This is a genomic window from Pseudomonas sp. FW215-R2 (assembly GCF_058789255.1).
The window spans coordinates 112091-223964 of record NZ_JBYTBO010000008.1 but is presented as its reverse complement, the minus strand read 5'-3'; the positions used below and the strand labels follow the sequence as shown (position 1 = coordinate 223964).

Below are 111874 nucleotides of genomic sequence, written 5' to 3'. Positions count from 1 at the left end.
GTAGGCGCTCAGGGACAGAGCGTGTTCAAGGTGGTCGAAGCACCGGCCGGCGAGCTGAACGCCGATACGCTCGGCGCTGAAGCCAACGTGCAAGTCAGCTATCCGCGCCTGGCGGTGAAAGACACCGTCGGCATTCGACTGACAGGTGTGGCATTGCGTGACGCGCCCATTCAGGCGGTTTCCACTGTGGGCGTCCAAACCTTCAAGCTGCCCAAGGCATGGCTCGTTGAGAACAAGGGGCGCACGGTCAGCCTGACGTACACCTACAAGGTTGGCGGTGCCGGCAGTCTGATCACTTCAGCGCCATTGAGCATCCGCGTGGTGGGCGCTCAGGGACAGAGCGTGTTCAAGGTGGTCGAAGCACTGGCTGGCGAGCTGAACGCCGATACGCTCGGCGCTGAAGCCAACGTGCAAGTCAGCTATCCAAGCCTGGCGGTGAAAGACACCGTCGGCATTCGACTGACAGGTGTGGCATTGCGTGACGCGCCCATTCAGACGGTTTCCACTGTGGGCGTTCAGAGCTTCAAGCTGCCCAAGGCATGGCTCGTTGAGAACAAGGGGCGCACGGTCAGCCTGACGTACACCTATAAAGTTGCAGGCGTCGGGAACCTGATCACTTCATCGCCCTTACCGATCAAGGTGACAGGGGTTGCCGCTCCGGGCGACGGCCAACGTGTCGCCAATGAGTTGAACGCGCAATATTCAACAGTTAGCAATACCTGTCCAAATAGTCCGAACCAGGGCGCATGGTACTGCAGCGGTGTGTTGATCCGCACAGTCGATGATTCGACGTCATTTCGAGCCTGGAATCCTAGTCCGGGTGCCGTCAAATTAGGCGCGGTGTCATACAGTTACATGAAGACGGGTATTGGCATGAATCAACTGCAAGGCAGCCGAACCCAGGGTTTTGTGCTGGAGACGGGGCAGAACTTTACCGCCAATGGGGGCTATCCGCTTCGAGTCCTGTGTTCATATCCCTATGATGCGGGAACTCTGATTCGCGGCGCGGCCGGCTGCGGGGCCGCGAGCAATTTCCCGAGCAACAGTGGCCCATGTGCCGCTCAAGGTCTCACCACGCTGGCGGGCTGGCGTGCGCATTTTCAGCAATATCCAGCCAACAGCACTAATCGCTATCACCATCAATGCAGTTTTGGTGTGGATAAGGCGGGGTTCGAACTCAGTTTGCTTTCGCGAGAAAATCCAGCGGGTGAACTGGCCGCGTGGCGACAAAACGAGGTGATGATTCAGACTTGGCCGCAGAACACTTCGAATCTGCCAATCAAGGCGTTCATCTACTTCAATACGGCAAGCAGGGCGGTCGGTGTGGAAGGAGCGAAGAATATTCAGCGGGACTTTCTGAAAAGCACAGGCAGGCGTATCCCTGTCATTAAAGTCTCACCTAACGCAGCAACTATTTTCAGTTACTCCGCTGGCGATCAAGGGATCTAGGACAAAAATCAGGCGCCATGTCCGTCGCAGGATAGACATGGCGCCCGATTGTTCAGGCAGTTTTCCAGGTGATCTCTTCTTCACCATCGGTGCTGATCCGAATCCAGCGATCCGCCGTTTCCTCACCTTCTTCCTCGACCCACGTCCCCGGCGCGCAGCGCACTTCGACGTTCAGCGCGGCAAAGGCTGCGCGGGCGCAGGCGATGTCGTCGTCCCATGGGGTCGCATCGCTTTCCAGGTACAGGCTGTTCCACTTGCCCACGGCTTTTGGCAGCCAGGTCACCGGGATGTTGCCGGCCTTGCACTTGTAGGTCTGACCTTTCTGTACCCAGTCGCTGCACGGGCCAAGGGCGGCGCCCAGCCAGGCGGAAATGGCCTTGTGGTCGACGTCGGCGTCTTTCAGGTAAATCTCGATGTCCGGTTGGCGCATGGATATCCTCACTGCGGGTCTGAAAAATCCATTCGCGGATTTAGCCGGCCCCGGGTCGTTGCCCGGGACCAAAAGTTATTGAAGAACGAAATAATCGTAGCGCATCGACACAGTGGTCACGAACGGCTCGGGCTGTTCGATCACTGCGGCACGGCGTTCGGCACTGGCGCGCCAGCCGTGGGGTGTCATCGCCAGCAGGTTGGCGCGATCCTCTGGCTTGTCCAGCGTCAGCTTGAATTCGAGGGTTTCACTGTGCGCCAGCGCCATGCCTTCCGGCACCAGGGCCAGGTGCTTGTCGTCGGTGTACTCGCGCACTTCGTCGTACAGGCGCTCGCGCAGTTCCATCAGATGGCCGCTGGTCGGGCCGACTTTCATCAGGCCGCCGCCGACGCTGAGCAGACGCTTGGCTTCTTCCCAATCCAGTGGACTGAAGACGCTGGCCAGAAACTGGCAACTGCCGGAGGCCAAAGGCACCCGGGCCATGCTGGCGATCAACCAGGTCAGCGCCGGATTGCGTTTGCAGGCGCGTTTGACCGCTTCCTTCGAAATATCCAGCGCGTAACCGTCAGCATCCGGCAAGGCCTCGGCGATCTGCGCGGTGTAATAACCCTCGCCACAACCGATATCGACCCAGCGGGCCGGCGCATAACTCGTCGCCAGTTCCGCCAGACGCTTGGCTACCGGCGCATAGTGGCCGGCGTTCAGGAAGTCGCGGCGGGCCTCGACCATGGCCTGATTGTCGCCAGGGTCGCGGCTGTTCTTGTGCTGCACCGGCAGCAGGTTCAGGTAACCCTGGCGCGCACGGTCGAAGCGGTGGCCGGCGGGGCAGACCACGCCATTGTCCACCGGGTTCAGCGGTTCACTGCAGATCGGGCACGCGAGCATCAGGCGAGCAACTTGATCAGGGTCTGGTAGTAGATCTCGGTCAGCACGTCGAGGTCGGCCGCCAGCACGCGCTCGTTGACCTGGTGGATGGTCGCGTTGACCGGGCCCAGTTCAACAACCTGCGTGCCCATGGTCGCGATGAAACGGCCATCGGAGGTGCCGCCGCTGGTGGACGCCTTGGTCTCGCGACCGGTGATCTGCTTGATGCTCGACGACACCGCGTCGAGCAGCGCGCCCGGTTCGGTGAGGAACGGCAGACCGGACAGCGCCCAGTCGATGTGCCAGTCCAGGCCGTGCTTGTCGAGGATGTCGGCGACGCGCTTTTGCAGGCCTTCGACCGTCGATTCGGTGGAGAAACGGAAGTTGAACAACGCCACCAGATCGCCCGGAATCACGTTGGTCGCGCCGGTGCCGGAGTTGACGTTGGAAATCTGGAAACTGGTCGGCGGGAAGAAGTCGTTGCCGTGATCCCAATGCTCGGCGGCCAGTTCGGCCAGAGCCGGAGCCGCGAGGTGGATCGGGTTCTTCGCCAGGTGCGGATAGGCCACGTGGCCCTGCACGCCGCGTACGGTCAGTTTGGCGCCGAGGGAGCCGCGACGACCGTTCTTCACCACGTCGCCCACCAGGGTAGTGCTCGATGGCTCGCCGACGATGCACCAGTCCAGGCGCTCGTTACGGGCTGCCAGACGCTCGACCACAGCCTTGGTGCCGTGATGCGCCGGGCCTTCTTCGTCGCTGGTGATCAGAAACGCGACCTTGCCCTTGTGATCCGGGTAGTCGGCGACAAAGCGCTCGGCCGCCACGGTCATCGAAGCCAGGCTGCCTTTCATGTCCGCCGCGCCACGGCCGCAGAGCATGCCGTGCTCGTCGATCACCGCGTTGAACGGGTCAATCTGCCACGCGGTCACCGGGCCGGTCGGCACCACGTCGGTGTGACCGGCGAAGCACAGCACCGGGCCGTCATGTTTGCCGTGGATCGCCCAGAAGTTATCCACATCTTCGATGCGCATCGGTTCCAGGGTGAAACCGGCATCGCCCAGGCGCTGCATCATCTGCTTCTGGCAATCGGCGTCGACCGGCGTCACGGACGGACGGCGGATCAGGTCGATGGCGAGTTGGAGGGTCGGCGAAAGGTCGGCGTGGGCCGTCATGGAAAACTCCGGATGCTTGAAATTGGGCAAGGGCCAATGGGGAAGCCAGCCTGCTGGCGATGGCGGTGTGTCAGTCAACATAAAGGCTGATTGTTACATTGCCATCGCGAGTCAGCTCGCTCCCACAGGGTTGGATATCACGCCAAGCCCCGCAAAATGGCGGTTATCTTAAAGCAAAACGGCGACCATTGGCCGCCGTTTAGTGCATCGCAGAGGATTTAGACGGCCGGTGCCGGTTCAGGCGTCGGCGCCGGTTTCGGCAGCGACGACAGGAACGCCATGATCAGCGCCGCCACGTACGGCAGCGACTGCACCAGCAGCATGGTCACCCAGAAGCGCATGTCGTTGCTCGGCAGGCCCTGCACCAGGAAGATCCCCAGCGCCGCGCCCCACAACAGCAGCATGATGAACAGCTCTTCCCGGGCCTCGGAAATCGCCACCCAGAAGCCGTGGTTGTCAGCGTTTTTCGGCGTACGGAAGAACGGAATGCTGCTGGTGAAGAAGCCGTACAGCACCGCTTTGGCGATGGTGTGCGACAACGCCAGACCGGCCAGTGCCGCGCAGAACGCATCCTTCAGGTTCACGCCCACGGCGCGACGGTAGAGGAAGATGATCTTGCCGACCTTGAACACAAACAGCGCCAGTGGCGGGATTGCGAAAATCAGCAGCGGCGGATCGACCCGTTGCGGCACGATGATCATTGCTGCCGACCACAACAGCGCGCCGACAGTGAAGAAGATGTTCATGCCGTCCGCGACCCACGGCAGCCAGCCCGCGAGGAAGTGGTAACGCTGGCCACGGGTCAGCTCGGTGTCCTTGCCGCGCAACAGGCTGCCGGTGTGACGCTTGATGATCTGGATCGCACCGTAGGCCCAGCGGAAACGCTGCTTCTTGAAGTCGATGAAGGTGTCCGGCATCAGACCCTTGCCGTAACTGTCGTGGTAATACGCCGCCGACAGGCCGTTTTCGAATACGCGCAGACCGAGTTCGGCGTCTTCACAGATACACCAGTCGGCCCAGCCCAGTTCTTCGAGCACCGAGCGACGGGTCATGGTCATGGTGCCGTGCTGGATGATCGCGTCGCGGTCGTTGCGGGTCACCATGCCGATGTGGAAGAAGCCTTTGTATTCGGCGTAGCAGAGTTTCTTGAAGGTGGTTTCGTTCTGGTCGCGATAGTCCTGCGGCGACTGCACCACGGCGATTTTCGGGTCGGCGAAGTGCGGCACCATGTGCTTGAGCCAGTTCGGGTGCACGCAGTAGTCGGAGTCGATCACCGCGATCACTTCGGCGTCCTTGGCGGTGTGCGGGATCAGGTAGTTCAGCGCACCGCCCTTGAAACCGGCCAGGGGCGAGACGTGGAAGAACTTGAAGCGCGGGCCGAGGGTTTCGCAGTAGTCGCGCACCGGTTCCCAGACCGCCGGATCCTTGGTGTTGTTGTCGATGATCAGGACTTCGAAGTCCGGGTAATCGAGGTTGGCCAGGGCGTCGAGGGTCTGTTTGACCATCTCCGGCGGCTCGTTGTAGCAAGGCACGTGGATCGAGACTTTCGGGCGGTAGTCGGAATCGCCGACCACCGGCAGGAATTCACGGCGACGCTTGTGAATCCACACGGCCTCGGCCAGTTCGTGGGCCTCGGTCAGCAGCACGATGAACACCCCGAGCGCACCAAGCGCCAGCAGGAAACCCACCGTCAGGCTGAACCACGTGCTGTATTGCTGACTGTAGTCGTAACCGATCCACACCAACACCGAACCGCACAGGAACGCGATAAAGGTCAGGAAGGTCCGGCCGCGCTGGCGCAGGGCCGAGCCGTCGATCATCAGCAGGGTCAGCGACAACAGCGCCAGCACCACCGAACCGATGGCCAGCACGCGCCATTGCGGGATCGCCACCACCGGGCCTTCGAAGTTGAATTTCTGTTGGCGCGCGGCGTTGAACACGCCCCAGTAAGCGCCGACCGAACCTTCGTCGCTGGCCTTCCACGGCTGGTCAAACGCTTCGATCACGAAGTAGTTGAAGCCCTGGCGGTTGAGTTTGTTGACCAGCGTGCGCAGGTAGATCGCCTGATCTGCCGGCGACGCATCGGCGCCACCGCGCATGCGGCCGTTGCTCGGCCAGCCCACTTCGGACAGCAGCAGCGGTTTTTTCGGGAACATCTTTTTCAGGTCGCGGGCGCGGTCGAAAACGAACTGCCCGGCCTTGTCCACCGGAATGAATTCCCAGTAGGGCAGAACGTGCGCGGCGATCAGGTCGACATGCTTGGCCAGCTCCGGGTGCTCTTCCCAGACGTGCCACTGTTCGGAGGTGGTCACCGGCACTTTCACCGCTGCGCGTACGCGGTCGAGCAGCACGCTGAGTTGTTCGGCGGTGATTTCCTTGCGGAAGATCGCTTCGTTGCCGACCACCACGCGCACCACGCTGCGCGAGGTATTGGCCAGTTCGATGGCGCGGGTGATTTCGCGCTCGTTGCGTTCCTGGTCCGGGCTGATCCAGATCCCCAGGGTCACGCGCAGGCCGAACTCTTCAGCCAGTTTCGGGATGTCCTGCAGGGAACCATCGACCGAGTAGATACGGATGTTGTCCGTCAGCTTGCTCATGATCTCCAGGTCGCGGCGCATTTCATCGTCGGACGGATACTGATCCTTCTGCGGGAACTGTCCTTGCTGGAACGGTGAATAGGAGAAGCCGGAGATCTGCTCCGGCCAGTTCGGCGCGGAGACGGGGCGGTTGATCAGCGCCCAGAAACCGGTGAACAGGGCGGCGATTGCCAGAACCACCACCAGGTTGAGTCCAAATTTACGCGATGACATAGCTGTGTCGGGTTCCAAGGTCTGTGGAACGAAGGGTCGGCTGGTTGACGCCTGAGGGCGCGCATCCTACACCGGCAGTTCGCCGAGTCCTACAACAGACAGGGAAATGCCGGACATTGGGCAATCCAACCCGACTTAAGTTCTTTCGTTTCAGCATGTAAGGCAAATCTTTGTTACGTGCAGCTTTAATTAAAGCAGGCAGGCTCACCGTTCATAGCGCAAAGATGCTCTTGGCCGCCGACGGCCCTATAATGCGCGCCGGTTTTTGGGGTAATGGTCATGAGTACAGAAGATCCGCGGTTTGCAGGCATCGCCCGTTTGTATGGCGTTGAGGGGATGGCGCGTTTGCGCGCCGCCCACGTGGCGATTGTCGGCGTTGGCGGCGTCGGTTCCTGGGCGGCGGAAGCCATGGCCCGTTGCGGGGTGGGCGAGATTTCGCTGTTCGACCTCGACGATGTCTGCGTCAGCAACGCCAACCGGCAGCTGCATGCGCTGGACAGCACGGTCGGCAAACCCAAGGTCGAGGTGATGGCCGAGCGTCTGCGCGGGATCAACCCGGACTGCAAGGTGCACGCCGTGGCGGACTTCGTCACCCGCGACACCATGGCCGAATACATCACGCCGAACATCGACTGCGTGATCGACTGCATCGATGCGGTCAACGCCAAGGCGGCGCTGATCGCCTGGTGCAAGCGCCGCAAGATCCAGATCATCACCACCGGCGGTGCCGGCGGGCAGATCGATCCGACGTTGATTCAGGTCTGCGACCTCAACCGCACCTTCAACGATCCACTGGCCTCGAAAGTGCGCTCGACATTGCGCCGCGATTACGGCTTCTCGCGCACCGTGACCCGTCACTACAGCGTGCCGTGCGTGTTCTCCACCGAACAGCTGCGGTATCCGAAACCGGACGGCAGCATCTGCCTGCAAAAGAGTTTTGTCGGCGACGGCGTGAAGCTGGACTGCGCCGGTGGGTTTGGCGCGGTGATGATGGTGACGGCGACGTTCGGCATGGTCGCGGCGACCAAGGCGGTGGACAAGATTGTGGCGGGCGTCCGGCGCCCGGCGGATCGGGTCAAGCCTCAGGCCTGAAGCAGAGGGCTGCGTAGCAGCCCTTTTAGCGGGCCAGCTCGTTCATTCGCTGCAACACGGCATTCAGGCCATTGCTGCGCGACGGCGACAACTGCCGCGACAGCCCCAGCTGATTGAACCAGTCCGGCAGATCCACCTGCTGCAACTCGCCGGCGGTCAGACCGTTGACCCGCAGCAGCAGCAACGCCACCAACCCGCGAATCATCCGTGCATCGCTGCTCGCTGCGAACTGCCAGCGGCCATCGCGCAACTCGCCCACCAGCCACACCTGGCTTTCGCAGCCATGCACCCGGTTGGCATCACACTTGTCCGCATCGCTCAACGGCGGCAGACGATCCCCAAACTGCATCAGCAGCCGCGCCCGTTGTTCCCAACCGGCGGCGTTCTGAAATGTTTGCAGGGCTTCGGTGGCCTCGACCGGCAGGCTCATCGCAACAACTCCAGTGCCTGATCCAGCGCTTCAAAGAACCGCTCCAGATCCTCGGAATCGTTGTACAGCGCCAGCGACACACGAATCGCGCCGGCCAGCTCAAAGCGTTTGAGCAGCGGCATCGCGCAGTGGTGCCCGGCACGTACGGCAATGCCCTGTTCAGTCAGCAAATGCGCCAGATCGGCGTTATGCACGCCTTCGACGACAAAACTGGCCAGCGCCAGTTGTGGCTTGCCCAGCAGACGGATGCCATTGCGGGCAGCGAGGCCACGCAACAGGTAATCGTGCAGCGCGGCTTCGTGGGCGGATACGGCGTCCAGATCCAGACCGGCGAGGTAGTCGAGGGTCGCGCCAAGGCCGATCACGCTGGCAATCGGCGGCGTGCCCGCCTCGAAGCCCAGCGGGGCAGGGCGGAAGCGCGCGTCGTGGTAATTGGCTTCCAGCACCATCTCGCCACCGAACTGCCACGGGCGCAGTTGCTCGAGCGCTTCGTTGCGCCCGAACAGCACGCCAAGGCCATCGGGACCGTACAGCTTGTGGCTGGAAAATACGTAAAAGTCGCAACCCAGGGCCTGCACGTCATGCCGGCCGTGAACCACGCCTTGAGCGCCATCGACCACGGTCAGCGCGTTCTGCGCCTTGGCCATCGCCAGCAATGCAGGCAAGGGTTGCCAGGCTCCGAGCACGTTGGACAACTGGCTGACCGCCAGCAGACGGGTGCGCGGGCCGATCAGGTGAACGGCGGCGGTGAGGTCGATCACCCCGTCATCGTCCAGCGGCAGGATCACCAGTTTGAGGTCGCGACGTTGTGCCAGTTGCTGCCAAGGCAGCAGGTTGGCGTGATGCTCCAGGGCGCTGATGACAATTTCATCGCCCGGATGGAAAAGATGTTCCAGGCCGTAAGCCAGGAGATTCAGCGCGCTGGTGGCGCCGTGGGTGAAGATGATCTGCCCGCTGTCACCGGCATTCAGCCACTGGGCAACCTTCAGGCGACTGTCCTCGAACGCCTGCGTAGCGTGAGCGCCGGGCAGATGCTGGGCACGATGCACGTTGGCTGCGCCATTGGCGTAGTAATGCGCCAGTGCGTCAAGCAGGGCCTGGGGTTTTTGCGTGGTGGCGGCGTTGTCCAGATAGGTCTGGTCTTGCCGTTGCAGGGCGGCGATGGCCGGGAAATCGGCGCGCCAGGGGGAGGGAATCATCATGCTTTCGAGCCCTGGTGAACTTGGGCGGGTGTACGCCAAACCCTGTGGAAGCGAGCAAGCCCGCTCCCACAGAAGGATTACGCGGCGCTTAGTTGTGAGCGTGCAGCGCTTCGTTCAGTTCGATCGCCGATTTGTGGGTCTTGCATTCCACGGCACCGGTTTCCGAATTGCGACGGAACAGCAGGTCGGTCTGACCGGCCAGTTCACGGGCCTTGACCACTTTGACCAGGTTGTTGTGCTCGTCCAGCAGCGCCACCTTGGTGCCGGCGGTCACGTACAGGCCCGACTCGACGGTGTTGCGGTCGCCCAACGGGATACCGATACCGGCGTTGGCGCCGATCAGGCAGCCTTCGCCGACCTTGATCACGATGTTGCCGCCGCCCGACAGGGTGCCCATGGTCGAGCAGCCGCCGCCCAGGTCCGAACCCTTGCCGACGAACACGCCAGCGGAGACGCGGCCTTCGATCATGCCCGGGCCTTCGGTACCGGCGTTGAAGTTGATGAAACCTTCGTGCATCACGGTGGTGCCTTCGCCCACATAGGCGCCCAGACGCAGACGTGCGGCGTCAGCGATACGCACGCCGGCCGGAACCACGTAGTCGGTCATTTTCGGGAACTTGTCCACCGAGAACACTTCCAGCAGCTCGCCGCGCAGACGGGCTTCGAGTTGCAGCTCGGCCAGTTCGCTCAGGTCGATCGCGCCCTGGCTGGTCCAGGCAACGTTTGGCAGCAGCGGGAAGATCCCGGCCAGGCTCACGCCGTGCGGCTTGACCAGACGATGGGACAGCAGGTGCAACTTGAGGTAAGCCTCAGGCGTGGAAGTCAGTTGCGCGTCTTCGGCCAGCAGGGTGGCGACCAGCGGCTTGTGGCTTTCGGCCAGGCGGGTCAGCAGCTTGCCTTGTACCGCGTCGATGCCTTTCACGGCTTCAGCCAGTTGGGCGGCTTGTGCGGTGGTGAAGGTGATGGCCTGGTTGCCTTCGGTGTAACCGAGGATCGGTGCAACAGCGGCGACCAGCTCGGCCGAAGGATTGAGCAGCGGCTGAGCGTAGAACACTTCCAGCCATGCGCCTTGACGGTTCTGGGTGCCGACGCCGAAGGCAATACTGAACAGGGAATTGGACATGTGAATACCTCTGCAAAAAGTGACGGGCTGCTTACTTGAGGGCGGCCGCGTAGATATCTGGCTTGAAGCCAATCAGGGTTCGGTCACCGAGATCGAGCACCGGGCGCTTGATCATCGAGGGTTGAGCGAGCATCAGTTCGATGGCTTTCGACTGGTCGAGATCGGCTTTGCGTTCGTCGTCGAGTTTGCGAAAGGTCGTGCCTGCGCGGTTCAACACCGTTTGCCAGCCGTGTTCGTCACACCATTGGGTCAGGTGTTCACGGTCGATGCCGGCGGTTTTGTAATCGTGGAAGTCGTAGCTGACAGCGTGTTCATCGAGCCAGGTGCGCGCCTTTTTCATGGTGTCGCAGGCTTTGATGCCGAAAAGGTGCAACGTTTTGCTTGAAACGGTCAAGGAATCGCCCCCTTTACAGGTGCTGGAGAAAAATGGTGTCGGATTATGCCATGACCAAACCGTTTCGCGGCGGCCGAGGTTGATTTCCCGGACGGGGGCTGCGACATAGGTGCAACGGTCAGCCACAGCCTAAGCGGCTAATATGGCAGTTCAACGCTGTCGATTGTCTGAGATTTCCGCTTTATGCAAACCGCTTATACGGTCCTGATCCTGCTGATGCTGGTCAGTGTTTCGCGTCTGGTCGGACGGGTCATCCCGTTGCCGCTGCCGCTGGTACAGATCGCCGCCGGGGCTTTGCTGGCCTGGCCGACTCTCGGCCTGCACGTGGCTCTGGATCCCGAGCTGTTCCTGTTTCTGTTCCTGCCGCCGCTGCTGTTTTCCGATGGCTGGCGCATGCCCAAGCGCGAACTGTGGCGTCTGCGCGGGCCGGTGCTGACGCTGGCGGTCGGGTTGGTGCTGTTTACCGTGGTAGGTGCCGGCTACTTCATTCACTGGCTGCTGCCGACGATTCCATTGCCGGTGGCGTTCGCGCTGGCGGCGGTGTTGTCGCCGACCGACGCCGTGGCGGTGTCGGCGATTTCGCAGAACCGCTTGCCGACGCCGCTGATGCACATGCTGCAAGGCGAAGCGCTGATGAACGATGCCTCGGGCCTGGTGACGTTCAAGTTCGCCCTGGTGGCGGCGGTCACCGGTGCGTTTTCCTTGGCCAACGCCAGTCTGACGTTCGTGCTGGTGGCGGTCGGCGGGCTCGCAGTCGGTGTGGCATTGAGTTGGTTGGTGGGGCGGCTGCGGGCATGGATGATCGCTCGGGGCTGGGACGATCCGGCGACCCATGTGGTGTTCATGTTGCTGCTGCCGTTTGCCGCTTACGTGTTGGCCGAGCGACTCGGCGCCTCGGGCATTCTTTCGGCGGTGGCGGCGGGGATGATGCAGAGCTGGCTCGACCTGCTGCCGCGCCAGACCAGCACCCGTTTGCTCAACCGCAGCGTCTGGTCGTTGCTGGAGTTCGCCTTCAACGGTTTGATCTTCCTGCTTCTCGGCCTGCAATTGCCGGACATCATCAAGGCTGTGGTCAGCCACGAAACGTCATTGTGGCCGACGCTGTTCTACCGCTGCCTCGACGTGGTGGCGATTTTCCTGGCGCTGGTGCTGTTGCGCTTTATCTGGGTGCAGAGCATCTGGCGCCTGTCGGTGTTGCTGCGTCGCTTGCGCGGCAAGGGTGAATTGACACAAGTGCCGACTGCCCGGTCCTGCTGGCTGCTGACCGTCGGCGGTGTGCGCGGTGCGGTGACCCTGGCGGGCGTGATGTCGGTGCCGATGCTGATGGGCAGCGAGGCGTTTCCCGAGCGTGATTTGCTGATCTTCATCGCCGCCGGGGTGATTCTGATGTCGCTGGTTGCAGCCTGCATCGCCTTGCCGTTGCTGCTGCGCGGAATCCAGAAAAGCCCCGACGACAAACGCCGCCAGGAAGTCCGTGACGCCTGGCGCAAGACCGCCGAAGCGGCGATCCACGCGCTGGAAGTCGAAGAGGTCAACCCGCAGGATGCTGCGCAAGCGGCACTGTCGGCGGAGCTCAAGGCGCGGATCATGTCCGAGTATCGCCATCAACTGGAGGTGTTCAACGATTCGGCTGAAGCCCAGGCGCTGGCATTCCAGATGGATCTGCTTGAGCGCCGCTTGCGTCTCAAGGCGCTGCGCGCGCAACGCCTTGAGTTGTACAGCCTCAGCCGTCAGCACCAGATTGGCGATGACGTGCTGCGTGAAGTGTTGGGCGAGCTGGATTTGAGTGAGGCGAATCTGGGGCAGGTCAAATAGGAAAAGCGTTACTTGGGATAGAGCAATCTCATCAGACGTTTGTCTTTCTTGCTGATCTTGCGGTTGATCGGCACCTCCCAGTTACCCACTGTCAATGTGTTTGCCACCGGGTGATGCATGATCGATTTTCGGTCGTAGGAGGTATAGATCGCGTCCAGTGTGTCGAAGGATGCGAACAGGTTCCTGTCGACCTGCTCCTCGGTCAGCGGGTTCATTTCACGGTTCTTGTAGAACTCATACACCTTCGGCTTATCCCACGGAATATTGGCCCTTGGGTGCTGATGTTCGTGCATCGCACCCAATGCGTGGCCGAATTCGTGGATCACGATCACCTCGAAGTCTTCATGTTCCGGTTTGACCCCCAGGTTCATGGTGGGATGGTCGGGATGGATCAACAGGGCATCGGTGCCCAGCATCGAGCTGTTGTCATTGTTCTTTGTTGCAATACGGATGTCGCCTTTCAAATCGTCGACAAATTCAAACTTCAGGTTGATGTACGGCAGCCATTGCCTGGCCGCAGCGATAATCCTGTTCTTGTGATTGGTATCGGGTGAATCCATGAAAGCCACTTTCAAGGTTCGGCCGTTGGCCCATAGCTTTGAATAGTTAATGATGGAGCGTTTGCGTCGGGTGCCTGTATTTGCGCCTGCATTGGCGGGGTTTTCATTGATGGCCGCCGTGTACGCAGCTTGATCATCGGGCCATTGAATAAGTTGGCAATCCAGCAGGTTGTTCATGTTCACTTCTTCCTTGAAGTTAAAGTCTTGAGTTTGTTTTAGGCGCAGAGATATGCGCGGCTCAAGACTAACGTCTGGCCGGACGGCAAGTGGGGTAAATAGTTGGAGGATCTGTAACTTGTTGTATGAGGCGCCCGTGCCGGATTGTCCGGCGCGGGCGTTCAGGCATTATTTGTGGCGCAGGACGAAATCGCGGATGCGTTCGGCCGCTTCCACGCATTCCGCCAGCGGCGCAACCAGCGCCATGCGTACACGACCGGCACCGGGGTTGACCCCGTCGACATCCCGGGACAGGTACGAACCCGGCACCACGGTCACGTGTTCTTCGGCAAACAGGTCCCGGCAGAACGCTGCGTCATCGCCTTGCACGTTCGGCCACAGGTAGAAGCTGCCGTCCGGACGCTGCACATCCATCACTGGGCTCAGGATCGCCAGCACGGCGTCGAACTTCTCGCGATACAGCGCACGGTTGGCGCGTACATGCACTTCATCGTTCCACGCGGCAACGCTGGCCAGTTGCGTCTGAACCGGCATCGCGCAGCCGTGGTAAGTGCGATACAGCAGGAAGCCCTTGAGGATATCGGCGTCGCCGGCAACGAAACCGGAGCGCAGGCCCGGTAGATTCGAACGCTTGGACAGACTGTGGAACACCACGCAACGCTTGAAGTCCTTGCGACCCAGTTCGGCGCAAGCGCTGAGCAGGCCCGGCGGTGGCGTTTGCTCGTCGAAGTACAGCTCGCTGTAGCACTCGTCGGCGGCGATCACGAAGTCGTACTCGTCGGCCAGGGCGATCAGCTTTTTCAGCACGTCGACCGGAATCAGCGCGCCGGTCGGGTTGCCTGGCGAGCACAGGAACAGGATCTGGCAGCGTTTCCAGATCTCCGGCGACACCGCGTCGAAGTCCGGGTTGAAGCCGTTTTCATCCAGGCATGGCAGGTAGTGCGGCTTGGCGCCGGCGAGGAACGCCGCACCTTCGTAGATCTGATAGAACGGGTTCGGGCTGACCACCAGCGCGTCGTCACCACGGTTGACCACGGTCTGGGTGAAGGCGAACAGCGCTTCACGGGTGCCGTTGACCGGCAGCACATTGCGCGCCGGATCGATCCAGCCGCCCGGTACGTTGAAGCGACGTTCGCACCAGGCCGCAATGGCCTCGCGCAGGGCCGGGATGCCCAGGGTGGTCGGGTACACCGCCATCTGATCCAGATTGTTGGCCAGCGCCTCGGCGACAAAGCTTGGCGAACGGTGTTTCGGCTCGCCGATGGACAGCGCGATCGGGCGCTTGTCCGGGTTCGGCGTGACGCTGCCGAGCAGGGCGCGGAGCTTTTCGAACGGGTAGGGCTGCAACTGGGTCAGAGCGTTGTTCATCGGTGCTGGGTCTCGTGCAAAGCGGTTGAATCCGGGCGCTCAGTCAAATGCTGATACGCGACAGTTTGATATCGGGTTCCTGATTGACGCTGAGCTGCTCGACGATGGCATCCTGCAAACGGCTGCACAGCAGCGGGTCGGACAGCGGCTGATTGTGGGCGTCGGTGATGAAGAACACGTCTTCCACCCGCTCGCCCAGGGTGGCGATCTTGGCGTTCTGCAGCGACAGATCGAACTCCAGGAAAATCCCGCCGATCCGTGCCAGCAGGCCTGGACGGTCGGGTGCGGTGAGTTCCAGCACCGTCACCGGACGTTGGGCGTCGTTGTGGATCGTCACTTGTGGTGCGAACGCAAAGTGCTTGAGCTGGCGCGGCACCCGACGCTGGATGATGGTCGGGTAATCGTCCGGGTTGCGCAGGGCTTCGGTCAGGCCGTCGCGGATCTGTTTGACCCGGGTCGGATTGTCGCCGATGGATTCGCCTTCGGTGTCGAGCACGATGTAGGTGTCGAGGGTGAACTGGCTGCTGGAGGTGATGACCCGGGCGTCGTGAATGTTCAGGTTGAGCTGGTCCATCGCGGCCACGGTCACAGCAAAGAAATCGTGCTGGTCCGGCGCATAAATGAAGATCTGCGTGCCACCCTCGAATTCGCGCTGGGTGGTTTCCTTGATCAGCACCAGCGGCCCGCCGTCGGCCGGCTGCTGGAGAATCGCATCGCTGTGCCAGGCCACGTCGCCGGCAGTGTGGCGCAGGAAATAGTCATCGCCCAGTTGCGCCCACAACTGCTCGACATCGTCCGGATCGGTGCCGCCGCGCACCAGAATATCCAGCGCTGCGCTCTGGGTCTGGCGGATCTGTTCTTCGCGATCCACCGGGTTTTCCAGGCCGCGGCGCAGGGCGCGCTTGGTCTCGGTGTAGAGCTGGCGCAACAGGCTGGCGCGCCAGGAGTTCCACAGGGTCGGGTTGGTCGCGTTGATGTCGGCCACGGTCAGCACGTACAGGTAATCCAGACGGGTTTCATCACCGACCGCCAGGGCGAAGTCGTGGATCACCTGCGGGTCGGACAAATCCTTGCGCTGGGCGGTGGTCGACATCACCAGGTGGTTTTGCACCAGCCAGACGATCAGGCGGCTGTCCCACACCGGCAGTTGGTGACGCTGGCAGAACGCCTCGGCATCGACCGCGCCGATCTCCGAGTGGTCGCCATGCCGGCCCTTGCCGATGTCGTGATACAGGCCTGCCATGTAGATGAGTTCGGGCTTGGGCAACTTGGCCATGAGTTTGGCGGCCAGCGGGAATTTTTCCGACACCTGGGTGTACTGCAATTTACGCAGGTGCTTGATCAGATTCAGCGTGTGCGCGTCGACCGTATAAATATGGAACAGGTCGTGCTGCATCTGCCCGACGATGAAGCCGAACTCCGGCAGGTAGCGCCCGAGAATGCCGTAGCGGTTCATTCGCCGCAGGTTGCGGTGGATGCCGATCTTGCACTTGAACAGTTCGATGAACAGGCTGGTATTGCGGATGTCGTTGCGGAAATTGTCGTCGATCAGGTGACGGTTTTCCCGCAGCAGACGAATGGTGTCGGCGCGCACGCCTTTGATTTCCGGCTGCTGGGCCATCAGCACGAAAATCTCGAGCATGGCGAATGGTGTACGGCGGAACACGTTGTCGTTGCGTGCCTCGATGTAACCGTCGTGCAGCTGGAAGCGCGAGTTGATCGGCTGTGGTGGCGCTTCGTCTTCCGGGGCGAGGATGACTTCCTCGAAGTGCTGGATGATCAGGTCGCTGAGCTGGGCGATGCTCATCACCACGCGGAAATACTGCTGCATGAAGTTTTCGACGGCCTGCTTGGCGTCGTCACCTTCAAACCCCAGCAGCCCCGCAATGGTGCGTTGATGATCGAACAGCAGGCGGTCTTCGGAGCGCCCGGCCAGCATGTGCAGGGCATAGCGCACTTTCCACAGGAATTCCTGGGACGACGCCAGCAGTGCGTTTTCGCTCTCGACCAGGAAGCCTTCGCCTGCCAGGGCGCGCAGGTTCAGGGTGCCGTACTGGCGACGGGCAACCCACAGAATCGTCTGAATATCCCGTAGTCCGCCGGGCGAGCCTTTGACGTTGGGTTCCAGGTTGTATTCGGTGTCGTTGTACTTGTGGTGGCGGGCCTTCTGCTCGGCGCGCTTGGCCAGGAAGAACTCCTTGGCCGGCCACATATGGGCGGTGCTGGTGACATCGAGCATGCGCTGGCGCAGACGCTCGGGGCCGCAGATGGTGCGGCTTTCCATCAGGTTGGTGACCACCGTCAGGTCGGCGCGGGCCTCTTCGGCGCACTCGTCCACCGAACGAACGCTCTGACCGACTTCCAGGCCGATGTCCCACAACAGTGTGAGAAAACGCTCGATGGAATCGCGGAAGATTTCGTGATCGGCGCTGTCCAGCAGGATCAGCAGGTCGATATCGGAATAGGGGTGCAACTCACCGCGACCGTAGCCGCCGACCGCGACCAGCGCGATGTCGGCGTCTTCGCTCCAGTTGAACTGGTCCCAGGCCTTTTGCAGGATGTTGTCGACGAACCAGGCGCGATCCTCGATCAGCCGCCGGATGTCGCGGCCGCTGCGAAAACGTGCATCGAGCACTTCGCGGGCCTGGCGGATCGCCTTCTTGAAGGCGGCGATAGGGCTCGCTTTCAGGGCCAGTTCAGCCTGGAACTGGCCGCGGTCGAAGAGTTCGGGATCCACCTGCGGCATCGATTGGCTTTCCTTCTATAGGCTGGGAGCGGTGTCGGGATCAGGCCGATACGCGCGGGATCGTGTCATCGCTGCGCAGGGTGAAGATCTCATAGCCGGTGTCGGTGACAAGCAAAGTGTGTTCCCACTGTGCCGACAGCTTGCGATCCTTGGTGATCGCGGTCCAGCCGTCGCCCAGTACCTTGGTGTCGGCCTTGCCCTGGTTGATCATCGGTTCGATGGTGAAGGTCATCCCGGCCTTCAGTTCCATGCCGGTGCCGGCGCGGCCGTAGTGCAGGATCTGCGGCTCTTCGTGGAACACCTTGCCGATGCCGTGACCGCAGAACTCGCGCACTACGGAGAAGCCGTTCTTTTCAGCGTGCTTCTGGATGATCTCGCCGATGTCGCCGAGACGGCAGCCGGGTTTGACGATCTCGATCGCCTTGTACATGCATTCCTGGGTGACCTGGGACAGGCGCTCGGCCCAGACCGGCACGGTGCCGACGTGGAACATGCGGCTGGTGTCGCCGTGGTAACCGTCCTTGATCACGGTGACATCAATGTTCAGGGTGTCGCCGTTCTTCAGCGGCTTGTCGTTCGGGATGCCGTGGCAGACCACGTGGTTGATCGAGGTGCAGATCGACTTCGGGTAGCCCTTGTAGTTGAGCGGGGCAGGGATGGCCTTCTGCACGTCGACAATGTAGTCGTGGCAGATCTGGTTCAGCTCATCGGTGGTCACGCCCGGCTTGACGTGTTCGGCAATCATTTCCAGCACATCGGCGGCCAGTTTGCCGGCGACACGCATGGCGGCGATGTCCTCGGGGGTTTTGAGGGTGACGGTCATACAGGCTCTCTCTGCGCTCGGCGGCGCTTGTTGATACGGGCAGGGCGGCGGTTTTCGCCTGGTGGCCCTGAAAAACGCGATTCTAACAGACCAAAGGCGCAAATCCGCGCCTGCGTGCATCGCTTCGACCTATACAATAGTGCGCGGCAGGGCGATTCCAAGGGGCTGGCGCCCATGTCCCTGACGCGATTACAGATTCCGGGTTCCGTTTGCGCCCTTCCTGTGATATAAAATGCGCCGCTTTCCGGGGATAGCTCCGGGAGCATTAACCCACACACGTGTCGACACGATGACCTGGGTGCCTTTGATCCTCGGATCAGGGGTTGGTCATTGGGATACGTGGAGGCCCAACCCGACTTATCAAGGAACTATCATGTCCCAAGTCAACATGCGCGATATGCTGAAGGCCGGTGTGCACTTCGGTCACCAAACCCGTTACTGGAACCCGAAAATGGGTAAATACATTTTCGGCGCGCGTAACAAGATTCACATCATCAACCTTGAAAAAACCCTGCCAATGTTCAACGAAGCTCTGACTTTCGTAGAGCGTCTGGCCCAGGGCAAAAACAAGATTCTGTTCGTCGGCACCAAGCGTTCCGCTGGCAAGATCGTTGCTGAAGAAGCAGCACGTTGCGGTTCGCCGTACGTCGATCACCGCTGGTTGGGCGGCATGCTGACCAACTTCAAAACCATCCGTGCTTCCATCAAGCGTCTGCGTGACCTTGAAGTACAAGCCGAAGACGGTACTTTCGCCAAGCTGACCAAGAAAGAAGCGCTGATGCGCTCCCGTGATCTTGAGAAGCTGGATCGCTCCCTGGGCGGCATCAAGGACATGGGCGGTCTGCCAGACGCACTGTTCGTGATCGACGTTGACCACGAGCGCATCGCGATCACCGAAGCCAACAAGCTGGGCATCCCGGTCATCGGCGTTGTCGATACCAACAGCAGCCCGGAAGGCGTTGACTACATCATCCCAGGCAACGATGACGCAATCCGCGCTATCCAGCTGTACATGGGTTCGATGGCTGACGCAGTAATCCGCGGTCGCAACAACGTTGCTGGCGGTACTGTTGAGTTCGCAGCTGAAGAAACTCAGGCTGCAGCTGAGTAATTGACGCCCTGGCGTTGACTCAGTAAGCAAAAAGGGGGCTTGGCCCCCTTTTTGCCACCTCGAAAACCAACTTGTCGGCAGCGCAGCTACAGCATTTGTAACGTGCAGCGGCTACAAGGTGGCTCGGGAAGAATTGAACGCCCGTTCGATCGGGTGGAATGGTTGAAAACCTATCCAAGAGGAATTTGAAAATGGCAGCAATTACTGCAGCGTTGGTTAAAGAACTGCGCGAGCGTACCGGCGAAGGCATGATGGATTGCAAGAAAGCCCTGGAAAAGGCTGACGGCGACATCGAAAAAGCCATTGATGACATGCGTGCTTCGGGCGCGATCAAGGCTGCCAAGAAAGCTGGCAACGTTGCCGCTGAAGGCGCAATCGCCATCAAGTCGAACGACAAGGCAGCCGTACTGCTGGAAGTCAACTCGCAGACCGACTTCCTGGCCCTGCAAGACGACTTCAAAAACTTCGTTGCTGCCAGCGTAGAAAAAGCCTTCGACGAAAAACTGACCGACGCAGCTCCGCTGATCGCCGCTCAGGAATCGGCTCGTGAAGCTCTGGTTGCCAAAGTTGGCGAGAACGTCAACATCCGTCGTCTGGTACGCGTAGAGGGTGACGTTGTCGGCACCTACCTGCACGGTAACAAGATCGGTGTTGCTGTTGTCCTGAAAGGCGGTGACGTCGAGCTGGCCAAAGACATCGCGATGCACGTTGCTGCAAGCAACCCTGAGTTCCTGCTGCCTTCGCAAGTCTCCGACGAAGCGATCGAGCGCGAGAAGGCTGTGTTCCTGCAGCTGAACGAAGAGAAGATCAAAGGCAAGCCAGAAAACATTGTTGAGAACATGGTCAAAGGCCGTATCAGCAAGTTCCTGGCAGAAGCGAGCCTGGTTGAGCAGGCGTTCGTCAAGAACCCTGAAGTCAAGGTTGGCGATCTGGCCAAGAAAGCCGGTGCTGAAATCGTTTCCTTCACCTACTTCAAAGTAGGCGAAGGCATCGAGAAGCCGGTCGACAACTTCGCTGAAGAAGTTGCTGCCCAGCTGGCTGCCGCCAAGCAATAAGACGGTTTTTCAACTGTCGCCCGAAAGAGGCTGCCCGCTCACGCGCGCAGCCTCTTTTCAGATAGGGTTACCAATTTTTAATTGGTTTCCCCTTGGAACTGACTTACAAAGCCATGTTCCGATGGCGCTGAAGCAGCGCCAAGCTAGAGTGAGCGCCAGCTGTAAACAGCTCGCAAAGAATTTTTAAATACGCCGCAGGAGAGATTCGCAATGGCTCAGCAGGGCAGTGGTTATCAGGCTCGCTATAAACGCATTCTACTCAAGCTTAGCGGCGAGGCCCTGATGGGCTCGGAAGAGTTCGGGATCGATCCGAAAGTGCTGGATCGCATGGCGCTGGAAGTCGGCCAGTTGGTCGGTATCGGCGTGCAGGTCGGTCTGGTGATCGGTGGCGGCAACCTGTTCCGCGGTGAAGCGCTGAGCAAGGCCGGCATGGATCGGGTCACGGGCGACCATATGGGCATGCTGGCCACTGTGATGAACGCCCTGGCCATGCGCGATGCGCTGGAACGTGCCAATATCTCGGCCATCGTGATGTCGGCCATCTCCATGGTCGGTGTGACCGATCACTATGATCGTCGCAAGGCCATGCGTCACCTGAACTCCAAGGACGTGGTGATTTTCGCGGCCGGTACCGGCAATCCGTTCTTTACCACGGATTCGGCAGCCTGCCTGCGCGCAATCGAAATCGATGCGGACGTCGTGCTCAAGGCGACCAAGGTCGACGGCGTCTACACTGCCGACCCGTTCAAAGACCCGCATGCCGAGAAGTTCGATCATCTGACTTATGATGAAGTACTGGATCGCAAGCTGGGTGTAATGGATCTGACGGCCATCTGCCTGTGCCGCGACCACAAGATGCCGCTGCGCGTATTCAACATGAACAAGCCTGGTGCCCTGCTGAACATCGTCCATGGCGGCGCTGAAGGCACCCTGATCGAGGAAGGTCAACAATGATCAACGAAATCAAGAAAGACGCTAAAGAGCGCATGACGAAGTCCGTCGAGTCTCTGGCTCACAACTTCGGCCGCATTCGTACCGGTCAAGCGCACCCAAGCATCCTGGAGGGCGTAATGGTTCCGTACTACGGTTCCGATACCCCGATCAAGCAAGTGGCCAACATCACCGTCAAGGACGCCCGTACCCTGCAAGTGGTTGCGTTCGAGCGCAACATGCTCGGTGCTGTCGACAAGGCGATTGGTAGCGCGGGTCTGAACCTGAACCCGACCAACCTCGGTGAACTGTTGCTGATCAGCATGCCGGCCCTGACTGAAGAAACCCGTCGTGGTTTCACCAAGCAGGCGCGTGACGTGGCTGAAGACGCTCGTGTTGCCGTGCGCAACATTCGTCGCGATGCCAACAGCTCGCTGAAGGATCTGGTTAAAGAGAAAGAAATCAGTGAAGACGAAGAGCGTCGTGCCACTGGCGAAATCGACGATCTGACCAAGAAGTTCGTGGCTGAAATCGACGCGAAGCTGGCAGAGAAAGAAAAAGACCTGATGGCCGTATAAGGGTCGAGCTTTAAATGGATAAGACCAAGCAGACTGCGCCGTCCGCGGTGCCGCGCCATGTCGCGATCATCATGGATGGCAACAATCGCTGGGCGAAAAAACGCTTTATGCCGGGTGTCGCCGGGCATAAAGCGGGCGTGGACGCTGTTCGGGCGGTGATCGAGGTGTGTGCCGAGGCCGGGGTCGAGGTGCTGACCTTGTTCGCCTTTTCCAGTGAGAACTGGCAGCGCCCGGCCGATGAGGTCAGTGCCTTGATGGATCTGTTCTTCAAGGCATTGCGTCGTGAGGCCAAGCGCCTCAACGACAACAACATCAGTCTGCGCATCATTGGCGACCGCTCGCGTTTCCATCCCGAGCTTCAAGCTGCCATGCGCGAAGCCGAGGCCATGACCGCGGGCGCCAATCGTTTTGTCCTGCAGATCGCTGCCAACTACGGCGGTCAGTGGGATATCGCGCAAGCGGCGCAGCGTCTGGCTCGTGAGGTTCAGGCCGGGCATCTGCGTCCGGAAGACATCACGCCGGATCTGTTGCAAACCTGTCTGGCGACCGGTGACCTGCCGCTGCCGGATCTGTGCATCCGCACTGGCGGCGAGCACCGCATCAGCAACTTCTTGCTGTGGCAACTGGCCTATGCCGAGTTGTACTTCTCCGACCTGTTCTGGCCGGACTTCAAACACGATGCCATGCGTATTGCGCTGGCCGATTTCGCTTCGCGTCAGCGTCGTTTCGGTAAAACGAGCGAGCAGATCGAAGCTGGAGCCCGGGTTTAATGCTTAAACAACGAATCATCACTGCGCTGATCCTGCTGCCGATCGCCCTGGGCGGGTTTTTCCTGCTCGAGGGTTCCGGTTTTGCGCTGTTCATCGGGCTGGTCGTGAGTCTGGGTGCCTGGGAATGGGCGCGCCTGGCCGGCTTTACTGCGCAATCGTTCCGCGTCGGTTATGCGGCAGTGGTCGCGCTGATGTTGTTCGTCATGTACATCCTGCCGGGGCTGGCGCCTTGGGTGCTCGGCGCCTCGGTGATCTGGTGGGCGGTGGCGACCTGGCTGGTGCTGACCTATCCGCGCTCCAGTGAGCGCTGGGCCAGCGCCGCCAGCAAACTGGTGATTGGTTTGTTGATTCTGCTGCCGGCCTGGCAAGGGCTGGTCCAGATCAAGCAATACCCGCTGGGCAACTGGCTGATCATGGTAGTGATGGTGCTGGTCTGGGGCGCCGATATCGGTGCCTATTTCTCCGGCCGCGCTTTCGGCAAGCGCAAGCTGGCCCCGCAAGTCAGTCCGGGCAAGAGCTGGGAAGGCGTGTATGGCGGTCTGGCGCTGAGCCTGGTGATCACCACGCTGGTCGCTCTGTTTCGTGACTGGACGGTGGCGCAGTTGTTCAAGGGGTTGATCGGCGCTGCGCTGATCGTGTTCATCTCGGTGGTGGGCGATCTGACTGAAAGCATGTTCAAGCGCCAGTCCGGCATCAAGGACAGCAGTAATCTGCTGCCTGGTCATGGCGGCGTACTGGATCGCATTGACAGTCTGACAGCGGCGATCCCGGTATTCGCGGTGTTGCTGTGGATGGCTGCGCCGTGAGTCGCCCGCAGCAGATTACCGTACTGGGGGCAACCGGCTCGATCGGTCTGAGCACCCTCGATGTCATTGCTCGTCACCCTGAGCGATATCAGGTTTTTGCACTGAGCGGCTTTACTCGTCTTAGTGAGCTGTTTGCCTTGTGCGTGCGCCATGTCCCTCAGTTTGCTGTAGTGCCGGAAGTCGGCGCCGCTCGTGGCTTGCAGGACGACTTGCGTGCCGCGGGGCTGTCGACTCGGGTGCTGGTGGGGGAGGAGGGCCTGTGTCAGGTCGCGGCTGCCCCTGAGGTGGATGCCGTAATGGCTGCCATCGTCGGCGCCGCCGGTCTGCGTCCGACCCTTGCGGCGGTCGAGGCAGGCAAGAAGATCCTCCTGGCCAACAAGGAGGCGCTGGTGATGTCCGGCGCCTTGTTCATGGACGCTGTGCGCAAGAGCGGTTCGGTCCTGCTGCCAATCGACAGCGAGCACAATGCGATTTTCCAGTGCATGCCGCAGGATTTTGCCCGTGGCTTGAGTACTGTCGGCGTACGTCGGATTTTGCTGACAGCCTCCGGCGGTCCTTTCCGGCAGACGCCGATGGCCGAACTGGCGCATGTTTCACCCGACCAGGCCTGTGCTCATCCGAACTGGTCCATGGGCCGCAAGATTTCCGTGGATTCGGCCAGCATGATGAACAAGGGCCTCGAATTGATCGAGGCCTGCTGGTTATTTGATGCCAGGCCGTCGCAAGTCGAAGTGGTGATCCATCCACAGAGCGTGATTCATTCTCTGGTTGATTATGTGGACGGCTCGGTGCTGGCGCAGTTGGGCAATCCCGACATGCGCACCCCGATCGCCAATGCGCTGGCCTGGCCTGAGCGCATCGATTCCGGCGTGGCGCCATTGGACCTGTTTGCCATCGCGCGCCTGGACTTCGAAGCTCCCGATGAAGAGCGCTTCCCGTGCCTGCGACTTGCGCGTCAGGCGGCTGAGGCCGGCAACAGTGCCCCGGCCATGCTCAATGCCGCGAATGAAGTGGCAGTGGCAGCGTTTCTCGACGGGCGGGTTCGCTACCTGGAAATCGCGAGTATCATCGAGGAAGTGTTGAATCTCGAGCCAGTGGTTGCTCTGAATGATCTCGATGCGGTGTTCACGGCGGACGCGGCAGCACGCGCTCTGGCCGGGCAATGGTTGACCCGTCACGGTCGATAGACCCTGCGGTACAGGCTCTACGCGGCATAGGACAGGATTGCGGAGAAAGTAGATGAGCGCGCTCTATATGATTGCCGGCACCCTGATCGCCTTGGGTGTGCTGGTCACCTTTCACGAATTCGGCCACTTCTGGGTCGCGCGTCGCTGTGGCGTCAAGGTTTTGCGCTTTTCCGTAGGCTTCGGCATGCCATTACTGCGCTGGCATGACAAGCAGGGTACCGAGTTTGTTGTCGCGGCCATTCCGCTGGGTGGCTACGTCAAGATGCTCGACGAGCGTGAAGGCGAAGTGCCCGCTGATCAGCTTCATCAATCCTTCAATCGCAAGTCCGTTCGTCAGCGTATTGCCATCGTTGCAGCTGGCCCGGTCGCCAACTTCCTGCTGGCCATGGTGTTCTTCTGGGTGCTGGCCATGCTGGGCAGCGAACAGGTGCGTCCGGTCATCGGTGCGGTCGAGTCCGGCAGTCTCGCGGCAAAGGCCGGGCTGAGTGCGGGCCAGGAAATCATTGCCATCGACGGCGAGCCGACTTCTGGCTGGGCTGCGGTCAATCTGCAATTGGTGCGTCGTCTGGGGGAAAGTGGTTCCTTGCAGGTGCTGGTGCGCGAGCAGGGCTCCACGGCCGATTCGCCACGTGAACTTGCACTCGATCACTGGCTGAAGGGTGCCGACGAGCCGGATCCGATTCGCTCCTTGGGTATTCGCCCGTGGCGTCCGGCATTGCCGCCGATTCTCGCTGAACTCGATCCGAAAGGCCCGGCTCAGGCAGCCGGGCTGAAAACCGGCGACCGTCTGCTGGCGCTGGATGGCAAGGCACTGGATGACTGGCAGCAAGTGGTCGACACCGTTCGTACGCGTCCTGATACCAAAATCATGCTGCACATTGAGCGCGACGGTGCTCAAATCGACGTCCCTGTGACCCTGGCTGCGCGCGGCGAGAGCAAATCGCCAAGTGGTTATCTGGGGGCGGGAGTGAAAGCTGTCGACTGGCCGCCGGAGATGATCCGCGAGGTCAGTTACGGTCCTTTGGCCGCGATTGGCGAGGGTGCCCGGCGTACCTGGACCATGAGTGTCCTGACGCTGGATTCACTGAAGAAAATGCTGTTCGGCGAGCTCTCGGTAAAAAACTTGAGTGGACCGATAACCATTGCTAAAGTGGCGGGCGCTTCTGCCCAGTCGGGTGTCGCTGATTTCCTGAATTTCCTTGCTTATCTGAGTATTAGCCTGGGGGTTCTGAATTTGCTGCCCATTCCTGTACTGGATGGGGGGCATTTGTTGTTTTATCTGATCGAGTGGGCGCGTGGTCGTCCCTTGTCGGATCGGGTGCAAGGTTGGGGGATACAGATCGGTATCAGTTTGGTGGTCGGGGTGATGTTGCTTGCTCTGGTCAACGATCTGGGTCGACTGTAACGCTTCGCTGAATTGCGAATCTGCCGCATTTTGCGGCAGTTTGTTTATTGCCAGTTGGAATAAGAAAGGACTTCATGAAACGTCTGCTGCTAACTGCGGTTCTCACCGTATTGATGATCGCCGAAGTTCACGCCGAGTCCTTCACTATCTCTGATATTCGCGTCAATGGCCTCCAGCGGGTCTCCGCGGGTAGCGTCTTTGGTGCCTTGCCGTTGAACGTCGGCGAGCAGGCGGATGATCGTCGCCTGGTGGAATCCACTCGTGCGTTGTTCAAAACCGGTTTCTTTCAAGATATCCAGCTGGGCCGCGAAGGCAACGTTCTGGTGATCACTGTCGTCGAACGTCCATCGGTCGCCAGCATCGAGATCGAAGGCAACAAGGCGATCTCCACCGAAGACCTGATGAAAGGCCTCAAGCAATCCGGTCTGTCCGAAGGCGAGATCTTCCAGCGCGCGACCCTCGAAGGCGTGCGTAACGAGCTGCAACGTCAGTACGTCGCGCAAGGTCGTTACTCGGCCACCGTCGATACCGAAGTGGTATCGCAGCCGCGTAACCGTGTCGGCCTGAAAGTGAAGATCAACGAAGGCACCGTCGCTGCCATTCAGCACATCAACGTGGTGGGCAACACGGTTTTCCCTGAAGAAGACCTGACCGACCTGTTCGAACTGAAAACCACCAACTGGCTGTCGTTCTTCAAGAACGACGACAAGTACGCCCGTGAAAAGCTTTCCGGTGACCTGGAGCGTCTGCGTTCCTACTACCTGGACCGCGGCTATATCAACATGGATATCGCTTCGACCCAGGTGTCCATCACCCCGGACAAGAAACACGTCTACATCACCGTCAACGTGACCGAAGGCGAGAAGTACACCGTTCGTGACGTCAAGCTCAGCGGTGACCTGAAAGTCCCTGAGGATCAGGTCAAGTCGCTGTTGCTGGTGCAGAAAGGCCAGGTGTTCTCGCGCAAGCTGATGACCACCACCTCGGAACTGATCACTCGTCGTCTGGGTAACGAGGGCTACACCTTCGCCAACGTCAACGGTGTTCCGCAGCCGCACGATGATGACCACACCGTGGACATCCTGTTCGCTGTCGATCCGGGCAAGCGTGCCTACGTCAACCGCATCAACTTCCGTGGCAACACCAAGTCCGAAGACGAAGTGCTGCGCCGTGAAATGCGTCAGATGGAAGGTGGCTGGGCTTCGACCTACCTGATCGACCAGTCCAAGACCCGTCTGGAGCGTCTGGGCTTCTTCAAAGAAGTCAACGTTGAAACTCCGGCCGTTCCGGGTGTCGACGACCAGGTTGACGTGAACTACAGCGTTGAAGAGCAGGCTTCCGGCTCGATCACCGCCAGCGTCGGTTTCGCCCAGAGCGCCGGTCTGATCCTCGGTGGTTCGATCACCCAGAACAACTTCCTGGGTACTGGTAACCGCGTCAGCGTCGGTCTGACCCGAAGCGAATACCAGAGCCGCTACAACTTCGGCTACGTTGACCCCTACTGGACCGCCGATGGCGTGAGCCTGGGTTACAACGCGTTCTATCGCACCACCGACTACAAAGACCTCGACGTCGACGTAGCAAGTTATGCGGTAGACAGCCTGGGTGCCGGTGTGAACGTTGGCTACCCGATCAGCGAGACTTCGCGTCTGACCTTCGGTCTGTCCGCTCAGCAGGACAAGATCAAGACCGGTACTTACACCGTTGACGAGATTTTCGACTTCGTCAAGAAGGAAGGCGACCAATACCTGAACTTCAAGGCGTCGGCCGGCTGGTCCGAATCCACCCTGAACAAAGGCGTGTTACCAACCCGTGGCCGTTCCCAGAGTCTGACCCTGGAATCGACCATTCCTGGCAGCGACCTGTCGTTCTACAAGCTTGATTACCGTGGCCAGCTGTTCCAGCCGATCACCGAGAACTACACACTGCGTCTGCATACCGAACTGGGTTACGGCGACGGTTATGGTTCGACTGATGGCTTGCCATTCTACGAAAACTACTATGCTGGTGGTTTCAACTCGGTACGTGGCTTCAAGGACAGCACCCTCGGTCCACGCAGTACGCCAAGCAAGGGTACCAACCCTGGCACCTTGGCAGACCCGGACCAGGATCCGCTTCCGTTCGGTGGTAACGTCCTGATTCAGGGCGGTGTCGAGGTTCTGTTCCCGCTGCCATTCGTCAAGGATCAGCGCTCCCTGCGTACTTCGGTATTCTGGGATGTGGGTAACGTGTTTGACTCGCAGTGCAAGGATACTGTGAACGCCGATGGCTCGAAGTCCAGCACCAAGTGCAACGACATCAGCCTGAGCAACATGGCCAGTTCCGTCGGTGTCGGCGTGACCTGGGTTACCGCACTGGGTCCTTTGAGCTTCGCGTTGGCCACACCGATCAAGAAACCGGATAACGCTGAAACTCAAGTGTTCCAATTCTCCCTCGGCCAGACGTTCTAAGCGTCTGACCCAAGATAACGACAATGGATTTTGTAGGAGTGCATCGTGCGTAAGTTGACTCAATTGGTTCTCCTGGCCTCCGTACTGGTGGCAGGCCCGGCATTTGCCGACATGAAAATCGCTGTTCTGAACTATCAGATGGCACTGCTGGAATCCGACGCAGCCAAGAAATACGCTGTGGATGCCGAGAAGAAGTTCGGCCCTCAACTGACCAAGCTCAAGACGCTGGAAAGCAGCGCCAAGGGCATTCAGGATCGTTTGATGGCGGGTGGCGACAAGATGCAGCAGGGCGAGCGTGAGCGTCTGGAGCTGGAATTCAAGCAAAAGGCCCGTGACTTCCAGTTCCAGTCCAAGGAACTGAACGAAGCCAAAGCCGTTGCTGACCGTGAAATGCTCAAGCAGCTCAAGCCGAAACTGGATAGCGCAGTGGAAGAAGTCATCAAGAAAGGTGGTTTTGACCTGGTGTTCGAGCGTGGCGCAGTGATCGATGTCAAACCTCAATATGACATCACGCGCCAGGTTATCGAGCGCATGAATCAGCTGAAGTAACCCATGACCGTGACTATCAAACTCGGCCAGTTGGCCGAGTTCCTCGGTGCCACCCTGAGTGGCGACCCCGAGAAGCAAATTACTGGGCTAGCCACCTTGCAGGAGGCTGGCCCAGCTCAGTTGAGCTTTCTGGCAAACCCCCAATACCGCAAATACCTCGCTGGCTCGCAGGCGGCGGCACTGCTGCTCAAAGCGGCTGATGCCGAAGGTTATGCCGGTAATGCGTTGGTGGTGCCGGATCCTTATCTGGCTTACGCACGCATTTCCCACCTGTTCGATCCGAAGCCGAAATCCGCGGCCGGTATCCATCCGGCTGCAGTGATTGCTTCGGACGCCGTGGTCGATTCGACTGCCAGCATCGGTCCCTTTGTGGTGATCGAGGCCGGTGCCCGGATCGGTGCGGGCGTGACGCTCGGCGCACATTGCGTTGTCGGCGCCCGCAGCGAAATCGGCGAGGGTGGCTGGCTGGCCCCGCGGGTGACGCTGTATCACGATGTGCGTATCGGCAAGCGGGTGGTGATCCAGTCCGGTGCAGTGCTCGGCGGTGAAGGCTTCGGCTTTGCCAACGAGAAAGGCATCTGGCAGAAAATCGCCCAGATCGGCGGCGTGACCATTGGCGACGATGTGGAGATTGGCGTGAATACCGCCATCGACCGCGGTGCGTTGGCCGATACCGTGATCGGCAACGGTGTGAAGCTCGACAACCAGATTCAGATCGCCCACAACGTTCAGGTCGGTGATCACACCGCCATGGCGGCGTGCGTGGGGATTTCCGGCAGCACAAAGATCGGCAAGCACTGCATGCTCGCCGGCGGTGTTGGCCTGGTAGGGCACATCGATATTTGCGACAACGTTTTCCTGACCGGGATGACCATGGTGACTCACTCGATTACCGAGCCGGGTGCCTATTCTTCCGGTACAGCCATGCAGCCGGCTGCCGAATGGCGCAAAAGCGCGGCACGCATCCGTCAGCTCGATGACCTCGCGCGACGGTTGAAACAGCTGGAAAAGCGGGCTGGGGAAGTGACCCCTGGCGGTAATGCTTCATCTGAAGGCTGATACCATTTCCATATCAAGAGTGCACAGCCTCTGGACTGCCTCCTTGATTTGCTAGAGGAGTGCGCGTCAGTCGCGCTCCCAATCTTTACATAGGCTTCCCCCCGAAATGATGGACATCAACGAGATTCGCGAATACCTGCCTCACCGTTACCCGTTCCTGCTGGTGGACCGGGTGGTGGAACTGGATACTGAAGGCAAGCGAATTCGCGCCTACAAGAATGTCAGCATCAACGAACCGTTCTTCAATGGTCACTTCCCTGCGCATCCGATCATGCCGGGCGTCCTGATCATCGAAGCGATGGCTCAGGCAGCCGGGATTCTCGGTTTCAAGATGCTCGACGTGAAGCCCGCTGATGGCACGCTTTACTACTTTGTCGGCTCCGACAAACTGCGTTTCCGCCAGCCGGTCAAGCCTGGCGATCAGTTGATTCTTGAGGCCACGTTCATTAGCTGCAAGCGCAAGATCTGGAAGTTTGAATGCCAGGCGTCGGTTGATGGCAAGCCGGTCTGCTCCGCCGAGATCATCTGCGCGGAACAAAAAGTATGAGTTTGATTGACCCTCGCGCAATCATCGATCCTTCGGCCGTACTGGCTGAAGGTGTCGAGGTCGGCCCGTGGTCGATCATCGGCGCAGGTGTGGAAATCGGCGAGGGGACAGTGATCGGGCCGCACGTGATCCTCAAAGGCCCGACCCGAATCGGCAAGCACAATCGCATCTACCAGTTTTCCTCGGTAGGCGAAGACACGCCTGATCTCAAGTACAAGGGTGAAGAAACCCGCCTGGTGATCGGTGACCATAACGTTATCCGTGAAGGCGTGACGATTCACCGTGGTACCGTTCAGGATCGTTCGGAAACCACCCTGGGCGATCACAACCTGATCATGGCTTACGCCCACATCGGCCACGACAGCGTCATCGGCAACCACTGCATTCTGGTCAACAACACCGCGTTGGCCGGGCATGTGCACGTCGAGGACTGGGCGATCCTGTCCGGTTTCACCCTGGTGCATCAGTATTGCCACATTGGCGCCCACAGCTTTTCCGGCATGGGCACCGCCATCGGCAAGGACGTTCCTGCGTTCGTCACGGTGTTCGGTAACCCGGCCGAAGCGCGCAGCATGAACTTCGAAGGCATGCGCCGTCGTGGTTTCAGCGAGGATGCCATCCATGCCTTGCGACGCGCCTATAAAACCGTCTACCGCCAGGGACTGACTGTCGAGCAAGCCCTGGCCGAACTGGCCGAGCCTGCCGCCCAGTTCCCGGAAGTCGCGGTGTTTCGTGACTCCATCCAGTCGTCGTCTCGCGGCATCACCCGCTGATCATGGCCAATCTGCGTATTGCGCTGGTGGCGGGTGAGGCTTCCGGTGACATTCTGGGCGCCGGTCTGATGCGTGCCCTCAAGGCACAGCATCCCGCTGTCGAGTTCATTGGCGTCGGCGGCCCGTTGATGCAGGCCGAAGGCCTGAGCTCCTACTTCCCCATGGAACGGCTGTCGGTCATGGGGCTGGTGGAAGTCCTCGGGCGACTGCGTGAACTGCTCAAGCGCCGCAAGGACCTGATCGCCACGCTGATCGCTGAAAAACCGGATGTGTTCATCGGCATCGATGCGCCGGATTTCAACCTCAATATCGAACTCAAGCTGCGTCAGGCCGGGATCAAGACCGTGCACTACGTCAGCCCTTCGGTATGGGCGTGGCGGCAGAAGCGAGTGCTGAAGATCCGCGAAGGCTGCGACCTGATGCTCACGCTGCTGCCGTTTGAAGCCAGATTCTACGAAGAGAAAGGCGTACCGGTGCGGTTCGTCGGCCATACGCTGGCCGATACCATTCCACTGGAAGCCGATCGCACTGCTGCGCGCGCCGAACTGGGACTGCCGGACGGCCCGCTGGTGGCTTTGATGCCGGGCAGTCGCGGCGGCGAAGTCAGTCGTCTGGGTGCGCTGTTCCTCGATACCGCCGAACGCCTGCGCGCCATGCGCCCGGGTTTGCGCTTCGTCATACCGTGCGCCAATCGCGAGCGTCGGGCCCAGCTTGAAGAGCTGCTGGCCGGTCGCGACTTGCCGGTGACCTTGCTCGATGGCAAATCCCATCTGGCGCTGGCGGCGTGCAACGCAGTCCTGATCGCGTCAGGCACTGCGACCCTCGAGGCGCTGCTGTACAAGCGACCAATGGTCGTGGCCTATCGTCTGGCACCGCTGACGTTCTGGATTCTCAAACGCATGGTCAAGAGCCCTTACGTCTCCCTGCCGAACCTGCTGGCCCAGCGACTGCTGGTACCGGAATTGTTGCAGGATGATGCGACGGTCGAAGCGCTCGCCCAGACCTTGTCGCCGCTGATCGACGGTGGCGAAGAGCAGACACGCGGCTTCGACGAGATCCACCGCACCCTGCGTCTGGACGCTTCCAATCAAGCGGCTGACGCCGTTCTGAACCTGATCGGTCAAACACGATGAGCAAGACAAGCATGCAGATGGGCCTGGATTTCACCCTGGTTGCCGAAGTCGAAGAGTTGGTGGCCGGCGTTGATGAAGTCGGTCGTGGCCCGTTGTGCGGTGCGGTCGTCACGGCGGCGGTGATCCTCGATCCGAACCGTCCGATACTCGGTCTCAACGACTCGAAGAAACTCACTGAAGCCAAGCGTGAAAAGCTCTACGACGAAATCTGCGAGAAGGCACTGAGCTGGTGCATCGCCCGTGCCGAAGTCGAAGAGATCGACGAGTTGAACATCCTCCACGCCACCATGTTGGCGATGCAGCGCGCGGTGGCGGGTCTGCATATCCAGCCGAAGCTGGCGATGATCGACGGCAACCGCTGCCCGAAACTGCCGATGCGTTCCGAAGCCGTGGTCAAGGGCGACAGCAAGGTGCCGGCCATCGCCGCCGCGTCGATTCTGGCCAAGGTCAGTCGCGACCGCGAGATGGCGGCGTTCGAATTGATCTATCCGGGTTACGGCATCGGTGGCCATAAAGGCTACCCGACGCCCGTTCATCTGGAAGCGTTGGTGCGCCTCGGGCCGACGCCGATTCACCGGCGTTCGTTTGCCCCGGTGCGGCAGGCTTATGAAGCGCTGGAAGGTCTCACGCAGGTTTAGCGGCGAGGCTGATGTTTTGTTCAGGGCCCGGTACAATCCGGGCCTTGTTGTCTCTATGTAACTGGACAGGATCACTATGCCGGCTTCATTCGTTCATCTACGCCTGCACACTGAATACTCCCTGGTCGACGGGCTGGTGCGGATCAAGCCGCTGGTCAAGGCCCTGACCGGCATGGGCATGCCGGCCGTTGCGGTTACCGACCAGAACAACATGTGTTCGCTGGTCAAATTCTATAAAAACACCATGGGCGCCGGGATCAAGCCGATCTGCGGCGCCGACCTGTGGCTGTCGAACAAGGACCCGGAGGGTCCGCTGAGCCGGATCAGCCTGCTGGTCATGAACGCCCTGGGTTATCGCAACCTGACCGAGCTGATTTCCCGTGGCTTCATCGAAGGTCAGCGCAACGGCATGATCATCATCGAGCGCGAATGGGTCGCCGAGGCCAACGAAGGCCTGATCATGCTGTCCGCCGCGAAAGAAGGCGAAATCGGCATGGCCATGATCGGCGGCAACCCCGCTGAGGCCGAGGTCCTGACGCGCGAATGGATGGCGGTGTTCCCGGATCGTTTCTACCTGGAGATCCAGCGTACCAATCGTCCGAATGACGAAGAACAATTGCACGGCGCCGTGGCCCTGGCCGACAAGCTCGGTGCGCCGCTGGTCGCGACCAACGATGTGCGTTTCATCAAGCAGGAAGACTTCGCCGCCCACGAAACCCGCGTCTGCATCGGTGAGGGCCGGGCCCTTGACGATCCGCGTCGTTCGAAGAACTACAGCGATCAGCAATACCTGAAAAGCGCCGAGGAAATGGCCGAGCTGTTCAGCGACCTGCCGGATGCGGTGGAAAACTCCGTCGAGATCGCCAAGCGCTGCAACATTGAAGTGAAGCTGGGCACGCACTTTTTGCCCAACTTCCCGATCCCCGATGGCATGACCATCGATGAGTATTTCCGCAAGGTGTCCTTCGAAGGTCTGGAAGAGCGGTTAACCGTTCTGCTGCCAAGGGACACGACTGAAGACTACGAAGCCAAGCGGCAGGTCTATGTCGACCGACTGAATTTCGAGCTGGATATCATTATCCAGATGGGGTTCCCCGGTTACTTCCTGATCGTGATGGACTTCATCCAGTGGGCCAAGAACAACGGCGTGCCGGTGGGCCCGGGCCGGGGGTCGGGTGCCGGATCGCTGGTGGCCTATGTGCAGAAGATCACCGACCTCGATCCGCTGGAATACGACCTGCTGTTCGAGCGTTTCCTTAACCCGGAACGGGTATCCATGCCCGACTTCGACGTCGACTTCTGCATGGACGGTCGCGACCGCGTGATCGACTACGTGGCCGAAAAGTACGGCCGTAACGCTGTGAGCCAGATCATCACCTTCGGTTCCATGGCGGCGAAAGCTGTGGTGCGCGACGTGGCGCGGGCGCAGGGCAAGTCGTTCGGCCTGGCGGATCGCCTGTCGAAGATGATTCCGTTCGAAGTCGGCATGACCCTGGAAAAAGCCTACGAGCAGGAAGAAATCCTGCGCGATTTCATCAAGGTCGATGAAGAAGCGGCGGAAATCTGGGAGATGGCGCGCAAGCTCGAAGGCGTGGTGCGTAACGTCGGCAAGCACGCCGGTGGTGTGGTGATCGCACCGACCAAGCTGACCGACTTCTCGCCGATCTATTGCGACGAGGCCGGTGACGGCCTGGTAACCCAGTTCGACAAGGATGACGTCGAGGCGGCCGGTCTGGTGAAGTTCGACTTCCTCGGCCTGCGAACGCTGACGATCATCGACTGGGCGCTGAAAACGATCAATCGCGACCGCGCCAAGGTCAACGAACCGCCGCTGGATATCGCGTTCATCCCGCTGGATGACAAACCGACGTATCAGCTGCTGCAAAAAGCTGAAACCACTGCGGTATTCCAGCTTGAATCCCGCGGTATGAAAGAGCTGATCAAAAAGCTCAAGCCCGACTGCCTGGAAGACTTGATCGCGCTGGTGGCCTTGTTCCGTCCGGGCCCATTGCAATCGGGCATGGTGGATGACTTCATCAACCGTAAGCACGGTCGCGCCGAACTGGCCTATCCGCACTCGGATTACCAGTACGAGGGCCTCAAGCCCGTCCTGGCACCGACTTACGGCATCATCCTGTATCAGGAACAGGTGATGCAGATTGCCCAGGTCATGGCCGGTTACACTCTCGGTGGTGCGGACATGCTGCGGCGGGCCATGGGTAAGAAAAAGCCCGAGGAAATGGCCAAGCAGCGCGGCGGCTTCATTGAAGGTTGCGCCACCAACAATATCGACGCGGACCTTGCCGGTAACATTTTCGACCTGGTAGAGAAATTCGCCGGTTACGGCTTCAACAAATCCCACTCCGCCGCCTACGGCCTGGTGTCGTACCAGACCGCCTGGCTGAAAGCCCACTACCCGGCGCCGTTCATGGCGGCGGTGCTTTCGGCGGATATGCACAACACCGACAAGGTCGTGACCTTGATCGAAGAAGTGCGCACGATGAAGCTGCGCCTCGACGCGCCGGACGTGAATACCTCGGAGTTCAAGTTCACGGTGAACGACGAAGGTCGCATCGTGTATGGCCTGGGCGCGATCAAAGGCGTCGGCGAAGGCCCGGTGGAAGCGATCACCGAGGCCCGTCAGGCAGGCCCGTTCAAGGACCTGTTCGACTTCTGTGCCCGGGTCGACCTCAAGCGCATCAACAAGCGCACGCTGGACGGTTTGATCCGTAGCGGCGCGCTGGATCGCCTCGGCCCGTACTTCCATGACGAGCAAAAGGCTTATCAGGCCAACATCGACCGCAATCGCGCGGTATTGCTGGCGGCGATGGAAGAGGCGATCAAGTCGGCCGAGCAGACTGCGCGCACCCGCGACAGTGGCCATGCCGACCTGTTCGGCGGGTTGTTCGTCGAGGAAGATGCGGACGTTTACGCGCTGCATCGCAAGGCCAAGGAACTGACCCTCAAGGAACGACTCAAGGGTGAAAAAGACACCCTTGGCCTGTACCTGACCGGCCACCCGATCGACGAATACGAAGGTGAAATCCGCCGTTTCGCCCGCCAGCGCATCATCGACCTGAAACCGGCCCGGGATACCCAGACCGTGGCGGGGATGATCATTGCCCTGCGGGTGATGAAGAACAAAAAGGGCGACAAGATGGGCTTCATCACCCTCGACGACCGCTCCGGGCGGATCGAGGCGTCACTGTTCGCCGAGGCGTTCCACTCCGCGCAATCGCTGCTGCAGACCGATGCGATGGTGGTGGTCGAAGGCGAAGTCAGCAACGATGACTTCTCCGGCGGCCTGCGCCTGCGGGTCAAGCGGGTGATGAGCATGGAAGATGCGCGCACCAACCTGGCCGAGAGCCTGCGCCTGAAGTTGCAGACCCAGGACCTGAAAGGCGATCAGCTACGCTGGTTGGGTGATTTGCTCAAGCGTCATCGCGGGGCATGCCCGATCACCATGGAGTACACCAGTCCCGATGCGAAGACCTTGCTGCAGTTTGGCGAGACCTGGCGGATCGACCCGGCGGATGCCTTGATTCAAGCCCTGCGTGACCAGTTCGGGCGAGACAACGTCTTCCTCCAATACCGTTGACCGGCAGGTGATATCAAACCGCCTGCCCGCAACCTGAATTTTTAATCTCGACCTTAGCGCGCCTCTCCCTTAAGGTAGGGCGCGAATAGACAACCGGCCGGCCCAAGCTCACTTGGGACACGACCCTAGACGGACGCCTATGAACCCGAATTTTCTAGATTTCGAACAGCCGATCGCCGACCTGCAAGCCAAGATCGAAGAGTTGCGCTTGGTCGGTAATGACAATTCGCTGAATATCGGCGATGAGATCTCCCGCCTGCAGGACAAGAGCAAAACGCTCACCGAAGACATTTTCGGCAAGCTGACCAGCTGGCAGATCGCACGTCTGGCGCGTCACCCGAAACGTCCATACACCCTGGACTACATCGAGCACATCTTCACCGAGTTCGACGAACTGCACGGTGATCGTCACTTCTCCGACGACGCGGCCATTGTGGGCGGCGTGGCACGTCTGGAAGACCAGCCAGTGATGGTGATCGGTCACCAGAAGGGCCGTGAAGTGCGCGAAAAGGTACGCCGCAACTTCGGCATGCCACGTCCGGAAGGCTACCGCAAGGCTTGCCGCCTGATGGAAATGGCCGAGCGCTTCAAGATGCCGATCCTGACCTTCATCGACACCCCGGGTGCCTACCCTGGCATCGACGCTGAAGAGCGCAACCAGAGCGAAGCGATTGCCTGGAACCTGCGCGTCATGGCTCGCCTGAAAACCCCGATCATCGCCACCGTGATTGGTGAGGGTGGTTCCGGCGGTGCACTGGCGATCGGTGTCTGCGATCAGTTGAACATGCTGCAGTACTCGACCTACGCGGTGATCTCGCCGGAAGGTTGTGCTTCGATTCTGTGGAAAACCGCAGAAAAGGCCCCGGATGCCGCTGAAGCGATGGGCATCACCGCCGAGCGCTTGAAAGGCCTGGGCATCGTCGACAAAGTGATTGGCGAGCCTCTGGGCGGCGCCCACCGTGATCCGGCGGCTGCTGCGGCCTCGATCCGTGCCGAGCTGAGCTCGCAACTGGCGATGCTGAAGAAGTTCGACAACGAAGCGCTGCTCAAGCGTCGTTACGATCGTCTGATGAGCTACGGCCTCTAAGTCGACCGCGCAATACCCGATGTGGGAGCGAGCCTGCTCGCGATGAGGGGTAACATTCAACCAATGAGTTGGCTGTTGCACCGCTATCGCGAGCCGGTTCGCTCCCACATTTGATTTGTGCCAAGGGAAAGAAATGGATCAGTCGACGATTGATTTGCCTTCCAGGCTTTTGCGCAATCTCAAGCCCTGGCTCGGTGCTTCCCATTGGCGCATCGCCTACTCGGGTGGACTCGATTCCACCGTCCTGCTGCACCTTCTGGCCGGTCTCGCCAAAACCGAATCCCTTCCGGCGCTAGGCGCCATCCATGTCCATCACGGCCTTCAGGCTGCGGCCGACGCGTGGCCGGCGCATTGCCAGGTGGTCTGCGATGGGCTGGCGGTGTCGTTGCAGGTGGTGCGTGTGCAGGTGCAGCCGGGGGCGAGCCTGGAGCGGGCGGCGCGGGATGCGCGTTATGCGGCGTTCAGTGCGGCGATTCAGGCCAACGATGTGTTATTGACCGGACAACACCGCGATGATCAGGCTGAAACACTGCTGTTCCGTCTGTTGCGCGGCGCCGGGGTCCGAGGCCTCTCCGGCATGCCGGCGCAACGAGCGTTGGGGCAGGGCAGTCTGGTTCGGCCCTTGCTCGACGTCACGCGGGCCGAGCTGGAAGTCTATGCGCGGGACCATGGCCTGCACTGGGTAGAGGATCCGTCGAATCAGGATCGACAGTTCTCGCGCAATTACCTGCGCCATCAGGTCATGCCGCTGCTGACCGGTCGCTGGCCGCAGGCTCACGCCAGCATGGCCCGCAGTACGGCACATTTGCGTGAGGCGCAAGGTTTGCTCGATGAGCTGGCGCAGATTGATCTGGCTCAAGCGACCTTGTCCGATGATTTCGAGTGGTTGGGTTTGCCATCGCTGGCGTTTGCGGCCATCGCCGGGTTGTCCGATGCCCGCCAGAGAAATGCACTCAGTCATTGGCTGGAACCGCTCACCCGACTGCCGGATACCGACCATTGGTCGGGTTGGCTCGATTTGCGTGATGCCGGCAACGATGCCTCGCCGGTCTGGCGTCTGGCGGACGGGGAGTTGCATCGAAGCACTGGTCGCCTGTGGTGGCTCAGCGGGCAATGGTTGCGCGCGCCAGTGGTCAGCGGCGACTGGCATGACCCGTCGCTGGCGCTACGCTTGCCCGATAACGGGCGTGTCATGTTCAGCGGTCAGACTCCCGCAGGGCCGCTGCGCATCCACTATCGGCTGGGCGGCGAAGTGATGCATCTGGCGGATCGCGGTCATCGCGATCTCAAGCGTCTGCTCAATGAACGTGCGGTGCCGGGCTTCGTGCGTGGCAGATTGCCGCTGCTGTTTCGCGGTGAGGAATTGCTTGCCGTGGCGAACCTGCCGGGGCTTGATGGCAACGTGCAGGAAGGCTGGCAATTGCATTGGGTGCCTTTTGATGAAGATCAAGGTTTGAGCTGAAGGGGGCATTCCGGTAGACTACGCTCCCTTCTTGATACAACTTCTGTGGATTCGCCTGAATTGCAGGAGTTGCCGATTACCAAGCAGTCTTTGCTGGGCGATTCCAAAAAATGTGTAGCGAGCAACGTACCGGTGTTTTCACTTCCGGTCTGTCCCAACGCGGCGGTTTTTTTGAAAGGTGCACTGTGATTAATGCAGGTGATCGGGGGCTTCGGCCTTCCTTCGCTTTCCCCGGCGGCTCGGACCGCTTTAACGCAGACTTCTAGGGTTTTTCATGACGCGCTACATATTCGTCACGGGCGGTGTTGTTTCTTCTTTGGGGAAAGGCATTGCATCGGCTTCATTGGCGGCCATCCTGGAGGCGCGGGGGCTTAAGGTCACCATGCTGAAGCTGGATCCGTACATCAACGTCGACCCGGGCACCATGAGCCCGTTCCAGCACGGTGAAGTGTTCGTCACCCACGACGGCGCCGAGACCGACCTGGACCTGGGCCACTACGAGCGGTTCATCCGCACGACCATGACCCAGAACAACAACTTCACCACTGGCCGTGTTTACGAGCACGTGCTGCGCAAAGAGCGCCGTGGTGACTACCTGGGTGCAACCATCCAGGTAATTCCGCACATCACCGACGAAATCAAGCGTCGCATCATCAAGGGCGCCGGCGATGCCGACGTGGCCCTGGTGGAAATCGGCGGTACCGTTGGCGATATCGAATCGCAACCGTTCCTCGAAGCCATCCGCCAGCTGCGTGTGGAAGTCGGTTCCAAGCGCGCGATGCTGATGCACCTGACTCTGGTTCCGTACATCGCCACCGCTGGCGAGACCAAGACCAAGCCGACCCAGCACTCCGTAAAAGAGCTGCGTTCGATCGGCCTGCAGCCAGACGTGCTGATCTGCCGCTCCGACCATCCGGTGGATGTGTCGTCGCGTCGCAAGATCGCGCTGTTCACCAACGTTGAAGAGCGTGCGGTGATCTCCCTGGAAGACGTCGACACCATCTACAAGATCCCGGCCGTGCTGCACGCCCAGGGTCTGGACGATTTCGTCGTCGAGCGTTTCGGCCTGCAATGCAATGGCGCCGACCTGTCCGAGTGGGAAAAGGTCGTCGATGCCAAGCTCAATCCAGAGCACGAAGTCACCATCGCGATGGTCGGCAAGTACATGGAGCTGCTGGACGCCTACAAGTCGCTGATCGAAGCGATGAGTCACGCCGGCATCACCAACCGCACCAAGGTCAACCTGCGCTACATCGATTCCGAAGACATCGAGAACCAGGGCACCGCGCTGCTGGAAGGCGTCGACGCGATCCTCGTACCGGGCGGCTTCGGTCTGCGTGGCGTGGAAGGCAAGATCACTGCCGTTCAATACGCTCGCGAAAACAAGGTTCCATACCTGGGTATCTGCCTGGGCATGCAAGTGGCGGTCATCGAGTTCGCCCGTAATGTGATGGGCTGGAAAGACGCCAACTCCACCGAGTTCGATCGTGCCAGCGGCCATCCGGTTGTCGGTCTGATCACCGAGTGGGAAGACGCCACCGGTGCAGTCGAAACCCGTACCGAATCGTCCGATCTGGGCGGCACCATGCGCCTCGGCGCTCAGGAATGCCTGCTGGAAGCCGGCTCCAAGGTGCACGACTGCTACGGCAAGGATGTGATTGTCGAGCGTCACCGTCACCGTTACGAAGTGAACAACAACCTGCTGCCGCAAATCATCGAGGCCGGCCTGAAGATTTCCGGTCGCTCCGCTGATGCTGCGCTGGTTGAAGTGGTCGAAGCACCGGATCATCCATGGTTCGTCGCTTGCCAGTTCCACCCAGAGTTCACCTCGACGCCACGCGATGGCCATCCGCTGTTCAGCGGCTTCGTCAAAGCGGCATTGGCTCAACACCAGAAGAAGGCGTAACCCCGATGGCACAGAAGATCATCCGCGTCGGCGACATCGAGATTGCCAACGACAAACCCATGGTGCTGTTCGGCGGCATGAATGTGCTGGAAAGCCGTGACATGGCCATGCAGGTTTGCGAAGAGTACGTGAAGGTCACCGAAAAACTCGGTATCCCTTACGTGTTCAAGGCCAGTTTCGACAAGGCCAACCGTTCTTCTGTGACCTCCTATCGCGGTCCTGGCCTGGAAGAGGGCATGCGCATCTTCCAGGACATCAAACAAGCCTTCGGCGTGCCGATCATCACCGACGTCCACGAGCCTGACCAGGCCGCGGTCGTCGCTGAGGTCTGCGACATCATCCAGCTGCCGGCCTTCCTGTCGCGCCAGACCGACCTCGTGGTCGCCATGGCCAAGACCAATGCCGTCATCAACATCAAGAAAGCCCAGTTCCTCGCGCCTCAGGAAATGAAACACATCCTGAACAAGTGCGTGGAAGCGGGCAACGATCAATTGATCCTCTGCGAGCGCGGTTCGAGCTTCGGCTACAACAACCTCGTGGTCGACATGCTCGGCTTCGGCATCATGAAGCAGTTCGAGTACCCGGTATTCTTCGACGTGACCCATTCGCTGCAAATGCCTGGCGGTCGTTCCGACTCCGCCGGCGGTCGCCGCGCCCAGGTCACCGACCTGGCCAAGGCTGGCATGAGCCAGTCGCTGGCGGGCCTGTTCCTCGAAGCGCACCCGGATCCGGACAACGCCAAATGCGACGGCCCTTGCGCCTTGCGTCTGGACAAACTGGAGCCATTCCTGGCCCAGCTCAAAGCCCTGGACGAACTGGTGAAGAGTTTTCCGACGGTAGAAACCGCGTAAACCTCAATTCTCCGGTAAAGTACCGCACGATTTGTCGCTCATGCCCTCGGGTATGAGCGTTGTCGTCTGCAAGCTGCCCGCTGCACACCACTTGCCGACGGTAAAAAGATTTCCTCTAGCTGCGTCGTTTTCGTCAACTTTGGAGTGTTTACAACAATGGCAAAAATCGTCGACATCAAAGGTCGTGAAGTTCTCGACTCCCGTGGCAATCCCACCGTGGAAGCGGACGTGCTTCTCGACAACGGCATCATCGGCAGCGCTTGCGCGCCGTCCGGTGCATCCACTGGCTCGCGTGAAGCGCTCGAGCTGCGTGATGGCGACAAGAGCCGTTACCTGGGCAAGGGCGTGCTCAAGGCGGTAGCCAACATCAACGGTCCGATCCGCGATCTGCTGCTGGGCACCGACCCAAGCGACCAGAAAGCCCTGGATCACGCGATGATCAAGCTTGACGGTACTGAAAACAAAGCGACCCTGGGCGCCAACGCCATCCTCGCCGTCTCCCTGGCTGCGGCCAAGGCTGCTGCGCAGGATCAAGACCTGCCGCTGTACGCACACATCGCCAACCTGAACGGCACTCCGGGTGTGTACTCGATGCCGGTTCCGATGATGAACATCATCAACGGTGGCGAACACGCCGACAATAACGTCGACATCCAGGAATTCATGGTTCAGCCGGTTGGCGCCAAGTCTTTCTCGGAAGGTCTGCGCATGGGCACCGAGATTTTCCATCACCTGAAAGCTGTTCTGAAGGCCCGTGGCCTGAGCACTGCTGTCGGTGACGAAGGCGGTTTCGCGCCGAACCTGGCGTCCAACGAAGACGCACTGAAAGTGATCTCCGAAGCTGTTGCCAACGCCGGTTACAAGCTGGGCACCGACGTGACCCTGGCTCTGGACTGTGCAGCCAGCGAATTCTTCGAAGACGGCAAGTACAACCTGTCCGGCGAAGGCCAGGTGTTCACCGCTGAAGGCTTCGCCGACTACCTGAAAGGTCTGACCGAGCGTTACCCGATCATCTCGATCGAAGACGGTCTGGACGAGTCCGACTGGGCTGGTTGGAAGATCCTCACCGACAAGATCGGCGAGAAGACCCAACTGGTCGGCGACGACCTGTTCGTGACCAACACCAAGATCCTGAAAGAAGGCATCGATAAAAAGATCGCCAACTCGATCCTGATCAAGTTCAACCAGATCGGCACCCTGACCGAAACCCTGGAAGCCATCCAGATGGCCAAGGCTGCCGGTTACACCGCCGTGATCTCGCACCGTTCGGGCGAAACCGAAGATTCGACCATTGCCGACCTGGCTGTGGGTACTTCGGCTGGCCAGATCAAGACCGGTTCGCTGTGCCGTTCCGACCGCGTTTCCAAGTACAACCAACTGCTGCGTATCGAAGAGCAGTTGAATGGCAAAGCCAAGTACAACGGTCGCTCCGAGTTTCGCGGTTAAGTTGTAGATGGTAAAAAGACACCGGATTGTGTCGGAAAAGTCGTGACAGCGATGGATTTGCCACTAATCTGATGCCTTATATGCACAAGCCTGGATATTCCAGGCTTCGTGCTATCAGATGCTTCAAAGTTTTGGCGTGGCTGTCTTTTTTCACTGGATACCTGATATTCGATGCGCAGTCCTTACTGGTTGTTTCTCGTCTTGCTCTTGCTGCTGGCCGGTCTGCAGTACCGCCTGTGGGTGGGCAATGGCAGTCTGGCGCAAGTTGCCGAACTGAATCAGCAGATTGCTGATCAGCACGCCGAGAACGAAGCCTTGCTGGAGCGCAACCGGGTGATGGACGCTGAAGTCAGCGAGTTGAAGAAAGGCATGGAGACCGTTGAAGAGCGGGCTCGTCACGAACTGGGCATGGTCAAGGACGGCGAAACCCTTTACCAGTTGGCCCAATGATCGATTCCCTGCCGGCCTTCTGGGCCGTGATTCCTGCCGCGGGCGTCGGTGCCCGTATGGCCGCGGACCGTCCCAAGCAATACCTGCAACTGGGCGGGCGCACAATTCTCGAACACAGCCTCGGCTGTTTCCTCGATCACCCGAGCCTCAAGGGCCTGGTGGTCAGTCTTGCTGTCGATGATCCTTATTGGCCGAACCTGGCTTGCGTCAGTGATCCGCGGATTCAGCGGGTCGAGGGTGGCGCCGAGCGTTCAGGTTCGGTGCTCAACGCTTTGCTTCATCTGCACGCCCAAGGTGCCGACGATGAGGATTGGGTGCTGGTGCACGATGCGGCACGGCCCAATCTGAGCCGTGACGATCTCGATAAACTGCTGGCTGAGCTGGCGAGCGATCCGGTCGGTGGCTTGCTGGCCGTGCCGGCGCGCGACACCCTGAAACGGGTCGACAAGCACGGTCGAGTGGTCGAAACTGTGGATCGCAGCGTGATCTGGCAGGCCTACACGCCGCAGATGTTCCGCCTCGGAGCATTGCACCGCGCACTGGCGGACAGTCTGGTGGCCGATGCGCTGATCACCGATGAAGCTTCGGCGATGGAGTGGGCCGGCATGGCGCCGCGCCTGATCGAGGGTCGCGCGGACAACCTGAAAGTCACCCGCCCGGAAGACCTCGAATGGTTGCGCCAGCGCTGGGCCAACCGTCGTTAAATCCGATACTCCGGCCGTTCGGCCAAGCCTTCCTTGAGAAAATCCACCAGTTTGCGCACCTTCGGCGACAAGTGCCGTTGTTGCGGATACAACGCCCACACCGCCGTATTCGGCGGTTGATGCGCCTCCAGCAAAGAAATCAACGCGCCGCTGTGCAGATGCTCCAACACGTAATAGTCCGGCAACTGACACAGGCCGACGCCCTGTAGCGCCGCATCCAGCACCGCTTGCCCACTGTTGCAGCGCCAGTTTCCCTGTACCCGCTGGGAAAATTCCCGCCCGTTCTGTTCCAGTTGCCAGATGTCCGAGCTGCCGATCAGGCAGTTGTGCCGGCTCAGTTCCGACAAACTGTGTGGCCGACCGTACCGTTCGAGGTAGGACGGCGACGCGCAGAGGTACATGCGCCGCGGTGCCAGTCGGGTCGCCACCAACCGAGAATCCTGAAGACGCCCGAGGCGGATAGCCAGGTCCAGGCCTTCGTGCACCAGATCGAGTTGCCGGTTGGTCAGTTCGATATCGATGCGCAGTTGCGGATAGTGCCCCATGAACCGCGTCACCAGCGGCACGATGAAGCGCTCGCCATAGGCCACGGCGCAGGTCATGCGCAGCATGCCTTTGGGTTCGCTGGTCAGGTCGCCGACCGCACGCAGTGCTTCTTCGCGACCATCCTGCAGACGCTGGCAATGTTGCAGGAAGGTCTGGCCGGCTTCGGTCAAGGTGACACGCCGGGTGCTGCGATACAGCAGTCGTGTCTGCAGTCGCTCTTCGAGTCGTACGATTTGTCGACTGACATGCGAGGAAGAAACACCCAGGCGTTCGGCGGCGGCGGTGAACTGGCTGCACTCGGCAACGGCGACGAACTCGTCGATACCTTCCCAGCGGTTTTCGGACATGGGGATTATCCCTGTATGGCAATAATGTTTTGCTTTTGTCCGGATTATTCATCATTCAGCGCTGGACTACACTCCCTGTCTGGTTTTTATTCAATGGATTCACTGGAGAGTCAGCATGATCAAGTCGCGCGCCGCCGTTGCCTTCGAGGCCAAGAAGCCGCTGGAAATCGTAGAAGTCGATGTCGCCATGCCCAAGGCCGGTGAAGTGTTGCTGCGCGTGGTGGCTTCCGGCGTTTGCCACACTGACGCCTACACCCTGTCCGGTGCTGACCCGGAAGGTATCTTCCCGTCGATCCTCGGCCACGAAGGTGGTGCCATCGTTGAAGCGATCGGCGAGGGCGTGACCTCGGTGGCCGTCGGCGACCACGTGATTCCGCTGTACACCCCGGAATGCGGCCAGTGCAAGTTCTGCAAATCGGGCAAGACCAACCTGTGTCAGGCGATTCGGGCCACTCAGGGCAAGGGCCTGATGCCGGACGGCACTTCGCGCTTTTCCTACAAGGGCCAAACGATTTTCCACTACATGGGTACCTCGACGTTCTCCGAGTACACCGTGCTGCCGGAAATCTCCGTGGCCAAGATCTCCAAGGATGCACCGCTGGAAAAGGTCTGCCTGCTCGGTTGCGGCGTGACCACCGGTATCGGTGCAGTGATCAACACTGCCAAGGTCAAACCGGGTGACACCGTGGCCATCTTCGGTCTCGGCGGCATCGGTCTGTCGGCCGTGATTGGCGCGGTGAAGGCCAAGGCCTCGCGCATCATTGCCATCGACATCAACCCGGCCAAGTTCGAAATCGCCAGGCAACTGGGCGCTACCGACTGCGTGAACCCGAAAGATTTCGATCGTCCGATCCAGGAAGTGATCGTCGACATGACCGACGGCGGCGTCGACTTCTCCTTCGAATGCATCGGCAACGTGCAATTGATGCGTGCGGCCCTCGAGTGCTGCCATAAAGGCTGGGGCGAGTCGGTGATCATCGGTGTTGCCGGTGCCGGCCAGGAAATCGCCACCCGTCCGTTCCAGCTGGTGACCGGTCGCGTCTGGCGCGGCTCGGCGTTCGGCGGCGTGCGTGGCCGTACCGAGCTGCCAAGCTACGTCGACATGGCGCAAAGCGGCGAGATCCCGCTGGATACTTTCATCACCCACACCATGGGCCTGGAAGACATCAACAAGGCGTTCGATCTGATGCACGAAGGCAAGAGCATCCGCACCGTCATTCATTTCTGATCAATCGCGATGCCACGGCAGCCAATGTGCAGCCGTGGCTGCGTAGGAGTCCTACATGAGTCTGGAAAACATCTCCTGTCAGAAGAGTTTCGGCGGTTGGCACAAGCGCTATCGCCATCGTTCCGATGTGTTGGGCTGCGACATGGTGTTCGCCGTGTACCTGCCGCCGCAGGCAGAGCAGGGCGGCAAGCTGCCGGTGCTGTACTGGTTATCGGGCCTGACGTGCACGGACGAGAACTTCATGCAGAAGGCCGGCGCCATGCGCATGGCGGCTGAACTGGGATTGATCATCGTGGCGCCGGACACCAGTCCCCGTGGCGCCGATGTACCGGGTGATCCGGATGGCGCGTGGGATTTCGGCCTCGGTGCCGGGTTCTATCTGAATGCCACGCAGGAACCGTGGTCGCGGCACTATCGGATGCATGACTATGTCGTGCAGGAATTGCCTTCACTGGTTGAAGCGCATTTCCCGGCTTCGGACAAGCGCAGCATCAGTGGCCATTCCATGGGCGGTCACGGTGCATTGGTCTGTGCATTGCGCAACCCTGGGCGTTACCAATCGGTGTCGGCGTTTTCGCCGATCAACAATCCGATGGATTGCCCGTGGGGCCAGAAGGCGTTCTCCCGTTATCTGGGCGAAGACCGTTCGAAGTGGCGCGAGTGGGATGCCTGTGCGCTGATCGCCGAGGCGGACGAGAAACTGCCATTGCTGGTCGATCAGGGTGACCGCGACGATTTCCTCGCCGCGCAGCTCAAGCCGGAAGCGCTGCAACAAGCGGCAAAACAGGCGGGTCATCCGCTGACGTTGCGCCTGCAACCGGGCTACGACCACAGCTATTTCTTCATCGCGAGCTTCATTGACGACCACTTGCAACATCACGCACGCGCCCTCAAGGCCTAATGCAGGTAGAATCACGCCCTGACAAAATTCGGGGCGTTTTTTTATGCGTATTGGCCACGGCTATGATGTGCACCGTTTCGCTGAAGGCGATTTCATTACTCTGGGCGGCGTGCGAATCGCACACGGCTTCGGGCTGCTCGCTCACTCCGACGGTGACGTCCTGCTGCATGCCTTGAGCGACGCCTTGCTCGGCGCGGCTGCGCTGGGTGATATCGGCAAGCACTTCCCGGACACCGACCCGCAATTCAAGGGCGCCGATAGCCGAGTGCTGTTGCGTCATGTGGTCAGCCTGATCCACGCCAAAGGCTGGAAAGTCGGCAACGTCGACAACACCATCGTTGCCCAGGCACCGAAAATGGCCCCCCATATCGAATCGATGCGCGCGCTGATTGCCGCGGATCTGCAAGTAGAACTGGATCAAGTGAACGTGAAAGCCACCACCACCGAGAAGCTCGGCTTCGTCGGTCGCGAAGAAGGCATCGCCGTGCATTCCGTTGCCTTGTTGCTGCGCGCATGAACGAACTGCAATTGCTCGGCCCACGGGCCTATGGCGACGCGCTCGGTACCGCGGTACTGAAAGCCATCGCCGAAGATTTCCAGGTCGATGAAGTCCTCGACATTCCGTTCAGCGGTGACGGCGAGCACCTGTGGATCTGGGTGGAAAAGCGCGGTCTGAACACCGAAGAAGCGGCACGCCGCATTGCCAAGGCGGCCGGTGTGCCGTTGCGCACGGTCAGCTATGCCGGCCTTAAAGACCGTCAGGCGCTGACACGTCAGTGGTTCAGCGTGCAACTGCCGGGCAAGGCCGATCCGGATCTGTCGGCGGCGGAAAACGACACGCTGAAGATCCTCAAGACCACGCGCCACAAGCGCAAGCTGCAACGCGGCGCGCATTCGGCCAATGGTTTCACCTTGCGCCTGACCCAGTTCAATGGCGACAAGGCTGCCATCGACGAGCGCCTGCAACTGATTGCCAAGCAAGGTATCCCGAACTACTTCGGCGCCCAGCGTTTTGGCCATGACGGTGGTAACGTCGTCGACGCTCGGTCATGGGCGGCGCGCAAGGCCCTGCCGGAGCAGCGCAATGTACGTTCGCGCCTGCTGTCGACTGCACGCAGCTTTCTGTTCAACCAGGTGCTGGCGGCACGAGTGGCTGATGGCACCTGGCAGCGCGCCCAGGTCGGCGATCTGCTGGCGTTCACCGACAGCCGCAGCTTTTTCCCGGCAGGTGAAGCCGAGTGCAGCGACCCGCGCCTGGCGATTCTCGATCTGCATCCGACCGGTCCGCAATGGGGCGAAGGTGACTCACCGGCCGCCGGCGCTGTCCATGATCTGGAGCAGGCAATCGCCGCAGGCGAGGCGGATCTGCGCGATTGGTTGATTAATGCCGGTATGAGCCACGAACGTCGCATCCTTCGACTGCCCATTGGCGGGTTGACGTGGCATTATCCCGAGCCTGACATTCTGCAACTGGAATTCGTCCTCCCGGCCGGATGCTTCGCCACCGTATTGGTGCGCGAACTCGTTGATCTGGTGCCGGTGGGGCAGACGGACAGCCCATGCGTATTCTGATTTCTAACGACGATGGGGTAACCGCACCCGGTCTTGCCGCGCTTTATGCTGCGCTGGCGGATTACACCGAATGCGTGGTTATCGCCCCGGAACAGGACAAGAGCGGTGCCAGCAGTTCGCTGACGCTGGATCGTCCGCTGCACCCGCAATACCTGGCCAACGGTTTCATCAGTCTCAATGGCACGCCGACCGACTGTGTGCACCTGGGGCTCAATGGTTTGCTGGAGCGCGAGCCGGACATGGTGGTTTCAGGCATTAACCTCGGCGCCAACCTGGGCGACGACGTGTTGTATTCCGGGACAGTGGCGGCAGCCCTTGAAGGCCGTTTTCTCGAACGCCCATCATTTGCCTTCTCGCTGGCCTCCCGGCAGGTGGACAATCTGCCCACTGCTGCCTACTTTGCGCGCAAACTGGTCGAGGCCCACGCCGGGCTCGATCTGCCACCGCGCACGGTACTGAACGTGAACATTCCCAATCTGCCCATCGATCACATTCGTGGCATTCAGCTGACTCGCCTGGGGCATCGCGCCCGTGCGGCAGCGCCGATGAAAGTGGTCGATCCCCGTGGCAAGGCCGGTTACTGGATTGCCGCCGCCGGCGATGCGGAAGACGGCGGGCCGGGCACTGATTTCCATGCGGTGATGCAGGGCTACGTTTCCATCACTCCGTTGCAGCTCGATCGCACCTTCAATGATGCCTTCAGAAATCTCGACGGCTGGCTGGAGGGGCTCAACTGATGGCTCGTGAACAAGACGACCGGTTGCGCAGCGGCATCGGGATGACTTCCCAGCGCACCCGTGAACGCCTGATTCAGCGGTTATATGAAGAAGGCTTGTCCAACGCCAATGTGCTGGAAGTGATCCGCCGTACGCCGCGTCATCTGTTTGTCGATGAAGCGCTGGCGCACCGGGCCTATGAAGACACCGCGCTGCCGATCGGCCACAACCAGACCATCTCCCAGCCTTATATGGTCGCGCGCATGAGCGAGTTGCTGCTCGAGGCGGGGCCGCTGGACAAGGTGCTGGAGATCGGTACCGGTTCCGGTTACCAGACGGCGGTGTTGTCGCAACTGGTCGAGCGGGTGTTCTCTGTCGAGCGGATCAAGGTACTGCAGGATCGGGCCAAGGAGCGTCTGGTCGAACTCAACCTGCGCAACGTGGTGTTCCGCTGGGGCGATGGCTGGGAAGGCTGGCCGGCGCTGGCGCCTTATAACGGCATCATCGTCACGGCCGTGGCGACCGATGTGCCACAGGCCTTGCTCGATCAACTGGCGCCCGGCGGTCGGCTGGTGATTCCGGTCGGCTCAGGAGAAGTGCAGCAATTGATGCTGATCGTGCGCGAAGAAAACGGCTTCTCCCGACACGTTCTCGGGGCGGTTCGCTTCGTGCCATTGCTCAACGGGCCGCTGGCCTGAGCATTTGTTTGCCGGCGCTGAATTCCTTGCGAGAGCGCCTGTCTTACAGCGGCATCGATTGTATAAACAGGATTTATCGTCCATGAGCAAACGTGTGCGTCGAGCGATATCGCTTCATTAAAGGTAAAGCCTGTTTCGCCCGTTATACTTGCGAAGTTACATGCCGGAATCGGCATTCCACATTTTTCAGCCACCACAAAGGGAGCGGCGGGTGAGTCTCACAGTCATTGCGCAGCGTATGGGTAACACGAGCTTTCAGCGCCTGGTGACTGGCCTTGTCTTGAGCACCTTGCTGGTCGGTTGCTCCAGCACCAAATCGAGCAACGTGCGGGTCGTCGATCGCAACAATGCGGTGGCCCAGCGTCCTACAGTGACGACCGGGCAGTATGTAGTCCGTCCGGGCGACACAATGTTTTCGATCGCGTTTCGCTACGGCTGGGACTACAAAGCCCTCGCTGCCCGGAACAATATTCCTACGCCGTACACGATCCATCCGGGTCAGACGATTCGCTTCGATGGCCGCCCTGGTTCAACGTCGACCGCGGTGGTGAGCAACAGCGGTTCTGCGCCGTCTTCGTCGAGCAAAACCACGATAATCCGGCGCCAGGCGAATGGCACGACGACCACCACAACCACCGGTTCCGGGGCGACTTCTGCGGCCGTTGTACCGTCCGTCGCCAACAAGCCGGCACCGGCTCCATTGCCTCCACCGGGCCCGGCCCCGACCGGCTGGGGATGGCCATCTAATGGCATTCTGATTGGTAAATTCTCTTCAAACGGTAGTTTGAATAAAGGAATTGATATCGCCGGGGATTTGGGACAGCCTGTTTTAGCTGCGTCTGATGGGACGGTGGTTTACGCCGGGAGTGGCTTAAGGGGCTACGGCGAATTAGTCATCATCAAACACAGTGAAACCTACGTCAGTGCTTACGGACACAACCGTCGGCTGTTGGTACGGGAGGGGCAGCAGGTCAAAGTCGGACAGACAATTGCCGAAATGGGGTCAACGGGTACAGACCGGGTGAAACTGCATTTTGAGATTCGCCGACAAGGTAAACCTGTAGATCCGCTGCAGTTCCTGCCAAGACGTTGATTTGCAGACCAGCCTGTTCCGTCGCGTAGAGGGGACAGGCTCCAGCGTTGCCAAGGATAAAGGCGTCGCTTGAGCTTGGGGTCGAACTCACCAAAGGACTATAACAATGGCTCTCAGTAAAGAAGTGCCGGAGTTTGACATCGACGATGAGGTTCTCCTGATGGAGACCGGCATCGATTCGGATTCGATGTCGAATGATGAAGGGGCTGCTCCACCTTCCGTTCGTGCCAAATCCAAACACTCCGCTTCACTTAAGCAACACAAGTACATCGACTACACCCGGGCACTCGATGCCACGCAGCTGTACCTCAACGAAATCGGCTTTTCCCCATTGCTCTCCCCGGAAGAAGAAGTTCATTTTGCGCGCTTGTCGCAAAGTGGCGATCCCGCCGGGCGCAAGCGCATGATTGAAAGTAACCTGCGGCTGGTGGTCAAAATCGCCCGGCGTTACGTCAATCGGGGGCTGTCGCTGCTGGATCTGATCGAAGAGGGCAACCTCGGGCTGATCCGGGCGGTGGAAAAGTTCGATCCCGAGCGCGGCTTCCGCTTCTCGACCTACGCGACCTGGTGGATCCGTCAGACCATCGAGCGCGCGATCATGAATCAGACCCGGACCATCCGGCTGCCGATCCATGTGGTCAAGGAGCTCAACGTGTACCTGCGGGCTGCACGGGAGCTGACGCAAAAACTCGATCACGAACCTTCACCCGAAGAAATCGCCAACCTGCTGGAAAAACCGGTGGGCGAGGTCAAGCGCATGCTGGGCCTGAACGAGCGGGTTTCTTCGGTCGACGTCTCGCTGGGTCCGGATTCGGATAAAACCCTGCTGGACACCCTCACGGATGACCGTCCGACCGATCCATGCGAACTGCTGCAGGACGACGATCTGTCGCAGAGCATCGATCAATGGCTCTCGGAGCTGACCGACAAGCAACGCGAAGTGGTGGTACGCCGCTTCGGCCTGCGCGGTCACGAGAGCAGCACGCTGGAAGATGTAGGCCTGGAGATCGGCCTGACCCGGGAACGGGTGAGACAGATCCAGGTGGAAGGCCTCAAGCGCCTGCGTGAAATCCTCGAGAAAAACGGCCTGTCGAGCGAGTCGCTGTTTCAATAAGCGCCTTGCATGATCGCCACAAAAAGCCCCGACTGGTTCGGGGCTTTTTGTTTTCTGCGGCAAAGCGGTTTGCTTCCCCGGGTTTGTAGTCTCGCGTTGTAAGCCCTGGCTTACTCTTTCGTAAGTGTTCGCTATTTTTACACTGCGGCAGACGTCCATTATGCTTGCTGAATATGTTCAACTGATTGATTTATATGGTTATTTTTAAATATTAAGTGCTTATGACAGCGTGTTTTAGCTGAGCAGGCCGGTTGCGGCTGTCAGGGAAATCTCTAGTATCTGGGTTGTGTCGACGGACAGACACGCCCTTCAAGGAAGAGGGGAAAGGACATCGCAGGACGCGATTCATCAGGACGATGAAAAGGAACACAGGGAATAGGGAAAAAATGTGGGCGGGTCAAACCGCCCCTTTTTTTTGCCTGAAGAAAAGCAAAATCCGGAAAAGCAAAAAGGCCCGCAAGGGGCCTTTTCTTCAAACGCGGGACAGATCAGCGTTCGAGGTCTTTGATCTTGCCTTTGACGCCATCCCACTCTTCGGCATCCGGCAGCGATTCTTTCTTCTCGGTGATGTTCGGCCAGATCTCCGCCAGCTCGACGTTCAGTTGAATGAACTCTTGCATCTCTTCCGGGACTTCATCCTCGGAGAAAATGGCTACGGCCGGGCATTCTGGTTCGCACAGGGCGCAGTCGATGCACTCATCCGGGTGAATCACCAGGAAGTTCGGGCCTTCGTAAAAGCAGTCCACCGGACAGACTTCTACGCAGTCGGTGTACTTGCACTTGATGCAGTTGTCGGTGACGACGAAGGTCATTTCTAATTTTCTCCTCAGGCGGCGGCAGCGTTGCCCCTTCACGGTTGGGGTCGCCAGGTTCGGGAGCGATGTCTGCCAGCCAGGCTATTAGCCAGCAGCATCCCAAACCGCGCGAGATTCTAACAGCTTGAAGCCTTTTGCGTTATATCCGGTTCATCGGTGCTTAGATCCGGTTCTTTAGTGCATAGAGCATTTCGAGCGCACGGCGCGGTGTCATGTCGTCTATGTCCAGTTTAGCCAACTCATCCAGCACCGGATGCGGCAGGCTGGCGAACATGTCGCTTTGTTGCGGCGTCGCCGGTTTGCCCTTGGCGGCCGGTTTAGGCGCTTCATGCGGCAGAGCAGTATCTTCCAGGCGGCTCAGGTGCTCACGGGCGCGCACGATCACTTCGCTCGGCACACCCGCCAGTTGCGCCACGGCCAGACCATAACTCTGGCTGGCCGGCCCCGGCAGCACGTGGTGCAGGAACACGATGCGTTCGTTGTGCTCGGTTGCATTGAGGTGCACGTTGGCCACCAAGGGCTCGGCTTCCGGCAGCACGGTCAGTTCGAAATAGTGCGTGGCAAACAGCGTGTAGGCGCGCAGGTGCGCCAGTCGCTCGGCTGCCGCCCAGGCCAGGGACAGACCGTCGAACGTGCTGGTGCCGCGACCCACTTCGTCCATCAGCACCAGGCTGCGCTCGGTGGCGTTGTGCAGAATGTTGGCGGTTTCGCTCATTTCCACCATGAAGGTCGAGCGCCCACCGGCCAGGTCGTCGCTGGAACCGATCCGGGTGAAGATCCGGTCCACCAGCGACAGTTCGCAGCTGGCCGCCGGCACGAAGCTGCCGATATGCGCCAGCAGCACGATCAGTGCAGTCTGGCGCATATAGGTGGATTTACCACCCATGTTCGGGCCGGTGATCACCAGCATGCGGGTGTTGTCATCCAGGCTCAGGTCGTTGGCCACGAACGGCGTGGTCAGTACCTGCTCGACCACCGGGTGACGACCCTGGGTAATGCGCATGCACGGTTCGCTGACGAAGGTCGGGCAATTCAGGTCGAGGTTCAGTGCTCGTTCGGCAAGGTTGCTCAGCACATCCAGTTCAGCCAGCGCGCCAGCGGTGTCCTGCAACGGCGGCAACTGACTGATCAGATCTTCCAGCAGCGCTTCGTAGAGCATTTTTTCGCGAGCCAGGGCGCGGCTCTTGGCCGACAACGCCTTGTCTTCGAACTCTTTCAGCTCAGGCGTAATGAAGCGCTCGGCGCCCTTGAGGGTCTGACGACGGATGTAGTCCGCCGGTGCCGATTCAGCCTGCTTGCTCGGCAGTTCGATGAAGTAGCCGTGGATGCGGTTGTAGCCGACCTTCAGGTTGGCCAGGCCGGTACGAGCCTTTTCCCGCGCTTCCAGATCGATCAGGAACTGGCCGGCGTTTTCGCTCAGCGATTGCAGCTCGTCGAGTTCGCTGTCGTAGCCGGTTTTCAGCACGCCGCCGTCACGGATGACCGCCGGTGGGTTGTCGATGATGGCTTTTTCCAGCAGCGCTGCCAGTTCGGGGTAAGTGCTGGTGGTGGTCGCCAGACGTTGCAGATGCGGCGCTTCCAGATCGGTCATCGCCACTTGCAGTTCAGGCAGGGCGCCAAGTGCATCACGCAGGCGGGCAAGGTCGCGAGGACGGGCATTGCGCAGGCCGATCCGCGCCAGAATCCGCTCGATGTCGCCGATTTCCTTGAGCTGCGGTTGCAGGCTTTCAAAGCGATAGCGGTCAAGCAGGCAAGTGATCGAGGTCTGGCGTGCGAGCAGTACGGTCAGGTCGCGTAGCGGACGGTTCAGCCAACGGGTCAGCAAGCGGCTGCCCATGGCGGTCTGGCAACGGTCGACAACCGATTGCAAGGTGTTGTCGCGGCCACCGGCCAGGTTGGTGTCGAGTTCCAGGTTGCGGCGGCTGGCGCCGTCCAGCACCACGGTGTCGTCCAGCCGTTCATGACGCAGGCTGCGCAGGTGGGGCAGGGCGGTACGCTGGGTTTCCTTGGCGTACGCCAGCAGGCAACCGGCGGCGCCGATGGCCAGGGTCAGGGTTTCGCAGCCGAAGCCTTTGAGGTCCTGGGTGGAGAATTGCTGGCAAAGACTTTTCAGCGCCGAATCACGCTCGAAATCCCACGGCGCGCGGCGACGAACGCCACGGCGTTTTTCCGCCGGCAGATCTTTTGGCCAGTCATCCGGGATCAACAGCTCGACCGGGTTGACCCGCTCAAGCTCCGCCAGCAGGTTTTCCCAGCCCTTGATCTCAAGCACCGTGAAGTTGCCGCTGGTGATGTCCAGTACCGCCAGACCGAACAGACGCTCGTCCCCCAGCACCGCCGCGATCAGGTTGTCGCGACGCTCATCAAGCAGTGCCTCGTCGCTGACCGTGCCCGGGGTGATGATCCGCACCACCTGACGTTCCACCGGGCCCTTGCTGGTGGCCGGATCACCGACCTGCTCGCAGATCACGACCGACTCGCCGAGCTTGACCAGTTTCGCCAGATAACCTTCCGCCGCGTGATATGGAATCCCGCACATCGGAATAGCCTGCCCCGCCGATTGCCCACGGGCAGTCAGGGTGATGTCCAGCAACTTGGCCGCCTTCTTCGCGTCTTCGTAGAAGATCTCGTAGAAGTCGCCCATGCGGTAGAACATCAGCTGGTCCGGGTGCTGATTCTTCAGGCGCCAGTACTGCTGCATCATCGGGGTGTGGGAGGACAGGTCGGAGACGGCTTTATTCATCGGATTGTCAGGTAACTCGTTGGAAGGTGTGGGGCAAAAGCGGGGCAGTCGCCGGGCTTTTCCGCGATGGGCGCAAGGTTACCATGGGCGGTCTGTCGGACGCAGGCATCGCGGCCGGGTGACAGCTATCTGGCGTAAAAAGCTCGATTATGCACGATTTATGCAAATCAGCATTTGTCTTCCCGAAAAACTTCAAGCACTATGCGCGTTATGCAAAAACGCAACGTATCCTCCGTCTTAAGAGCACTGCTCGATCAGCACGGGATCTCCCCCACGGAGCTCCACCGTCGCACCGGCGTGCCTCAATCCACTCTCTCGCGGATTCTCAGCGGGAAGATCGTCGATCCTTCGGATAAACACATCTCGAAGATTGCCGAGTACTTCGCCGTGAGCACCGATCAGTTGCGCGGGCGCGCAGATGTTGCGCCGGTCGCCGGCGGCGGGCGCGAGGAGTTGCATTCCGAACTCAAGGACATAAGCCTGTGGGACGATGACACGCCCGTCGATGACGACGAGGTGTCGGTGCCCTTCCTTCGCGAGGTTGAATTGGCTGCTGGATCAGGAAGATTCGTCATCGAAGAGAGCGAACGCTCTAGCCTGCGCTTTGGAAAGCGCAGCCTGCGCCATAATGGTGTGCAGTTCGACCAGGCCAAATGCGTGACCGTACGGGGCAACAGCATGTTGCCGGTGCTGCGTGACGGCGCCACTGTCGGTGTCAACGCGGGCAAGTGCGGGATCGGCGACATTGTCGATGGCGACCTTTATGCGATCAATCACAATGGTCAATTGCGGGTGAAGCAGCTCTATCGCCTGCCTACCGGTATCCGCCTGCGCAGCTTCAATCGCGATGAGCATCCGGACGAGGACTACAGCTTCCAGGATATGCAGGAAGAACAGATTGTCATCCTCGGTCACGTCTTCTGGTGGGGCATGTACGCCCGATAACGACCCCTCTCTCAGACAAAACCCGCCCATGGCGGGTTTTTTTTCGCCAGTAGAAAAGCGGACAACCCTTGATTGGCGGGGCTTCCATGCATCCGCGCATTTCTTGTGCATAAATAAATGCATTTACGCATTGACTGGATATGCATACATGCATATTCTTGCCACCAAGCCGCTCGACAAAGCGGCTGGCAACAACAGCTCTTTAGTTCCACAAGAACAGGCAGCGATGAACCGGCCTCAACGGTTCAGAGGGTTGGCAACTGACCCGGGTGTGCAGCGTAAAGCACCAGAAGCAGTTATCCGGCGGGCAGGGACCGCGGTCGGAAAAACAATTTGAACGGACTCGTACCGCGCCAGTAGCGCCGAAAAGTCAGCGTCCTTCACGTACACAGGATTGAAGGAAGGCAAAGGAGTGCATTACTGAAAAGCCCGGCGCATTGCCGGGCTTTTTGGAATGCTCCTCTGAGCAGATCACCTGCAATGAATATTGTGCAGAGCAGGGCCTGGTTAAACAGACAAAGGGAAATTGGAATGAATCGTTATGCATTTATGGAGTTGATGGCTGGGTACAGCTTTTATGTGGTCAACCAAATCGTGGAGGCTGAAAGTCAACCGCCATTTCCTACACAGGGAGGAGCGATGGACTACTGGATGGATGTCACCGCAAATCCAGAGGTTCAAGTTGGTTTGATATACAGGTACTCCGGCTCGGCCCCGGGCTTTTTTGAACCTGTTTACGGGGACTACCTGGCCATTGCCGCTGCACGCAAAAAGCAGCGTTTTATTATCGCAGCCGAATGGCTGACGTATAACCCGCTGCAATACCGGGTAGAGCTGGGTGCCGCAACCCCGGCAGAGGTGACGCAGTGGCAAGCCTACAAACAGTACATCGTCGACCTGACCGAGATTAACAATCAGGCCGGTTATCCAACGGCGCTCCACTGGCCGGTTGCTCCTTTCTGAGTCACTCGCCTCAGCGCGTGCGCAACTGAAGAGCCTGGCCTAAGTGCCGGGCTTTTTGGAATGCCTGCCAGGTTTCATCACGGCATTCATCTGGATCAACAAAAAACCAAGGAGTTAAACCATGAATCTCTATGCGCTGGTTGAATACAGCAAAGTCACCCAACTGAGAGAAAGTGAGGTCATCCCGGAAGCGCCAGCTTCGCCGACGTCCTTTTGGGTTGATGTCACCGGTAATAGCGAAATTCGCGTGGGTTGGTCGGCGACCTTTAATGAGGTCTGGACATTTACCCCACCTTCCGACGAAGACCTGCGCAACGAAGCCGAGCAACAGAAATGGCAACTGCTGAATTTCGCCGCCAACTGGCTGCTAATGAATTCCCTGCAGTTCAAAGTGGACCTCGGCGTCGCTTCGGCCGCGGACGAGGCTCAGTTGTTGGCGCACAAGCAGTACTCGATTGCCGTCAGCGACATCGATAAGCAGCCGGGTTATCCGGCAAATATTGTCTGGCCAGTAGCTCCTTACTGACAGCCTTGCGATGTTAACTGGCCGGGTGCGACTGTCCCAAGCGCTCTGTCAGCTCAGTTATCGAGAACGCATTGCTGAAAAGCCCGGCCACCGCGCCGGGCTTTTTGGAATGCCTGCCTCGAGAGAAAACGTTTGAACCCAACACACACCACTCATCCATCACACCAGGAGGCGTGACATGACAAACGAGCAACAAGCGTTGGCGGACATGCCGATCTGGCTGGTCATCCTGCTTGCCGTGGCGGGCGGGGTCTCCGGCGAAATGTGGCGCGCCGACAAGGACGGCGCCCGCGGCTGGCCACTGCTGCGCCGGCTGGCCCTGCGCTCCGGCGCCTGCATGATCTGCGGCGTCTCGGCGATCATGCTGCTGTACGCCGCCGGCATGTCGATCTGGGCCGCCGGCGCCTTCGGCTGCCTGACCGCCATGGCCGGTGCCGACGTCGCCATCGGTCTCTACGAACGCTGGGCCGCCAAGCGCATCGGCGTCTGCGAAGTACCTCCGCGCGACCCACAGTAACCCCTTCACTTTCTTGTCTCGCTGCACGCCGTGCGGCGGGACTGCGCGTGGACATTTGAAAAGGAGGTCATGCATGCCCGCACCGATCCGGCAGCCATCGCAGCTGTTCACGGCGATGGCGACTGCCTTGCGCAATAACGTTGACCTGAACGTGCAAGTCGGCAATCGCGATGACTTTACGGCACCCGGCGACAAGGCCTGGGTGTTGATCGATATCGAACGAAATGCACCGGGAGAGCGGGCAGCCAACGGGCGGATTGCCCATGTGCTGACGCTGTCGCTGCAGGTCATTCCGGCAGTTTCCGCCACGGCGTTTGTTGCCTGCGACCTGATCGCCGCACTGAAAAACCTGATCACCGACAACCGCTGGGGCCTGCCCGGCGATCAATGTGATCTGCCGATGAACATCGATGGATTGCCGTCCTTGCTCACCCGTGCTGATCAACAGAGCAAAGCCTGGACGCTGTCGTTCAACCAGACCCTCTACCTGGGCCCGACCTTGCTCGACGACCCGCTCGGCACACCGAAATTCGCCCGCACCTGGGAAGTCAGCGACATCGACGACCCCGACCAATACACCTCGCTGGAGGCCTGACCGATGTTCGACGCAATACTGCGTATGCAACTGGGGCCGATCATCGAACGCCTGGCCGAGATGGAAGCGGAGATCGAAGACCTGCACCGACGCGCCGAGAGTTATTGCCGCATCGGCATCTGTCAGGAAGTCGATGCGGCGAGCAATACCTGCAAGGTCAGCCACGGAGGATTGCTCACCCCGGCCATCAAGTTCTTCAACCCGAGCGCCGGCGCACAGAGCGAGTCGCGGATTCCGAGCGTTGGCGAACAGTGCCTGCTGTTCAACTACGGCAGCGGCGAAAGCGGTGCGCAAAGCGTGGCGTTGTTCGGCTTGAACAGTGATCGGTTTCCACCCGCTGCCACCGTCCCCACGCTGACGCGACGGGTGCATGTCGATGGCAGCGAAAGTGGCTACGACGATGCCTCTCACACCCTGCACTGGCAAAACGGTCCTGTGGCTTTCAGCGGTTCTCGCGAATCCCTTGAGCTGAGCATCGGCCCCGCACGGCTGGTGATGACGCCGCAAGCGATCAACCTGCAACTGGGCGCTGTCGGCCTGACGATCGACGCCTCGGGCGTGCACTTCAGCGGCCCGCTGGTGGATCACCAGGGTCGCGTCATCAGCCCCTGAATCAAGAGCCTCCCATGATCGGAATCGATAGAAACACCGGGGCCACGGTCGACGACTGGCTGCAATTCGTGCAGCGCGCGACCCGGGCCCTGACCACGCCTTTGGGCACACGGCAGAAGCGGCCCTTGTACGGGTCGCTGATCCCCACGCTGCTGGGACAGAACCTCGGCGATGACGTTCTGCTTCTGGCGCAAAGCCACGCCGCGCAAGCGTTCTACAACGCACAGAACGGCATCGGCGATTTCCAGCCGCAAGTGATCGTCGCCAGCCGTCAGGGCGCGGGGTTGCTGCTGCGATTTGCCGGCACCTGGAAAAACCGCCAACAGACTTTCGAGGTCGTGACATGAGCATGTTGATCCCTGGTCAGAACCAACTGGCCGAACCCTCACTGATCAAGGTCGAGGCCTTCGAGGATCTGCTCGCCGAGTTCAAGGCCTTCGTCCTCGAGTACGTCGGCACCCGCTCGCCGGACAGCGCGGCGAAACTCAAGACCAGCCTGGAAAACGAAAGCGAACTGCTGACCCTGGCCCTTGAGGCTTTCTGCGTTCGCCTGCAAACCCACGAACGCAAATACAACGCCCGGATCAAGCAGATGCTGGCGTGGTGGGCGACCGGCAGCAACCTCGATGCACGGCTGGCGGACATGGGCCTGGAGCGACAGTTGCTCGACCCGGGCGACCCGGCAGCATTCCCGCCGGTGCCAGCGATTTACGAAAGCGACGATGACGCCCGGTTGCGTTATTACCTGGCGCCCCATGCCCCGGCGGCGGGCTCGCGGATGCAGTATCGCCGCGAAGTCTTCACCCTCGGCGAACGGCCGGCAGTGAAAGTCGAATCCACCGATGCCGGCGTCGTCGACGTCACCTACACCTTCGCCCCGGACGGCCTCGCTGCACAGGTCAAGGATGGCAATGGCCGCCGCACGGCCCCCGGTGAAGTGCAAGTAACTGTGCTTTCCCGAGACGCCGACGGCACACCGTCCGCCGCATTGCTCGACGGCGTGCGCCAACACTTTGCCCGACCCGATGTCTGCCCGGAAACCGACAAGGTCACCGTCAAAGCTGCGGACATTCAGCGCTACAAGATCCGCGTCGTGGCGAAGATCAACTCCGGCCCGGATTCGGGCCTGACCAAAGTCGCCGCGCAGCAGCATTTACAGGCCTACGCCGACAGTTGCCATCGCCTGGAAGGCCGGGTCGATCCGAGCTGGATCGACTACACGCTGCACAGCGCCGGCGCCGTGCAATTGCAGATTCTTGAACCGCTGACGCCGATCGTATGTACCGCGTTTCAAGCGCCGTACTGCACGGCGGTCGAGGTTGAGGTTCAGACACTATGACGGACCAGACACCGCGTCCGACCTTGCTGCCGGCCAACAGCTCGGCGCTGGAGCGGGCACTCGACATCGGCTTCAGCACATTGCTTGACCGCATCGCGCCACCGTTTCCCGAGCTGATGAACCCGAGTTCGACGCCCGTCGCGTTCCTGCCGTATCTCGCGGCGGATCGCGGCGTGGCCGAATGGAGCACCGACGCACCGGAAGCGGAAAAGCGCCTGACCGTCGAACTGGCCTGGCCCACCGCGCGCCAGGCCGGCACCCGCAAGGCGCTGGAGAACGCGGCCAAGGGTTTGCAACTCAGACCCGAAATCCGCGCCTGGTACGAACAGACTCCACCGGGCGAGCCTTACAGCTTCTCCGTGCGGGCCTTCAGCGAACAACCCTACAGCGAAGAAATCGACGCCCGTCTCGACCGACGCCTGGCCGATGCCAAGAGCGAACGGGACGTGCTGTCGGTGTCCGTCGGCCTCAGCGCCTTCGGCTCTCATGTGATCGGTGCCGCGACGTTCTGCGGCGAACTGACCACGGTCTACCCGGTGTTCCTCGAAGGACTCGAAACCTCCGGCAAAGCCTTCATGGCGGCCGCTCTCTACACCGTCGAAACATCCACTATTTATCCTCAGGGGGCCTGAATGGCTGACTATTACACCCTGCTAACCAACGCAGGGATTGCCTACGAAACCGCCTGCAAGGCAGCGGGCGTGCCGATCAAGCTGACGCAGATTTCCGTCGGTGATGGCGGTGGCGCGGTCTACAACCCGGCCGCGACGGCTACCGCGCTCAAGCGCGAAGTCTGGCGCGGACCGCTCAACGCGCTGTTCCAGGACGAGAAAAATCCGAGCTGGCTGCTCGCCGAAGTCACCATTCCGCCGGATGTCGGCGGCTGGTATGTGCGTGAAGCCGGGCTGTGGACCGACACCGGTATTCTCTACGCCATCGTCAAATACCCTGAGTCGTTCAAGCCGGTTCTGGCCACGTCCGGCTCGGGCAAAGAGTTCTACATCCGCTCGATTTTCGAGACCAGCAATGCTTCGCTGGTGACGCTGCTGATCGATGACACCGTGGTCAAGGCTACCCGCGCCTGGGTCATGAGCTACCTCGCCGAAGAACTCGGCAAACTCGATGGCAAACAGTCAGTACGTGTCGCCGCCACCGCCAACGTGGTGTTGAACGGTGCGCAGCAGATCGATGGTGTGGCGGTGATTGCGGGTGACCGCGTGTTGCTGCCGAGCCAGACTCTGGCGAAAGACAACGGTCTATGGATCGTCGCCAACGGTGACTGGACTCGGGCCAACGATGCCAACGTCAGCGCCAAGGTCACGCCAGGCCTGACGGTGATGGTGGAAGAGGGCACGCTCAACGGCGATTCGCTGTGGCACCTGACCACCAACGCGCCGATCACCCTCGGTACTACCGCGCTGACATTCAAGATGCTGGCCGGGCGCACGGGGATTGCTGCCGGTACCTACAAGAGTCTGAGCGTCGACGAGTATGGCCGCGCGACGGCCGGCTCGAATCCCGACACGCTGTCCGGGTTTGGCATCAAAGACTCCTATACCAAGGCTGAAGTCGAAGCGCTGATTGCCAAGGCGTCGGCATTGCCGGTGGGCTCGATCGTGGCGTTCCCCGTTGATACGCCGCCACCGGGTTTCCTGGAGCTGGATAACAGCGTCAAGAGCAGCGCGACCTATCCGGACTTGAGCGCCTATCTGGGCGGCAAGTTCAACAAGGGCGATGAGGGTGTCGGGAATTTCCGTTTGCCTGAAGCGCGCGGGGAGTTCTTGCGCGGTTGGGATCATGGGCGTGGGGTGGATGTCGGCCGAGCGATCGGAAGTTCCCAGCTCGATTCCTTGCAGAACATAAGCGGCTATATCGACGGCAATCTGGATATCAGAACGGCCAGTGGCGTATTTGGACTATCGAACCCTAACCCGGTACCGGTCTCTACAAACGGATCAAACGGGTTTCATTCCGCGAGTTTCGATGCTTCCAAAGTGGCGCGTACTTCGACGGAAACTCGTGGCCGCAACGTCGCCGTCATGTGGTGCATCAAGGCCTGGAACGCCCCGGTCAATCAGGGAAACATCGACGTAGCGGCACTGGTCAAGGAGGTCTCACGCCTCGGTTCGGCCGTTCCGGTGGGCGCTGTCATGGCATTTCCAACGGGGATTGTGCCGCCCGGCTTTCTTGAGCTGGATGGCAGTGTGCAGACCATTGCGACTTATCCGGATCTGGCGACTTACCTCGGTACGACCTACAACAAAGGTGATGAAGGTACGGGCAATTTCCGTTTGCCGGATTCGCGCGGTGAATTCCTTCGGGGCTGGGATCATGGTCGTGGCGTGGATGCAGGCCGCAACGTCGGTACCGCACAGGCCGACATGCTCAAGGCGCACAACCACTCGATCTCGTCCACCGGCAACGAAATGGTTCAGGGCAATGCCTCCGGGCTGGCTGTTACCAATTGGCGCGCCTCTCAGGGGGTGACCGGAAGTGCCGGTGGAACTGAAACCCGTCCGCGCAACGTCGCCGTCATGTGGTGCATCAAGGCCTGGAACGCGCCGATCAATCAGGGCAGCATCGACGTAGCCGCACTGGCCAAGGAAGTCTCGCAGCTGAAATCGTCTGTTCCGGTGGGTGCTGTTCTGTCGTTCCCAATGGGTGTCGTGCCTGCCGGCTATCTGGAACTGGATGGCAGTGTGCAGAGCATTGCGACCTATCCGGATCTGGCAGCCTATCTCGGTACTACGTTCAACAAGGGCGATGAAGGTGCCGGTAACTTCCGCTTGCCGGAATCACGTGGGGAGTTCTTGCGTGGTTGGGACCATGGGCGGGGTATCGATGTCGGTCGCAGTGTCGGCAGCTATCAGGCAGGCACGAAAACCCAGGGCGATGACGGCACGGCGCCAGCTGTTCAAGGTATCGGCAACTCCAGTTTGATCGATGCCGATCCGGCTCCTGGCTTCAGTGGTGATATTTACTACACCGCTACCGACGTCACCGTTAAGAACTTTACTAACGCGTTCTGGAAAACGGTTCGCCCACGCAACCTTGCCGTCATGTGGTGCATCAAAGCCTGGAACGCACCGGTCAATCAGGGAAGCATTGATATTGCTGCATTGGCTGCCGAGACCAGACTGACTCGGCTCAACGGTGCAGAAGTAGGTGCCGCGCGTAACCTGAGAGTATCGCTGCCTGCTGCCGCGTCGGTTGCAACGCTTACCGCTGATCAACTGATTGTCGAGCAACCGGGCATTGCCCAATACAAGTTGTCGGATCTCAATCTTTCGATCAATTTGGCAAGTATCGGTGCGGGGGGAATGGACACGGGGGCAGCCCCGATAAGTGGAACCATTGGCATCTACGTTATTTACAACCCGGATACAAAGCTTGCCAAGTTGCTCGGGGTCAATGCGACAACTGCAGTTTTACCAGAAGTTTACGGCGGCACTAATATGCCCGCGGGATATACCTCCAGCGCGTTGGTTAGCGTTTGGCAGACTAATGCCAGTGGTCAGTTGGTCGCAGGTACTCAGATTGACCGCTCGGTTGCAACTGAGGCAAAGAAATTTTTAACCAATGGTTTGGCGTCCGTATTCACAGCGCTTTCGCTGATCGGTTTTGTTCCGCGAAATGCCAAAACGGTTGGCGGGTATGTCCATGTGATCACCAGCTTAACCAATCCTGCGGGTAGTTATATAACGCTGTGTTCGGATTCGGCAGGCTCTGGCTCAGTTCTATTTGGTTCTGGTGGGGCTTCAAACATGGGAAGTGTTGCAGCGTATTCCGGCCTGGTGTTGACGAGTGGGCAGACACTCTACTACTCGGTGACCAACGCCCCGTCGAACAATTACTGCTACGTGACCTCTTATACTTTCTAGGATTTACTTATGTATCGAGCATATTCAAATAATGGTGCGTCGTTGCGTTTTGTCGAGCCTGACTGGGTATTAAGTGAAAGCGAAGTTCTGTTTGATCACGAGCCCACCATTCAAGAGCTTGAAGCCGCTTTTGGATTTGACGCAGCGCAAGTAGAGCGCAGTCGACTGGCGCTGCTGATCGCAGAAGAGCGCTACCGACGTGAGGGTACCGGCGTTGTTGTCGATGGACTGTCGATTGGTACGACGCGAGACAGCCAGGCTTTGATTGCCGGCACCGGTCTATCTGCCGTCCTCAATCCTGAATACTGCTGCAACTTCAAGACCATGACCGGCTTTGTCGAGATCAGCGCGACGCAGATCATTGCGATTGCCACGACCGTCCGAGCGCACGTACAGGCCTGCTTTGACCGGGAGAAAGCATTGCTTGATTCGGTCTCTGCGGGTACCTACCGAGAAAAAATGCTGGCCGAGGGCTGGCCGGATTCCTTGCAGGCTGATTTCGCAGCTCTGAAATAAACGCCCCGCACTCCGGGGCGTTTTCTTATCCGCCCAATACATTCAACACCCGCCAAGCCCCTCCCTTTGAGGGGCTTTCCCGTTTATGGAGAAACGAAAAATGGCAACCCGCCAAACCTACACCGTGCTCGTTCCATTCCCCACCGGCGGTGGGCACTGGTCGAGCGTCGGCCAGGAACTTGATCTGCTCGATGTCGAGGCCAGTGCCCTGCACAGCGCCGGTCGACTGGAGCTGAAAACACCTACCACCAAGGCCGTGAAGGCCGCTGCCAAGAAGGCTGACTGACTATGGCTGAGGTTCTGAACTTCGAGCACAACGGCATTACCGTCAATGCCACCGAATCCCCCGAGGCCATGGGTGGCCTGGGTGACAATGTTATCGGTCTGGTCGGCACCGCGCCGAAAGCCGATCCGCTGATTCCGCGCAACGCACCGTTTCGCATCAACAGCTTCACCACCCACGCGCTGCTGGACCCGACCGGTTCGGAAGAGGGCACCCTGTACCACGCCGTTTACCAGATCCTCAAAGTGGTCAAGGTGCCGGTGTACGTGGTGATCGTCGAAGCGGGCGCAACCCCGGCCGATACCGTCAATGCGGTAATCGGCGGTGTTGAGCCAGCCACTGGCCGCAAGCTTGGTCTGGCGGCACTGGGCAGCGTCCCGGAAGACCTGACTATCATCGGCGCGCCGGGCTTCACCGGCACCAAGGCTGTGGCCGGCGAGTTCGCCTCGTTCGGCAAGCGCATCAAGGCCCGTGTGGTACTGGACGGCAAGGATGCTTCGGTCGCTGACCAAGTGTTGTACAGCAAGGATCTGGGCGGCGCCGACCTCGGTTTCGACCGTTGCCTGGTGGTGCACAACATGCCCGCCGTGTACTCGAAAGCGGCGAAGAAAAACGTCTTCCTCGCGCCGTCGAGCCTGGCGATTGCCGCGCTGGCCAAGGTCAAGCAATGGGAAAGCCCGGGCAACCAGGTGACCTACGCCGAAGACGTGTCCCGCATCGTGGAATACAACATCCTCGACACCTCCACCGAAGGCGATCTGCTCAACCGCTATGGCGTCAGCTACTACGCCCGCACCGTGCTGGGTGGCTTCTCGCTGCTGGGCAACCGCTCGATCACCGGCAAGTTCATCAGCTACGTCGGTCTGGAAGACGCCATCAGCCGCAAGCTGGTGAAGGCCGGCCAGAAAGCCATGGCCAAGAACCTGACCAAGTCGTTCATGGATCAGGAAGTCAAACGCATCAACGACTGGCTGCAAACCCTGGTCGCCGACGAAACCATTCCTGGCGGCAGCGTCTACCTGCACCCGGAACTCAACAGCGTCGAGAAGTACAAGAACGGCACTTGGTACGTGGTCATCGACTACGGCCGCTACGCGCCGAACGAACACATGGTTTATCAACTCAACGCCCGCGATGAAATCATCGAGCAGTTCCTGGAGGACGTTCTCTAATGTTTACCAACCGCGTAAGACAGGCCATCGCGGCCACCCTGCAAGGCCTGCCGTTGTCGGCGACCGTGGAAGAGTTCACCCCGCCGAAGATCGATTTCGAGATGGAAGGCATGACGGGCGGGCGCTTCATCGTCGAGGAAATGGCCAAGAGCGCCAAGCCGCTGAATGCCACGCTCAAGCTGCAAGGCACCGGCGCAGAAGTGCTGCTGGCGATGGGCGTGAAGCTGGGCGACGACATTCTGCTGAACGTGCGTGAAGCCGGTCAGGATCAGGACGGCAACACCTGGTTCACCTATCACACCGTCGGCGGCAAGCTGAAATCTCTGGCTGAAGATGCCTTGAAAATGGGCAGTAAAGCCATCACCACGCTGGAACTCTCCTGCCGCACCTACAACCGTCTGGAAAACGGCATTCCGGTGATCGACATCGACGTGCGCACCCAGAAGTTCGTGCTCAACGGCGTCGACATCCTTGGTGATGCCCGCCGTGCGGTGCTGATGCCGTAAGCCTTTTCGGCGCATCAAGCACACACCCTGTGGGCGCTCACGCCCACAGGGATCTTCAAGAACACCCAAGGAATTCCTTTCATGTCGTGGATGCCACCCCAGCATGACCTGTTGTCGCCGATCACCGGTGACGACGGCTCGCAGATCGCAACGATCCAGCTCAAGCCTTTGTTCTACGCCGCCCAGAAAGACGCGCTGGAACGTGCCGGCGACGACGAAGACGATCAGTTCTTCGAACTGGCGCTGCTGGCCACCGGGTTGTCGGTCAAGGAACTCGACCAGCTCAAACGTCCGGACTACGTAACCATTGCGCAGTACGTGCACGAGATGTCGACCCGTCCGGCGTCGTACTTTCTCGACCAGGTCGAAGACGCGGAAAAAACCGACGATCCCGACCAGGTGCAACTGCTGCAACCGCTCGCTGTCACCGGCCGCACCGTGACCTCGCTGAGCCTGGAAATGCCGGCGCTGCGGGCCACCAAAGTGATGAAGAAACTGAAAACGGCCAAGGAACGCGCCGAGTTCATCACCGCCCATTGCACCGGCCTGATGATCCCCGATCTGGCCCTGATGACTGTCCCGGACTGGACACAATTGCAGGTGCGCATCGACGATTTTTTAAACCAGCCGGCGGCCTTCTTTCAGAGCGCGACATCGAAGTAATCCTCGATATCGTGCCGCTCATTTACCCGGTAAGTGAGGCGGAAATTCTGGAGTGGGACGCCGAAAAGGCGTTGCGCCGCTACGACATAGCGATCACTCGCCTTGGCGTGAAACAGGAGTAGAGCGGCATGGCAGATACGAAGTATGCGCCTATGCTCGCCAGCGAGACTGGAAGCATGGCGTTCGGCAACGCCAGACTGGCGGGCGGATCGATAGCGCCCGACAGCCTCGGCACACCGCTGGTGGATTTGAGTCTGGCACTGGCTATGGCCAGTGCGGATATTCGTTTACTGACCCAGGAACAGATCAAGCTTCGAGAGCTGTTGGCCAATCAGCAATCGCTGTTCAAGGTGAGTGCTGCATCCCCGGCTGCAAGCGCCGAACCAAAGTCAAAACTCAAGGCCGAGATCGAGCAGCGTCCACCTCCTAAGCTCATGCAACCAGCCATGGCCAACGAGACGGCGCTTGTCGAACTCAATCAGTTGCTCAAGCTGAGCAGTGATCAGCTTCAAGCGCACTCGCAGAGCACTCTGGAACTCGCCAGCGAGAAACAGATATCCGCCAGTGGTGCGACCAACGCGGATCTGTTGCAAGTGCAGCTTGCCGGAGCCAGATCCGGCATTGCCGATGGTGCCAAAGGTGACCAGCGGGCGAACGAACTGAAGTGGTTCTCCCATGATGCCGCAATCAACGCATCGGCATTCAGGATGGACGTCAAGACGGCTGGCGAAATGCTCGCCGCGTGGCGTTCCTCGCTGAAGCTGGATCAGTATCAAAGCCAGGATCTTGCGGATGCAACGACCTACCTCGGCAATAGCGGTCTGGATGCCAAGGCCGCCGACATCGGTTCGGTGGTGCAACGTTCCGGCGAGAGTGCGATTGCCGCCGGATTGACGACCGAACAGGTCGCCGCATTGGCGGCGGCTCTACTCAATAGTGGTGCGGACAAGGAGGGCGCCAGCGCCGCGCTTAAGGGCATCACCTCGATGCTGGCCAAAGGCGGGGCGGTATCGACTGAGCAGCGAACAGCCTTGACTCAGTTAGGGCTTGATCCTCAATCGCTGTCTGAGGGTATGAGGAAGGATGCACCTGCTGTCATCAACTCGGTTCTTGCTGCACTTAACGAGCAGCCTGTGCAAGAGCGGGCAGCACTGACGAAGACGCTGTTCGGCGAAAACGACACCCGAGTTCTCGAACTGCTGAAGAAGCCGGACGATGTAAAAAACGCCTTCTCGCTGGTAGCCGACAAGCACAAGTACGCAACAACGGAGCTTGGCGCGGGCGAAGGTGCTGCGGCGAAGTCCGCAGAGGCGTTTGGCAATACTTCGCAGGGTCGCTGGAATGCGCTGGACGCAAGTCTGACCCGGTTGACCACTGCATTCGGTACGGCGCTTGCGCCCTTGGCTGACGGTGCCGCCGTAGTGCTCACCGCACTGGTCAACGGTGTGAGCGCAGCGGCAGAAACGTTCCCGGCCCTCACGGCAGGGCTGGTTCTGCTCGGCGTGGCAGCCATGCCGTTTGTGGGGGGGGCGTTGAAGTCCGGCGTGGCCTCGGTGCTCGACGTGGTTTCCACGAAACTATTGCGCCTGGCATCGGCGAGACTGCCGCCGGATATTGCCAATGTGATAGGCGGTGATGACAACGATGGCGACGGTCGCAAAAGCAGGAAGAAGGGGCGTGGATCACGCCGACGCACCCCTTCTGCTGCAAGGTCGGCCGGCACCGCTTCCATAACCCGCAGGAGCAGTCGCTTGAGTGGTGTGACGGCCAGAGTCGCACCCATGTTCGACGATGCGCTCACCCGATTCAGAATGGTTGGCGATGTTGTCAAAAGCGCCATGCCGAGTCGGCTGAGCGGGGCTGGCGCGAAAGTCATGTCATTGGCAGAGGGTTTGGGGGGCAAGCTCATGCCGTCGGTTGTCAAGGCATTGCCTGCCATCAAGGTTGGTGCACCTCTGGCCATTGCTCACGCTGCCTATAAAGGGTTGAAAGGCTGGCGCGAAGGTGATGACAAAGCGGTAAAGGGCGCGGCCGGTGAACTGGCCGGAACGGCGATTGGCGCTACGATCGGTACGTTCATTGCGCCCGGCATCGGAACCTTCATTGGTGGCACGCTGGGTGGAATAATCGGGTCCTATGTGGGGGAGCATCAGGCGACGCCGCCTGAGGACAAGCTCGCCCCGCCAGCGGAAGTCGCCAAGGACCTGTCCGCGGCGCAAATGCAAACACCAACGCCACCTCCGCAATTCACCTACGCACCTTCAGTTCATGTCAGCGGCAGCGAAATGCTCAACTCCGAGAAGCTCGGCACGATGCTTTCGCAGGTGCTGGAGTCGCACTTCACGTCCCAGTTTGTCCCGGGTGTGGCCGGCAATGCCCTCTCCATACGCCGTGACGCAGCCCTGACCGATGGAGTCGCCCAATGAAACAACAAATGGCACTGGGCAGTTTCATCTTCGGACTGTCCCGGGACTTTGCGTACAGCACGCTGTCGCGCAAATCCGAGGGTGGCTGGACTGATCTGCAGATCCTCAACAGCAAACCCAGGTCCCACCAGACAGGCCAGAAGCCCGAATCCCTGACCATCGGCGGCACCTCGATGTACGCCGTGGCGATGGAGCGGCTCGATGAGCTGCGTGCGCTGCAAGCGTTGAGAGTACCGCTGCCGTTGATTGACGGCATTGGTCGCAACTGGGGTTTGTGGCGGATCAACAGCATCGACGAAAACCAGAGCGAGGTCATCGATGACGGCACCGCGATGGTGATCAAGTGGGTCATCGGATTGTCGGAGTTCAACAATGCGTAAGGTACGAAGCGTGGCCGGTGATTCGGTGAATCTGTTGCTCTACCGCGAAACCGGTCGCAGCGATGACAGCGCCGAAGAAGCCCTGTGGGCACTCAACCCGACCCTGGCCGAGCACGGCCCGATCCTGCCGGCCGGTGTCTGGGTGACGCTGCCGGAGCTCGACTCGAAACCGGCCGCGATCAAACCGGTTCTGGCCTGGGATTAAGGAGGCTGCATGGCACAGGGATTTACACCGGCGATCGAAATCTACGGCGCTAACAAGGACCTGCTGAACCAGCGCCTGATCAGTTGGGAACACATCGATGCCGCCGGAATGGAGTCCGATCAACTGACGCTGGTGCTCGACCTGGAAGGCCTTGAAGGCTTGCCGACCCTGGGCGGAATCATAGGCTTGCGGGTGGGCTATCTGGAGACCGGGCTGGTCGAAAAGGGCCATTTCAAGGTCACTCGACTGACACCCACGCTGTTCCCGCTGCGCCTGACGCTGGTCGCGACCGCCGCGCCTTTCAGCGGCAAGGACGAAACCGGATTCAAGGAACGGCGCACGGCCAGTCATGGCCCCACGACGCTTGGCGGGCTGTTTCGCAAACTGGTTGAGCCGCACGGTTTCTCCCCGCGCGTCGATCCCGAACTGGCGCTGATCAGGATCGCTCATGTCGACCAGTCGAACGAAACCGACATGAGCTTCATCACGCGACTGGCGAAAAAGTACGACGCGGTAGCCAAACCGTTCAACGACCTCTACGTACTGGCGAAACCGGCGCAGCTCAAAACCCTGTCGGGTCAGGTGATACCGAACGTCAGGCTGTCGGTGACCCACAACAATCGGCCGGGCGATCACGCCTTCATCAGCGCCACGCTGGAAGAGACCGCCCGCACCCAGAATCAGGGTTGCAAAGTCTGCTGTTGGGACGCCAATGCCGGCAAGCAGGTGGAGGTGAAAACCGGCTCGGCGCCCTACAAGGTCATTCGCCAGAAGCAGGCCAGTGTGGAAGAAGCCAAAGCCATCGGCGAAGCCGAAGTGCGCAAGATGCTGCGCGAGAAATACAAGCTGAAAGTTACTTGCCCGGGTGATCCGCTGCTGGTGGCCGAAGGTCTGTTGGTGCTCGATGACACCTGGCCCGACTTCATGCGCGGTCGCTGGTCGATCGAGAAGGTGACTGCCAGCGGCAAGCCCGAAGAAAGCTATCGCTGCCTGATCGAAGCCAACGGCCGGGATCCCGAGGCAAAAGCCAAGGACTGATCCCCCGGTCTCACCGCCACACGCATCACTGTGGCCACTCACACATCCTGGAACGCTCCCCATGAAGATCTCCCCGATCCTCACGCAGCTGCGTGCGCAATGCCCAAGCCTTGCCGGCCATATCGCGACAGGTGTCGACCTGGCGCTTCTGCAAGGCAACCCGAATCTGCCGACACCGTCGGCTCATGTTTTACCGCTGGCCGATCTGGCCAGCGCCAGCACCGCACAGAACTCTGCCAGCCAACCGATCCGCGACCGCTTCGAAATCATCCTGGTGCTTGATGCCACGGACGCCACAAAAGCGCTGGATCTGTTGCACGACCTGCGCGCCGAAGTGTGGCGGGCGCTGGTGGGTTTCAAGCCCGGTTCCGACTACAGCGCCATCGTTTATGACGGCGGCGAAACGGTCTCGATCAACAGCAGCCGCGCGTTCTACCGGCTGCGCTTTTTTGCCGAGTTCCAGCTGGGCCGCAATCTGCCAAGTCAGCCTGCGGAGAGTTGGCACGAACGTGAACTGGACGGTTTGTCGTCCTTTACCGGGGTCACCGTGCGGGTCGATGCGATCGACCCGGCCGACCCCAACCTGAAACACCCGGGCCCTGACGGGCGCGTGGAAATGACTTTCTCTGGAGACGTAACCCCATGAGCAACCGCATCACCGTAGTGCCGGCCGCTGGCCGTGCCGTGCCGGACCCGGAAGCAGGCGACCTGCTGCCACTGGAAGGCCGTGAAGTGCTGGACAGCGCCTGGTGGCGCCGGCGTCTGGCCGACGGCGATATCACCCTCAAAACCGCAACAGCTAAACAAAAGGGAGCCAAATAATGGCGATCGGATTCAGCAACATTCCTGCGGACATTCGTGTACCGCTGTTCTATGCCGAAATGGACAACTCGGCCGCCAATAGCGCGTCCTCGTCCATGCGCCGCCTGATCGTGGCGCAGGTCAACGACAACATCGCCCCGAGCGAAGTCGGCAAACTGGTGCTGGTTTCCAGCGTGGCACTGGCCAAGAGCATTGGCGGCCAGGGCTCGATGCTGGCCTCGATGTACGAGACCTTCCGCAAGGCCGACCCGATCGGTGAGATCTGGTGCCTGCCGCTGCACAACGCCACCGGTGCCATCGCCAAAGGCGTGCTGACCCTGACCGGCACCGCGACTCAGGCTGGCGTGCTCAACCTGTATGTCGGCGGCGTCCGTGTACAGGCCACCGTGGTCAACGGTGCCACTGCTGCCCAGGCGGCTACCGCCCTGGCACAGAAAATCAACGCCACCGCCGATCTGCCGGTGAGCGCTGCAGCCGCTGAAGGCGTGGTAACCCTGAACGCCAAATGGACCGGCGAGAGCGGCAACGACATCAGCCTGCAATTCAATCGCCTGGGCAAGAGCAACGGCGAAGAAACCCCGGCCGGTCTGACCACCGCGATCACCGCCATGACCGGCGGCGTCGGTGTACCGGATCAAGTGGCTGCCGTTGCGGCACTGGGCGATGAGCCGTTCGAATTCATCACGCTGCCATGGTCCGACCTGGCGACCCTCAACACTTGGCAAGCGGTGATGGATGACAGCACCGGTCGCTGGTCGTGGGCCAAGCAACTGTTCGGTCACGTCTACAGCGCCAAGCGCGGCACCGTCGGCACTCTGGTGGCAGCCGGTCAAGCTCGCAATGACCAGCACATGACCATTCAGGCGCTGGAGCCGGGCGTTCCGCAACCGGTGTGGGTACAAGCTGCGGCACTGGCTGCACGCACTTCGGTGTTCATCTCGGCCGATGCCAGCCGCCCGACCCAGAGCGGCAGCCTGCCGGGTGTCGATCCGGCACCGGCCAGCGAGCGCTTCACCCTGACCGAGCGTCAGTCGCTGCTCAACTACGGCATCGCCACCGCGTACTACGAAGGCGGTTACGTGCGCATCCAGCGCTCGATCACCACCTATCAGAAGAACGCTTACGGCCAGGCCGACAACTCGTACCTGGACAGCGAAACCATGCACCAGTCGGCGTTCATCGTGCGTCGCCTGCAAAGCGTGATCACCAGCAAATACGGTCGCCACAAACTGGCCTCCGACGGCACCCGTTTCGGCGCCGGCCAGCCGATCGTCACCCCGGCGACCATTCGCGGTGAGCTGATTGCCCAGTACGCCAAGCTCGAACTGGAAGGCCACGTGGAAAACGCCGAGCTGTTCGCCGAGCACCTGATCGTCGAGCGCGACGTGCAGGACCCGAGCCGCGTGAACGTGCTGTTCCCGCCGGATTACATCAACGGTCTGCGCGTGTTCGCACTGCTCAACCAGTTCCGTCTGCAGTACGACGACGTCGCCTGATCGGCCCGTTTGACACTGTGATTTCAGCCCACCTTGCGTGGGCTTTTTATTTGAAGGGAGTAACACCATGGGTCAACTGATTGCAGGCACCTGCTACGTCAAGGTCGACGGTGCACAACTGACTATCAACGGCGGCTGCGAAGCCCCGCTGATGGCCGTCAAACGTGAAACCGTCGTGCCGGGTTTCTACAAGGAAACCGACATCGCGCCGTCGTTCAAAGTGACCGCGCTGCACACCGCCGACTTCCCGCTGAAGAAGCTGATCGAAGGCACCGACATCACCGTCACCTGCGAATTCAGCAACGGCAAAGTCTATGTGCTGGCCGGTGCCTACCTGGTCGAAGAGCCAGTCTCCAAAGGCGATGACGCCACCATCGAACTGAAATTCGAAGGCATCAAGGGGACCTGGCAATGAGCGGCGCCGTGAAGCTTCAGGTTGCGATCGAAGCTCACGGCGAGCCCCTGACCGAACTCGTCCTGCGCCGTCCGACGGTGCAGGAGGTGCGAGCGATCAAGGCGCTGCCGTACAAGATCGACAAGAGCGAAGAGGTCAGCCTCGACATGGACGTGGCGGCCAAATACATCGCCGTGTGCGCCGGCATTCCGCCGTCGTCGGTCAACCAGCTGGATCTGGCTGACCTCAACGCGCTGAGCTGGGCCGTTGCGAGTTTTTTCATGAGTGCGGCGTCGGAGCCATCACCGACCTGATTTCGGTCGCCTATGACCTGGCCTGGTTCTGGAAGGTTGACCCCGAACAGATGATGGCCAGGCCACTGGATGTGCTCCGCGAATCGCTGGAGCACGCGCAACGGATCAATGCGATGCAGCAGGTGCAGTGATGGCAGACGAAGAAAAGAAAGAGAAAACCTCGGTGCTGCTGACGGGCATCGATGAACTGTCGCCCAAGCTCGGTGCCCTGCGAGTAAAGGTCGAGAGTTTCAAGAAAAACCTCGAACAGACCGGCCTCGGCAAACTGGACATCAGCGGTCTGTTCAAGGGCGGCAGCGTGATTACGCCGTTCGTGGACGGCATCAAATCGGCTGCTGCGTTTCAGGGCAAGTTGACCGAAGTCAGCGAAACGGCGAAAACCGTCGATCTGCCGGAAACACCGAAAGCCGCCGCGCAGAACATGAACGTGTTCAGTGCGTCGATGGAAAAGGTCTCCGCCGCGGTGGACGCCGCACTGGTGCCGGCCGTGGGGGCGTTGGTGGTCGGGCTGGAACCGGTGCTGACCCAGGTCGGCAGCCTGCTGGCCGACAACCCGAAACTGGTCGAAGGGCTGGCGGCGGGGGCGATTGCGTTTTCTGCCATGCAAACCGCCGTCACCGGTGCGACACAGGTGTTCGACGTGATGAGCATGGTGCTCAAGACCAATCCGATCATGTTGATCGCCATGGGCATTGCCGTGGCGGCCGGTTTGATCGTGGCCAACTGGACACCGATTTCCGCGTTCTTCACCGGATTGTGGGAGGGCGTGAAAAACGCCGGGGCGAGTGCAATGGCGACGTTGCGTTCGGTGCTCGACTGGCGGCCGCTGGAGGCACTGGCGGCGCTGTGGGAACCGGTCACGGGTTTCTTCTCGGGGATCTGGGACAAGGTCAAGGCCGTGACCGCGCCTGTGATCGACTTCTTCAAGTCGGTTTTCTCGTGGTCGCCCGCGGGCCTGATCCTGGAAAACTGGGGGCCGTTGACCGGTCTGTTTTCGGCGATCTGGGAATTGCTCAAGGCCTTGAGTGTGCCGGTGATGTCGTTCCTCAAAGGTCTGTTCGACTGGACGCCGCTGGGCATGATCATCAACAACTGGGGCGCGATCACCGGCTTCTTCGCCTCGATCTGGGCCTCGCTGCAACCGGCGGCGCAAGCCATCAAGGATTTCTTCGGCACCTTGTTCGACTATTCCCCGCTGGGGATGATCGTCAACAACTGGGGCGCCATCGTGACGTTCTTCGAACCGATCTGGGCCACGCTGCAAGCCTCGGCACAGCAGGTCAAAAGCTTCTTCCAGAGTCTGTTCGAATGGTCGCCGCTGGAGCAGATCGCCCAGTACTGGCAGCCGATCAGCGAAGTGTTTTCGGCGCTGTGGGGCGTGGTGCAGGCGCTGGCCGCACCGGTGCTGGAGTTCCTGCACAACATGTTCGAATGGACACCGTTGGGGCAGATCATCAAGAACTGGGGACCGATCACCGAGTGGTTCGGCGAGTTGTGGCAAAAGCTGCAAACCGTCATCGCTCCGATCAAGGAACTGTTCGACGGTGGCTTCGCCGGGCTGATCGCCAAGGTCACCGGCAAGGTCGAAACCCTGACCCAGGCGCAACGCCAGACCAATGCCGAAGGCAAGGGTGAACTGGCGCCGGCATTCTTCGGAGCCAGCTCGAAACCCGAGGGCGGCAGTGCGTTGCAGGGCGGTTCTTTGCCGCAATCCTCCAGCGCACTGATCCAGCAAAGTGCTGCCAACAACCGCACGCAACTCGAAGGCGGCCTGACGGTGCGCTTCGAAAATGCACCGGCGGGGTTGCGCACCGATCAACCGCAAACCAATCAACCGGGGCTGGCGCTCAGTTCGCGCATCGGCTATCGCTCGCTATCGGCAGGAGGTTCCAATGAACTGGCGTGACCGTTTGTTGCCGGCATCCTTTCGGGGTGTCGGCTTCTGGATCGACCAGGCGAAAACCCCGGTCGGTCGCAAGGGGCAATTGCACGAATACCCGCAGCGCGACCTGCCGTTTTTCGAGGATCTCGGCCAGCAGGCCAAGACCCACGACCTGACGGCGTTCATCATCGGTGCCGATTGCCTGGAGCAGCGCGACAAGCTGCTCCAGGCCCTGGAACAGGGCAGCGGCGAACTGGTGCACCCGTGGCTGGGGCGCTTGCAGGTCAAGGTCGGCGAGTGCGACATGACCCACACCCGCCAGGACGGCGGGATGGTGACCTTCACCCTGAAGTTCTACCCGGACCGGCCGCTGCCGTTTCCGACCGCGACGGTCAGCACGCAAAAAGTCCTGCTGATCAAGGCCGACGGTTTGCTCGGCTCGGCGGTGGCGCGCTTCGAACAGGCGATGACCCTGATCAAGGCGGCGCGGATCGGCATCGCCAATCTGCGCAACAGCCTCACCGGCGTGTATGACGTGATCAAGGAACAACTCAAACCTTTGATCGCGCAGTACAAGCAGATCACCGAACTGGTCAGGGCCGTCAAGGAGCTGCCCAAGGAAGTGGCGGCGGAGTTCAAGGGTTTGCTCGGCGATATCAAAGAGCTGAAGGAATTCGCGAAGGAGGGCTACCGTGGCGTGATTGCCGACGTGTCCCAACAACTCGAAGCCATCCGCAAGGCCGACGCACCGAAAATCACCACCGGCAAGGACACCAACGCCGCCGCGCAAGCGATGGCCAACCTGGTGCAGGACACCCTGATCGTCAAAGTCGCGCAGTGGGTTGCCTCGATGCCAGTGGCCTCTACGCCGGTAAAACTGAACTCGACCCCCTCGCTGGATCAGCAATCGAAGCAGCCGATCACTCGTCAGGAAGTGCCGGTCACCGACGATCTGCAAGCCCTGCAAAAGGAGTTGAGCGAAGCGCTGCAAAAGGCCCAGGACAAGGCCGATCCCGCGCACTACCAGGCCATCGCCGATGTGAAGGAAGCGCTGATCGCGCACCTCAAGGCTGTGGCTTCGTCCGGTGTGCGACTGGTCAGCAAAACCTTCCAGGAAACCTTTCCGGCAGTAGTCGTGGCCTACAAACAGTTTGGCGACGCCACGCGGGTGACCGAGGTCATTCAGCGCAACGGTCTGTCTCATCCGAGCTTCTCACCCAACGAAGTCAAAGTTTCCAGGGAGTGAGTCATGAACGAGACTGACAACCGCGTGACGCTGACCGTCGGCGACATGGAATACGGCGGCTGGAAAAGCGTGCAGATCACCGCGGACCTGGAGCGCCAGTTCCGCACCTTCAAACTCGACATCACCTGGCAATGGCCGGGACAGACCGTGGATCAGCGGATCAAGGCCGGCGATCCGTGCGAAGTGCGGATCGGCAAGGATCTGGTGCTCACCGGTTATGTGTTCAAGGCCCCGATCAGCTATGACGGGCGGCAGATCAGCCTGAGCATCGAAGGCAGTTCCAAGACTCAGGATCTGGTGGATTGTGCGGCGAGAAACAACCCCGGCCAATGGCAGGATCAATCGCTGTTGAGCATCGTCCAGGCCCTGGCCATGGAGTACGCGTTGATGGTGGTCAACGAAATTCCCGAGACCGCACGCCTGAGCAAACACACGATCGTGCCGGGTGAAACGGCGTTTCAGTCGATCGACCGCTTGCTCTCGCTGTACCGGGTGTTTTCCACCGATGACGCCGAAGGCCGGCTGGTGCTCGCCAAACCGGGCAGCGGCGGCCGCGCCAGCGATGCACTGGAGCTGGGGAAGAACATTCTCTCGGCCAATGCACCGATGGATTTCAGCCAGGTGTTCTCTGAATACCGGGTGATCGGCCAGCACAAGGGCAACGACAAGAAGAGCGGGGCAGCGGTCAGCGAAGTGGAATCGGTGGCGGCCGACCTGAGCTTCAAGCGCCGGCGTACCACGATCATCAACGAAGGCTCGCAACTGACCTTCGAACTGGCCCAGCAACGGGCCCAATGGGAAAGCGCAACCCGTATGGGCCGGGCGCTGACCACCACTTATCAGGTGCAAGGCTGGCGTCAGTCCAACGGTGACCTGTGGCGTCACAACACCCTGGTGCGGGTCAAGGATCCGGTGCTCGGGTTCGATGAAGACATGCTGATTTCCAAGGTGACGTACTCGCTGTCGGCGCAAGGCTCGGTGACCACCCTGCAAGTGGCGCCGCCGCATACCTTCGATGCCAATCCTTCGCCGCCGAAAAAGACCTGAGCCCGACCCCGCCCTCCAAGGAAACCCTATGAGCCTACTGACACGCCTGCTGGCGCGCGGCACCGTCGTGCTCGCCAGTTCGGCCTCCAAGCTGCAATCGCTGCAAATGCGCCTCACCGCCGGTGAAGTGAACGACGACATGGAGCACTTCGAACCCTACGGCTTCACCAGCCATCCGCTGGCCGGTGCCGAAGGCGTCGTCACGTTTCTGGGCGGTGATCGTTCCCACGCCATTGCCCTGGTGGTCGCCGACCGCCGTTATCGCCTGCAATCGCTGGCGGCCGGCGAGGTGGCGATCTACACCGACGAAGGCGACAAGATTCACTTCAAGCGTGGGCGGATCATCGACATCGAAACCTCCACCCTCAACATCCGCGCCAGCACCGCCGTGAACTTCGAGACGCCGGTGATCAACCAGACCGGCAAGATCGTTTCCAAAGGCGATCAGCTGGCTGGCGGCATCAGCCAGATCAAGCACGTGCACGTTGGCGTGCAGGCGGGCAGCGGCCAGACCGGCGCGCCGGCGGGAGGTCAGTGATGCTTTTCAGTCAGAACCTTCACGCCGCGCTGACCCGTTCAGTGCTGATCAGCCTGTTCTCCTGGCGCCGTGCGGCCGACGACGATGCCCTCGACGACGAGGAGCGTTACGGCTGGTGGGGCGACACCTTTCCCACCGTAGCCGACGACCGCATCGGTTCGCGGTTGTGGCTGCTGCGCCGGGTCAAGCTGACCCGACAGACCCAGATGGACGCCGAGTTCTATGCCCGCGAAGCCTTGCAGTGGCTGATCGACGACGGCCACTGCAGCGCCATCGACATCATCAGCGAACGCCTCGACGCCCAGCGCCTGAACCTGCGTACGGTCCTGACCCTGGCCGACGGCGAACGTCTGGACATCAACCCCGATAACAGTTGGCAGGTGATCTATGCCGTTTGAAACCCCTTCGCTGCCGGTGCTGATCAAGCGCACCCAAAGCGACCTGGCCGGCGATTCGCTGCGCCAGTCCGATGCGCAAGTCCTGGCCCGCACACTCGGCGGTGCCGCTTATGGCCTGTACGGCTACCTCGACTGGATTGCCGAGCAGATCCTGCCCGACACCGCCGACGAATCGACCCTGGAACGCATCGCCGCGTTGCGCCTGAACCAGCCGCGCAAGCCGGCGCAAGTCGCTACCGGCAACGTCAGCTTCAACGCGACGGCGGGCGCGGTGCTGGACGTCGATACGTTGCTGCAATCGAGTGACGGCCGCACCTTCAAAGTCACCGCAGCGCGTACCTCCGTCAATGGCGTCAACAGCACCTCCATCGCTGCGCTTGATGCCGGCAGCCTGGGCAATGCCGAGGCCGGTCTGGCGCTGACGCCGGTGCAGCCGATCACCGGTGTGGTCGGCAACAGCTTTGTGGTGCTGGCGCCGGGGCTCAACGGCGGGGTGGCGCGGGAAAGCCTGGAGTCGCTGCGCTCGCGGGTGATCCGCTCCTATCGCGTCATCCCCCACGGCGGTTCGGCCAGCGACTACGAGACCTGGGCGCTGGAAGTGCCGGGCGTGACTCGCGCCTGGTGCCGTGGCGGCTTTCTCGGGCCGGGCACCGTGGGCGTCTACATCATGCGTGACGACGACCCGCAACCGGTGCCGAATGCGGATCAACTGGCCGAAGTACAGGCTTACATCGAGCCGCTGCGCCCGGTGACCGCCGAAGTGCATGTGCTCCCGCCGGTGCAGAAACCGGTGACCTATCAACTGAAGCTGACGCCCGATACCACCGCCGTGCGCGCCGCTGTCGAAACCCAACTGCGCGATCTGCACAACCGCGAGGCCGACCTCGGCGCGGATCTGTTGATCAGTCATATCCGCGAAGCGATCAGCAGCGCGGCGGGTGAAACCGATCACGTGCTTTCGGCCCCGGTGGCGAACGTGGCCGCGGGGGACAGTGAACTGCTCACCTTCGGAGGTTGCGTATGGGGGGCATAAGAACTGCCGCGCAATACCAGGCGCAATTGCGTGCCTTGCTGCCTTCGGGACCTGCGTGGGACCCGGAGCGAGTGCCGGAACTCGATGAAGTGCTGCAAGGCGTCGCCGTCGAACTGGCGCGTCTTGACGCTCGCGCCGCCGACCTGCTCAACGAGATGGACCCGGCCGGTGTCAGCGAACTGGTGCCGGACTGGGAACAGGTGATGAACCTGCCCGACCCGTGCCTGGGCGCCACACCGCTGTTCGACGACCGTCGCCTCGCTGTACGCCGTCGCTTGTTGGCGGTCGGCAGCCAGGCCGTCGGCTACTACCTGGAAATCGCCAAAAGCCAGGGTTACCCCAACGCCACCATCACCGAGCTCGAAGCCCCGCGCATGGGTCGTTCGCGCTTTGGTGCGGCGCACTGGGGCACCTGGGAAGCGCAGTTCATGTGGACGCTCAACACCGGCGGCCGCCTGCTGCTCGGTCGGCGTTTCGGTGCGAGTTACTGGGGCGAGCGCTTCGGCGTGAACCCGGGCTCGGCGCTCGAATGCATGATCCATCGGGCAGCACCGGCGCACACCAAGGTGCACATCAATTATGACTAGGGAATAACGCAATGGATTATCCGAAGAGTGTGCCCAGCGCCGGTCTGGTGAATGGGAAGTTTGTCGATGAAAACCCGATCAACGGGACACCAGGGTCATTGATTCCTGCTGCGTGGGGCAACGGCGTGACGGAAGAAATCGTCAATGTGATCAAGGCGGCTGCCATCGTGCCCGACGAACAGGATCACAGTCAGCTTCAGCAAGCGATCGCGAAAAGTATCAGCGATAAATTGCCTGTTCAGGCCGCAGAAACCAATGCAGGTGTAATGAAGGTCGCCACGCAGGATCAGGTCGTCGCCGGTGTGGATGACACGGTGGCTGTTACCCCGAAAAAAATGAAGCTGGGTTTCAGTCTGGTCAATGGCACGTGGGGTGGTTACTTCGCGTTTCCGTTCTGGATGGGCGGCCTGGTCATTCAGTGGGGCTACGTCAACAGCGCAGCGACTGATGTCACCACCACTCTGCCGGTCAGCTTCAACTCTGCCTTTTATGGTCTGACGGTTTCCAACGGATACACCCCGACTTCCGGCTCCATTGGTTATCTCGCGGCGTCACCCAAAGGTCTTTCAGCCATTACGTCCAGAGGCTCCAGCGCTTTTCTGGGTGCCCAATTCATCGCCATCGGCAGATAGGTCTCGCTATGAAAATTTACTGGAGTCCTTCGACCCAAGGCTTTTTCGATTCTCGGGTCAACACGGTCATTCCCAAGGACGCCGTGGAAATTTCGCCCGCGCATCGCGACGAGCTGATGGACGGCTGCAGGCGCAATCAAGTGATTGTCTGCCGGGCGAACGGCTTTCCGATTCTGGCCGATGCAGCTCCCATGACGCCGGAAGACTTAGCAAATGCCGAGCGCGAGTGGCGCGATGCGCAATTGGTCAAAACAGACCCATTGATCACACGCCATCGCGACGAGCTGGAGACGATGGAAAAGACCACGCTGTCGGCTGAGAACTACACAACGTTGCAGCAGTACCGGCGCGATTTGCGCGATTGGCCTTCTTCCACGCTATTCCCTGCCATTGCCAATCGGCCCGACTGGTCGGTGATCGGCGACACAACGGTGAAGAAAACCCGAGCCAGGAAGACGGTCCGGCAATGATGTGCACGGCGTAAGAGAACAGGAGTCAAGTGAATGGATTATCCAAAGAGCGTCCCCAGCGTCGGCCTGGTCGACGGCCGCTTCGTCGATGAAAACCCGGTGGCGGGAACGCCCGGGTCGCTGATACCGGCGGTGTGGGGCAACAGCGTTACACAAGAAATTCTCAGCGTGATTACCGGCGCCGGGATGACTGCCGCCGAGGCTGATACCGGGCAGTTGTTCAAGGCCATTCAGTCGGTTGTCGGTAATGCCAGTCCGATGCGTTCTGTCATCACACGGTTGGCTGCTTCCAAAACACTGACCGGGCAAGAGCTTGGCCTGGTGCTGATCGACGGCAGTCCCGGTGCCTTGACGCTGGTGTTGCCTCCCGCCGACGTCGCTCTTGGCGTGCGTGACGTGATTGTTCGTCGCGTGGACAACAGCGGAAACCGTATGGTCATCCAGGCCTCCGGCACTGACCGCATACGCTTTCACACCCATCTCTCGCCGAGTGGTTATCCATTCTTCGTATTGATGGGCGGCGGTGACTGGTGGCATTTGCGCAGCGACGGTGCTGGCAGTTGGTGGCCTGTGGGGCGCTTCGACAACACGCCACTGGGGCGGCCGTTTTTTGAAACCACCATCGTGCTCAGTCCCGGTGGATACGGCGCGCTGAACGGCACGCTGATGAATCGTGCCGAATGGCCCTGGCTGTGGGACCACGCGCAGCGCTCCGGAATGCTCAATACCGAAGCCACCCGCGTGGGCAACGAGGGCAACTGGACGCCGGGTGATGGTGCTCTGACATTTCGAGGCCCGGAGTTGCGTGGCGAGTTCCTGCGCGTACTGGACGAAGGCCGCAACGTCGACTCGGGCCGCATGATGGGCAGCAACCAGGCGGGTACGGTGCACTCGTATGCCATGGGGGCTCAGGGCGCGGGAGCCATTGGCTCACGTTGGTCTGACAGTCTGGCGGCGGTCGGCGCGCAGACTCACGAAACGAAAACCTACTCCACGCCTACCAACGGAGGCCCGATCTACCCCGCCGGCACCAGCTATCAGATGGATACGGCCAACACGCTTTTGTATTCCTTCTCATCCCGTCCCCGCAACGTTGCCTATCCCGGCCGCATGAAAGTCATCTGAGGTCTTTTCAATGTTCAATTATCTGGTCGATGACGCTGGCGCTCTGGTGGGGCCGGTGGAGTTTTTCGTGACGCCCGGAATCGGCGTTCAATTACCTGCCAATGCCGTTCAACTGGCTTACGAGTTGCCGGCGGCAGAGCAGGGGCGCACGTGGGCGATGGCCAACGGCGTTCCGCGTGAACTGATTGATCTGCGCGGCATCGTGTACCGCAAGGACAACGGTGCCCAGCAGACCTGGAGCGAATTGGGTGCGCTGACGGATGAGTTCACCGCGGAACCTTGCCCGGACGAGTTTCATGTCTGGCAGGACAACGCGTGGGTGCTCGATGAGCAACGACACCGGACGGATCTCACTACCAAAGTCCTCAATCAACGCGACACGCTGCTGCGCGACGCCGTCCTGCGCATTGCCCCCCTGCAATACGCCGAAGACATCGGTGATGCCAGCCACGAAGAACAGTTGCAACTGCTTGAGTGGAAGCTCTACAGCGTCGAGCTGAACCGCATCGAAAAGCAGACCGGTTTCCCCGGCGAAATCACCTGGCCGGCTGTGCCCGGCACAACCGTCACCAGCTGATTGCAGCACAGGAAGCAGCGCAATGGACTATCCGAAAAGCATTCCCGGCGTCGGCCTGGTCGACGGTGGTTTTATCGATGAAAACCCCGTTGCCGGCACGCCCGGGTCGTTGATCCCCGCCGCCTGGGGCAACAGTGTCACGCAAGAAATTCTCAACGCCATCAAGGCGGCCGGACTGACGCCGGACGAGACCAAGACCAACCAATTGGCAACGGCCATTGGCGCCCTGGTCGACTTCACCAAACTGAAGAACACCCCGACCACGCTGGCGGGCTACGGCATCACCGATGCCGTGGGGCGGTTGCTGGCGGTCCGGCAGATCGACGCGGTCGGGATCACGGTTTACAAGCCGAACCCGCGAGCCAGACGGATTCGCGTGCGGCTGGTCGGGGCGGGTGGTTCGGGGGGCGGATGTGCACCCATCCCGGCGACTAATTTAGGCATTGGCGGTGGCGGCGGGGCGGGCGCTTATGGGGAAAGCCTGTATGACGTCACGCCGGAAATGCTGACCGGTGTTCCGGTCACTCTGGGCGCCGGCGGTGCCCCACGTAACGCGGTTGGCCTGGCCGGTGGCGGCGCTTCTTTCGGTTCCTACCTGAGTGTTTCGGGAGGCATGGGCGGGCAGACGATTACCGTCCTGACGTCCCCAACGGCGTCCGGCTTTGTGCAAGGCGGTTCGGGAGGGCAAGTCGTTACGGGCGGCAACCTCTGCAGTGCTCGGGGCATCACCGGCACCTTTGCGATGTACAACGGCAACTGGGGAATGCTCTGCGGGGGCGGAGGCCCCAGCCCGTTCGATGGCGGTGCGCCGCTGATAGGTGTGAACAGCATTGGTATTGCCGGTGTTCGTGGCTCGGGAGGAAGTGGTTCGTGCTCGAACAATGCATCCGCATCAGTCGTAAGCGGCGCCGGTGGCAACGCCTTCTGTGAAATCTGGGAGTACGAGTAATGGCCCGTTATGCACGTATTGAAAACGGTGTCGCGGTCGAAGTGATCGACACCGGTGACTTCGCGATCGAACAACTGTTCGCGCCTGCGTTTGTCGCGGCGATGGTACCGGTGCCCGAAGGCGTCAACGTCGAAATCGGCGCGTCGATGGACGAGACAGCTCCCGCCATCGAGCCGGTGTACGAACCGCAAAACCCTGTTGTCGCCAAGGCCCCCGTGGTTGAGGAAAACCAGCCTCTGGCGGCGGAGCGTACCTGGCGTCAGTCGGCTCTCGCAGCCACCGAATGGCGGGTCACCCGCCACCGCGATGAGCAGGAATTGGGACGCGGGACAACGCTCAAGGCCCAGCAGTACCTGGAGCTGCTCGAGTACCGCCAGGCATTGCGCGACTGGCCTGGTTCCGGCGCATATCCGTCATCCGTTTCGCGGCCCTCAGCACCGCAGTGGCTGGCCGGCGCGATTGGCTGAAGCCATCACGCAACCCATGTTTTCAGATAAGGAGATAAGCCTTGGACTATCCCAAGAGTGTACCCAGCGTCGGGCTGGTCAATGGACAGTTTGCCGATGAGGATCCGGTTGCCGGAAAACCCGGTTCGCTGATTCCGGCGGCGTGGGGCAATGGCGTCACGCAGGAAATTCTCGGCGTTGTTCAAGCGGCGGGCATGACGCCGAGCGAGGCGTCGAACAATCAGTTGTTGGGTGCGTTGCGCAGTTCCCGATTGTTTGCGACTCCGCCGCAGTTCGATACCGGAAAAGCGGTGGCCACGCCTGAGTTCGTGCAACGTGCGTTGGGTAACCATGCCAGTGCCCGGAGCCTGGTCGACACGACACAGCTCACGGCTGCAGATGTGGGGTGCGCATTCGGACTGGGTGGAAGCGCGGCTTACACCGTGACACTGCCTGAGGTTTCCAGTGTCCCCGATGGTGCCACTCTCAGTTTTCATTGCCTCAGCAACTCAGTCATCACGATCGCCAGTAAAACCGGAACACAAATCTGCCCGCAGGGTGCTTACTTGAGTTCGATCACGATCAACGGCGGTGAAAGCGCGCAGTTCGTGAAGGGCTATGGCATCTGGACGGTCCATGGCACTGCGAGCCTGAAATATTCAAACGCCTTTACCTTGCAGCTAGCCAGTGCCGGTTATCAAAAACTGCCCAGCGGTTTGATTCTGCAATGGGTTGTGGGTGGTTCTGACGCCAACGGCATCATGAGCCTGTCTTTGCCGGTCAGGTTCCAGACGGCGATCGTCGGCGGAGTGGCCGATGAGGGGAACCCGTCCGGCTGGAGCGCGGGCAACACGACTGTCTGGGCGTTTGATTCGACCCTTTCAACAACATCGGTAGCTGCGGCGCGGGTCAGGAATGTCGACGGCACGAGTGTGAGACCGGCACCCGGCATCATGGGCCGCATTCTGGTTTGGGGGCGATAACGATGAAGATCTATTTCTTTGCTCAGACACTCGGATTTGATCGGGTCGAAAGCCCTTCTCCGGAGTTGCCTGAAGGCGCGGTGGAAATCACCCACGCCCAGTACGCCGAACTGTTTGCCGGGCAGGCAACGGGCAAGGTCATCAGCGCCAGTGCCAGTGGGCAACCCGTACTGACCGATCCGGTCATCTCCCCTGAGGCTGCGATCACTCATGAACGCGCATGGCGCAATGCTGTTCTTCGCGACACCCAATGGCTGGTATGGCGTGACGCTGAAGAGCTGGAAGTCGGCGAGGGCACGACCCTGCGCGCCGAAGAGTTCAAACAGCTTCTCGCCTATCGGCAGGCATTGCGCGACTGGCCCAACGATCCGGAGTTTCCTGATACGCACGCTCGTCCGGTAGAGCCCGACTGGCTTGAAGGCTTGCTGCACAACGGAAACTGAGGAGATACAAACGTGGATTACCCGAAAAGCGTTCCCGGCATCGGGCTGGTGAATGGCAAGTTCGTCAATGAAGACGTCGTTGGCGGGTTGCCGGGGTCGTTGATCCCCGCGACCTGGGGCAATGGCATCACCGACGAGCTGCTGAATGTCGTCAAGTCTGCGGGCCTTGAGCCGAGCGAAAGCGATGCGACGCAGTTGCTGCAGGCGATCCGGAAAATCAGCCAGGCCGGTGCAGATAAACACGCAGCGGATATCGGCGCTGCCAATCTCTACATGGCCAATTATGTGCCGGCCATCACGACGTTGAAGGACGGTCTGGCGCTGCGTTTCACCGCAGGCAATGCCAACACCGGAGCGAGCACATTTGCACCGAATGGTCTTCTGCCCAAACCGCTTTTGAGTCTGGCACAGAGTGCATTACGGCCAGCCGAGATTGTCGGCGGCAGTGTGTGTTCGGTGGTGTATAGCGCTGCGCTGGACAGTTGGTTGCTGGTGTATGCCAGCGGTGGCAATGCCTTGAGTGGTCGTTTGTTGAATGTGAGGACATTTGCTGTCAGCGGTGTTTATACGCCGACCGTGGGGATGCGATCCGTATTGGTCAAAGTCGTGGGCGGCGGTGGCGGTAGTGCGGGTATTGCAGCGACCGCTGCGAATCAATATGCCGTCTCCGGTGGTGGTGCTTCCGGCAGTTACGCCGAGGCCCGGTTGCCGAGCGACAGGATCGGTGCGAGCCAGATTGTCACGATCGGTGCCGGTGGGGCTGCCGGAGCTGCACAGACGAACGGCGGCGTCGGAGGAACCAGCTCGCTGGGCTCGCTGGTATCGGCACCGGGAGGTCAGGGTTCCCTCTGGGTCGGTGTTGTTTCCGGATCGTCGGCAGGACTTTGTGTGGGCGGGTATCCCGGTGAAATTGCGTCCGGCGGGAACATCGTCAACTCAGCCGGGGCCCCGGGATCACCGGGCATCTCGGTCAATGGTTCGACGCTGGCGGGGCATGGTGGCAGCTCTCCGTTGGGCAGTGGTGGCCTCGGGTTCGGCACCACCGTCATTACCAGCTTCCCCGGCTACCCCGGCTCGGGATATGGATCCGGCGGCGGCGGGGTCGCTATCGGCCCCAATCTGGCTGGCAAATCAGGAACATCAGGTGCCCCTGGTGTCGTGATCATCTACGAGTACGCCTGATGAAAACCTACGCCCGCATCGTCAATGACACGGTGGTCGAGCTGTTCTCGACTGACGGAAACATGGTCGAGATGTTTCACCCGGATCTGCTCTGGGTCGACATCACCGACATCACGCCTGCGCCACAAATCGACTGGATGGCGAATTTCGGCACCCTCGGCTGGGTGTTTTCGTCGCAAGAAGACAGTGCCCCTGATGGCACCCTGAAAACCCTGGCAAAGAAATGGCTGACCGGTCTCGGCCGCCAGTCGTGATTCAATCGGAGCATCCAGGGAGGATTACGCATTATGCAAATTACAGAAGACAACCTTAAAACCATCATGCCCAACGCCCGCTCCCAAGCGGGCGTTTTTGTTTCACCGCTCAACGACGCCATGGCTCGCCATCGCATCGACGCGCCCAAGCGCATTGCCGCGTTTCTCGCCCAGGTCGGGCATGAGTCCGGCCAATTGCAGTACGTGCGTGAACTGGGCAACAACCAATACCTGAGCAAATACGACACCGGTACGCTGGCCTTGCGTCTGGGCAATACACCGGAAGCCGATGGCGACGGGCAGAAGTATCGCGGCCGCGGGCTGATCCAGATCACCGGCCGCACCAACTATCGCCAGTGCAGCCTCGGGCTGTTCGGCGATGAGCGACTGCTGGCCTTGCCGGAGTTGCTGGAACAACCGCAATGGGCGGCCGAGTCCGCGGCGTGGTTCTGGGAGCAGAACGGTCTGAACGCACTGGCCGACCGTGACGAGTTCAACAGCATCACCCGGCGTATCAACGGCGGGTTGAACGGTTTGCAGGATCGGCTGGAGCTTTGGGGGCGGGCGAGGGCGGTGTTATGCCTGCCTTCAGTCTGAGTATCGGGCGGCTGATCGGCCTGGTGCTGCTGGCAGCGGGAGCGGCGGCGCTGGCCTGGCAGTTCCAGGACTGGCGTTACGGCCGCCAACTGGCTGAACAGGCGCGGCTGCACGCCGAAACCCTCAACCAAATGACCCTGGCGGCCGCCACTGCGCAACAGGCCGAGCAGGACAAGCGTCTGGCCCTGGAGCAACGGCTCGCGGCCAGTGAACAAACCCACTATCGAGCACTCAGCGATGCCCAACGTGATCAGGATCGCCTGCGCGATCGCCTTGCCACTGCTGATCTGCGCCTGTCAGTCCTCATCGACGCAGGCGACGCTGCCCAAGGCTGCGGTGTGCCAGCCGCCTCCGGCACCGGCGGCGTGGATCATGCAACCGTACGCGCCCGACTTGACCCGGCGCATGCTCAACGAATTGTCGCCATCACCGGTGAAGGCGACCGCGGACTGATTGCCCTGCAAGCCTGTCAGGCCTATATCAGGGCGCTGGCGCCTGTACATTTTGAATGAGTCTGTGTATTGAAAGCGCAACCGGCTCGTGTACGGTGGTAGACATTCCACCTGATCCGGAGAGTGCCGTGAAAGACCTCACCCAACTGGCGGCCGAACTTGGCCGACGCCTGCAGTTGCTCAATGCCCACGTCACCACGGCCGAGTCCTGCACCGGCGGCGGCATCGCTGAAGCGATTACCCGGATTCCGGGGAGTTCGGCATGGTTCGAGGCCGGTTATGTGACCTACTCCAACCGACAGAAAACCCAGCAACTGAACGTGCCCGTCGAACTCTTCGGGACGGTGGGGGCCGTCAGTCGCGAGGTGGTCGAGGCGATGGTGCGCGGCGCGCAGAAACACAGCCGAGCGCGATTTGCCGTGGCGGTCAGCGGTATTGCAGGGCCGGACGGCGGTTCGCCGGGCAAACCGGTGGGCACGGTGTGGCTGGCGTGGGGTGTGGGCGATGCGGTTTCCAGCGAGGTGCAGCACTTCCCCGGCAATCGCGATGAAGTCCGCCGACAAACGGTGAAGGCCGCGCTAGAGGGGCTCCTGCGACTAGCGGCACGAGAAATCGAAAATCAGGGGTAGGCGATCCGCGAACGCTGTGGAATAATACTGGCTACTTATACAGGTGTTGGCCGTCAGGCCTTATTGATTACGTGAGGACTTTAATGGACGACAACAAGAAGAAAGCCTTGGCTGCGGCCCTGGGTCAGATCGAACGTCAATTCGGCAAGGGTGCCGTAATGCGTATGGGCGATCAGGATCGTCAGGCGATTCCGGCCATTTCCACCGGCTCTCTGGGTCTGGACATCGCGCTCGGCATCGGCGGCCTGCCAAAAGGTCGTATTGTTGAAATCTACGGTCCTGAATCTTCCGGTAAAACCACACTGACGCTGTCCGTGATCGCCCAGGCCCAAAAAGCCGGCGCGACCTGCGCATTCGTCGACGCCGAACACGCCCTCGACCCTGAGTACGCCGGCAAACTGGGCGTCAACGTCGACGACCTGCTGGTTTCCCAGCCGGACACCGGCGAGCAGGCCCTGGAAATCACCGACATGCTGGTGCGCTCCAACGCCGTTGACGTGATCATCGTCGACTCCGTGGCTGCACTGGTGCCGAAGGCTGAAATCGAAGGTGAAATGGGTGACATGCACGTGGGCCTGCAAGCCCGTCTGATGTCCCAGGCGCTGCGTAAGATCACCGGTAACATCAAGAACGCCAACTGCCTGGTGATCTTCATCAACCAGATCCGCATGAAGATCGGCGTGATGTTCGGCAGCCCGGAAACCACCACTGGTGGTAACGCGCTGAAGTTCTACGCTTCGGTCCGTCTCGACATCCGCCGTACCGGCGCGGTGAAGGAAGGCGACGAAGTGGTCGGCAGCGAAACCCGCGTCAAGGTTGTGAAGAACAAGGTGGCTTCGCCGTTCCGTCAGGCCGAGTTCCAGATTCTTTACGGCAAGGGCATCTACCTGAACGGCGAGATGATCGACCTGGGCGTGCTGCACGGTTTCGTCGAGAAGTCCGGCGCCTGGTATGCCTACGAAGGCACCAAGATCGGTCAGGGCAAGGCCAACTCGGCCAAGTTCCTGGCAGACAACCCGGAAGTCGCGGCCAAGCTCGAGAAGCAACTGCGTGACAAGCTGCTGTCGCCAGCCGTGATCGCTGACTCCAAGGCATCTGCGGTCAAAGAGACCGAAGATGACCTGGCTGACGCTGACATCTGATTGCACCGATGACAACCGCCGTACTCGATACCCTCGTCGCGGTGCGGCGAACCGCAATGGACCTGCTCGCACGTCGCGAGCACGGTCGAGTCGAGCTGACGCGTAAACTGCGTCAGCGCGGCGCCCCACCCGAGATGATCGAAACAGCCCTCGACCGCTTGACGGAGGAGGGGCTGCTTTCCGAAGCCCGTTATCTGGAAAGCTTTGTTTCTTACCGTGCCCGTTCAGGTTATGGCCCGTTACGGATTCGTGAGGAACTCAGCCAGCGCGGCTTGCAGCGTGCCGATATCGAACTTGCCTTGCGTGAGAGCGGTATCAGCTGGCAGGAGCAGCTAACGGACACGTGGCAACGGAAGTTCTCCGGACAGCTTCCCGTCGACGCCAAGGAGCGAGCCAGACAAGGCCGGTTTCTGGCGTATCGAGGGTTCTCGATGGAGATGATCAACCGCTTGTTCAGCGGCAGAGGGATGGACGATTAAATCGGCTCCAGCTTCAATCAAAAAATAAAAAAGCGGCCCGCTATTTCGATAGCGGGCCGCTTTTTTTTTGCCTTCAGATTACCTTCGAGGGTTCGCGGTTGTGTTGCGCCGTTTGTGGTCTGGACTGGGCCCAGTTTCCCGGCAGGTTGATGAAGTCCACCAGCTCGCGCAGGCGCCCGTGATCCCGGGCGTTGAAGGCGAAGGCCAGTCGCGCCAGATGGCTGAATTGCGCCTCGTCGTGTTCCTCGCCGCTGTAGGCGTGTTGATGGAACCGGTCGCTCAGGCACAGATCGGCGAAGGCTTCCTGCATGTGATCGAGTGCCTGATCGCTTAGCCTGTGGTTCATCCGAATCACGAACTGACGCTTGAGCCAGCGGCTGGAGTGGAAGTTGCTGTAGAACTGGTTGATCTGCTCCACCGCCTCTTCAACGCTGTAGACCAGGCGCATCAGTTTCAGATCGGTTGGCAGGATGTAGCGGTTTTCCTCCAGTTGATGACGAATGAAATCTAGCGCCCCTTGCCAGAACGTGCCGCCCGGCGCGTCCAGCAGTACCACCGGCACCAGCGGACTCTTGCCGGTCTGAATCAGGGTCAGTACTTCCAGTGCTTCGTCCAGCGTGCCGAAGCCGCCGGGGCATAGCACCAGTGCATCGGCTTCCTTGACGAAGAACAGTTTGCGCGTGAAGAAAAAGTGGAAGTGCAGCAGGTTCCCGGTGCCGTCCACAGTTGGGTTGGCGTGCTGTTCGAAGGGCAGGGTGATGTTGAAGCCCAGGCTGTGATCACGACCGGCCCCTTCATGTGCGGCGGCCATGATTCCACCTCCGGCACCGGTGATGACCATCATGTCTGATCTGGCCAGAGCCGCGCCCAGTTCACGTGCCATGGCGTACAACGGATGCTCGACCGGCGTGCGCGCCGAGCCGAACACCGTGACCTTGCGCCGGCCCTTGAACTGTTCCAGCGTTCGAAACGCCTGCTCCAGTTCACGCAGGGCTTGCAGGGTGATCTTGGCGTTCCAGCGGTTGTGATCTTCCTGGGCCATGCGCAGCACAGTCAGGATCATGTCGCGATAGATGGGGATGTTCGGACTGTTGGGGGAAACCAGGTTGAGTTGTTCTTCGACCTTGCCGGTGAGGTCGTGGCCGCTTTCCTGAAAATGACGGCTGAGCAGGTCATTCGGTTGGTAAGGCATGCAACTTCTCCTTCTGCACAGAGCCTTCGGCCCTGACGTGCGGCGTCAGTGCCGCGCTGCAAGAAAACAAACAGCCGGCAGCTCCTTTCCTGCCGTTAATAAAATGATCGGGAATACTTTGAATCTAGACCCTCAAAGCATTTCTCGCTCATTGAGCATTGCGCCGCAAAGTCTTTCCTGGCAACTGCTTATTGTCGCTTTGCGAAGTGTTTTCACCGCTCGTCCGATGCCACGTCGAGGGCTGAATGCTCTGATTTACTAAGTTAAAGGCGCCGTACGACAACTTTGCGTCAACGACCGTACGCAAGGTGCACGCTCTTCAAGGATTTGCGGGTGGCAAGGAGGCGGGACACATGACCAGAGTCATTCTGGAGATCGATACGCAGCTGTATCGAATGCTGAAAGCATCGGCCGAGACCAATCATGTGAGTCTCGAAGAGGAGTGCTGCCGGCGCTTGTCGGGAGGGGATCGCCGTTCGCGTTATCTGCAGGCCTTGTTGGCCGAACTGCGCGCCGAGGATGAACAGCGGCGCGCCAATTCCAGATAGTTACTTTTGCGGAAAGTTACTTTTTCTTCGCCGGGGCGGCTTTCGGGCAATCCGATTCCTGATAGCTGGCGGAGCCGATTGCCTTGTTGGTCTTCACTTCGCTGAAGTCGTAACGCATCACGGCACCCTTGGCCATCAGCTTGCGGTACGACGGGTTGTTGCAGACCGAGGCGCCCAGTTGGAAATAAACGGCCTTGGGATCGGCACGCATCTTGTCGGCGTGGCTTGCCTGCACGCTCAGGTGGTTGATCAGCGTGGTGCCTTCGACGGTGTAGCCCTGATCGAGAATGTCTTCGTTGATCGCTCGTGGCGTGCCGGCACTGCTTTGAGCAGCGACGTTTTGCAGTTCCTTGTTCAGGTTCTGCTCTTTCAGGGACGCAGCCTGTGCGCTGAAGGACAACGCCAGCGCAATGGCCGCGGTAGGAACGATAAGGCGCAGCATGAAACTCTCCTGATTCAGTGACTGGTGGTTCGACCAGCCCCGTGGCTGTGCGTTCAGTGGCGGCGAATTATAGGGGAGCCGGTCGGGAGGGTACAGGCTTGTGCCCGTCGCTCTGATAAACTGCCGGCCTTTATTGCCTTGCCGAGAGTTGTTCGTGTCGAGTTTTCCTGTCAGCCGGCGTCGCCCGCAATGAACCATGCCCCCAACGCCGTGGCCCGCCTGCGCGATCAGCGTGAGGATGAGGGCATCAAGCCGATTCAGGCCCGAGGCTTTCGCTCCGAACGTTGCCGTGACTGTCGGGTGATCATCAGCCATTGCCTGTGCGCCTGGCGCCCGACTGTCGACACCCGTTCCGGTGTCTGCCTGATCATGACCGGCAAGGAAGTGTTCAAGCCGAGCAATACCGGCTGGCTGATTGCCGACATCGTACGTGACAATCATGCCTTCATCTGGTCCCGGACCGAACCGGACGAGCAACTGCTGGCGCTGCTGAACGACCCGCAATGGCAGCCGTATCTGGTGTTTCCCGGCGAATACGTCGAGCCTTCGCGGGTGACCAACACTGTGGATCTCGATAGCAGCAAGCGTCCGCTGTTCATTCTGCTGGACGCGACCTGGACCGAGGCCCGCAAGATTTTCCGCAAGAGCCCGTACTTCGACCGCTTGCCGATCCTCAGTCTGTTGCCCGACAAACTGTCGCGCTATCGCCTGCGTCGTTCCACCCGCAGCGAGCACCTGTGCACCGCCGAAGTGGCGGCGCTGTGCCTGGAACTGGCGGGCGACACGGATGCCGCGTCGGCGCTGGACGCCTATTTCGATGTGTTCAGCCAGCATTACCTGGGGGCCAAACAGCAGCTTGATGTGAACGTGTCGACGCCGGCCCATGCCGAGTTGCTGCCGTTCATTCGAAATGCGCAGCCGGTGCCCGTCTGATACTGGCCCATACTGCTAAAGCAGTGGCCGTGTTGCTTGACCACCCCGGCTTCGCTGGGCATGCTTGGCGCCGATTGGGGTGCGGCCAAGGTTTGAAACGCCGTTTTTGTCCGTGATTGGCGTTGAACGTGCCCCTGTGGATGCCGCTGCAAAAGCGTCGGCATCTTGAGTTGCCTTGGTGAGACTCGAATGCATCGGGTCTGCCATCAAAAACAGGATCATTTGAAAAATGGCCACATACGACATCCTGATTGCCGATGATCACCCTCTTTTTCGTAGCGCACTGCATCAAGCGGTGACGATGGGCCTTGGCCCGGATGTGCGAATGGTGGAAGTGGCGAGCATTGCCGAACTGGAAGCCCGCCTGACCGAAAAGGCCGACTGGGACCTGGTGCTGCTGGACCTGAACATGCCGGGCGCTTTCGGGTTTTCCGGGCTGGTGATGTTGCGCGGGCAGTACCCGCAGATTCCGGTGGTGATGGTTTCGGCGCAGGAAGAAGCTTCGGTGATGGTCAAGTCGCGGGAGTTCGGCGCCAGCGGTTTCATTCCCAAGTCGAGCGACTTGAGCGTGATTCAGGAAGCCGTGCGCAAAGTTCTGGACGGCGACGTGTTCTGGCCGCCACAGGCGTTCGAAGCGGTCAGCGTTTCGGATGAAGCCAAAGCCGCCAGCGATGGCCTGGCGAGCCTGACGCCGCAGCAGTTCCGGGTGCTGACCATGGTCTGCGAAGGCCTGCTCAACAAGCAGATCGCCTATGAGTTGAGCGTGTCGGAAGCGACCATCAAGGCCCACGTCACGGCGATCTTTCGCAAGTTGAACGTGCGGACCCGGACTCAGGCAGCTTTACTCTTGCAACAACTTGAGTCAATTCCGAGCCAGTAATAGCTGGCGTCTTCACGCTTTTTTGACTTTCGTTGATCTAGCTTCCCCACTTCTTTTTGGTCGGTTATCTACTTTATGTCACCTTTCAAGGGCCAGACGGGCCTGAAACGCATCCTCAACGCTTCCGGTTACTCGCTGGACGGTTTGCGCGCAGCCTTCACCGGCGAAGCGGCGTTCCGTCAGTTGGTGCTGCTGAACGTGGTGCTGATTCCACTGACGTTCTTCCTGAATGTCAGCCGTGTCGAGCAGGCGTTGCTGATCGCTGTGTGCCTGCTGGCGCTGATCGTCGAGCTGCTGAACTCCGCGGTGGAGGCGGCCATCGACCGCATTTCCCTGGAACTGCACCCACTGTCCAAGAACGCCAAGGACATGGGCAGCGCCGCGCAATTCGTGGCACTGAGCATGATTGCCCTGGTGTGGGCGGTGATTCTGCTTTAAGCGATCGTCGGCAGGACGATCTCGTCGCTGCGCTGGACCCCGGCGGTGAAGGCGCGGCACAGATCGAGAAATTCGCGCATGGCGGACGTCTGGTACTTCTGTTTGTGCCAGATGAAGTAGAACTGCCGCGCCAGATCCAGATCCGGCGTCTCCACCGGCACCAGGCTGCCGCGCCGGAACGCATCACGCAGCGCCAGGCGCGAAATACAGCCAATCCCCAAACCTGATTCCACGGCGCGCTTGATCGCTTCCGTGTGTTCCAGCTCCAGACGAATGTTCAGCGCACTGCGATGGTGACGCATGGCCTGATCGAAGGTCAGGCGGGTGCCGGAGCCTTGTTCGCGCAGAATCCACGCTTCATGCGTCAACTCTTCCATGGTCGCGCTGCCGCGTTTGGCCAGTGGATGCTGCGGGGCGCAGAACACCACCAGTTCATCCTCGACCCAGCTCTGCACTTCGATGTCCGGGTGGCTGCAATCGCCTTCGATTAGACCCAGATCAATTTCGTAATGCGCCACTTGTTGCACGATATTGGCAGTGTTCTGCACGTGCAGCTTCACTTGGCTTTCCGGGTGACGTTGCATGAAACCGCCGATCAGCAGCGTCGCCAGGTAATTGCCGATGGTCAGGGTCGCGCCCACCGACAGCGAGCCGAAACCGGATTTGCCGTTGAGCAGGTCCTCGATTTCCTTGGCCTGATCGAGCAGGGCCACCGCTTGCGGCAATAACTGTTTGCCGAGGGCGTTGAGGCTCAGGCGTTTGCCGGCGCGATCGAACAGCTGGCAGCTGGACTGGCGCTCCAGTTCGGTGATGGAAGTGCTGGCGGCCGATTGCGACAGGTTAAGCAGACCCGCAGCGCGGGACACACTTTCCTGCTGGGCGACGGCGACGAAGACTTGCAGTTGACGAAGAGTAAATCGCATATCGATATAACCGATAACCCTTATCTTAATAATCCAGTTAACAGATATTGTCGGCGCTATTAGAATGCGATGCAATTGCGCACCGTCGGCATTCTTCAAGACCAGCCGGGCAAGCGCAGATCAATCTCCAGGAGTCCCACGTACATGAGCAACATGAACCACGAGCGTGTCCTCAGTGTTCATCACTGGAACGACACTCTGTTCAGCTTCAAGTGCACCCGCGATCCGGGCCTGCGCTTCGAGAACGGTCAGTTCGTGATGATCGGCCTGCAACAGCCCAACGGCCGCCCGCTTATGCGCGCTTACTCGATCGCCAGCCCGAACTGGGAAGAGCATCTCGAGTTCTTCAGCATCAAGGTGCAGGACGGTCCGCTGACCTCCCAGCTGCAGCACCTGAAGGAAGGCGACGAGATCATCATCTCGAAGAAGCCTACCGGCACCCTGGTGCTGGACGACCTGAACCCGGGCAAGCATTTGTACCTGCTGAGCACCGGCACCGGTCTGGCGCCGTTCATGAGCGTGATCCAGGACCCTGAAACCTACGAGCGCTTCGAGAAAGTGATCCTGGTTCACGGTGTTCGTTACGTCAACGAAGTCGCCTACCGCGAGTTCATCACCGAGCATCTGCCGCAGAACGAGTTCTTCGGCGAGGCGCTGCGTGACAAGCTGATTTACTACCCGACCGTGACCCGCGAACCGTTCGAGAATCAGGGCCGTCTGACCGACCTGATGCGCAGCGGCAAGCTGTTCAGCGACATCGGCCTGCCACCGATCAACCCGCAGGACGACCGCGCGATGATCTGCGGCAGCCCGAGCATGCTCGACGAGACCAGCGAAGTGCTCGACAGCTTCGGCCTGAAGATCTCGGCGCGGATGCGCGAGCCGGGTGATTACCTGATCGAGCGTGCGTTCGTCGAGAAGTAAGCTGTTTATAGGTGACGCAGAGCGTCACTGGATGCATTCCCACGCAGACGGTTCGACGCCTCGACGTGGGAACGATCAGCCCGCGTTGCCTGAGAAGGCAACGCGGGCTTTTTCGTTTCCGGGATTTAGTCGTTGGCGGGGATGACTTCCAGGACGCGGATCTGCTCCGGCGTCGGATAGTGCCAACGCACATCCAGATCCCAGAACTGCGCACCGTATTCGCGCTCTGGCGCGGGCGTCTGATACGCCGGACGCGGATCCTGGGCCAGACATTGCTCGATCAGCTCGACCAAAGGTTCGGTAAGGCGCTGAGCGTGCGTATGCGCCTGTTGCAGCGCTGCGTCTGTCCACTGCACGTCGATCAGTTGCGGCGCGGCACTGGCGATGCTGTTGGAGGCGTCAGCGATGATATCGGCGTAAGGCACGTAGGGTTTGATATCGAGAATCGGCGTGCCGTCCAGCAGGTCGATACCGGAGATGAACAGGCGATTGGCCTCGACCTTGTCCAGCTTCACCACCGACTGGCCGATGCCGTTCGGCCGGTGAGTGGCGCGGGTGGCAAACACGCCCATGGACTTGTTGCCGCCCAGGCGGGGAGGGCGGACCTTCAGTCGCGGCTTTTCCTCCAGCGCCTGATGGAACAGGAACAGCAGCCAGACATGGCTGACCTGCTCCAATCCTTGCACCGCATCGCCCTGATCGAACGGCGCCACCAGTTCCAGCACGCCCCGGGCAGCGGGGGCCAGTTGCGGCTGGCGCGGGATGGCGAACTTCTCCTTGAAGCAGGAGCGGACGAAGCCGATGGGGGAGACGCTGTAAGTCATGGTTTGCATTCGAAACGGAGCAGGGCGGGCATGATAACCCGTCCGGGCGCGTCGCCGGTCTACAGACTGAACCCGCCATCCAGCGGAATGATATTCCCGGTCATGTAGGCCCCGGCAGTGCTCGCCAGGCTGATCGCCAGCGCCGCCATTTCTTCTTCGCGGCCCCAGCGTTTCATCGGGATCAGCGCCGTGTCCTCGGCCAGTGCCTGCTGGTCACTGCCGATGTGCTGGGTCATCTTGCTCGGGAAGCGCCCCGGCGCGATGACGTTGACGTTGATGTGCTGGCTCACCAGTTCACGAGCGAGAATCCGCGACAGTTGATGCAGCGCCGCTTTGCTCGGCCCGTAGGCATAGGCCTGTTCGCCGAAGGAAGAGATTCCCGCCACTGAGCCGATGTTGATGATCCGCGCGGGATTCGCTGCCGAGCCAGCCTTGCGCAGCAAAGGCAGGAATTGCTGGATGCAACTGAACACCGAGGTCACGTTGAGCTGCATGACCTTTTCCCAGCCCTTGACCGGGTAGCTCTCCAGCGGCGCGCCCCAGGTGGTGCCGGCGTTGTTCACCAGAATGTCCAGATGGGTAATCTGTTCGCCCAATCGAGCTGCCAGTTCTTTTACGCCTTCTTCGGTCGCTAGATTCGCTGCCACCCCCTGGCAGGAGCCCAATGCACCGAGTTCTTCAGCGGTTTGATGACAGGCTTCAGCGTCTCGGGAGCAGACGTACACACGGGCACCAGCCTCGACAAACGCCTTGGCGATCATTTTGCCGATACCACGGGTGCCGCCGGTCACCAGGGCGGTGCGGCCTTGCAGGGAAAAATACGGGTGCATGGCGAATCCTGAGGGCTAGGGTTCAGTACACCCTAGTCGCCGGCCGCGAAAAGCGGAGCCACTATTTTTGCAGGGAATGGAGGGGCATGCATGAAAACGGCGACCGAAGTCGCCGTTCTGAAAGGGATCAGCCGCGAACGCGCAGCGTCAGACCCTTGAGGAAATTGCGCAGCAACTGGTCGCCGCACGGGCGGTAGTTGGTGTGGCCGACCTTGCGGAACAGCGCGCTCAACTCAGGCTTGGACACCGGAAACTCGGCGGCCTTGAGAATCGCGTGCATGTCGTCTTCTTTCAGTTCGAAGGCCACGCGCAGCTTTTTCAGGATGATGTTGTTGGTCACTGGCACTTCGATTGGCTGCGGCGGACGGCTTTCGTCCTTGCCGCGCTTGAACACCACCAGGCCGTCGAGGAAGTGAGCGATGACTTCGTCCGGGCAGCGCACGAAACCTTCTTCGTCTTCTTCTTTCTTGTCGAGCCAGGTCACCACGTCGGCGAGGGTTACGTCCAGGCCGCCGAGTTTGATGATCTCGACGACTTTCTTGTCGCTGATGTCGAGCATGTAGCGCACGCTGCGCAATACGTCGTTATGAACCATGTTTGCAGTCCTGATCTTTCGCTGTGGGCACCGCGCAGGCGCGATGCCGGAATGTGTGGCGGCAACAGAGGCCTTAGAACTTCTCTTTGCCGGACAGGTAGCGCCATTGGCCGGCCGGCACCTTGCCGATCGATACGCCACCGATGCGGATGCGGCGGATGCCGACGACCTTCAGCCCGACCGCTTCGCAGAACTGGGCGATGATCCCCGGCTGCGGGTTCTTCATGGCGAAGCGCAGGCGGTTTTCGTTCTGCCAGCTGGCCTTGACCGGCGGCAGCTCCTTGCCCTTGTGGGTGAGGCCGTGCTGCAGGCGATTGAGGCCGTGGGCGACCATGTCACCTTCGACTTCGACCACGTATTCCTGCTCGATCTTGGCCGCATCGGCGGTGAGCTTGCGCAGCACCTTCCAGTCCTGGGTGAACACCAGCAGGCCACTGGCCTTGGGTTGCAGGTCGGCGCTGGCGGTCAGGCGCAGGAAGTGCCCGCGCAGCGGACGCTTGCCGTAGCGGTGTTCTTCGCTGAGGGTTTCGGCGTTCAGCGACTGCATGGCGGTGTCGATGTCCACGCCCGCCGGGACGTTGAGCAGGATGGTCACCGGCTCCGGCGCGGTGGCCTTGGCGTCCTTGTCGAGCTCGACTTTCTGGTCGCCGACCTTGAACTGCGGCTCGTCGATGACTTCGCCGTCCACGGTGACCCAGCCGCCCTCGATGAACAGCTCGGCCTCCCGGCGGGAGCAACCGACCAGTTCGATGAGGCGTTTGGAGAGGCGAATCGGGTCAGTCATGACAGGGCCGTAACAAAAAAGGGGTGGGCATTGTACCTGCCTGGCGCCGGTTAATCGCGATTGCATTTGTACCGTGTGGCTTTTAGCCGCGTACGGCGCGCTGTTCCGGCTGTTTCAGACGCATGTGCAGCAACGGATAAGGCTGGCCCATGCCGTCGACTTCCGACCGGCCGATCACCTCGAACCCCTGTTTGAAGTAAAAACCCAGGGCCTGCGGGTTCTGTTCGTTGACGTCCAGTTCATCGGCGTTCAGGTGCTGCATCGCATAATTGAGCAGCTTTTTGCCCAGGCCTTGGCCGCGATGTTCGGGATCGATGAACAGCATTTCGATCTTGCCCGCCGCCACGCCGGCAAAACCGGTGATGCGCTGGTGACTGTCCTTGGTGCAGATCAGCATCACCGCATCGAGGTAGCGGGTCAGCACCAGATTGCGCAGCAGCTCGATATAGCTGTCCGGCAGAAAATCATGGGTCGCGCGGACCGAGGCCTCCCAGACCCGGGTCAGTTCCTGATAGTCGCTGAGTTTCGGCGTGTGGATGACCGAATGGTGACGCATGCCCGTTAGCCTCTTTGTCATGAATGAGGGGAGTCCTTCCCCCCACAAACGATAGCCGTAAAAAAGCCCCGCATCTCGTAAAAGAGAGCGGGGCTTTTCGTATTTTTCGCGTTTAGATCTGTTCGGCCCAGAGGTCGTATTCGTCGGCGTCGGTCACCTTGCACCAGACCTTGTCGCCCGGCTTGAGGTTGCTGCCGTTGTCGATGAACACGTTGCCGTCGATTTCCGGGGCATCGAAGAAGCAGCGGCCGACCGCGCCTTGCTCGTCGACTTCGTCCACCAGCACTTCGATTTCACGGCCGATGCGCATTTGCAGACGGGCCGAGCTGATTTCCTGCTGGTGCGCCATGAAGCGTTCCCAGCGATCCTGCTTGACGTCGTCCGGAACGATGTCGAGGTTCAGGTCATTGGCCGGCGCGCCTTCGACCGGCGAGTACTGGAAGCAGCCGACGCGGTCGAGCTGGGCTTCGGTCAGCCAGTCCAGCAGGTACTGGAAGTCTTCTTCGGTTTCGCCGGGGAAGCCGACGATGAAAGTCGAACGGATGATCAGGTCCGGGCAGATTTCGCGCCAGTTCTTGATCCGTGCCAGGGTCTTGTCTTCGAACGCCGGGCGTTTCATCGACTTCAGGACTTTCGGGCTGGCGTGCTGGAACGGGATGTCCAGGTACGGCAGGATCTTGCCGGCGGCCATCAGCGGGATCAGCTCGTCGACGTGCGGGTACGGGTAAACGTAGTGCAGACGGACCCAGACGCCGAGGGTGCTCAGCGCTTCGCACAGTTCGGTCATGCGGGTTTTCACCGGCGCGCCGTTCCAGAAACCGGTGCGGTACTTGACGTCAACGCCGTAGGCGCTGGTGTCCTGGGAAATCACCAACAGCTCTTTGACGCCGGATTTGACCAGACGCTGGGCTTCGTCGAGCACGTCGCCGACCGGACGGCTGACCAGTTTGCCGCGCATCGACGGGATGATGCAGAAGCTGCAGCTGTGGTTGCAGCCTTCGGAAATCTTCAGGTACGCGTAGTGGCGCGGGGTCAGCTTGATGCCTTGCGGCGGCACCAGGTCGATCAGCGGGTTGTGATCCTGACGTGGCGGCACGACTTCGTGCACGGCGTTGACCACTTGCTCGTACTGCTGCGGACCGGTGACGGCCAGCACGCTCGGGTGCACGTCACGGATGTTGCCTTCTTCCACGCCCATGCAGCCGGTCACGATGACCTTGCCGTTTTCCTTGATCGCTTCGCCGATGACTTCCAGCGATTCAGCCTTGGCCGAGTCGATGAAGCCACAAGTGTTGACCACGACCACGTCGGCGTCCTGATAGGTGGACACCACGTCATAGCCTTCCATGCGCAGCTGGGTCAGGATGCGCTCGGAGTCGACCAGTGCTTTCGGGCAACCCAGAGATACGAAGCCAACCTTTGGATTGGCCGGCGCAGGAGTGGTGGACATGTCTAACCTCGGTGTTTTGTGACATCGATTGCCTGATTCGGGAATCGACGGACGGGCGCTTGAACTGCGCCTCTGATCAAAAAGTGCGCAATTCTAGCGATGAGCAGCGCACTTGACCAGCTTTATGCAGGGAAATGCGACGAGTGCTGCGCTATGCTTCGCGCCAAGACGCTTTACCAATTTTTTACAGTCAACAAAACGACTGTAACAACAGGTAAAACAGCGCATGCTGCATCAAAAAGCATAGTGCTTCGTTCAAAGAAGCCGGTCTGGAAATCAGGAGTGTTGGATGGGTCAGGCAAGTAGTCACGCGGCAGGCGCCGAGGGTTCGGCCACCAAGCCGCTGAGTATGCTGGTCGCGGCGGTCGGGGTAGTTTACGGCGACATCGGCACGAGCCCGTTGTACACCCTCAAAGAAGTGTTTTCCGGCGGTTACGGCGTACCGGTCAATCACGACGGAGTGCTGGGCATTCTGTCGCTGATCTTCTGGTCGCTGATCTGGGTCGTGTCGATCAAGTACATGATGTTCGTCCTGCGTGCCGACAACCAGGGCGAAGGCGGGATCATGGCCCTGACCGCGCTGGCGCGGCGGGCAGCGGGGGAGCGCAGGAAGTTGCGTTCGCTGCTGGTGGTCTGCGGCTTGATCGGCGCGGCGCTGTTCTACGGCGACAGCATGATCACCCCGGCGATCTCCGTACTGTCGGCCATCGAAGGCCTGGGCTTGGCGTTTGACGGGATCGACCATTGGGTCGTGCCGTTGTCGCTGGTGGTGCTGGTGGGTCTGTTCCTGATCCAGCGTCACGGTACGGCGCGGATCGGCATCCTCTTCGGGCCGATAATGGTCACCTGGTTCCTGGTGCTCGGCGCCCTCGGCGTGTACGGCATCAGCCATTCCCCGGAAGTACTGAAGGCACTGAACCCGATCTGGGCCGTGCGTTTCTTCATGGTGCATGCCGGCATGGGCGTGGCGATCCTCGGCGCCGTGGTGCTGGCGCTGACCGGTGCCGAAGCGCTGTACGCCGACATGGGCCACTTCGGTCGCAAGCCGATTGCCCGCGCGTGGTTCCTGCTGGTGCTGCCGGCGCTGGTGCTCAACTACTTCGGTCAGGGCGCCTTGCTGCTGGACAACCCGGAAGCGGCGCGCAACCCGTTCTATCTGCTGGCGCCGAGCTGGGCGCTGATTCCGCTGGTCGGTCTGTCGACCCTGGCCACGGTGATCGCCTCGCAAGCGGTGATCTCCGGCGCGTTCTCCCTGACCCGTCAGGCGATCCAGCTCGGTTACATCCCGCGCATGTACATCCAGCACACCTCCAGCGATGAGCAGGGCCAGATCTACATCGGTGCCGTGAACTGGTCGCTGATGGTCGGCGTGGTCTTGCTGGTGATCGGTTTCGAGTCCTCCGGCGCCCTGGCCTCGGCCTACGGCGTGGCGGTGACCGGGACCATGCTGATGACCACGATTCTGGTGTCGGCGGTCATGCTGCTGCTGTGGAAATGGCCGCCGGTGCTGGCTGTGCCGGTGCTGATCGGCTTCTTGCTGGTGGACGGTCTGTACTTCGCCGCCAACGTGCCGAAGATCGTACAGGGCGGTGCGTTCCCGGTGATCGCCGGTATTGCGCTGTTCGTGCTGATGACCACCTGGAAGCGCGGCAAGCAACTGCTGGTCGAGCGCCTGGACGAAGGCGCATTACCGCTGCCGATCTTCATCAGCAGCATCCGCGTCCAGCCGCCACACCGCGTGCAGGGCACCGCCGTGTTCCTGACTGCGCGCTCCGACGCTGTCCCCCATGCGCTGTTGCACAACCTGCTGCACAACCAGGTCTTGCACGAGCAAGTGGTGCTGCTGACGGTGGTCTACGAAGACATCCCGCGCGTCCCGCCATCCCGACGCTTCGAAGTCGAAGCCCACGGCGAAGGCTTCTTCCGGGTGATCCTGCACTTTGGCTTCACCGATGAGCCGGACGTGCCACAGGCGCTGAAACTCTGCCATCTGGATGACCTGGACTTCAGCCCGATGCGCACCACCTACTTCCTCAGCCGCGAAACGGTGATTGCCTCGAAACTCGAAGGCATGGCCCGTTGGCGTGAAGCGCTGTTTGCGTTCATGTTGAAGAATGCCAACGGGAACCTGCGGTTCTTCAATCTGCCGCTGAACCGGGTGATTGAGTTGGGGACGCAGGTGGAGATGTAGGCTCCGCCTTAATTGAAAAGCCCCCGTCGGCCTTGTGGCTGGCGGGGGCTTTTTTGTATCCGTGTCCAAACGTGTTCCAGGCGCCCATCCTCTCTGGTAGCTGGTAGGCTGCTTGTCACGGAGTCATTACGGTGCGCGAGGACGATTTGTATGACGGAGTTACCGGAGCAAGAAAGGCTGGATGAACTAGAGAGTCTTCGGGCTCAAGCGGCAGTCGAGGCACGATTGAGCAATTTCGATCCGGCTCAAGCGATCAGCCATGATGACATGCGGGCGAGGTTCGGCCAGGAAGCGCTGACAGCTAACTGAGTTCCGCGCTATTACCGTGGAGCCCTCGGAATGAAAAAGCCCCCGCAACCCTAAGGTTGCGGGGGCTTTTCGGTGGTGCGCTTCAGATCACTCTGCCGGCTGATCCTTGGTCTGACGCTTCTCGATCAGATCCACCAGGCGCTTGGCCAGCGCCGGGTAGTTCTCGTCGAAGTGGTGACCGCCAGGCAGTTTCACTGCTTCGCCCACTGCGGTCTTGTCGGTGCAACCGCTCTCGTCGGTTTCTTCCTCACCGTAGATGCAAACGACCTTGGCCGGTGGCAGCTTGGCCATCTCAGGTCCGGTGGCGGCTTCTTTGCCGGCGTTGCCGAGCCAGCCTTCGACTTCGATTTCGAAGCTGCCGGTGCGGGCGAAGGCCAGCAGGATGATTGCGTCGATGCGCTGCTGCTCGGTGTCCGGCAGGCGGTTGTAGATCGCGGGCAGGACGTCGGCACCGAACGAGTAACCGGTCAGGATGAAGCGTTTGGTGCCCCATTTCTGGCGGTAGTGCTGCATCAGTTCGGTCAGGTCGAGCGCACTCTGTTCCGGGCTCTTGTGCTGCCAGTAGTAGCGCAGGGTGTCGATGCCGACGACCGGGTAGCCGATCTTGGCCATTTCACCGGCCACGTCGCGGTCGAGGTCACGCCAGCCGCCGTCACCGGACAGGAACAGGGTCACGGTGTCCTTGGCCTGGCCGGCCGGGACTTCCACAACCGGGATTTGCAGACCGCCAGCGGCTTTGTCGCCACCGACGAGGATCTTGCGCAGTTCGTTGTTCAGCACTTGCGGCAGGTTGATGTCGTAGTCGCTGATGCTGGTTTCGGCGTTCGGTTGATCGCGCACGAAACCGGCACTGGTGTCGTCCGGGTTGTCGTTCCAGGCCACCAGCCAGTGGCCGTGGGCGGCTGATTTCGGCAGCAGGTGGGTGCAGCCGCCTTTTTCCAGCGCCAGGTCGACCGACACGGCCTGGGCCTTGTCGTCTTTCTGTTCGGACAGCCAGCGCCAAGCCAGCACCGCGCCAGGGCCTATGCCGCTGACCAGGGTCGCCGGGCCGTTCAGTTCACGCAGACCGCTTTGCAGTGCGCGGCTTTGCAGCAGGCAGTCCTTGGGCAGAATCACCTGGACGATCTGCGCCGAGGCGCTGCGGCTCAGGGTGGTCAGCTGATTGTCGGAGAGTTTCTTGTCGTCCTCGACCGCCACCAGCACCTGGGCCTTGGGCTTGGTGCCGGGGATGACCCGGGTCATGACGGTGCCGTCAGCCGGCGTGAGCTGTTCGAGGGTCGGTTCCGGTGCCGGGCGTTTGAGGTACCAGTAACCGCCGCCGGCAATCACGGCCAGCACGATCAGTGCGGCCAGGATGTACTTCAGGGAGCGTTGAATCATCAGCGTTTCACCAATCCAGTCAAGCCGCCCGCGATCAGGGCAGCAGTATCGGCCAGTGCCACCAGCGGATCGAGTCCGGCGGGCACCGCCATATAACGGGGTTCCCAGTCAGGCTGGAACTTGTCTTTGAAGCGGCGCAAGCCTTGGAAGTTGTACAGCTGCTCACCACGGCGGAAAACCATCGAGCCCAGACGCTGGGTCAGCGGTGCACCACGCCGGGGTTGCAACCCCGACAACGGCACCATGCCCAGGCTGAAGCGCGCGTATCCGTGACTCTTATAGTGTTGAATCAGGCCGACCATCAGAAACTCCATGGTCAGCTTGGGGGCGTCCGGGTGCGAGCGCATCAGGTCGAGACTGGCCAGGTCATGGCTGTAAGTCTCGAGCAGGTTGGCGAACGCCACCGGACGGCCTTCGAAGCGAATCACCGCGATGCGGAAATGCTTCAGGTAATCGTCGCTGAAACGGCCGAGGGAGAAGCCTTTCTCGCGCACGTTCTTGCCGGTCAGCCAGGCATCGGAAATCACCTTGAGCTCATCCATCGGCGCCTGGCCCGGCTCAAAGATCTCCAGCGACAGACCGTCGCGGGTGCCGCGGTTCCAGGTGTAACGCAGGTCCTTCATCTCCTTGCCCTTGGCTTCCAGGTCAAAGCGATGCAGGTCGACCCGGGCTTCTTCGCCGAGCTTGATCGCGGTCAGGCCGATGTCCATGTAGTACGGCAGGTTCTCGGCGCGCACTTGATAGAACACGGGACGGGCGTGGTGGATGTCGCACAGGTCACGGAACTGCCAGATCATTTCCGCCCGCTGCTGGCCAGGACCGATCGGGTCGTACAGCGCCACCAGGCTGCGGCCGCGACGCGCGTACATCAGGAAGGCTTCATCGTTGGGGTGGAACAGCATCGCCTTGTCACCGGTCAGGGCCAGGCCGCCATCCGGTTGCGAGGAGGCCATCAGGATCTTCGTGGCGCGCTCCAGTTCATCGGGCGTCGGCAGATGAATCACCGGACGTGCGGTGCGCAGCAACCAGGTCAGGGCGATCACCAGCAACAGCACCGCGGCGCCGAGCAACGAACGCAGACCGCGCGGGGCGTCGGCGTCGAGGGTGAACTGCCACCACAATTGATGGCTGTACGGCACGTCCTGATAGGCGAACAGCAACAGCCAGGTCGAGGCACCGAGTACACACAGGCTCGCTACCAGATACAGCGGCGAAAACGGTACTTCGGTCAGACGGCTCGGGCGATAGAACGAACGACGGAACACACCCAGCAGCGCTGCCGTGAGGGTCATCAACGTGGCTTCTTCCCAGTCGAAACCCTTGAGCAGCGAGAGCAGGGCGCCCACCAGCAGCAGAATGGTAGTCAGCATCCATGCCGCCGACAGTCGGCGGCGCAAGCCCTGGGCGAGCATCAGGCACAGCACGCCGATCAGGCTGGCGCCGAAGTGCGAGGCATCGACCAGGCGATGAGGGATCAGGTAGGCGATGTGTTCCAGGCGGGTGTCGATTTCAGGCGTCGCGCCGGAAAACAGCAGCACCACGCCGGACAGGAACACCAGCACCGCGAGGATTGGTGCCGCGAGGCCGGAGGCGGCGCGCATGGTTTGAGTCTGGAACAGGCGCTGCCCTTCGTTGATCAGCAGCAGTACGCAGGCCACCAGCAATGGCAGCACCACGTAGATCATGCGATACAGCAGCAGGGCGGCAGCCAGTGGTGCAGCACCGAGCTTGTCGGCGAACGCCGCCAGCAGAATCGCTTCGAAGACACCGACCCCGCCCGGTACGTGGCTGAGGACGCCGGCAGCCAGGGCCAGCAGGTACACCAGCAGGAATGCGCCGAATGGCGGCGCTTCCGGCAGCAGCAGATAAAGCACGGTGGCGGCAGCGGCCACGTCGAGAGCGGTGATGACCAGTTGCAGGAACGTCAGGCGTCGACCCGGCAGGCGCAGGGTGCGGCGCCCGACCTTGACCAGCAGGTTGTCACGGTAAGGCTGCTCCGGCAGGCGCCGACGGTAGATGCCGATCGCCAGAATCGCGCCGAGCAACAGCACGGCAGAGGCAATCGTGGCCAGCAGACCCTCGGACAGACCCAGGGCCTGGGAAGCGGCCGGCAGGTCACTCAGGGTCGCCAGCGCTGCCAGCGGCGGCAGGGCACAGCCCAGCGACAGGCTGGCGAACAGGGTCATGTGCGCCACTTCCGAAGCGCCCAGGCCAAGTCGTGCATATAAACGGTAGCGCACCGAACCGCCGGACAGCATCGACAAGCCGATGGCGTTGCCGATCGCGAAAGCAGTGAAGCCTCCGAGCGCGAGCGTGCGTGGCGGGATGGTTACGCCGGCATAGCGGCTGGCCGACCATTCGTAGCCCAGCAGAATGATGAAGCCGACAACGGTCGCGCCGAAAGCGCCAAGCAGGGCGGGCTTCGGTACATCGAGAATCGAGTCGTGCAAGGCATAGAGGTCGAGTTCGCTGAGCAGATGGCGGCAGGCAATCAGCGCGATAGCGAACAACAGCAAAGTGACCGCCAGACCAATCGGTTGCCGGTATTTGCTGATTCGATCCAGCAAGCGCATGCGCTCAGGCTTGATCGGTGGATTCACGGTGAGGGTGTCTTGTGGATCAGACGAGTTGGCGCGCATCAATCACCTCTTGGATTGTGCGCGACAGGATGGGGGTATCCAGCCAAGTTACCAATCCCTGTAGAAAAAAATAATCACAAAATACTACGCCTCTCGTCGGGTATCGGCGAGGGCAGGTCTCGGATTGCAGACGTCTTGCCCGCGACTCAAGCATAGTCGCAACTCGGCGGGTCTGAAGATCCTGAGCGGTTCACTGCACAGTGACAGATCATTGTTGCGAAAGGACTTTTTCCACAGATACAAAAAAGGCCACTCTTTCGAGCAGCCTTTTTTGATGTTTGGTTGCGGGAGCCGGATTTGAACCGACGACCTTCGGGTTATGAGCCCGACGAGCTACCAGACTGCTCCATCCCGCGTCTGTGTGGCGGCATTCTACAGGCGAACGGCGGGGTGTCAACCGTTAATCCCGCGAAGGGTCAAATAAGCGTGAAATCGCGTCAATCCGTCGCAGGAGGGCGGTAAGTTTCGGAATTGCAAAGGATTCCTGTTTGGCCAGGAAGGTTGCCCGAATGAAAAACAGACGCGCACAAAAAAGGCCACTCTTTCGAGTAGCCTTTTTTGATGTTTGGTTGCGGGAGCCGGATTTGAACCGACGACCTTCGGGTTATGAGCCCGACGAGCTACCAGAC

The 111874-nt window shown here is 60.4% G+C and carries 113 protein-coding genes and 2 tRNA genes (2 of these 115 cut by a window edge); 87 read left to right on the top strand and 28 right to left on the bottom strand.

The genetic code is table 11. The features are described from left to right. Positions 1 to 1449 carry the 3' portion of a hypothetical protein gene (locus AC3WRD_RS13885; RefSeq protein ID WP_146013084.1) on the top strand. It extends 360 nt beyond the left edge of the window, so the window shows 1449 of its 1809 coding nt (coding positions 361–1809); its start codon lies off the left edge, out of view; its stop codon occupies positions 1447 to 1449. Positions 1450 to 1501: 52 nt separating this feature from the next. Here AC3WRD_RS13885 and AC3WRD_RS13880 read toward each other — a convergent pair whose 3' ends face one another. From AC3WRD_RS13880 to AC3WRD_RS13865, 4 genes are all read right to left on the bottom strand, one after another. After that, complete coding sequence (locus AC3WRD_RS13880) at positions 1502 to 1879, bottom strand: hypothetical protein (protein WP_102621432.1); 378 nt, start codon at positions 1877 to 1879, stop codon at positions 1502 to 1504. A 75-nt stretch (positions 1880 to 1954) separates the two neighbouring features. Further along, positions 1955 to 2764, bottom strand: coding sequence for a putative RNA methyltransferase (locus AC3WRD_RS13875; protein WP_102621431.1), 810 nt, complete (start codon positions 2762 to 2764; stop codon positions 1955 to 1957). Next, positions 2764 to 3915 carry a succinyl-diaminopimelate desuccinylase gene (gene dapE / locus AC3WRD_RS13870; RefSeq protein WP_096819639.1) on the bottom strand — a complete coding sequence of 384 codons (1152 nt, stop codon included), beginning with the start codon at positions 3913 to 3915 and terminating at the stop codon, positions 2764 to 2766. Before dapE ends, AC3WRD_RS13875 begins: the two co-directional genes overlap by 1 nt. Before the next feature lie 218 nt (positions 3916 to 4133). Continuing rightward, the gene (locus AC3WRD_RS13865; RefSeq protein ID WP_102621430.1) at positions 4134 to 6725 is read right to left on the bottom strand and encodes a glycosyltransferase; all 2592 of its coding nucleotides are present in this window, start codon (positions 6723 to 6725) and stop codon (positions 4134 to 4136) included. Positions 6726 to 6998: 273 nt separating this feature from the next. On the opposite strand from AC3WRD_RS13865, the gene tcdA reads away from it, so the two are divergent. After that, complete coding sequence (tcdA, locus tag AC3WRD_RS13860) at positions 6999 to 7817, top strand: tRNA cyclic N6-threonylcarbamoyladenosine(37) synthase TcdA (protein WP_096819637.1); 819 nt, start codon at positions 6999 to 7001, stop codon at positions 7815 to 7817. A gap of 25 nt (positions 7818 to 7842) precedes the next feature. Here the strand turns inward: tcdA and AC3WRD_RS13855 are convergent, their stop codons facing one another. The 4 genes from AC3WRD_RS13855 to AC3WRD_RS13840 form a co-directional block, all read right to left on the bottom strand. Beyond that, positions 7843 to 8247 carry a SufE family protein gene (locus AC3WRD_RS13855; protein ID WP_102621429.1) on the bottom strand — a complete coding sequence of 135 codons (405 nt, stop codon included), beginning with the start codon at positions 8245 to 8247 and terminating at the stop codon, positions 7843 to 7845. Beyond that, positions 8244 to 9449 (bottom strand): aminotransferase class V-fold PLP-dependent enzyme, encoded by a 1206-nt coding sequence (locus AC3WRD_RS13850; protein ID WP_096819635.1) that lies wholly within the window; start codon positions 9447 to 9449, stop codon positions 8244 to 8246. Before AC3WRD_RS13850 ends, AC3WRD_RS13855 begins: the two co-directional genes overlap by 4 nt. Before the next feature lie 88 nt (positions 9450 to 9537). Then, positions 9538 to 10572 (bottom strand): 2,3,4,5-tetrahydropyridine-2,6-dicarboxylate N-succinyltransferase, encoded by a 1035-nt coding sequence (dapD, locus tag AC3WRD_RS13845; protein ID WP_007954762.1) that lies wholly within the window; start codon positions 10570 to 10572, stop codon positions 9538 to 9540. 31 nt (positions 10573 to 10603) lie between these two features. Then, positions 10604 to 10966 (bottom strand): ArsC family reductase, encoded by a 363-nt coding sequence (locus tag AC3WRD_RS13840; protein WP_003222107.1) that lies wholly within the window; start codon positions 10964 to 10966, stop codon positions 10604 to 10606. 183 nt (positions 10967 to 11149) lie between these two features. Between AC3WRD_RS13840 and AC3WRD_RS13835 the strand changes: the two genes are divergently transcribed. Beyond that, positions 11150 to 12781 (top strand): Na+/H+ antiporter, encoded by a 1632-nt coding sequence (locus AC3WRD_RS13835; protein ID WP_085729801.1) that lies wholly within the window; start codon positions 11150 to 11152, stop codon positions 12779 to 12781. A gap of 8 nt (positions 12782 to 12789) precedes the next feature. On the opposite strand, the gene AC3WRD_RS13830 is transcribed toward AC3WRD_RS13835, so the two are convergent. The 4 genes from AC3WRD_RS13830 to map all read right to left on the bottom strand — a co-directional run bounded on the left by AC3WRD_RS13830 (position 12790) and on the right by map (position 18455). Continuing rightward, positions 12790 to 13518: a M12 family metallopeptidase gene (locus AC3WRD_RS13830; protein ID WP_102621428.1), complete on the bottom strand. Its 729-nt coding sequence runs from the start codon at positions 13516 to 13518 to the stop codon at positions 12790 to 12792. Positions 13519 to 13686: 168 nt separating this feature from the next. Beyond that, positions 13687 to 14886: a succinyldiaminopimelate transaminase gene (gene dapC / locus AC3WRD_RS13825; RefSeq protein WP_102621427.1), complete on the bottom strand. Its 1200-nt coding sequence runs from the start codon at positions 14884 to 14886 to the stop codon at positions 13687 to 13689. 43 nt (positions 14887 to 14929) lie between these two features. Further along, positions 14930 to 17632, bottom strand: a complete 2703-nt coding sequence (locus AC3WRD_RS13820; protein ID WP_096819630.1) for a [protein-PII] uridylyltransferase — start codon at positions 17630 to 17632, stop codon at positions 14930 to 14932. A 40-nt stretch (positions 17633 to 17672) separates the two neighbouring features. Continuing rightward, the gene (gene map, locus AC3WRD_RS13815) at positions 17673 to 18455 is read right to left on the bottom strand and encodes a type I methionyl aminopeptidase (protein ID WP_096819629.1); all 783 of its coding nucleotides are present in this window, start codon (positions 18453 to 18455) and stop codon (positions 17673 to 17675) included. Positions 18456 to 18828: 373 nt separating this feature from the next. Here map and rpsB point away from each other — a divergent pair, with 373 nt between their 5' ends. The 23 genes from rpsB to ispD all read left to right on the top strand — a co-directional run bounded on the left by rpsB (position 18829) and on the right by ispD (position 44950). Next, positions 18829 to 19566, top strand: a complete 738-nt coding sequence (gene rpsB, locus AC3WRD_RS13810) for a 30S ribosomal protein S2 (RefSeq protein WP_003222119.1) — start codon at positions 18829 to 18831, stop codon at positions 19564 to 19566. Between the two features lie 191 nt (positions 19567 to 19757). Further along, positions 19758 to 20621 carry a translation elongation factor Ts gene (tsf, locus tag AC3WRD_RS13805; protein WP_096819628.1) on the top strand — a complete coding sequence of 288 codons (864 nt, stop codon included), beginning with the start codon at positions 19758 to 19760 and terminating at the stop codon, positions 20619 to 20621. 210 nt (positions 20622 to 20831) lie between these two features. Further along, a complete protein-coding gene (pyrH, locus tag AC3WRD_RS13800; RefSeq protein WP_003222124.1) occupies positions 20832 to 21575 on the top strand; it encodes a UMP kinase in 744 nt (247 codons plus the stop codon). After that, entirely contained in the window at positions 21572 to 22129 is a 558-nt protein-coding gene (gene frr, locus AC3WRD_RS13795; RefSeq protein ID WP_096819627.1) for a ribosome recycling factor, read from the top strand. Before pyrH ends, frr begins: the two co-directional genes overlap by 4 nt. Positions 22130 to 22143: 14 nt before the next feature. Further along, a complete protein-coding gene (gene uppS / locus AC3WRD_RS13790) occupies positions 22144 to 22899 on the top strand; it encodes a polyprenyl diphosphate synthase (protein ID WP_096819626.1) in 756 nt (251 codons plus the stop codon). Beyond that, a complete protein-coding gene (locus AC3WRD_RS13785) occupies positions 22899 to 23705 on the top strand; it encodes a phosphatidate cytidylyltransferase (RefSeq protein ID WP_102621426.1) in 807 nt (268 codons plus the stop codon). Before uppS ends, AC3WRD_RS13785 begins: the two co-directional genes overlap by 1 nt. Beyond that, complete coding sequence (ispC, locus tag AC3WRD_RS13780) at positions 23702 to 24892, top strand: 1-deoxy-D-xylulose-5-phosphate reductoisomerase (RefSeq protein ID WP_096819624.1); 1191 nt, start codon at positions 23702 to 23704, stop codon at positions 24890 to 24892. Before AC3WRD_RS13785 ends, ispC begins: the two co-directional genes overlap by 4 nt. Positions 24893 to 24944: 52 nt before the next feature. Beyond that, positions 24945 to 26297, top strand: coding sequence for a sigma E protease regulator RseP (gene rseP, locus AC3WRD_RS13775; RefSeq protein WP_096819623.1), 1353 nt, complete (start codon positions 24945 to 24947; stop codon positions 26295 to 26297). Between the two features lie 74 nt (positions 26298 to 26371). Then, a complete protein-coding gene (bamA, locus tag AC3WRD_RS13770; RefSeq protein WP_096819622.1) occupies positions 26372 to 28747 on the top strand; it encodes an outer membrane protein assembly factor BamA in 2376 nt (791 codons plus the stop codon). Positions 28748 to 28792: 45 nt separating this feature from the next. Then, on the top strand, positions 28793 to 29296 hold the full coding sequence (locus AC3WRD_RS13765) for an OmpH/Skp family outer membrane protein (protein WP_003222140.1): 504 nt from the start codon (positions 28793 to 28795) through the stop codon (positions 29294 to 29296). 3 nt (positions 29297 to 29299) lie between these two features. Then, entirely contained in the window at positions 29300 to 30355 is a 1056-nt protein-coding gene (gene lpxD / locus AC3WRD_RS13760) for a UDP-3-O-(3-hydroxymyristoyl)glucosamine N-acyltransferase (protein ID WP_102621425.1), read from the top strand. Positions 30356 to 30461: 106 nt separating this feature from the next. Continuing rightward, entirely contained in the window at positions 30462 to 30902 is a 441-nt protein-coding gene (gene fabZ, locus AC3WRD_RS13755; RefSeq protein ID WP_016771469.1) for a 3-hydroxyacyl-ACP dehydratase FabZ, read from the top strand. Further along, the gene (gene lpxA, locus AC3WRD_RS13750) at positions 30899 to 31675 is read left to right on the top strand and encodes an acyl-ACP--UDP-N-acetylglucosamine O-acyltransferase (RefSeq protein WP_085712845.1); all 777 of its coding nucleotides are present in this window, start codon (positions 30899 to 30901) and stop codon (positions 31673 to 31675) included. The genes fabZ and lpxA overlap by 4 nt, the downstream gene beginning before the upstream one ends. Before the next feature lie 2 nt (positions 31676 to 31677). Beyond that, positions 31678 to 32808: a lipid-A-disaccharide synthase gene (lpxB, locus tag AC3WRD_RS13745; protein ID WP_102621424.1), complete on the top strand. Its 1131-nt coding sequence runs from the start codon at positions 31678 to 31680 to the stop codon at positions 32806 to 32808. A gap of 11 nt (positions 32809 to 32819) precedes the next feature. Then, complete coding sequence (gene rnhB, locus AC3WRD_RS13740; protein WP_085712847.1) at positions 32820 to 33446, top strand: ribonuclease HII; 627 nt, start codon at positions 32820 to 32822, stop codon at positions 33444 to 33446. A 76-nt stretch (positions 33447 to 33522) separates the two neighbouring features. Then, a complete protein-coding gene (dnaE, locus tag AC3WRD_RS13735; protein ID WP_096819619.1) occupies positions 33523 to 37044 on the top strand; it encodes a DNA polymerase III subunit alpha in 3522 nt (1173 codons plus the stop codon). Positions 37045 to 37183: 139 nt separating this feature from the next. Then, positions 37184 to 38131, top strand: coding sequence for an acetyl-CoA carboxylase carboxyltransferase subunit alpha (locus AC3WRD_RS13730; RefSeq protein WP_085748116.1), 948 nt, complete (start codon positions 37184 to 37186; stop codon positions 38129 to 38131). Positions 38132 to 38264: 133 nt separating this feature from the next. Then, positions 38265 to 39593, top strand: a complete 1329-nt coding sequence (tilS, locus tag AC3WRD_RS13725; protein ID WP_102621423.1) for a tRNA lysidine(34) synthetase TilS — start codon at positions 38265 to 38267, stop codon at positions 39591 to 39593. 274 nt (positions 39594 to 39867) lie between these two features. After that, the gene (pyrG, locus tag AC3WRD_RS13720) at positions 39868 to 41499 is read left to right on the top strand and encodes a CTP synthase (RefSeq protein ID WP_096819617.1); all 1632 of its coding nucleotides are present in this window, start codon (positions 39868 to 39870) and stop codon (positions 41497 to 41499) included. A gap of 5 nt (positions 41500 to 41504) precedes the next feature. Beyond that, positions 41505 to 42350 carry a 3-deoxy-8-phosphooctulonate synthase gene (gene kdsA / locus AC3WRD_RS13715; RefSeq protein ID WP_007954807.1) on the top strand — a complete coding sequence of 282 codons (846 nt, stop codon included), beginning with the start codon at positions 41505 to 41507 and terminating at the stop codon, positions 42348 to 42350. A 156-nt stretch (positions 42351 to 42506) separates the two neighbouring features. Next, the gene (eno, locus tag AC3WRD_RS13710) at positions 42507 to 43796 is read left to right on the top strand and encodes a phosphopyruvate hydratase (RefSeq protein WP_007954808.1); all 1290 of its coding nucleotides are present in this window, start codon (positions 42507 to 42509) and stop codon (positions 43794 to 43796) included. Positions 43797 to 43967: 171 nt separating this feature from the next. Beyond that, a complete protein-coding gene (ftsB, locus tag AC3WRD_RS13705; RefSeq protein WP_003222158.1) occupies positions 43968 to 44246 on the top strand; it encodes a cell division protein FtsB in 279 nt (92 codons plus the stop codon). Beyond that, complete coding sequence (gene ispD / locus AC3WRD_RS13700; protein WP_102621421.1) at positions 44243 to 44950, top strand: 2-C-methyl-D-erythritol 4-phosphate cytidylyltransferase; 708 nt, start codon at positions 44243 to 44245, stop codon at positions 44948 to 44950. The genes ftsB and ispD overlap by 4 nt, the downstream gene beginning before the upstream one ends. On the opposite strand, the gene AC3WRD_RS13695 is transcribed toward ispD, so the two are convergent. Continuing rightward, positions 44947 to 45843, bottom strand: a complete 897-nt coding sequence (locus AC3WRD_RS13695; protein WP_102621420.1) for a LysR substrate-binding domain-containing protein — start codon at positions 45841 to 45843, stop codon at positions 44947 to 44949. The two genes, ispD and AC3WRD_RS13695, sit on opposite strands and share 4 nt — an antisense overlap. A 115-nt stretch (positions 45844 to 45958) precedes the next feature. On the opposite strand from AC3WRD_RS13695, the gene AC3WRD_RS13690 reads away from it, so the two are divergent. The 8 genes from AC3WRD_RS13690 to rpoS all read left to right on the top strand — a co-directional run bounded on the left by AC3WRD_RS13690 (position 45959) and on the right by rpoS (position 53165). Continuing rightward, entirely contained in the window at positions 45959 to 47071 is a 1113-nt protein-coding gene (locus AC3WRD_RS13690; protein WP_065259207.1) for an S-(hydroxymethyl)glutathione dehydrogenase/class III alcohol dehydrogenase, read from the top strand. A 55-nt stretch (positions 47072 to 47126) separates the two neighbouring features. Continuing rightward, the gene (fghA, locus tag AC3WRD_RS13685; protein WP_102621419.1) at positions 47127 to 47972 is read left to right on the top strand and encodes an S-formylglutathione hydrolase; all 846 of its coding nucleotides are present in this window, start codon (positions 47127 to 47129) and stop codon (positions 47970 to 47972) included. 43 nt (positions 47973 to 48015) lie between these two features. Next, the gene (gene ispF, locus AC3WRD_RS13680; protein WP_007954821.1) at positions 48016 to 48489 is read left to right on the top strand and encodes a 2-C-methyl-D-erythritol 2,4-cyclodiphosphate synthase; all 474 of its coding nucleotides are present in this window, start codon (positions 48016 to 48018) and stop codon (positions 48487 to 48489) included. Continuing rightward, on the top strand, positions 48486 to 49544 hold the full coding sequence (gene truD, locus AC3WRD_RS13675) for a tRNA pseudouridine(13) synthase TruD (protein WP_102621418.1): 1059 nt from the start codon (positions 48486 to 48488) through the stop codon (positions 49542 to 49544). The genes ispF and truD overlap by 4 nt, the downstream gene beginning before the upstream one ends. Continuing rightward, positions 49532 to 50281, top strand: a complete 750-nt coding sequence (gene surE / locus AC3WRD_RS13670; protein ID WP_096819612.1) for a 5'/3'-nucleotidase SurE — start codon at positions 49532 to 49534, stop codon at positions 50279 to 50281. The genes truD and surE overlap by 13 nt, the downstream gene beginning before the upstream one ends. A 41-nt stretch (positions 50282 to 50322) precedes the next feature. Next, positions 50323 to 50958, top strand: coding sequence for a protein-L-isoaspartate(D-aspartate) O-methyltransferase (locus AC3WRD_RS13665; RefSeq protein WP_173861377.1), 636 nt, complete (start codon positions 50323 to 50325; stop codon positions 50956 to 50958). Positions 50959 to 51169: 211 nt separating this feature from the next. Beyond that, entirely contained in the window at positions 51170 to 52051 is an 882-nt protein-coding gene (locus tag AC3WRD_RS13660; RefSeq protein ID WP_096819610.1) for a peptidoglycan DD-metalloendopeptidase family protein, read from the top strand. 106 nt (positions 52052 to 52157) lie between these two features. After that, positions 52158 to 53165: an RNA polymerase sigma factor RpoS gene (gene rpoS / locus AC3WRD_RS13655; RefSeq protein ID WP_007954831.1), complete on the top strand. Its 1008-nt coding sequence runs from the start codon at positions 52158 to 52160 to the stop codon at positions 53163 to 53165. Positions 53166 to 53653: 488 nt separating this feature from the next. On the opposite strand, the gene fdxA is transcribed toward rpoS, so the two are convergent. After that, entirely contained in the window at positions 53654 to 53977 is a 324-nt protein-coding gene (fdxA, locus tag AC3WRD_RS13650; protein WP_007908827.1) for a ferredoxin FdxA, read from the bottom strand. Between the two features lie 163 nt (positions 53978 to 54140). Beyond that, positions 54141 to 56723 carry a DNA mismatch repair protein MutS gene (gene mutS / locus AC3WRD_RS13645; RefSeq protein ID WP_096819609.1) on the bottom strand — a complete coding sequence of 861 codons (2583 nt, stop codon included), beginning with the start codon at positions 56721 to 56723 and terminating at the stop codon, positions 54141 to 54143. 210 nt (positions 56724 to 56933) lie between these two features. Here mutS and AC3WRD_RS13640 point away from each other — a divergent pair, with 210 nt between their 5' ends. The 47 genes from AC3WRD_RS13640 (at position 56934) to recX (ending at position 93407) form a co-directional block, all read left to right on the top strand. Next, complete coding sequence (locus AC3WRD_RS13640; RefSeq protein ID WP_102621452.1) at positions 56934 to 57668, top strand: LexA family transcriptional regulator; 735 nt, start codon at positions 56934 to 56936, stop codon at positions 57666 to 57668. A 148-nt stretch (positions 57669 to 57816) separates the two neighbouring features. Next, entirely contained in the window at positions 57817 to 58005 is a 189-nt protein-coding gene (locus AC3WRD_RS13635) for a hypothetical protein (protein ID WP_134825654.1), read from the top strand. A gap of 194 nt (positions 58006 to 58199) precedes the next feature. Next, on the top strand, positions 58200 to 58631 hold the full coding sequence (locus AC3WRD_RS13630; protein ID WP_158243863.1) for a tail fiber assembly protein: 432 nt from the start codon (positions 58200 to 58202) through the stop codon (positions 58629 to 58631). Between the two features lie 121 nt (positions 58632 to 58752). Then, positions 58753 to 59157 (top strand): tail fiber assembly protein, encoded by a 405-nt coding sequence (locus AC3WRD_RS13625; RefSeq protein ID WP_102621416.1) that lies wholly within the window; start codon positions 58753 to 58755, stop codon positions 59155 to 59157. Positions 59158 to 59335: 178 nt separating this feature from the next. Continuing rightward, positions 59336 to 59674 (top strand): phage holin family protein, encoded by a 339-nt coding sequence (locus AC3WRD_RS13620; RefSeq protein WP_096819604.1) that lies wholly within the window; start codon positions 59336 to 59338, stop codon positions 59672 to 59674. A gap of 73 nt (positions 59675 to 59747) precedes the next feature. Next, the gene (locus tag AC3WRD_RS13615; RefSeq protein WP_102621415.1) at positions 59748 to 60269 is read left to right on the top strand and encodes a hypothetical protein; all 522 of its coding nucleotides are present in this window, start codon (positions 59748 to 59750) and stop codon (positions 60267 to 60269) included. A 3-nt stretch (positions 60270 to 60272) separates the two neighbouring features. Beyond that, positions 60273 to 60881: a phage baseplate assembly protein V gene (locus AC3WRD_RS13610; RefSeq protein WP_102621414.1), complete on the top strand. Its 609-nt coding sequence runs from the start codon at positions 60273 to 60275 to the stop codon at positions 60879 to 60881. 14 nt (positions 60882 to 60895) lie between these two features. Beyond that, a complete protein-coding gene (locus AC3WRD_RS13605) occupies positions 60896 to 61228 on the top strand; it encodes a phage baseplate protein (RefSeq protein WP_102621413.1) in 333 nt (110 codons plus the stop codon). Next, entirely contained in the window at positions 61225 to 62220 is a 996-nt protein-coding gene (locus AC3WRD_RS13600; RefSeq protein ID WP_102621412.1) for a baseplate J/gp47 family protein, read from the top strand. Before AC3WRD_RS13605 ends, AC3WRD_RS13600 begins: the two co-directional genes overlap by 4 nt. Next, the gene (locus tag AC3WRD_RS13595; RefSeq protein ID WP_102621411.1) at positions 62217 to 62852 is read left to right on the top strand and encodes a phage tail protein I; all 636 of its coding nucleotides are present in this window, start codon (positions 62217 to 62219) and stop codon (positions 62850 to 62852) included. Before AC3WRD_RS13600 ends, AC3WRD_RS13595 begins: the two co-directional genes overlap by 4 nt. Then, positions 62853 to 66101, top strand: a complete 3249-nt coding sequence (locus tag AC3WRD_RS13590) for a tail fiber protein (protein WP_310650452.1) — start codon at positions 62853 to 62855, stop codon at positions 66099 to 66101. Between the two features lie 9 nt (positions 66102 to 66110). After that, positions 66111 to 66617, top strand: coding sequence for a DUF4376 domain-containing protein (locus tag AC3WRD_RS13585; RefSeq protein WP_102621410.1), 507 nt, complete (start codon positions 66111 to 66113; stop codon positions 66615 to 66617). A gap of 100 nt (positions 66618 to 66717) precedes the next feature. Next, positions 66718 to 66903 carry a hypothetical protein gene (locus AC3WRD_RS13580; protein ID WP_039771239.1) on the top strand — a complete coding sequence of 62 codons (186 nt, stop codon included), beginning with the start codon at positions 66718 to 66720 and terminating at the stop codon, positions 66901 to 66903. Positions 66904 to 66905: 2 nt separating this feature from the next. Beyond that, positions 66906 to 68072: a phage tail sheath protein gene (locus tag AC3WRD_RS13575; RefSeq protein WP_102621409.1), complete on the top strand. Its 1167-nt coding sequence runs from the start codon at positions 66906 to 66908 to the stop codon at positions 68070 to 68072. Beyond that, entirely contained in the window at positions 68072 to 68578 is a 507-nt protein-coding gene (locus AC3WRD_RS13570; RefSeq protein ID WP_096819596.1) for a phage major tail tube protein, read from the top strand. Before AC3WRD_RS13575 ends, AC3WRD_RS13570 begins: the two co-directional genes overlap by 1 nt. A gap of 81 nt (positions 68579 to 68659) precedes the next feature. Then, positions 68660 to 69241, top strand: a complete 582-nt coding sequence (locus tag AC3WRD_RS13565; protein ID WP_102621408.1) for a phage tail assembly protein — start codon at positions 68660 to 68662, stop codon at positions 69239 to 69241. 128 nt (positions 69242 to 69369) lie between these two features. Further along, the gene (locus AC3WRD_RS13560; RefSeq protein WP_102621407.1) at positions 69370 to 71667 is read left to right on the top strand and encodes a phage tail tape measure protein; all 2298 of its coding nucleotides are present in this window, start codon (positions 69370 to 69372) and stop codon (positions 71665 to 71667) included. Further along, entirely contained in the window at positions 71664 to 72047 is a 384-nt protein-coding gene (locus tag AC3WRD_RS13555; RefSeq protein ID WP_102621406.1) for a phage tail protein, read from the top strand. Before AC3WRD_RS13560 ends, AC3WRD_RS13555 begins: the two co-directional genes overlap by 4 nt. Then, positions 72040 to 72252, top strand: coding sequence for a tail protein X (locus AC3WRD_RS13550; RefSeq protein ID WP_102621405.1), 213 nt, complete (start codon positions 72040 to 72042; stop codon positions 72250 to 72252). The genes AC3WRD_RS13555 and AC3WRD_RS13550 overlap by 8 nt, the downstream gene beginning before the upstream one ends. Before the next feature lie 9 nt (positions 72253 to 72261). Next, positions 72262 to 73290: a phage tail protein gene (locus AC3WRD_RS13545; protein ID WP_102621404.1), complete on the top strand. Its 1029-nt coding sequence runs from the start codon at positions 72262 to 72264 to the stop codon at positions 73288 to 73290. Positions 73291 to 73351: 61 nt separating this feature from the next. Beyond that, complete coding sequence (locus AC3WRD_RS13540) at positions 73352 to 73936, top strand: phage tail terminator protein (protein ID WP_102621403.1); 585 nt, start codon at positions 73352 to 73354, stop codon at positions 73934 to 73936. Then, complete coding sequence (locus AC3WRD_RS13535; protein ID WP_007954893.1) at positions 73933 to 74112, top strand: DUF2635 domain-containing protein; 180 nt, start codon at positions 73933 to 73935, stop codon at positions 74110 to 74112. Before AC3WRD_RS13540 ends, AC3WRD_RS13535 begins: the two co-directional genes overlap by 4 nt. Then, positions 74112 to 75608 (top strand): phage tail sheath subtilisin-like domain-containing protein, encoded by a 1497-nt coding sequence (locus AC3WRD_RS13530; RefSeq protein ID WP_096819589.1) that lies wholly within the window; start codon positions 74112 to 74114, stop codon positions 75606 to 75608. The genes AC3WRD_RS13535 and AC3WRD_RS13530 overlap by 1 nt, the downstream gene beginning before the upstream one ends. Before the next feature lie 67 nt (positions 75609 to 75675). Continuing rightward, positions 75676 to 76023, top strand: a complete 348-nt coding sequence (locus AC3WRD_RS13525; RefSeq protein WP_007908779.1) for a phage tail tube protein — start codon at positions 75676 to 75678, stop codon at positions 76021 to 76023. After that, positions 76020 to 76316, top strand: coding sequence for a phage tail assembly protein (locus tag AC3WRD_RS13520; RefSeq protein ID WP_003222226.1), 297 nt, complete (start codon positions 76020 to 76022; stop codon positions 76314 to 76316). The genes AC3WRD_RS13525 and AC3WRD_RS13520 overlap by 4 nt, the downstream gene beginning before the upstream one ends. 130 nt (positions 76317 to 76446) lie before the next feature. After that, positions 76447 to 78222, top strand: coding sequence for a phage tail tape measure protein (locus AC3WRD_RS13515; RefSeq protein WP_102621402.1), 1776 nt, complete (start codon positions 76447 to 76449; stop codon positions 78220 to 78222). Beyond that, positions 78209 to 79444 carry a DNA circularization protein gene (locus tag AC3WRD_RS13510; RefSeq protein WP_102621401.1) on the top strand — a complete coding sequence of 412 codons (1236 nt, stop codon included), beginning with the start codon at positions 78209 to 78211 and terminating at the stop codon, positions 79442 to 79444. Before AC3WRD_RS13515 ends, AC3WRD_RS13510 begins: the two co-directional genes overlap by 14 nt. 3 nt (positions 79445 to 79447) lie before the next feature. After that, positions 79448 to 80491, top strand: a complete 1044-nt coding sequence (locus AC3WRD_RS13505; RefSeq protein ID WP_102621400.1) for a phage baseplate assembly protein — start codon at positions 79448 to 79450, stop codon at positions 80489 to 80491. A 28-nt stretch (positions 80492 to 80519) separates the two neighbouring features. Then, a complete protein-coding gene (locus AC3WRD_RS13500) occupies positions 80520 to 81029 on the top strand; it encodes a phage baseplate assembly protein V (protein WP_096819585.1) in 510 nt (169 codons plus the stop codon). Next, complete coding sequence (locus AC3WRD_RS13495) at positions 81029 to 81427, top strand: phage GP46 family protein (RefSeq protein ID WP_096819584.1); 399 nt, start codon at positions 81029 to 81031, stop codon at positions 81425 to 81427. The genes AC3WRD_RS13500 and AC3WRD_RS13495 overlap by 1 nt, the downstream gene beginning before the upstream one ends. After that, positions 81417 to 82460: a baseplate J/gp47 family protein gene (locus tag AC3WRD_RS13490; protein ID WP_102621399.1), complete on the top strand. Its 1044-nt coding sequence runs from the start codon at positions 81417 to 81419 to the stop codon at positions 82458 to 82460. Before AC3WRD_RS13495 ends, AC3WRD_RS13490 begins: the two co-directional genes overlap by 11 nt. Then, complete coding sequence (locus tag AC3WRD_RS13485) at positions 82448 to 83047, top strand: YmfQ family protein (RefSeq protein WP_096819582.1); 600 nt, start codon at positions 82448 to 82450, stop codon at positions 83045 to 83047. Before AC3WRD_RS13490 ends, AC3WRD_RS13485 begins: the two co-directional genes overlap by 13 nt. An 11-nt stretch (positions 83048 to 83058) precedes the next feature. After that, positions 83059 to 83679: a gp53-like domain-containing protein gene (locus AC3WRD_RS13480; RefSeq protein ID WP_371858322.1), complete on the top strand. Its 621-nt coding sequence runs from the start codon at positions 83059 to 83061 to the stop codon at positions 83677 to 83679. 8 nt (positions 83680 to 83687) lie between these two features. Beyond that, positions 83688 to 84149, top strand: a complete 462-nt coding sequence (locus AC3WRD_RS13475; RefSeq protein WP_102621398.1) for a tail fiber assembly protein — start codon at positions 83688 to 83690, stop codon at positions 84147 to 84149. Positions 84150 to 84182: 33 nt separating this feature from the next. Next, complete coding sequence (locus AC3WRD_RS13470) at positions 84183 to 85274, top strand: phage tail protein (protein WP_102621397.1); 1092 nt, start codon at positions 84183 to 84185, stop codon at positions 85272 to 85274. Between the two features lie 10 nt (positions 85275 to 85284). Beyond that, complete coding sequence (locus AC3WRD_RS13465; protein ID WP_102621396.1) at positions 85285 to 85851, top strand: tail fiber assembly protein; 567 nt, start codon at positions 85285 to 85287, stop codon at positions 85849 to 85851. 22 nt (positions 85852 to 85873) lie between these two features. Beyond that, positions 85874 to 86800 carry a glycine-rich domain-containing protein gene (locus AC3WRD_RS13460; protein ID WP_102621395.1) on the top strand — a complete coding sequence of 309 codons (927 nt, stop codon included), beginning with the start codon at positions 85874 to 85876 and terminating at the stop codon, positions 86798 to 86800. Beyond that, complete coding sequence (locus tag AC3WRD_RS13455) at positions 86800 to 87267, top strand: phage tail assembly chaperone (RefSeq protein WP_102621394.1); 468 nt, start codon at positions 86800 to 86802, stop codon at positions 87265 to 87267. The genes AC3WRD_RS13460 and AC3WRD_RS13455 overlap by 1 nt, the downstream gene beginning before the upstream one ends. Before the next feature lie 41 nt (positions 87268 to 87308). Next, on the top strand, positions 87309 to 88229 hold the full coding sequence (locus AC3WRD_RS13450; RefSeq protein WP_102621393.1) for a gp53-like domain-containing protein: 921 nt from the start codon (positions 87309 to 87311) through the stop codon (positions 88227 to 88229). 2 nt (positions 88230 to 88231) lie between these two features. After that, complete coding sequence (locus AC3WRD_RS13445) at positions 88232 to 88672, top strand: phage tail assembly chaperone (protein WP_102621392.1); 441 nt, start codon at positions 88232 to 88234, stop codon at positions 88670 to 88672. A gap of 12 nt (positions 88673 to 88684) precedes the next feature. Next, positions 88685 to 89854 (top strand): glycine-rich domain-containing protein, encoded by a 1170-nt coding sequence (locus tag AC3WRD_RS13440; protein ID WP_102621391.1) that lies wholly within the window; start codon positions 88685 to 88687, stop codon positions 89852 to 89854. Continuing rightward, positions 89854 to 90108: a hypothetical protein gene (locus tag AC3WRD_RS13435; RefSeq protein ID WP_102621390.1), complete on the top strand. Its 255-nt coding sequence runs from the start codon at positions 89854 to 89856 to the stop codon at positions 90106 to 90108. Before AC3WRD_RS13440 ends, AC3WRD_RS13435 begins: the two co-directional genes overlap by 1 nt. Positions 90109 to 90141: 33 nt before the next feature. Further along, positions 90142 to 90705 (top strand): glycoside hydrolase family 19 protein, encoded by a 564-nt coding sequence (locus AC3WRD_RS13430; protein ID WP_102621389.1) that lies wholly within the window; start codon positions 90142 to 90144, stop codon positions 90703 to 90705. After that, on the top strand, positions 90687 to 91217 hold the full coding sequence (locus tag AC3WRD_RS13425) for a lysis system i-spanin subunit Rz (RefSeq protein ID WP_102621388.1): 531 nt from the start codon (positions 90687 to 90689) through the stop codon (positions 91215 to 91217). Before AC3WRD_RS13430 ends, AC3WRD_RS13425 begins: the two co-directional genes overlap by 19 nt. A 68-nt stretch (positions 91218 to 91285) precedes the next feature. After that, positions 91286 to 91786, top strand: a complete 501-nt coding sequence (locus AC3WRD_RS13420; protein WP_096819569.1) for a CinA family protein — start codon at positions 91286 to 91288, stop codon at positions 91784 to 91786. 83 nt (positions 91787 to 91869) lie between these two features. Next, complete coding sequence (gene recA / locus AC3WRD_RS13415; protein WP_003222269.1) at positions 91870 to 92928, top strand: recombinase RecA; 1059 nt, start codon at positions 91870 to 91872, stop codon at positions 92926 to 92928. Between the two features lie 8 nt (positions 92929 to 92936). After that, positions 92937 to 93407: a recombination regulator RecX gene (recX, locus tag AC3WRD_RS13410; protein WP_096819568.1), complete on the top strand. Its 471-nt coding sequence runs from the start codon at positions 92937 to 92939 to the stop codon at positions 93405 to 93407. A 73-nt stretch (positions 93408 to 93480) separates the two neighbouring features. Here the strand turns inward: recX and AC3WRD_RS13405 are convergent, their stop codons facing one another. Further along, positions 93481 to 94599, bottom strand: coding sequence for an LOG family protein (locus AC3WRD_RS13405; protein WP_102621520.1), 1119 nt, complete (start codon positions 94597 to 94599; stop codon positions 93481 to 93483). Between the two features lie 353 nt (positions 94600 to 94952). On the opposite strand from AC3WRD_RS13405, the gene AC3WRD_RS13400 reads away from it, so the two are divergent. Further along, positions 94953 to 95147, top strand: a complete 195-nt coding sequence (locus tag AC3WRD_RS13400; protein ID WP_096819566.1) for a hypothetical protein — start codon at positions 94953 to 94955, stop codon at positions 95145 to 95147. 16 nt (positions 95148 to 95163) lie between these two features. On the opposite strand, the gene AC3WRD_RS13395 is transcribed toward AC3WRD_RS13400, so the two are convergent. Beyond that, on the bottom strand, positions 95164 to 95589 hold the full coding sequence (locus AC3WRD_RS13395) for a PA3611 family quorum-sensing-regulated virulence factor (RefSeq protein ID WP_096819565.1): 426 nt from the start codon (positions 95587 to 95589) through the stop codon (positions 95164 to 95166). Positions 95590 to 95778: 189 nt separating this feature from the next. Between AC3WRD_RS13395 and AC3WRD_RS13390 the strand changes: the two genes are divergently transcribed. From AC3WRD_RS13390 to AC3WRD_RS13380, 3 genes are all read left to right on the top strand, one after another. Beyond that, positions 95779 to 96522, top strand: coding sequence for a tRNA-uridine aminocarboxypropyltransferase (locus AC3WRD_RS13390; protein WP_096819564.1), 744 nt, complete (start codon positions 95779 to 95781; stop codon positions 96520 to 96522). A 229-nt stretch (positions 96523 to 96751) separates the two neighbouring features. Beyond that, on the top strand, positions 96752 to 97402 hold the full coding sequence (gene erdR, locus AC3WRD_RS13385; protein WP_085647827.1) for a response regulator transcription factor ErdR: 651 nt from the start codon (positions 96752 to 96754) through the stop codon (positions 97400 to 97402). A 75-nt stretch (positions 97403 to 97477) separates the two neighbouring features. Beyond that, entirely contained in the window at positions 97478 to 97840 is a 363-nt protein-coding gene (locus AC3WRD_RS13380) for a diacylglycerol kinase (protein ID WP_003222276.1), read from the top strand. Here AC3WRD_RS13380 and AC3WRD_RS13375 read toward each other — a convergent pair. Then, a complete protein-coding gene (locus tag AC3WRD_RS13375; protein ID WP_085729869.1) occupies positions 97837 to 98763 on the bottom strand; it encodes a LysR family transcriptional regulator in 927 nt (308 codons plus the stop codon). The two genes, AC3WRD_RS13380 and AC3WRD_RS13375, sit on opposite strands and share 4 nt — an antisense overlap. A 144-nt stretch (positions 98764 to 98907) precedes the next feature. On the opposite strand from AC3WRD_RS13375, the gene fpr reads away from it, so the two are divergent. Beyond that, on the top strand, positions 98908 to 99687 hold the full coding sequence (fpr, locus tag AC3WRD_RS13370; RefSeq protein WP_007908723.1) for a ferredoxin-NADP reductase: 780 nt from the start codon (positions 98908 to 98910) through the stop codon (positions 99685 to 99687). A gap of 125 nt (positions 99688 to 99812) precedes the next feature. Here fpr and tsaA read toward each other — a convergent pair whose 3' ends face one another. The 6 genes from tsaA to rimO form a co-directional block, all read right to left on the bottom strand. Next, complete coding sequence (tsaA, locus tag AC3WRD_RS13365; RefSeq protein ID WP_173861367.1) at positions 99813 to 100511, bottom strand: tRNA (N6-threonylcarbamoyladenosine(37)-N6)-methyltransferase TrmO; 699 nt, start codon at positions 100509 to 100511, stop codon at positions 99813 to 99815. Between the two features lie 59 nt (positions 100512 to 100570). Continuing rightward, positions 100571 to 101341, bottom strand: coding sequence for an SDR family oxidoreductase (locus tag AC3WRD_RS13360; RefSeq protein WP_102621518.1), 771 nt, complete (start codon positions 101339 to 101341; stop codon positions 100571 to 100573). 127 nt (positions 101342 to 101468) lie between these two features. Beyond that, on the bottom strand, positions 101469 to 101936 hold the full coding sequence (locus AC3WRD_RS13355) for a YehS family protein (protein WP_096819561.1): 468 nt from the start codon (positions 101934 to 101936) through the stop codon (positions 101469 to 101471). 73 nt (positions 101937 to 102009) lie between these two features. Continuing rightward, positions 102010 to 102720, bottom strand: a complete 711-nt coding sequence (locus tag AC3WRD_RS13350; RefSeq protein WP_102621517.1) for an rRNA pseudouridine synthase — start codon at positions 102718 to 102720, stop codon at positions 102010 to 102012. Between the two features lie 82 nt (positions 102721 to 102802). After that, positions 102803 to 103276 carry a GNAT family N-acetyltransferase gene (locus AC3WRD_RS13345; protein WP_096819559.1) on the bottom strand — a complete coding sequence of 158 codons (474 nt, stop codon included), beginning with the start codon at positions 103274 to 103276 and terminating at the stop codon, positions 102803 to 102805. Positions 103277 to 103388: 112 nt separating this feature from the next. After that, positions 103389 to 104726, bottom strand: a complete 1338-nt coding sequence (gene rimO, locus AC3WRD_RS13340; RefSeq protein WP_096819558.1) for a 30S ribosomal protein S12 methylthiotransferase RimO — start codon at positions 104724 to 104726, stop codon at positions 103389 to 103391. A gap of 349 nt (positions 104727 to 105075) precedes the next feature. Between rimO and AC3WRD_RS13335 the strand changes: the two genes are divergently transcribed. Next, positions 105076 to 106917 carry a potassium transporter Kup gene (locus AC3WRD_RS13335; RefSeq protein ID WP_371858323.1) on the top strand — a complete coding sequence of 614 codons (1842 nt, stop codon included), beginning with the start codon at positions 105076 to 105078 and terminating at the stop codon, positions 106915 to 106917. A gap of 396 nt (positions 106918 to 107313) precedes the next feature. Here AC3WRD_RS13335 and AC3WRD_RS13330 read toward each other — a convergent pair whose 3' ends face one another. The 4 genes from AC3WRD_RS13330 to AC3WRD_RS13315 form a co-directional block, all read right to left on the bottom strand. Continuing rightward, positions 107314 to 108606, bottom strand: coding sequence for a virulence factor family protein (locus AC3WRD_RS13330; protein ID WP_102621516.1), 1293 nt, complete (start codon positions 108604 to 108606; stop codon positions 107314 to 107316). Beyond that, entirely contained in the window at positions 108606 to 111245 is a 2640-nt protein-coding gene (mprF, locus tag AC3WRD_RS13325; RefSeq protein ID WP_096819555.1) for a bifunctional lysylphosphatidylglycerol flippase/synthetase MprF, read from the bottom strand. Before mprF ends, AC3WRD_RS13330 begins: the two co-directional genes overlap by 1 nt. Positions 111246 to 111524: 279 nt before the next feature. Further along, positions 111525 to 111601 (bottom strand) — tRNA-Met (locus AC3WRD_RS13320). Positions 111602 to 111811: 210 nt separating this feature from the next. Next, positions 111812 to 111874, bottom strand: a tRNA-Met gene (locus AC3WRD_RS13315) (it continues 114 nt past the right edge of the window).

Bases quoted from the DNA above. Each gene is read 5' to 3' on its own strand.
- tcdA (WP_096819637.1), top strand. From the start codon at position 6,999: ATGGTCATGAGTACAGAAGATCCGCGGTTTGCAGGCATCGCCCGTTTG.
- AC3WRD_RS13430 (WP_102621389.1), top strand. From the start codon at position 90,142: ATGCAAATTACAGAAGACAACCTTAAAACCATCATGCCCAACGCCCGC.
- AC3WRD_RS13785 (WP_102621426.1), top strand. From the start codon at position 22,899: ATGCTTAAACAACGAATCATCACTGCGCTGATCCTGCTGCCGATCGCC.
- AC3WRD_RS13335 (WP_371858323.1), top strand. From the start codon at position 105,076: ATGCTGGTCGCGGCGGTCGGGGTAGTTTACGGCGACATCGGCACGAGC.
- AC3WRD_RS13375 (WP_085729869.1), bottom strand. From the start codon at position 98,763: ATGCGATTTACTCTTCGTCAACTGCAAGTCTTCGTCGCCGTCGCCCAG.
- AC3WRD_RS13515 (WP_102621402.1), top strand. From the start codon at position 76,447: ATGGCAGACGAAGAAAAGAAAGAGAAAACCTCGGTGCTGCTGACGGGC.
- AC3WRD_RS13595 (WP_102621411.1), top strand. From the start codon at position 62,217: ATGACGGACCAGACACCGCGTCCGACCTTGCTGCCGGCCAACAGCTCG.
- fdxA (WP_007908827.1), bottom strand. From the start codon at position 53,977: ATGACCTTCGTCGTCACCGACAACTGCATCAAGTGCAAGTACACCGAC.
- lpxD (WP_102621425.1), top strand. From the start codon at position 29,300: ATGACCGTGACTATCAAACTCGGCCAGTTGGCCGAGTTCCTCGGTGCC.
- AC3WRD_RS13640 (WP_102621452.1), top strand. From the start codon at position 56,934: ATGCAAAAACGCAACGTATCCTCCGTCTTAAGAGCACTGCTCGATCAG.
- AC3WRD_RS13605 (WP_102621413.1), top strand. From the start codon at position 60,896: ATGATCGGAATCGATAGAAACACCGGGGCCACGGTCGACGACTGGCTG.
- AC3WRD_RS13730 (WP_085748116.1), top strand. From the start codon at position 37,184: ATGAACCCGAATTTTCTAGATTTCGAACAGCCGATCGCCGACCTGCAA.
- AC3WRD_RS13360 (WP_102621518.1), bottom strand. From the start codon at position 101,341: ATGCACCCGTATTTTTCCCTGCAAGGCCGCACCGCCCTGGTGACCGGC.
- AC3WRD_RS13835 (WP_085729801.1), top strand. From the start codon at position 11,150: ATGCAAACCGCTTATACGGTCCTGATCCTGCTGATGCTGGTCAGTGTT.
- AC3WRD_RS13585 (WP_102621410.1), top strand. From the start codon at position 66,111: ATGTATCGAGCATATTCAAATAATGGTGCGTCGTTGCGTTTTGTCGAG.
- AC3WRD_RS13580 (WP_039771239.1), top strand. From the start codon at position 66,718: ATGGCAACCCGCCAAACCTACACCGTGCTCGTTCCATTCCCCACCGGC.
- rpoS (WP_007954831.1), top strand. From the start codon at position 52,158: ATGGCTCTCAGTAAAGAAGTGCCGGAGTTTGACATCGACGATGAGGTT.
- mutS (WP_096819609.1), bottom strand. From the start codon at position 56,723: ATGAATAAAGCCGTCTCCGACCTGTCCTCCCACACCCCGATGATGCAG.
- AC3WRD_RS13535 (WP_007954893.1), top strand. From the start codon at position 73,933: ATGAGCAACCGCATCACCGTAGTGCCGGCCGCTGGCCGTGCCGTGCCG.
- fpr (WP_007908723.1), top strand. From the start codon at position 98,908: ATGAGCAACATGAACCACGAGCGTGTCCTCAGTGTTCATCACTGGAAC.
- uppS (WP_096819626.1), top strand. From the start codon at position 22,144: ATGGATAAGACCAAGCAGACTGCGCCGTCCGCGGTGCCGCGCCATGTC.
- AC3WRD_RS13390 (WP_096819564.1), top strand. From the start codon at position 95,779: ATGAACCATGCCCCCAACGCCGTGGCCCGCCTGCGCGATCAGCGTGAG.
- AC3WRD_RS13455 (WP_102621394.1), top strand. From the start codon at position 86,800: ATGGCCCGTTATGCACGTATTGAAAACGGTGTCGCGGTCGAAGTGATC.
- AC3WRD_RS13695 (WP_102621420.1), bottom strand. From the start codon at position 45,843: ATGTCCGAAAACCGCTGGGAAGGTATCGACGAGTTCGTCGCCGTTGCC.
- AC3WRD_RS13620 (WP_096819604.1), top strand. From the start codon at position 59,336: ATGACAAACGAGCAACAAGCGTTGGCGGACATGCCGATCTGGCTGGTC.
- dapE (WP_096819639.1), bottom strand. From the start codon at position 3,915: ATGACGGCCCACGCCGACCTTTCGCCGACCCTCCAACTCGCCATCGAC.
- AC3WRD_RS13395 (WP_096819565.1), bottom strand. From the start codon at position 95,589: ATGCTGCGCCTTATCGTTCCTACCGCGGCCATTGCGCTGGCGTTGTCC.
- AC3WRD_RS13570 (WP_096819596.1), top strand. From the start codon at position 68,072: ATGTTTACCAACCGCGTAAGACAGGCCATCGCGGCCACCCTGCAAGGC.
- tsf (WP_096819628.1), top strand. From the start codon at position 19,758: ATGGCAGCAATTACTGCAGCGTTGGTTAAAGAACTGCGCGAGCGTACC.
- AC3WRD_RS13355 (WP_096819561.1), bottom strand. From the start codon at position 101,936: ATGGTTCATAACGACGTATTGCGCAGCGTGCGCTACATGCTCGACATC.
- AC3WRD_RS13530 (WP_096819589.1), top strand. From the start codon at position 74,112: ATGGCGATCGGATTCAGCAACATTCCTGCGGACATTCGTGTACCGCTG.
- AC3WRD_RS13380 (WP_003222276.1), top strand. From the start codon at position 97,478: ATGTCACCTTTCAAGGGCCAGACGGGCCTGAAACGCATCCTCAACGCT.
- surE (WP_096819612.1), top strand. From the start codon at position 49,532: ATGCGTATTCTGATTTCTAACGACGATGGGGTAACCGCACCCGGTCTT.
- AC3WRD_RS13635 (WP_134825654.1), top strand. From the start codon at position 57,817: ATGCATATTCTTGCCACCAAGCCGCTCGACAAAGCGGCTGGCAACAAC.
- AC3WRD_RS13625 (WP_102621416.1), top strand. From the start codon at position 58,753: ATGAATCTCTATGCGCTGGTTGAATACAGCAAAGTCACCCAACTGAGA.
- AC3WRD_RS13435 (WP_102621390.1), top strand. From the start codon at position 89,854: ATGAAAACCTACGCCCGCATCGTCAATGACACGGTGGTCGAGCTGTTC.
- AC3WRD_RS13610 (WP_102621414.1), top strand. From the start codon at position 60,273: ATGTTCGACGCAATACTGCGTATGCAACTGGGGCCGATCATCGAACGC.
- AC3WRD_RS13330 (WP_102621516.1), bottom strand. From the start codon at position 108,606: ATGATTCAACGCTCCCTGAAGTACATCCTGGCCGCACTGATCGTGCTG.
- AC3WRD_RS13865 (WP_102621430.1), bottom strand. From the start codon at position 6,725: ATGTCATCGCGTAAATTTGGACTCAACCTGGTGGTGGTTCTGGCAATC.
- AC3WRD_RS13490 (WP_102621399.1), top strand. From the start codon at position 81,417: ATGCCGTTTGAAACCCCTTCGCTGCCGGTGCTGATCAAGCGCACCCAA.
- dapC (WP_102621427.1), bottom strand. From the start codon at position 14,886: ATGAACAACGCTCTGACCCAGTTGCAGCCCTACCCGTTCGAAAAGCTC.
- AC3WRD_RS13560 (WP_102621407.1), top strand. From the start codon at position 69,370: ATGGCAGATACGAAGTATGCGCCTATGCTCGCCAGCGAGACTGGAAGC.
- rnhB (WP_085712847.1), top strand. From the start codon at position 32,820: ATGCAGATGGGCCTGGATTTCACCCTGGTTGCCGAAGTCGAAGAGTTG.
- AC3WRD_RS13525 (WP_007908779.1), top strand. From the start codon at position 75,676: ATGGGTCAACTGATTGCAGGCACCTGCTACGTCAAGGTCGACGGTGCA.
- AC3WRD_RS13475 (WP_102621398.1), top strand. From the start codon at position 83,688: ATGAAAATTTACTGGAGTCCTTCGACCCAAGGCTTTTTCGATTCTCGG.
- AC3WRD_RS13540 (WP_102621403.1), top strand. From the start codon at position 73,352: ATGAAGATCTCCCCGATCCTCACGCAGCTGCGTGCGCAATGCCCAAGC.
- erdR (WP_085647827.1), top strand. From the start codon at position 96,752: ATGGCCACATACGACATCCTGATTGCCGATGATCACCCTCTTTTTCGT.
- AC3WRD_RS13495 (WP_096819584.1), top strand. From the start codon at position 81,029: ATGCTTTTCAGTCAGAACCTTCACGCCGCGCTGACCCGTTCAGTGCTG.
- AC3WRD_RS13850 (WP_096819635.1), bottom strand. From the start codon at position 9,449: ATGATGATTCCCTCCCCCTGGCGCGCCGATTTCCCGGCCATCGCCGCC.
- pyrG (WP_096819617.1), top strand. From the start codon at position 39,868: ATGACGCGCTACATATTCGTCACGGGCGGTGTTGTTTCTTCTTTGGGG.
- fghA (WP_102621419.1), top strand. From the start codon at position 47,127: ATGAGTCTGGAAAACATCTCCTGTCAGAAGAGTTTCGGCGGTTGGCAC.
- truD (WP_102621418.1), top strand. From the start codon at position 48,486: ATGAACGAACTGCAATTGCTCGGCCCACGGGCCTATGGCGACGCGCTC.
- AC3WRD_RS13575 (WP_102621409.1), top strand. From the start codon at position 66,906: ATGGCTGAGGTTCTGAACTTCGAGCACAACGGCATTACCGTCAATGCC.
- AC3WRD_RS13600 (WP_102621412.1), top strand. From the start codon at position 61,225: ATGAGCATGTTGATCCCTGGTCAGAACCAACTGGCCGAACCCTCACTG.
- recA (WP_003222269.1), top strand. From the start codon at position 91,870: ATGGACGACAACAAGAAGAAAGCCTTGGCTGCGGCCCTGGGTCAGATC.
- tsaA (WP_173861367.1), bottom strand. From the start codon at position 100,511: ATGACTTACAGCGTCTCCCCCATCGGCTTCGTCCGCTCCTGCTTCAAG.
- eno (WP_007954808.1), top strand. From the start codon at position 42,507: ATGGCAAAAATCGTCGACATCAAAGGTCGTGAAGTTCTCGACTCCCGT.
- AC3WRD_RS13510 (WP_102621401.1), top strand. From the start codon at position 78,209: ATGAACTGGCGTGACCGTTTGTTGCCGGCATCCTTTCGGGGTGTCGGC.
- AC3WRD_RS13820 (WP_096819630.1), bottom strand. From the start codon at position 17,632: ATGCCGCAGGTGGATCCCGAACTCTTCGACCGCGGCCAGTTCCAGGCT.
- AC3WRD_RS13460 (WP_102621395.1), top strand. From the start codon at position 85,874: ATGGACTATCCGAAAAGCATTCCCGGCGTCGGCCTGGTCGACGGTGGT.
- AC3WRD_RS13855 (WP_102621429.1), bottom strand. From the start codon at position 8,247: ATGAGCCTGCCGGTCGAGGCCACCGAAGCCCTGCAAACATTTCAGAAC.
- ispF (WP_007954821.1), top strand. From the start codon at position 48,016: ATGCGTATTGGCCACGGCTATGATGTGCACCGTTTCGCTGAAGGCGAT.
- pyrH (WP_003222124.1), top strand. From the start codon at position 20,832: ATGGCTCAGCAGGGCAGTGGTTATCAGGCTCGCTATAAACGCATTCTA.
- AC3WRD_RS13555 (WP_102621406.1), top strand. From the start codon at position 71,664: ATGAAACAACAAATGGCACTGGGCAGTTTCATCTTCGGACTGTCCCGG.
- dapD (WP_007954762.1), bottom strand. From the start codon at position 10,572: ATGTCCAATTCCCTGTTCAGTATTGCCTTCGGCGTCGGCACCCAGAAC.
- mprF (WP_096819555.1), bottom strand. From the start codon at position 111,245: ATGCGCGCCAACTCGTCTGATCCACAAGACACCCTCACCGTGAATCCA.
- AC3WRD_RS13405 (WP_102621520.1), bottom strand. From the start codon at position 94,599: ATGCCTTACCAACCGAATGACCTGCTCAGCCGTCATTTTCAGGAAAGC.
- ispD (WP_102621421.1), top strand. From the start codon at position 44,243: ATGATCGATTCCCTGCCGGCCTTCTGGGCCGTGATTCCTGCCGCGGGC.
- lpxB (WP_102621424.1), top strand. From the start codon at position 31,678: ATGGCCAATCTGCGTATTGCGCTGGTGGCGGGTGAGGCTTCCGGTGAC.
- rpsB (WP_003222119.1), top strand. From the start codon at position 18,829: ATGTCCCAAGTCAACATGCGCGATATGCTGAAGGCCGGTGTGCACTTC.
- AC3WRD_RS13500 (WP_096819585.1), top strand. From the start codon at position 80,520: ATGAGCCTACTGACACGCCTGCTGGCGCGCGGCACCGTCGTGCTCGCC.
- ftsB (WP_003222158.1), top strand. From the start codon at position 43,968: ATGCGCAGTCCTTACTGGTTGTTTCTCGTCTTGCTCTTGCTGCTGGCC.
- AC3WRD_RS13400 (WP_096819566.1), top strand. From the start codon at position 94,953: ATGACCAGAGTCATTCTGGAGATCGATACGCAGCTGTATCGAATGCTG.
- AC3WRD_RS13465 (WP_102621396.1), top strand. From the start codon at position 85,285: ATGTTCAATTATCTGGTCGATGACGCTGGCGCTCTGGTGGGGCCGGTG.
- AC3WRD_RS13590 (WP_310650452.1), top strand. From the start codon at position 62,853: ATGGCTGACTATTACACCCTGCTAACCAACGCAGGGATTGCCTACGAA.
- AC3WRD_RS13505 (WP_102621400.1), top strand. From the start codon at position 79,448: ATGAACGAGACTGACAACCGCGTGACGCTGACCGTCGGCGACATGGAA.
- lpxA (WP_085712845.1), top strand. From the start codon at position 30,899: ATGAGTTTGATTGACCCTCGCGCAATCATCGATCCTTCGGCCGTACTG.
- AC3WRD_RS13615 (WP_102621415.1), top strand. From the start codon at position 59,748: ATGCCCGCACCGATCCGGCAGCCATCGCAGCTGTTCACGGCGATGGCG.
- AC3WRD_RS13550 (WP_102621405.1), top strand. From the start codon at position 72,040: ATGCGTAAGGTACGAAGCGTGGCCGGTGATTCGGTGAATCTGTTGCTC.
- AC3WRD_RS13425 (WP_102621388.1), top strand. From the start codon at position 90,687: ATGCCTGCCTTCAGTCTGAGTATCGGGCGGCTGATCGGCCTGGTGCTG.
- AC3WRD_RS13520 (WP_003222226.1), top strand. From the start codon at position 76,020: ATGAGCGGCGCCGTGAAGCTTCAGGTTGCGATCGAAGCTCACGGCGAG.
- bamA (WP_096819622.1), top strand. From the start codon at position 26,372: ATGAAACGTCTGCTGCTAACTGCGGTTCTCACCGTATTGATGATCGCC.
- map (WP_096819629.1), bottom strand. From the start codon at position 18,455: ATGACCGTCACCCTCAAAACCCCCGAGGACATCGCCGCCATGCGTGTC.
- AC3WRD_RS13830 (WP_102621428.1), bottom strand. From the start codon at position 13,518: ATGAACAACCTGCTGGATTGCCAACTTATTCAATGGCCCGATGATCAA.
- AC3WRD_RS13470 (WP_102621397.1), top strand. From the start codon at position 84,183: ATGGATTATCCAAAGAGCGTCCCCAGCGTCGGCCTGGTCGACGGCCGC.
- frr (WP_096819627.1), top strand. From the start codon at position 21,572: ATGATCAACGAAATCAAGAAAGACGCTAAAGAGCGCATGACGAAGTCC.
- AC3WRD_RS13445 (WP_102621392.1), top strand. From the start codon at position 88,232: ATGAAGATCTATTTCTTTGCTCAGACACTCGGATTTGATCGGGTCGAA.
- AC3WRD_RS13690 (WP_065259207.1), top strand. From the start codon at position 45,959: ATGATCAAGTCGCGCGCCGCCGTTGCCTTCGAGGCCAAGAAGCCGCTG.
- kdsA (WP_007954807.1), top strand. From the start codon at position 41,505: ATGGCACAGAAGATCATCCGCGTCGGCGACATCGAGATTGCCAACGAC.
- AC3WRD_RS13630 (WP_158243863.1), top strand. From the start codon at position 58,200: ATGAATCGTTATGCATTTATGGAGTTGATGGCTGGGTACAGCTTTTAT.
- fabZ (WP_016771469.1), top strand. From the start codon at position 30,462: ATGATGGACATCAACGAGATTCGCGAATACCTGCCTCACCGTTACCCG.
- AC3WRD_RS13485 (WP_096819582.1), top strand. From the start codon at position 82,448: ATGGGGGGCATAAGAACTGCCGCGCAATACCAGGCGCAATTGCGTGCC.
- AC3WRD_RS13665 (WP_173861377.1), top strand. From the start codon at position 50,323: ATGACTTCCCAGCGCACCCGTGAACGCCTGATTCAGCGGTTATATGAA.
- rseP (WP_096819623.1), top strand. From the start codon at position 24,945: ATGAGCGCGCTCTATATGATTGCCGGCACCCTGATCGCCTTGGGTGTG.
- AC3WRD_RS13880 (WP_102621432.1), bottom strand. From the start codon at position 1,879: ATGCGCCAACCGGACATCGAGATTTACCTGAAAGACGCCGACGTCGAC.
- AC3WRD_RS13350 (WP_102621517.1), bottom strand. From the start codon at position 102,720: ATGACTGACCCGATTCGCCTCTCCAAACGCCTCATCGAACTGGTCGGT.
- dnaE (WP_096819619.1), top strand. From the start codon at position 33,523: ATGCCGGCTTCATTCGTTCATCTACGCCTGCACACTGAATACTCCCTG.
- rimO (WP_096819558.1), bottom strand. From the start codon at position 104,726: ATGTCCACCACTCCTGCGCCGGCCAATCCAAAGGTTGGCTTCGTATCT.
- recX (WP_096819568.1), top strand. From the start codon at position 92,937: ATGACAACCGCCGTACTCGATACCCTCGTCGCGGTGCGGCGAACCGCA.
- AC3WRD_RS13565 (WP_102621408.1), top strand. From the start codon at position 68,660: ATGTCGTGGATGCCACCCCAGCATGACCTGTTGTCGCCGATCACCGGT.
- tilS (WP_102621423.1), top strand. From the start codon at position 38,265: ATGGATCAGTCGACGATTGATTTGCCTTCCAGGCTTTTGCGCAATCTC.
- AC3WRD_RS13875 (WP_102621431.1), bottom strand. From the start codon at position 2,764: ATGCTCGCGTGCCCGATCTGCAGTGAACCGCTGAACCCGGTGGACAAT.
- AC3WRD_RS13480 (WP_371858322.1), top strand. From the start codon at position 83,059: ATGGATTATCCGAAGAGTGTGCCCAGCGCCGGTCTGGTGAATGGGAAG.
- AC3WRD_RS13545 (WP_102621404.1), top strand. From the start codon at position 72,262: ATGGCACAGGGATTTACACCGGCGATCGAAATCTACGGCGCTAACAAG.
- AC3WRD_RS13345 (WP_096819559.1), bottom strand. From the start codon at position 103,276: ATGCGTCACCATTCGGTCATCCACACGCCGAAACTCAGCGACTATCAG.